The sequence below is a fragment of the Pectobacterium sp. HCp5_1 genome, assembly GCF_032905925.1.
In the GTDB taxonomy this organism is placed as follows: Bacteria; Pseudomonadota; Gammaproteobacteria; order Enterobacterales; family Enterobacteriaceae; genus Pectobacterium; species Pectobacterium brasiliense_A.
Genome location: NZ_JAUMIO010000021.1, coordinates 1 through 90587 on the forward strand (window position 1 = coordinate 1; position 90587 = coordinate 90587).

Annotated in this window: 87 protein-coding genes, 2 pseudogenes and 1 other annotated feature; of the genes and pseudogenes, 50 read left to right on the forward strand and 39 right to left on the reverse strand. The window is 49.9% G+C overall.

The genetic code is table 11. From position 1 onward, the window contains the following. From Q3A88_RS14685 to Q3A88_RS14705, 5 genes are all read left to right on the forward strand, one after another. Window positions 1–105: hypothetical protein (locus tag Q3A88_RS14685; protein WP_317178013.1), on the forward strand; the 105-nt coding region annotated here is incomplete at its 5' end. 231 nt (window positions 106–336) lie between these two features. After that, window positions 337–2271 (forward strand): protein kinase YeaG, encoded by a 1935-nt coding sequence (yeaG, locus tag Q3A88_RS14690; protein ID WP_010275400.1) that lies wholly within the window; start codon window positions 337–339, stop codon window positions 2269–2271. A gap of 36 nt (window positions 2272–2307) precedes the next feature. Next, entirely contained in the window at window positions 2308–3582 is a 1275-nt protein-coding gene (locus Q3A88_RS14695) for a YeaH/YhbH family protein (RefSeq protein WP_010275403.1), read from the forward strand. A 139-nt stretch (window positions 3583–3721) separates the two neighbouring features. Further along, complete coding sequence (locus Q3A88_RS14700) at window positions 3722–4132, forward strand: hemerythrin domain-containing protein (protein ID WP_110162929.1); 411 nt, start codon at window positions 3722–3724, stop codon at window positions 4130–4132. Between the two features lie 189 nt (window positions 4133–4321). Continuing rightward, the gene (locus tag Q3A88_RS14705; protein WP_317178189.1) at window positions 4322–5521 is read left to right on the forward strand and encodes a multidrug effflux MFS transporter; all 1200 of its coding nucleotides are present in this window, start codon (window positions 4322–4324) and stop codon (window positions 5519–5521) included. A gap of 21 nt (window positions 5522–5542) precedes the next feature. On the opposite strand, the gene Q3A88_RS14710 is transcribed toward Q3A88_RS14705, so the two are convergent. Further along, window positions 5543–6796 (reverse strand): D-amino acid dehydrogenase, encoded by a 1254-nt coding sequence (locus Q3A88_RS14710; RefSeq protein WP_317178190.1) that lies wholly within the window; start codon window positions 6794–6796, stop codon window positions 5543–5545. A gap of 484 nt (window positions 6797–7280) precedes the next feature. On the opposite strand from Q3A88_RS14710, the gene Q3A88_RS14715 reads away from it, so the two are divergent. The 8 genes from Q3A88_RS14715 (at window position 7281) to Q3A88_RS14750 (ending at window position 13934) form a co-directional block, all read left to right on the forward strand. Then, entirely contained in the window at window positions 7281–8261 is a 981-nt protein-coding gene (locus tag Q3A88_RS14715) for a 6-phosphofructokinase (protein ID WP_110162931.1), read from the forward strand. A 10-nt stretch (window positions 8262–8271) separates the two neighbouring features. Continuing rightward, window positions 8272–8565, forward strand: coding sequence for a PTS sugar transporter subunit IIB (locus tag Q3A88_RS14720; RefSeq protein ID WP_039288047.1), 294 nt, complete (start codon window positions 8272–8274; stop codon window positions 8563–8565). 13 nt (window positions 8566–8578) lie between these two features. Then, window positions 8579–9916 carry a PTS sugar transporter subunit IIC gene (locus tag Q3A88_RS14725; protein WP_014915314.1) on the forward strand — a complete coding sequence of 446 codons (1338 nt, stop codon included), beginning with the start codon at window positions 8579–8581 and terminating at the stop codon, window positions 9914–9916. Window positions 9917–9960: 44 nt separating this feature from the next. Continuing rightward, window positions 9961–10239 carry a hypothetical protein gene (locus Q3A88_RS14730; protein WP_317178191.1) on the forward strand — a complete coding sequence of 93 codons (279 nt, stop codon included), beginning with the start codon at window positions 9961–9963 and terminating at the stop codon, window positions 10237–10239. Window positions 10240–10245: 6 nt separating this feature from the next. Then, on the forward strand, window positions 10246–10683 hold the full coding sequence (locus tag Q3A88_RS14735) for a PTS sugar transporter subunit IIA (RefSeq protein WP_010275432.1): 438 nt from the start codon (window positions 10246–10248) through the stop codon (window positions 10681–10683). Beyond that, the gene (locus tag Q3A88_RS14740; RefSeq protein ID WP_317178192.1) at window positions 10680–11213 is read left to right on the forward strand and encodes an AAA family ATPase; all 534 of its coding nucleotides are present in this window, start codon (window positions 10680–10682) and stop codon (window positions 11211–11213) included. Before Q3A88_RS14735 ends, Q3A88_RS14740 begins: the two co-directional genes overlap by 4 nt. A 37-nt stretch (window positions 11214–11250) precedes the next feature. Continuing rightward, window positions 11251–12150 (forward strand): tagatose-bisphosphate aldolase, encoded by a 900-nt coding sequence (locus Q3A88_RS14745; protein WP_104209826.1) that lies wholly within the window; start codon window positions 11251–11253, stop codon window positions 12148–12150. Window positions 12151–12392: 242 nt separating this feature from the next. Further along, entirely contained in the window at window positions 12393–13934 is a 1542-nt protein-coding gene (locus Q3A88_RS14750) for a SpoVR family protein (protein WP_039279593.1), read from the forward strand. Window positions 13935–14038: 104 nt separating this feature from the next. Here the strand turns inward: Q3A88_RS14750 and fadR are convergent, their stop codons facing one another. Further along, the gene (gene fadR, locus Q3A88_RS14755; protein WP_317178193.1) at window positions 14039–14758 is read right to left on the reverse strand and encodes a fatty acid metabolism transcriptional regulator FadR; all 720 of its coding nucleotides are present in this window, start codon (window positions 14756–14758) and stop codon (window positions 14039–14041) included. A gap of 230 nt (window positions 14759–14988) precedes the next feature. On the opposite strand from fadR, the gene nhaB reads away from it, so the two are divergent. Continuing rightward, window positions 14989–16569: a sodium/proton antiporter NhaB gene (nhaB, locus tag Q3A88_RS14760; RefSeq protein ID WP_277518296.1), complete on the forward strand. Its 1581-nt coding sequence runs from the start codon at window positions 14989–14991 to the stop codon at window positions 16567–16569. A gap of 195 nt (window positions 16570–16764) precedes the next feature. Beyond that, the gene (gene dsbB, locus Q3A88_RS14765; RefSeq protein WP_039286627.1) at window positions 16765–17295 is read left to right on the forward strand and encodes a disulfide bond formation protein DsbB; all 531 of its coding nucleotides are present in this window, start codon (window positions 16765–16767) and stop codon (window positions 17293–17295) included. 89 nt (window positions 17296–17384) lie between these two features. Here dsbB and Q3A88_RS14770 read toward each other — a convergent pair whose 3' ends face one another. The 4 genes from Q3A88_RS14770 to Q3A88_RS14785 all read right to left on the reverse strand — a co-directional run bounded on the left by Q3A88_RS14770 (window position 17385) and on the right by Q3A88_RS14785 (window position 19642). Beyond that, on the reverse strand, window positions 17385–17582 hold the full coding sequence (locus Q3A88_RS14770; RefSeq protein WP_110162936.1) for a DNA polymerase III subunit theta: 198 nt from the start codon (window positions 17580–17582) through the stop codon (window positions 17385–17387). 237 nt (window positions 17583–17819) lie between these two features. After that, window positions 17820–18266 carry a YcgN family cysteine cluster protein gene (locus Q3A88_RS14775; RefSeq protein WP_110162937.1) on the reverse strand — a complete coding sequence of 149 codons (447 nt, stop codon included), beginning with the start codon at window positions 18264–18266 and terminating at the stop codon, window positions 17820–17822. 118 nt (window positions 18267–18384) lie between these two features. After that, entirely contained in the window at window positions 18385–19041 is a 657-nt protein-coding gene (locus tag Q3A88_RS14780; protein WP_010275479.1) for a fumarylacetoacetate hydrolase family protein, read from the reverse strand. Between the two features lie 343 nt (window positions 19042–19384). Continuing rightward, on the reverse strand, window positions 19385–19642 hold the full coding sequence (locus tag Q3A88_RS14785; protein WP_039275085.1) for a YcgL domain-containing protein: 258 nt from the start codon (window positions 19640–19642) through the stop codon (window positions 19385–19387). Between the two features lie 136 nt (window positions 19643–19778). On the opposite strand from Q3A88_RS14785, the gene minC reads away from it, so the two are divergent. Genes minC through minE form a run of 3 tightly spaced genes read left to right on the forward strand, consistent with a single transcriptional unit; the run spans window position 19779 to window position 21571 of the window. Beyond that, window positions 19779–20465: a septum site-determining protein MinC gene (gene minC, locus Q3A88_RS14790; protein ID WP_317178194.1), complete on the forward strand. Its 687-nt coding sequence runs from the start codon at window positions 19779–19781 to the stop codon at window positions 20463–20465. Between the two features lie 20 nt (window positions 20466–20485). Then, window positions 20486–21298, forward strand: a complete 813-nt coding sequence (gene minD, locus Q3A88_RS14795; protein WP_010299911.1) for a septum site-determining protein MinD — start codon at window positions 20486–20488, stop codon at window positions 21296–21298. A gap of 3 nt (window positions 21299–21301) precedes the next feature. Further along, a complete protein-coding gene (gene minE, locus Q3A88_RS14800) occupies window positions 21302–21571 on the forward strand; it encodes a cell division topological specificity factor MinE (protein WP_005968801.1) in 270 nt (89 codons plus the stop codon). 271 nt (window positions 21572–21842) lie between these two features. Here the strand turns inward: minE and rnd are convergent, their stop codons facing one another. From rnd to Q3A88_RS14825, 5 genes are all read right to left on the reverse strand, one after another. Next, window positions 21843–22967 (reverse strand): ribonuclease D, encoded by a 1125-nt coding sequence (gene rnd, locus Q3A88_RS14805; RefSeq protein ID WP_317178195.1) that lies wholly within the window; start codon window positions 22965–22967, stop codon window positions 21843–21845. Window positions 22968–23177: 210 nt separating this feature from the next. After that, complete coding sequence (fadD, locus tag Q3A88_RS14810; RefSeq protein WP_317178196.1) at window positions 23178–24863, reverse strand: long-chain-fatty-acid--CoA ligase FadD; 1686 nt, start codon at window positions 24861–24863, stop codon at window positions 23178–23180. A 198-nt stretch (window positions 24864–25061) separates the two neighbouring features. Next, on the reverse strand, window positions 25062–25658 hold the full coding sequence (locus Q3A88_RS14815; RefSeq protein WP_317178208.1) for a Slp family lipoprotein: 597 nt from the start codon (window positions 25656–25658) through the stop codon (window positions 25062–25064). A gap of 127 nt (window positions 25659–25785) precedes the next feature. Next, window positions 25786–26487: a tRNA (adenosine(37)-N6)-threonylcarbamoyltransferase complex dimerization subunit type 1 TsaB gene (tsaB, locus tag Q3A88_RS14820; RefSeq protein WP_317178197.1), complete on the reverse strand. Its 702-nt coding sequence runs from the start codon at window positions 26485–26487 to the stop codon at window positions 25786–25788. A 116-nt stretch (window positions 26488–26603) separates the two neighbouring features. Then, the gene (locus tag Q3A88_RS14825; RefSeq protein ID WP_039496115.1) at window positions 26604–28523 is read right to left on the reverse strand and encodes an ATP-dependent DNA helicase; all 1920 of its coding nucleotides are present in this window, start codon (window positions 28521–28523) and stop codon (window positions 26604–26606) included. Between the two features lie 230 nt (window positions 28524–28753). On the opposite strand from Q3A88_RS14825, the gene Q3A88_RS14830 reads away from it, so the two are divergent. Further along, complete coding sequence (locus Q3A88_RS14830; protein WP_039275097.1) at window positions 28754–29098, forward strand: RidA family protein; 345 nt, start codon at window positions 28754–28756, stop codon at window positions 29096–29098. A gap of 35 nt (window positions 29099–29133) precedes the next feature. Here the strand turns inward: Q3A88_RS14830 and Q3A88_RS14835 are convergent, their stop codons facing one another. Next, window positions 29134–29382, reverse strand: coding sequence for a YoaH family protein (locus tag Q3A88_RS14835; RefSeq protein ID WP_039286642.1), 249 nt, complete (start codon window positions 29380–29382; stop codon window positions 29134–29136). Window positions 29383–29525: 143 nt separating this feature from the next. Here Q3A88_RS14835 and pabB point away from each other — a divergent pair, with 143 nt between their 5' ends. From pabB to sdaA, 3 genes are all read left to right on the forward strand, one after another. Continuing rightward, window positions 29526–30968 carry an aminodeoxychorismate synthase component 1 gene (gene pabB, locus Q3A88_RS14840; RefSeq protein ID WP_317178198.1) on the forward strand — a complete coding sequence of 481 codons (1443 nt, stop codon included), beginning with the start codon at window positions 29526–29528 and terminating at the stop codon, window positions 30966–30968. Continuing rightward, window positions 30965–31558, forward strand: coding sequence for a CoA pyrophosphatase (locus Q3A88_RS14845; RefSeq protein ID WP_039286646.1), 594 nt, complete (start codon window positions 30965–30967; stop codon window positions 31556–31558). Before pabB ends, Q3A88_RS14845 begins: the two co-directional genes overlap by 4 nt. Window positions 31559–31953: 395 nt before the next feature. Further along, the gene (gene sdaA, locus Q3A88_RS14850; protein ID WP_039496103.1) at window positions 31954–33318 is read left to right on the forward strand and encodes an L-serine ammonia-lyase; all 1365 of its coding nucleotides are present in this window, start codon (window positions 31954–31956) and stop codon (window positions 33316–33318) included. Between the two features lie 122 nt (window positions 33319–33440). Here sdaA and Q3A88_RS14855 read toward each other — a convergent pair whose 3' ends face one another. Further along, window positions 33441–34997 carry a TerC family protein gene (locus Q3A88_RS14855; RefSeq protein ID WP_233989285.1) on the reverse strand — a complete coding sequence of 519 codons (1557 nt, stop codon included), beginning with the start codon at window positions 34995–34997 and terminating at the stop codon, window positions 33441–33443. A 569-nt stretch (window positions 34998–35566) separates the two neighbouring features. On the opposite strand from Q3A88_RS14855, the gene manX reads away from it, so the two are divergent. The 5 genes from manX to mntP all read left to right on the forward strand — a co-directional run bounded on the left by manX (window position 35567) and on the right by mntP (window position 39884). Then, window positions 35567–36535, forward strand: coding sequence for a PTS mannose transporter subunit IIAB (manX, locus tag Q3A88_RS14860; protein ID WP_317178199.1), 969 nt, complete (start codon window positions 35567–35569; stop codon window positions 36533–36535). 177 nt (window positions 36536–36712) lie between these two features. Next, a complete protein-coding gene (locus Q3A88_RS14865; protein WP_014915288.1) occupies window positions 36713–37510 on the forward strand; it encodes a PTS mannose/fructose/sorbose transporter subunit IIC in 798 nt (265 codons plus the stop codon). A 14-nt stretch (window positions 37511–37524) separates the two neighbouring features. Continuing rightward, entirely contained in the window at window positions 37525–38367 is an 843-nt protein-coding gene (locus Q3A88_RS14870) for a PTS mannose transporter subunit IID (RefSeq protein WP_014915287.1), read from the forward strand. Between the two features lie 61 nt (window positions 38368–38428). Next, window positions 38429–38887, forward strand: a complete 459-nt coding sequence (locus Q3A88_RS14875) for a DUF986 family protein (protein ID WP_014915286.1) — start codon at window positions 38429–38431, stop codon at window positions 38885–38887. Between the two features lie 424 nt (window positions 38888–39311). Next, window positions 39312–39884 carry a manganese efflux pump MntP gene (gene mntP / locus Q3A88_RS14880; protein ID WP_205559021.1) on the forward strand — a complete coding sequence of 191 codons (573 nt, stop codon included), beginning with the start codon at window positions 39312–39314 and terminating at the stop codon, window positions 39882–39884. A gap of 67 nt (window positions 39885–39951) precedes the next feature. On the opposite strand, the gene rlmA is transcribed toward mntP, so the two are convergent. The 3 genes from rlmA to Q3A88_RS14895 all read right to left on the reverse strand — a co-directional run bounded on the left by rlmA (window position 39952) and on the right by Q3A88_RS14895 (window position 41256). Continuing rightward, entirely contained in the window at window positions 39952–40782 is an 831-nt protein-coding gene (rlmA, locus tag Q3A88_RS14885) for a 23S rRNA (guanine(745)-N(1))-methyltransferase (RefSeq protein WP_317178200.1), read from the reverse strand. Window positions 40783–40889: 107 nt separating this feature from the next. Continuing rightward, the gene (gene cspE, locus Q3A88_RS14890) at window positions 40890–41099 is read right to left on the reverse strand and encodes a transcription antiterminator/RNA stability regulator CspE (RefSeq protein ID WP_005968829.1); all 210 of its coding nucleotides are present in this window, start codon (window positions 41097–41099) and stop codon (window positions 40890–40892) included. A gap of 40 nt (window positions 41100–41139) precedes the next feature. Beyond that, on the reverse strand, window positions 41140–41256 hold the full coding sequence (locus Q3A88_RS14895; RefSeq protein WP_085996916.1) for a DUF2627 domain-containing protein: 117 nt from the start codon (window positions 41254–41256) through the stop codon (window positions 41140–41142). Window positions 41257–42205: 949 nt separating this feature from the next. Here Q3A88_RS14895 and Q3A88_RS14900 point away from each other — a divergent pair. The 5 genes from Q3A88_RS14900 to Q3A88_RS14920 all read left to right on the forward strand — a co-directional run bounded on the left by Q3A88_RS14900 (window position 42206) and on the right by Q3A88_RS14920 (window position 46856). Next, window positions 42206–43120, forward strand: coding sequence for a metal ABC transporter substrate-binding protein (locus Q3A88_RS14900; RefSeq protein ID WP_317178201.1), 915 nt, complete (start codon window positions 42206–42208; stop codon window positions 43118–43120). Next, the gene (locus Q3A88_RS14905) at window positions 43117–44007 is read left to right on the forward strand and encodes a manganese/iron ABC transporter ATP-binding protein (RefSeq protein ID WP_010275566.1); all 891 of its coding nucleotides are present in this window, start codon (window positions 43117–43119) and stop codon (window positions 44005–44007) included. Before Q3A88_RS14900 ends, Q3A88_RS14905 begins: the two co-directional genes overlap by 4 nt. After that, window positions 44007–44870: a metal ABC transporter permease gene (locus Q3A88_RS14910; RefSeq protein ID WP_010275570.1), complete on the forward strand. Its 864-nt coding sequence runs from the start codon at window positions 44007–44009 to the stop codon at window positions 44868–44870. The genes Q3A88_RS14905 and Q3A88_RS14910 overlap by 1 nt, the downstream gene beginning before the upstream one ends. Continuing rightward, the gene (locus tag Q3A88_RS14915) at window positions 44867–45724 is read left to right on the forward strand and encodes a metal ABC transporter permease (RefSeq protein ID WP_039469265.1); all 858 of its coding nucleotides are present in this window, start codon (window positions 44867–44869) and stop codon (window positions 45722–45724) included. Before Q3A88_RS14910 ends, Q3A88_RS14915 begins: the two co-directional genes overlap by 4 nt. Window positions 45725–45995: 271 nt before the next feature. Beyond that, a complete protein-coding gene (locus Q3A88_RS14920; RefSeq protein ID WP_014915281.1) occupies window positions 45996–46856 on the forward strand; it encodes a fructosamine kinase family protein in 861 nt (286 codons plus the stop codon). An 87-nt stretch (window positions 46857–46943) separates the two neighbouring features. Here the strand turns inward: Q3A88_RS14920 and Q3A88_RS14925 are convergent, their stop codons facing one another. Then, the gene (locus tag Q3A88_RS14925; protein ID WP_010275583.1) at window positions 46944–47492 is read right to left on the reverse strand and encodes a YniB family protein; all 549 of its coding nucleotides are present in this window, start codon (window positions 47490–47492) and stop codon (window positions 46944–46946) included. Between the two features lie 294 nt (window positions 47493–47786). Between Q3A88_RS14925 and hxpB the strand changes: the two genes are divergently transcribed. Continuing rightward, entirely contained in the window at window positions 47787–48452 is a 666-nt protein-coding gene (gene hxpB, locus Q3A88_RS14930; protein ID WP_039509236.1) for a hexitol phosphatase HxpB, read from the forward strand. 95 nt (window positions 48453–48547) lie between these two features. Here hxpB and Q3A88_RS14935 read toward each other — a convergent pair whose 3' ends face one another. Further along, the gene (locus Q3A88_RS14935; protein WP_010275594.1) at window positions 48548–48880 is read right to left on the reverse strand and encodes a cupin domain-containing protein; all 333 of its coding nucleotides are present in this window, start codon (window positions 48878–48880) and stop codon (window positions 48548–48550) included. 308 nt (window positions 48881–49188) lie between these two features. On the opposite strand from Q3A88_RS14935, the pseudogene Q3A88_RS14940 reads away from it, so the two are divergent. From Q3A88_RS14940 to Q3A88_RS14990, 11 genes and pseudogenes are all read left to right on the forward strand, one after another. Continuing rightward, window positions 49189–49398, forward strand: a pseudogene (locus tag Q3A88_RS14940) (5-dehydro-4-deoxy-D-glucuronate isomerase); the annotation flags it as partial. An 83-nt stretch (window positions 49399–49481) separates the two neighbouring features. Further along, window positions 49482–50243 (forward strand): 2-dehydro-3-deoxy-D-gluconate 5-dehydrogenase KduD, encoded by a 762-nt coding sequence (gene kduD / locus Q3A88_RS14945; RefSeq protein WP_010299965.1) that lies wholly within the window; start codon window positions 49482–49484, stop codon window positions 50241–50243. Window positions 50244–50515: 272 nt separating this feature from the next. Continuing rightward, window positions 50516–52147 carry a pectate disaccharide-lyase PelW gene (gene pelW / locus Q3A88_RS14950; protein WP_110162950.1) on the forward strand — a complete coding sequence of 544 codons (1632 nt, stop codon included), beginning with the start codon at window positions 50516–50518 and terminating at the stop codon, window positions 52145–52147. A 47-nt stretch (window positions 52148–52194) separates the two neighbouring features. Then, window positions 52195–53085, forward strand: coding sequence for a carbohydrate ABC transporter permease (locus Q3A88_RS14955; protein WP_005968854.1), 891 nt, complete (start codon window positions 52195–52197; stop codon window positions 53083–53085). After that, window positions 53078–53983: a carbohydrate ABC transporter permease gene (locus Q3A88_RS14960; protein WP_010275614.1), complete on the forward strand. Its 906-nt coding sequence runs from the start codon at window positions 53078–53080 to the stop codon at window positions 53981–53983. Before Q3A88_RS14955 ends, Q3A88_RS14960 begins: the two co-directional genes overlap by 8 nt. 13 nt (window positions 53984–53996) lie before the next feature. Beyond that, a complete protein-coding gene (locus Q3A88_RS14965) occupies window positions 53997–55124 on the forward strand; it encodes an ABC transporter ATP-binding protein (protein ID WP_010275619.1) in 1128 nt (375 codons plus the stop codon). Window positions 55125–55139: 15 nt separating this feature from the next. After that, on the forward strand, window positions 55140–56432 hold the full coding sequence (locus Q3A88_RS14970; RefSeq protein ID WP_110162951.1) for an ABC transporter substrate-binding protein: 1293 nt from the start codon (window positions 55140–55142) through the stop codon (window positions 56430–56432). A 247-nt stretch (window positions 56433–56679) separates the two neighbouring features. Then, the gene (locus Q3A88_RS14975; protein WP_110162952.1) at window positions 56680–57396 is read left to right on the forward strand and encodes an oligogalacturonate-specific porin KdgM family protein; all 717 of its coding nucleotides are present in this window, start codon (window positions 56680–56682) and stop codon (window positions 57394–57396) included. 336 nt (window positions 57397–57732) lie between these two features. Beyond that, the gene (gene paeX, locus Q3A88_RS14980; RefSeq protein WP_110162953.1) at window positions 57733–58686 is read left to right on the forward strand and encodes a pectin acetylesterase PaeX; all 954 of its coding nucleotides are present in this window, start codon (window positions 57733–57735) and stop codon (window positions 58684–58686) included. Window positions 58687–58766: 80 nt separating this feature from the next. After that, a pseudogene (locus tag Q3A88_RS14985) lies at window positions 58767–59273 on the forward strand (metal-dependent hydrolase); the annotation flags it as partial. A gap of 240 nt (window positions 59274–59513) precedes the next feature. Then, window positions 59514–60908 (forward strand): L-cystine transporter, encoded by a 1395-nt coding sequence (locus Q3A88_RS14990; RefSeq protein WP_110162955.1) that lies wholly within the window; start codon window positions 59514–59516, stop codon window positions 60906–60908. Window positions 60909–61054: 146 nt separating this feature from the next. On the opposite strand, the gene osmE is transcribed toward Q3A88_RS14990, so the two are convergent. Next, window positions 61055–61384: an osmotically-inducible lipoprotein OsmE gene (osmE, locus tag Q3A88_RS14995; protein WP_110162956.1), complete on the reverse strand. Its 330-nt coding sequence runs from the start codon at window positions 61382–61384 to the stop codon at window positions 61055–61057. Between the two features lie 225 nt (window positions 61385–61609). On the opposite strand from osmE, the gene nadE reads away from it, so the two are divergent. The 4 genes from nadE to Q3A88_RS15015 all read left to right on the forward strand — a co-directional run bounded on the left by nadE (window position 61610) and on the right by Q3A88_RS15015 (window position 65817). Next, window positions 61610–62434 (forward strand): ammonia-dependent NAD(+) synthetase, encoded by an 825-nt coding sequence (gene nadE / locus Q3A88_RS15000; protein ID WP_010275646.1) that lies wholly within the window; start codon window positions 61610–61612, stop codon window positions 62432–62434. Between the two features lie 83 nt (window positions 62435–62517). Beyond that, a complete protein-coding gene (gene yddG, locus Q3A88_RS15005; RefSeq protein WP_317178202.1) occupies window positions 62518–63405 on the forward strand; it encodes an aromatic amino acid DMT transporter YddG in 888 nt (295 codons plus the stop codon). Window positions 63406–63537: 132 nt separating this feature from the next. After that, window positions 63538–65256: an ABC transporter ATP-binding protein gene (locus Q3A88_RS15010; protein ID WP_039529355.1), complete on the forward strand. Its 1719-nt coding sequence runs from the start codon at window positions 63538–63540 to the stop codon at window positions 65254–65256. A gap of 135 nt (window positions 65257–65391) precedes the next feature. Next, window positions 65392–65817 (forward strand): nitrous oxide-stimulated promoter family protein, encoded by a 426-nt coding sequence (locus tag Q3A88_RS15015; RefSeq protein WP_317178203.1) that lies wholly within the window; start codon window positions 65392–65394, stop codon window positions 65815–65817. Between the two features lie 61 nt (window positions 65818–65878). Here the strand turns inward: Q3A88_RS15015 and ihfA are convergent, their stop codons facing one another. The 20 genes from ihfA to Q3A88_RS15115 all read right to left on the reverse strand — a co-directional run bounded on the left by ihfA (window position 65879) and on the right by Q3A88_RS15115 (window position 88248). Beyond that, window positions 65879–66175 carry an integration host factor subunit alpha gene (ihfA, locus tag Q3A88_RS15020; RefSeq protein ID WP_009112984.1) on the reverse strand — a complete coding sequence of 99 codons (297 nt, stop codon included), beginning with the start codon at window positions 66173–66175 and terminating at the stop codon, window positions 65879–65881. Between the two features lie 4 nt (window positions 66176–66179). Beyond that, the gene (pheT, locus tag Q3A88_RS15025; protein ID WP_317178204.1) at window positions 66180–68567 is read right to left on the reverse strand and encodes a phenylalanine--tRNA ligase subunit beta; all 2388 of its coding nucleotides are present in this window, start codon (window positions 68565–68567) and stop codon (window positions 66180–66182) included. 14 nt (window positions 68568–68581) lie between these two features. Further along, the gene (pheS, locus tag Q3A88_RS15030; RefSeq protein WP_014915263.1) at window positions 68582–69565 is read right to left on the reverse strand and encodes a phenylalanine--tRNA ligase subunit alpha; all 984 of its coding nucleotides are present in this window, start codon (window positions 69563–69565) and stop codon (window positions 68582–68584) included. 108 nt (window positions 69566–69673) lie between these two features. Beyond that, window positions 69674–69800: a sequence feature (Phe leader region), on the reverse strand. Next, the gene (pheM, locus tag Q3A88_RS15035; RefSeq protein WP_106120997.1) at window positions 69750–69794 is read right to left on the reverse strand and encodes a pheST operon leader peptide PheM; all 45 of its coding nucleotides are present in this window, start codon (window positions 69792–69794) and stop codon (window positions 69750–69752) included. It overlaps the preceding feature by 45 nt. 84 nt (window positions 69801–69884) lie before the next feature. Further along, a complete protein-coding gene (rplT, locus tag Q3A88_RS15040) occupies window positions 69885–70241 on the reverse strand; it encodes a 50S ribosomal protein L20 (RefSeq protein ID WP_005968887.1) in 357 nt (118 codons plus the stop codon). Between the two features lie 43 nt (window positions 70242–70284). After that, window positions 70285–70482, reverse strand: coding sequence for a 50S ribosomal protein L35 (rpmI, locus tag Q3A88_RS15045; protein ID WP_010275699.1), 198 nt, complete (start codon window positions 70480–70482; stop codon window positions 70285–70287). Between the two features lie 95 nt (window positions 70483–70577). Next, on the reverse strand, window positions 70578–71120 hold the full coding sequence (gene infC, locus Q3A88_RS15050; RefSeq protein ID WP_110162960.1) for a translation initiation factor IF-3: 543 nt from the start codon (window positions 71118–71120) through the stop codon (window positions 70578–70580). Between the two features lie 2 nt (window positions 71121–71122). Next, window positions 71123–73051 carry a threonine--tRNA ligase gene (thrS, locus tag Q3A88_RS15055; protein ID WP_014915262.1) on the reverse strand — a complete coding sequence of 643 codons (1929 nt, stop codon included), beginning with the start codon at window positions 73049–73051 and terminating at the stop codon, window positions 71123–71125. Window positions 73052–73306: 255 nt separating this feature from the next. After that, window positions 73307–74707 (reverse strand): amino acid permease, encoded by a 1401-nt coding sequence (locus Q3A88_RS15060; protein ID WP_317178205.1) that lies wholly within the window; start codon window positions 74705–74707, stop codon window positions 73307–73309. Between the two features lie 127 nt (window positions 74708–74834). Next, window positions 74835–75098, reverse strand: coding sequence for a YebO family protein (locus Q3A88_RS15065; RefSeq protein ID WP_014915260.1), 264 nt, complete (start codon window positions 75096–75098; stop codon window positions 74835–74837). A gap of 258 nt (window positions 75099–75356) precedes the next feature. Next, window positions 75357–76148 carry a DNA-binding transcriptional regulator KdgR gene (gene kdgR / locus Q3A88_RS15070; protein ID WP_010297863.1) on the reverse strand — a complete coding sequence of 264 codons (792 nt, stop codon included), beginning with the start codon at window positions 76146–76148 and terminating at the stop codon, window positions 75357–75359. A gap of 214 nt (window positions 76149–76362) precedes the next feature. Further along, window positions 76363–77529: an oligogalacturonate lyase gene (gene ogl / locus Q3A88_RS15075; protein WP_010275714.1), complete on the reverse strand. Its 1167-nt coding sequence runs from the start codon at window positions 77527–77529 to the stop codon at window positions 76363–76365. Between the two features lie 354 nt (window positions 77530–77883). Beyond that, the gene (htpX, locus tag Q3A88_RS15080) at window positions 77884–78765 is read right to left on the reverse strand and encodes a protease HtpX (protein WP_010297866.1); all 882 of its coding nucleotides are present in this window, start codon (window positions 78763–78765) and stop codon (window positions 77884–77886) included. A 164-nt stretch (window positions 78766–78929) separates the two neighbouring features. Beyond that, a complete protein-coding gene (locus Q3A88_RS15085; RefSeq protein WP_317178206.1) occupies window positions 78930–79778 on the reverse strand; it encodes a glycerophosphodiester phosphodiesterase family protein in 849 nt (282 codons plus the stop codon). A 30-nt stretch (window positions 79779–79808) separates the two neighbouring features. After that, complete coding sequence (gene ugpB, locus Q3A88_RS15090; protein ID WP_410522768.1) at window positions 79809–81146, reverse strand: sn-glycerol-3-phosphate ABC transporter substrate-binding protein UgpB; 1338 nt, start codon at window positions 81144–81146, stop codon at window positions 79809–79811. Between the two features lie 220 nt (window positions 81147–81366). Further along, window positions 81367–82590: an OFA family MFS transporter gene (locus Q3A88_RS15095; protein ID WP_110162965.1), complete on the reverse strand. Its 1224-nt coding sequence runs from the start codon at window positions 82588–82590 to the stop codon at window positions 81367–81369. Between the two features lie 184 nt (window positions 82591–82774). Next, window positions 82775–83524 carry a LytR/AlgR family response regulator transcription factor gene (locus Q3A88_RS15100; protein WP_010275727.1) on the reverse strand — a complete coding sequence of 250 codons (750 nt, stop codon included), beginning with the start codon at window positions 83522–83524 and terminating at the stop codon, window positions 82775–82777. Further along, window positions 83521–85266, reverse strand: a complete 1746-nt coding sequence (locus Q3A88_RS15105; protein WP_039286725.1) for a sensor histidine kinase — start codon at window positions 85264–85266, stop codon at window positions 83521–83523. The genes Q3A88_RS15100 and Q3A88_RS15105 overlap by 4 nt, the downstream gene beginning before the upstream one ends. A gap of 162 nt (window positions 85267–85428) precedes the next feature. Continuing rightward, window positions 85429–87597 carry an EAL domain-containing protein gene (locus Q3A88_RS15110; RefSeq protein ID WP_317178207.1) on the reverse strand — a complete coding sequence of 723 codons (2169 nt, stop codon included), beginning with the start codon at window positions 87595–87597 and terminating at the stop codon, window positions 85429–85431. Between the two features lie 393 nt (window positions 87598–87990). Further along, window positions 87991–88248, reverse strand: a complete 258-nt coding sequence (locus Q3A88_RS15115) for a hypothetical protein (RefSeq protein ID WP_039514724.1) — start codon at window positions 88246–88248, stop codon at window positions 87991–87993. 402 nt (window positions 88249–88650) lie between these two features. Between Q3A88_RS15115 and Q3A88_RS15120 the strand changes: the two genes are divergently transcribed. Both Q3A88_RS15120 and Q3A88_RS15125 read left to right on the forward strand, forming a co-directional pair. Continuing rightward, window positions 88651–89385: an XRE family transcriptional regulator gene (locus Q3A88_RS15120; protein WP_039273354.1), complete on the forward strand. Its 735-nt coding sequence runs from the start codon at window positions 88651–88653 to the stop codon at window positions 89383–89385. Between the two features lie 476 nt (window positions 89386–89861). After that, the gene (locus Q3A88_RS15125; RefSeq protein WP_010275738.1) at window positions 89862–90212 is read left to right on the forward strand and encodes a Mor transcription activator family protein; all 351 of its coding nucleotides are present in this window, start codon (window positions 89862–89864) and stop codon (window positions 90210–90212) included. The last annotated feature ends 375 nt before the right edge of the window (window positions 90213–90587 follow it).

Here is a 90587-nt window from a genome sequence, read left to right on the forward strand (position 1 = left end):
CAGTGCCGGTATATGTGGCAGTTACTGGAACAGGTAAAGCGATTTATGAATGCCGCTTCGCCGTTCCCCGGAAATCAACATGGTTTGGCTAAAGTGGAGCGGTAATATGCAAAGCTATTTAGAGGAAATTTTACGGATGCAAACTACGCTTTAATACAGAAGGTGACGTCTTCCTGACCAGCAGGAATGAATAAAATCACGACGCCCTGACGCGACAAGTTGGCATAAGGGTTGCTGGACTCAGGAGATTTCTTCTTTCGGAGGGCAATACATTAATAGGCATATATTCCACACGCTCTCTTAATCTGTGCTAATCGACGAAGGACGGGCATCGCTATGAACATATTTGATCACTACCGCCAGCGCTACGACGCTGCCAAGGACGAAGAGTTCACTCTGCAGGAATTCCTTACCATCTGTCAGCAGGATCGCAATGCTTATGCGAACGCGGCTGAACGATTGTTAACGGCTATCGGTGAGCCTGTAATGGTGGATACCGCCCAAGAATCACGAATGTCGCGCCTATTCTCAAACCGGGTGATTGCTCGCTACCCTGCTTTTGAAGAATTTTACGGCATGGAGGAGGCTATCGAACAGATTGTCTCTTACCTGAAACATGCCGCGCAGGGATTGGAAGAGAAGAAACAGATTCTGTATCTGTTGGGGCCAGTCGGCGGCGGGAAATCCTCTCTTGCCGAACGCCTGAAGGCGCTAATGCAGCGCGTACCGATTTACATCCTCAGTGCCAACGGCGAACGCAGCCCGGTGAATGATCATCCGCTCTGCCTGTTCAATCCGCAGGAAGATGCCGCAATACTTGAGAAAGAGTATGCCATCCCACGGCGCTACCTCGGCACCATCATGTCACCGTGGGCGGCCAAGCGCCTTCAGGAATTTGGTGGCGACATTACCAAGTTCAAAGTCGTCAAAGTGTGGCCATCGATTCTGGCGCAAATCGGGATCGCGAAAACCGAGCCCGGTGATGAGAACAATCAGGACATTTCAGCGCTGGTCGGTAAAGTCGATATCCGCAAGCTGGAGCACTATGCTCAGAACGATCCCGATGCCTACGGCTACTCCGGCGCATTGTGCCGGGCGAACCAGGGCATTATGGAATTCGTCGAAATGTTCAAAGCGCCGATCAAAGTGCTTCACCCGCTGCTGACTGCGACACAAGAAGGCAACTATAACGGGACGGAAGGCATTGCCGCCCTGCCGTTCAACGGAATTATTCTGGCGCACTCCAATGAATCCGAGTGGGTGCAGTTCCGTAACAACAAGAATAATGAAGCGTTTCTTGACCGTGTGTATATCGTGAAGGTGCCGTACTGCCTGCGCGTGTCCGAAGAGGTCAAGATCTACGACAAGCTGCTGGATCACAGCGAACTGACGCACGCTCCTTGCGCGCCCGGCACGCTGGAAACGCTGGCCCGTTTCTCCATTCTGTCGCGTCTGAAAGATCCGGAAAACTCCAGCATCTACTCCAAGATGCGGGTTTACGACGGAGAAAGCCTGAAAGATACCGATCCGAAGGCGAAGTCCTATCAGGAATATCGCGACTATGCAGGCGTGGATGAGGGAATGAACGGTCTGTCGACCCGCTTCGCGTTCAAGATTCTGTCGCGCGTCTTTAACTTCGATCACAGCGAAGTCGCGGCTAACCCGGTGCACCTGTTCTATGTGCTGGAGCAGCAGATCGAGCGCGAACAGTTCCCGCAGGAGCTGGCAGAGAAGTATTTAGAGCACCTGAAAGGCTATCTGACACCGAAATACGCCGAGTTTATCGGTAAAGAGATCCAGACCGCCTATCTCGAATCCTATTCCGAATACGGCCAGAACATTTTTGACCGTTATGTTACCTATGCGGATTTCTGGATTCAGGATCAGGAGTACCGTGACCCAGATACTGGCCAGCTGTTTGACCGCGAATCGTTAAACGCCGAGCTGGAAAAGATCGAGAAGCCTGCGGGCATCAGCAACCCTAAAGACTTCCGTAACGAGATCGTCAACTTTGTCCTGCGCGCCCGTGCCAACAATAGTGGCCGGAATCCAAACTGGACCAGTTACGAGAAGCTGCGTACGGTCATTGAGAAGAAGATGTTCTCCAATACGGAAGAGCTGCTGCCTGTGATTTCGTTTAATACCAAAACCTCAACGGATGAACAGAAAAAACATGATGACTTCGTCGATCGCATGATGGAGAAAGGCTACACTCGGAAACAGGTTCGTTTGCTGTGCGAATGGTATCTGCGGGTGAGGAAGTCATCATAATGACGCACGATGCTGGCAACAGCGTTTGGGGGAAACATGGCCTATTTTATTGACCGACGACTGAACGGCAAAAACAAAAGCACGGTGAACCGCCAACGCTTTCTGCGCCGCTATAAGTCGCAAATAAAACAGTCGATTTCCGAGGCCATTAATAAGCGTTCGGTGACCGACATCGAAAGCGGGGAGTCAGTATCAATCCCCAATGCAGACATCAACGAACCGATGTTCCATCAAGGCCGTGGAGGACGTCGCCACCGCGTCCACCCGGGCAACGATCACTTTGTACAGAACGACAAAATCGAGCGGCCACAAGGAGGTGGCGGCGGTGGTTCCGGTCAGGGGGATGCCAGTAAAGATGGTGAAGGCGAAGATGAATTTGTCTTTCAGATCTCCAAAGACGAATATCTGGACCTGCTGTTTGAAGATCTGGCGCTGCCGAATCTGAAGAAGACCCAGCATCGGCAGATGACCGAGTACAAAACGCACCGCGCTGGGTACACCGCTAACGGCGTTCCTGCCAATATCAGCGTGGTACGTTCGCTGCAAAACTCGCTGGCACGCCGTATGGCGATGACAGCGGGTAAACGGCGCACGTTGCATGAACTGGAAGAGACGCTGGAACAGCTGGCGCATACCGAACCTGCACAATTGCTGGAAGAGGAACGGCTGCGGCAGGAAATTAACGAACTGCGCCAGAAAATCGCCCGCGTGCCATTTATCGATACGTTTGACCTGCGCTACAGAAACTACGAGCGTCGGGCCGAACCGTCGAGCCAGGCGGTGATGTTCTGTTTGATGGACGTATCCGGTTCGATGGATCAGGCGACGAAAGACATGGCGAAGCGCTTTTATATTCTGCTGTATCTGTTCCTCAGTCGAAATTATAAAAACGTCGACGTCGTCTACATTCGCCACCATACGCAGGCGAAAGAGGTTGATGAACAGGAGTTCTTCTACTCTCAGGAAACCGGCGGCACCATTGTCTCCAGTGCATTAAAGCTGATGGAGGAAGTGGTTCGCGAGCGTTACGATCCGTCACAGTGGAACATCTATGCGGCACAGGCGTCGGATGGCGATAACTGGGCTGATGACTCACCACTGTGTCACCAGATTCTGGCAAATCAGCTTCTGCCGATGGTGCGTTACTATAGCTATATTGAAATCACCCGGCGTTCACACCAGACGCTCTGGCGCGAATATGAAACGCTGCGCGATACGTTCGACAATTTCGCCATGCAGCATATCCGCGATCAGGATGATATCTACCCTGTCTTCCGTGAACTCTTCCGTAAACAAACGGTAGGGCATTGACCCTCCTCTCAATCAGCCAGTTATCTGTTAATGATTAATCGTTAGCTGGCTGATTTTCTCTCTCTGGGTATTTTTCTATAAACATGCATTTAAAATACATGTGTTATAAATAGCATTATACCTGCACAGAGAATCGCTTATGAACATTGATAAATTCAAACACCAGCACAACGAAATACTCGAAAGCATTGATACCCTGCGTCGGCTATCACGAGAAGGCGTGACGGAGAACGCCACTGACATCGCCCGCGCCATCGTCGCCATGAGTTCAACCATCAAGCTGCACCTTTCCGCAGAAGATCGCGTGCTTTACCCTTCGCTTCAGCGCAGCGGTGACGCGCAGCTAACGAAGATGAGTAAGCATTATCAGAATGAAATGCAAACCATTGCCGCAGACTACGATGCATTTTCCCGTCGCTGGAATACGGCTTCACAACTGATAGGGCACGATAGGGATTTCCGGGCTGATGCCAATAACGTATTGCGTAAGGTCTATGAACGTATGCAGAGGGAGAATCACGATTTTTATCCCCGCATTGAAACGGCCTGAGTGGATTAAGCACGTTTGACTAAAGGGCGGAAAATCTCTGCTCCGCCCTGTTGATTAGCGCCTTAATACAACCTCGCCACGCTATTTCCCTTCACATCATCGTGACATTGTCACAAAGATAACGCTTTCTTTCCGCCAGTGTGCGCATTACCCTGTCGAACCCATAAAACATAGATTTCTGTTTTTGTTATGCAACGATTTGTTCTGATTTTACTGACTCTGGTTCTACTCGGCCCTCTGGGCATCGACATCTATTTACCGCTTATTCCCGCCATCGCCGTGGCACTGAACAGCCCTGAATCGCTGATTCAATCCACCGTCGCACTGTTTATTCTGATCATGGGTTTAGGCCAACTGCTAGCAGGGCCGCTGGTCGATAAATACGGTCGACGCCCTATGGCGCTGGCTGGCGTGATTATCTACCTCATCGGTGCGATCATGGCCGCGCTAGCCACCAGCGCCACGCTATTCGTTCTCTCACGTCTTTTTCAGGGGCTGGCCGTCTGTTGTACCGCCGTCGCCATTTTCAGCAGCGTGCGTGACAAGCTGAACGGCGACGATGCCGCCAGAACCTATGGTTTTCTTAACGGCACGCTGAACATTGTGCCGGCGCTGGCTCCGCTATTAGGCGGGCTGTTGGCCGAAGCCTTAGGCTGGCGTGCTCCCTTCTGGTTCCTCGCGGGCTACAGCATTCTGGTACTGGCACTCGTCATCCGCTTCCTCCCTGAAACGCGCCCGGACTCAACGCTGCCCGTACACGGCTTGCCGCTGCGCCAATACGCACGTCTGTTATCCGATCGCCAGTTTCTGGGATTCGCCTCAGTCAACGCGGGTGCCATGGGGATGGCATTGACCTATGTCACCTTCTCTCCCGTGGTGTTGATGAATGAGGCCCGGCTCACGCCGCTTGAGTTTTCCATTGCCTTTGGCGTAAACGGTTTTTGGATCATGCTGGTCAGCTTCTTTGCAAATCGCATTATCCGCAAAGTCGGCCGACCGCGCTGCCTGGCTATCGGTAGCCTGCTGATGGGGGCTGGATTTCTTTCGCTGCTTAGCGGCGTCGTTCTCTTACCCGAAGCGATACAAAACACCTGGCCAACCTACATGCTGCCTGTCGCGCTGGCCTGTGCTGGTCTGGCATTTTTGATCGGGCCGTCCACCAGCTATGCGCTGGAGCCTTATTCCAATGAGGCGGGGATTGCGTCGGCGATGGTAGGATTTGTGCAGATGGCGGGCGGCGCGGCGCTGGGCCTGATTGCTATGGCGATTCCTCTGCCGTCAAAAGTATCACTGGCGCTGGTCATGCTCTGTGCCGCTCTGCTGGCGATACGCGCCCGCCTGCTTACGCGGCACCATAAGAGCAGCATTACATCGCTGCCCCGAACGTAGTTCAAAGATAAGAGTTCAAAACTAACGAGCATACCTTTCCACGGACAAATCATCGGACTCAATCTCCGGTGATTTGTTCGACAGAATATCCGCCAGCAATTTCCCCGATCCACAGGCCATCGTCCAGCCCAACGTGCCATGCCCCGTATTCAGGTACAGATTTTTTAGCGGTGAGCGCCCTACCAGCGGCGTGCCGTCTGGCGTCATCGGACGTAATCCCGTCCAGAAGGTTGCTTGCTCAATCGGGCCGCAGTGAGGATAGAGATCGCGCACCACCATTTCCAACGTTTCACGGCGCTTGGGATTCAGCTCGGTGTTAAAACCCACGACCTCTGCCATGCCTCCGACGCGAATGCGACGATCAAAGCGAGTAATCGCTATTTTATAGGTTTCATCCAGTACGGTAGAAACCGGTGCAAAAGCGTCATCCGCCAGCGGAATCGTCAGTGAATAGCCTTTCAGCGGATAAACCGGAATATCAAACCACTGACGCAGTAATCCGGTGGAATAGGAGCCGCACGCCATCACATAGGCATCTGCCACGATCATTTCATCGTCGCACTGGACGCCCGTCACGCTTTGCCCTTCTACCCGCAACTGGCGAACGTTACGCCCCAGCTTAAAGGTGACGCCTGCATCGGCAGCCATCGCCGCCAGTTGGCGAGTGAACAGCTGGCAGTCGCCCGTCTCATCATGCGGTAAACGCAGCCCGCCGGTCAGCTTTCCCGCCACATGCGCCAGCGCAGGTTCCACCGAGGCCAGCTCATGACGCGTCAGCAGTTGATACGGTACGCCAGCCTCTTCCAGCACGGCGATATCGCGTGTCGCGTTTTCATACTGCTGCTCAGTGCGGAACAGTTGCAGCGTTCCGCCTTGGCGCCCTTCGTACTCGATACCGGTATCTCGCCGCAGCGCTTGTAAACAGTCGCGGCTGTATTCCGCCAGCCGCACCATCCGCGCTTTATTCGTTTTATAGTGGCGCGCGTCGCAGTTGAGCAACATTTGCCACATCCAGCATAGCTGTGCTGCCGTGAAGTCCGGCCGGATGGCCAACGGAGCATGACGCTGAAACATCCACTTTATCGCTTTCAGCGGTATTCCCAGCGCAGCCCAAGGCGCGGCATAGCCGGGGGAAATCTGTCCGGCATTTCCGGCGCTGGTTTCCAACGCGGGCTCCGGCTGCCTGTCGATCACGGTAACATCATGCCCTGCCTGCGCAAGATACCAGGCGGTACTTACGCCAACGACGCCACTTCCCAGAATCACAACCCGCATGCTACCGCTCTCCCTTTCTCTCCGTTAAAGACCGTCTAATCTACTGGAAAAATGCTTATTTAGTGGAATAAAACACTAGTTAAAAGGTAAAACTGAAGACTACTCTAGCATTTGGGAAGGAATTGTCACCAATCTCGACGATAACATTTATCTATTGTTATCTCTTCGATCCGTTGCTTCTACGTTGGGATCGTAACGAAATAACTGTGAAATCATTCACAAAATACGTATTCGTTTTTTAGCTGAAAAGCCTAATAAAAGTAAAAAATGGGGAAATGTTAAAGTCCAGGTTAATTAATAAGTTAGTTAGATTGCTTATTTTTAAATCGTGATAATCATCACAGCAATCGAATAATCAACATCACTGTCAAGACACTTAGCCCCGTAATTAAATACAAATTTGCGACATTCATCAAAAAAACGCCTTATCAGTTTAATAACATTGTGTTCACACGGTGGTTATTCATATTTCCAGAGGGCGACGATGAAAATTGGATTAGTCATTAGCGGCGGCGACGTTAGCGGAATAAATAACTTCATCTTTCAGGTGAATAGAATGACTGCCTCTGACATCGTCATTTTCGATGGGGGAATTAATGGCCTTATCGATAACTGCTGTAAAGTCCTCACTCGCCGCGATTTAGTGGATTATTCCCTCTCGGCAATGCCCCTGATTACTTCAGGGAGAAAAACCGGAAAATGTAGAAAAACAGACTATGAACAAATCGTCAAAAACATTCAAAAACAAAAACTCGATGCGCTCATTATGGCTGGCGGAGATGGCTCATTCCAATTTTTAAAAAAACTCAGTCACTATGGCGTTCATTGCTATGGCGTAGGCATGACGATTGATAATGACATTTCAGGGAATAGCTATACGATTGGTTTTTCTACCGCCTGCGAGCAAGTAATGAGTGAAGTAGAAAAATTGCGAAATACAGGCCGCGGGTTACAAGGCCGGGTGTTCATGATTGAATTACTCGGTGGATATTGTGGCGAATTAACCTTGCAGGCGGCATTAAAGAGCAATGCAGATATCGCACTCATTCCAGAATCACCGTGGGATATTGATAAATTATCACAATGCATTCGGGATAAAATCGCAGAACAAAACAGCGTGATCATTTTATGCTCTGAAGGCTATACCCATGAGTATACTCCTGGCTTTCAGGGCGCTATCGATACCATTATCAAGAAACTAGAGCATAAGATTGGCATCCGTATCCGAAAAACCATTTTGGGATATGGTTTACGAAATGGCGCGCCCACCGGGGAAGAAATTATTCAGGGCACCCTATTAGCAGAAGAAGTGGTTCGGTGTATTAACGCCGGACTAACCAATAAAATTATCATTATCAATAATAACAACAAGGCTATTCCTATCGACCTGGAGGATTCCGAACGACGTTTGGTTGATGTCGAAAGTCACTTTTATAAGCTCGCGAAAGCCCATCACCTTATATGAGGCCATGATTATGTTGAAAGTACTTTGCGTTTGCGGTTGTGGATTAGGTTCCAGTTTCGCTATTGAAATGACAGCCAAATCCGTACTAAAAAAATTAGGTATTGATGCAGAAATAAATCACACCACGATTTCAGAGGCCTCAGCCTTCAATTATGACGTCATCCTAACCCAGAAGATATTTGCTGACATTCTGAATAGCGATGCCAGCGAAGATGAGAAAAAAAGAGTCATTATTCTTAATAAATTGACTGATAAAGATGAAATAGAAGAAAAAATTTTAACTTATATCCAGGCTCATCAATAGCATGAGGTGAAAAATGAACACCGTTATCAATTTCATTGTGAAAGATTTATTAGGCCAGGCATCCATACTAATCGCGCTGATCGCCATGATCGGGTTGATTTTGCAGAAGAAGTCAGTAGGAAAAATTGCAGAGGGAACCTTCAAGACACTGCTGGGTTTCCTCATCATGATGGCAGGGATTAACATCATCGTTGATACCCTGACTTATCTGAACAACATATTTACCCAAGGCTTTGGCATGAAAGGCTACATCACCGATGTCGCCGCCATCGCCGGGTTGGCAAACCGCGAACTTGGGTCAGAAGTCGCGTTGACACTCATGGTGATCTTTGCCGTCAACATCCTTATTGCACGCATTACTCCCTTTAAATATATCTTCCTAACGGGACAGGCCCTGCTGTGGATGGCAACCATCGGTACCGTGATCGGCTATAAATCTGGCCTGACCGGCGCGACGCTGATCCTAACCGGAGGCATATTTGGCGGTATTATGGCCGTGCTGATGCCTGCGCTGGCGCAGCCGATTGTCCGTAAAATTACGAATTCCGATGATGTTGCACTGGGGCATTTTTGTACCATCGGGTATCTGGTGCAGGCCGCCGTCGCGCGGTTAGTCGGTAAAAACTCCAAATCCACGGAAGATTTAACGCTGCCTGATAATTTCAAATTCCTGCAGGATACCTACCTGTCGATGGCCGTCGTCATGGTGCCGATGTACCTCATCCCTGCCGTGGCAGCGGGACCGACCTACATCGCGCAGTACGCTAACGGCGTCAACTATCTGATGTATTCCTTCATGCAGTCCATGCAGTTTGTCGCAGGCGTTTTCGTTCTCTACAGCGGTGTCCGTCTGCTGCTTAATGAGCTGGTTCCCGCATTTCGAGGTATCGCCATGCGGCTGGTTCCTAACGCCAAACCCGCGTTAGATTGCCCGGTGCTCTTCCCTTATGCGCCCAACGCCGTGATTGTTGGCTTCCTCGCCACCACCGTCGGTTCCATTCTGGGAATGCTGATCTTCCCGATGTTTGGGCTAGCGATGATTTTGCCAGGTTTATTGACCAACTTCTTTGCGGGCGGGACAGCGGGTATTTTCGGTAACGCCATGGGAGGACGGCGTGGCGCAGTCATCGGCGGCGTGGTTCATGGTCTTTTCATTACCTTATTGCCCGCCATTCTGGTGCCATTACTGGAAGTCTTCGGATTTACCGGCGTCACCTTCAGTGATTCCGATGTCATCGGCACTGGCCTGATATTAGGACATGCCTTCCAGCAAGACTGGTTATTTGTCGCCGCCTTTGTCGCGTTCGTTGCCTTCATTGCCTTTATTGCGAATCGTAAACTATCGCAATAGCGTATTGGCCTGCCGTCATGATGCAAATAGCTTAAGGAGTCACTATGTTTTCTCTACTCAAACGCTTTTTATCCCCGGGCCCCGCTTCCGGCCCGCGCGATAATAAGGATGACAATCGCATCAGGGAAATTGAGGAAGAATTAGCGGAGCTTGAGTCTCGTTTAGTTCAGGATCCGGCCCATAGTGAAACGCAAAAAGCGCTAATGATTAAATACAACCAGGCCATTCAGTTATTTTCTGCGCATCCTGACTATCGGGATCGCGTTGATCGTATTTTTATTCAGATAGATGAACTAAGAAATACCATTCGGAAAAATATATGAGGATTTATGAGCATAAAAAATTTCCTTTTGCAGCATGATTGCATTCAACTCGGCGTAATATGTGAGACATGGGAAGAGGCTATTTATTGCGCCGCACAACCGTTAATTCGCGCAGGATGTATCACAAAGCACTATCCCATCGCGGTGATAGAAAGCACGAAGGAATACGGGCCTTATTATGTTTTTGATGAAGGTATCGCTATTCCCCATGCGCGCCCCGAGTGTGGAGTTCAGGAGAATTGTTTTAGTTTACTGACGCTCCAGACACCGCTCTCTATTCAGGGCAGTGAGCCGGTGGACATTTTAATTATGTTCGGCGGCATTAACAGCGATGCGCATATTACAGAAGGTATTGCCTCAATCATCAATCTATTGGAAAAGGACGACATGCTCTCTCGTATTCGAAATGCCACTACGGCAGATGATATTGTCGGAGTATTATGAAAAAGCTTATTTTAGTAAATGGTATTCCCGCATCAGGGAAAAGCACGGTAGCTCGTATTATTGCGGATGAATTGAGCTTCCCACGATTAAGCCTTGATGAAATAAAAGAACCGTTCATGATGCAGTTCTGCGATGCCATTGATAGAACGTTAAACAGAAAACTGGGATATGCCGCCTATCAGGCCATGTTTAATATTGTTAGACAAGCGCCTAAAAATAGCATTTTGATTCTCGATGCCTGGTTTGGATTTCGCGAGAGAGCCGTATTACAGGACTACCTGGCTTCGTGTGACATCCACCACACGCTTGAAATATGGAATGCCATCTCATCCGATCGGGTAGCGGCGCGATATCAAGCCAGAGTTAATGAAAGAATAAAAGGCCATCCCGGCAACGAGTATCTCCCGGAATTAATTTCACTCGCACATCAGGCGAAACCGATGTGTATTGGAAAGTGTTACACGGTTGATCAGGATAAGGAAATTAATCATCAGGAATTAATTCAATGGATCAAAACACACCTGGATTAATCGCTTATTTATATTACTTTTTATGAGGGTAATTATTATGAACACCATGACAACAGCTGAACACCGAGGGTATCAATTAATTTGTAACGCAACAGGCGCTATGATGGTTATTGCCTGCGATCAACGTGGCGGTATGCGAACATTATTGGCACCGACATCAGAAGCACAGGCAGCGATTACCAATGAAACATTAGGAAAAACAAAATATGACATCACTCGCTATCTGGCGGCAGAGGCAGGCTGTGTGCTGGTTGATCCGATCTGCGCCATACCGGGCCTGATAGACGAAGACATTCTGCCCCGCGATACGGGCCTGCTCATCGGGCTTGACGCGTCAGGGTGGGAAACAACGCCAGAAGGCTACCGCATCTCCACGATGGTTGAAGGCGTAACGGCACGTAAAGTGCGTGAATGGGGTGCCACCGGCGGAAAAATCATGATCTACCTTCGCCCGGATAGACCAGACGCCAATACCCAGAACCTTGCCACACTCCGTACCGTGATTCAGGATTTTGCGCAGGAAGATTTACTGCTCGTCGTCGAATTCCTGACCTATCCTCTGGAAAATGAATCTCGCGAAACCTATACCCGCCTCCTGCCCGAACTCATTCCCGCAGGCTGTCAGGCCTGTATCGACCAGGGCGCAAAGGTCTTAAAAATCCCTTACCCTGGATCGGATGAAGCCTGTGCACGCGTGACTGCACTCTGCGGTGATATTCCCTGGGCCGTCCTGTCTGCCGGCGTCGATCACGCGACGTTTCTCCCTCAGGTAGAGAGCGCGTTGAAAAATGGTGCCTCTGGCGTGATTGCCGGACGCTCTCTGTGGAAGGATTGCATCTCGCTCGATCGCAACGTTTCTAAAGAGAAGCTGTCTACCATTGCCGTTTCCCGCCTCAACGATATTCAGGCGCTGTTAAAACGGTATCAACACCGCTAGTTCAGGCGGCATTTCGCGCTCTCTCCGGGGAGCGCATTTCCCTATCAATCGACAGCGTAAGACCGGTTTCTTTTTTATCCCCTCAGCGACCTTTCTCCATCAAATACGCTCAATTCGTCAATTGCCGCGTTTCCAAAGCTCAGCTATAACTAAATGAACAACGATGATTTTTTGACAGGAGCCAGCGGGAAGGCAGTAAACGAGATCTCACGTACAGACTTGCTATGTTAGGGGGCGCGCTGATGGCTATATCGACGGATAATCAGGTAAAAAAAACACTTCGCCTGAGTGATGGACCGGACTGGACGTTTGAGTTATTGCAGGTTTACCTTGATGAGATTGATCGGGTGGCGAAGCTGTATCGTCTGGCAACCTACCCTCATCAGATTGAAGTCATCACTTCAGAACAAATGATGGACGCCTACTCCAGTATAGGCATGCCGATCAACTATGCCCACTGGTCGTTCGGGAAGAAATTTATCGAAACCGAACAGCGCTACAAACACGGGCAGCAGGGGCTGGCGTACGAAATCGTCATTAACTCCGATCCCTGTATCGCGTATTTGATGGAAGAGAACACGCTGCCGATGCAGGCGCTGGTGATGGCGCATGCCTGCTACGGGCACAACTCGTTCTTCAAAGGCAACTACCTGTTCCGCAGTTGGACCGACGCCAGTTCCATCGTCGATTACCTGCTGTTTGCCCGACAGTATATCGCGCAATGCGAAGAGCGTTATGGCGTGGACGAAGTGGAGCGCCTGCTAGATTCCTGCCATGCGCTCATGAATTACGGCGTTGACCGCTATAAGCGCCCACAGAAGATTTCGCTCGAAGAGGAAAAGTCCCGGCAGAAAAGCCGTGAGGCCTACCTGCAAAGCCAGGTTAACGATCTCTGGAAAACCTTACCGCGTCGCGAACAAGGTGCCGCCCCAGAGCAAGCCCGACGTTTTCCGCAAGAACCGCAGGAAAATCTGCTCTATTTTATGGAGAAAAACGCGCCACTGCTGGAGCCCTGGCAGCGTGAGGTTCTGCGTATCGTGCGAAAAGTCAGCCAGTATTTTTATCCGCAGAAGCAGACTCAGGTGATGAATGAAGGCTGGGCGACGTTCTGGCACTACACCATTCTGAACCATCTCTATGATGAAGGTCGGGTCACCGAGCGCTTCATGATGGAGTTCCTGCACAGTCATACCAACGTGATCTATCAGCCGCCGTACAATAGTCCTTATTACAACGGGATTAATCCGTATGCGCTGGGCTTCGCGATGTTTCAGGATATCAAACGTATTTGTCAGTCACCGACCGACGAAGATCGCTACTGGTTCCCCGATATCGCGGGCAAAGACTGGCTTGATACGCTGCATTTTGCGATGCAGAACTTCAAGGACGAGAGTTTCATCAGCCAGTTCCTGTCGCCTAAATTGATGCGTGATTTCCGGCTGTTTACGGTTCTGGACGACGATCGCAATAATTATTTGGAAATTGCCGCGATTCACGACGAAGAAGGCTATCGTTTGATCCGGCAGGAACTCTCCGCCCAGTACAACCTGAGCCATCTGGAACCGAACATTCAGGTCTGGAACGTGGATTTACGCGGTAATCGGGCGCTGACGCTGCGCTATGTTCCGCATAATCGCGCACCGCTGGATAAAAGTAGTCAGGAAGTGTTAAAGCACGTCCACCGCCTGTGGGGATTTGACGTCTATCTGGAGCAGGCGAATACGGATGGCAGCATTGAGCTGATTGAACGCTGTCCGCCGCGTAACGGGACGGCAGCCACATAACGAAACTCGATTCACAGGTCAGCGATACAACGCAAGAAAAAGGGGATTCAGGCAGCAACCTGAATCCCCTTTTCATATTTCACAATGACGCATCGGTACGAGTCTTAGCGGCGTACTTCCGCGATGTCCCGTGGGATCGCGCTCTGCATACTGTGCCAGATCGCCCCACTTTCTTTACCGTAATGCCTGACGACATCCATCACCTGATCGTAGAGCTCTTCGCTGCGCAACGTTTCCAACCGACCGTAAAAATTCACCGCCAGTTTGCGGGCTTCCGGATTGGAGAAATAGTAACGCCCTACGCGAATATACAGCCCTTTCAGGCCGTTCAGGATCAGACCATAAATCGGATTGCCAGAGGCAAAAGCTAGGCCACGGAACACGTTGTAGTCAAGCTGCGCAAAAGATTCTGCGCTATCGTCTACCGCGCTTGCCTGAGTTAATACATCACGCACTTTCTCCGGGTTATGGCGTAACGCCGTCCGAATAAAAATGGCAGCGATGTTGGTGCGCACGGCCAGCAGGTTATCGATCAGTTGCGGCACGCTATCGTGATCGAGTCGCGCCAGCGTTTCCAGAATATTGAGCCCGGAGGTTTCCCAAAAGTTGTTAATTTTTGTGGGTTTCCCGTGCTGTATGGTCAGCCAGCCATCGCGAGCCAGGCGCTGAAGGACTTCACGCAGGGTAGTACGGGTTACGCCAATCAGTTCGGAAAGCTCTCTTTCCGCGGGCAAAATAGAGCCAGGAGGAAAGCGGTTATTCCATATACTTTCGATGATATATTCTTCCGCGAATCCAGCCGGACTTTGCGCCTTTATAACCATGTGTTTGATAATCCGTAGCGGTGATTGCCTAAAAAAGCCAAGTCATAATACCAGACGAAAGAATCATGATATAGCGCCGCACTCGGGCACCGAACCATTTCAATGAAAAATTGTGACTGCAAACCGCCCTCTCGCGGCGTAAAACGGTAGACTTCTGCCCGTTTGTAAAGTTTTTACGATATGATAAAAACCATCAAACTATTCTAACGAATAAGGATTCCTCTTCCATTATGATCGGCATGCCCCTTCACCGCGCGCTGTTAAAAAATTTTCTGGGATACGCGCCAGACTGGTACAAATTAACTATTTTTTGCTTCTTGCTGATTAATCCGCTGCTGTTCTATTTTGTCAGCCCGTTTTGGGCCGGTTGGTTACTCGTCGTGGAGTTTATTTTTACGCTAGGCATGGCGCTGAAATGTTACCCGCTACAGCCCGGCGGCCTGCTGGCACTACAGGCCATCCTCATCGGTATGACCAGCCCACAGCAGGTGTGGCATGAAGTCACGGGGAATATTGAAGTCCTCATGCTGCTGGTGTTTATGGTGGCAGGCATCTACTTCATGAAGCAACTGCTGCTCTTTGTGTTTACCAAACTGCTGTTGCGCATTCATTCCAAGACGCTACTCTCGCTTGCTTTCTGTATCGCTGCGGCCTTTCTTTCCGCGTTCCTTGACGCGCTGACCGTGATCGCCGTTGTTATCAGCGTCGCGATCGGGTTTTATGGTATTTACCACCGCTTTGCTTCTCAACAGGGTGGAGACGAGGCTGATATCAGCGATGACAGCGCGCTAAGCAGCGAGGAGCATCGTCGTACGCTGGAGCAATTTCGTGCATTCCTGCGCAGTCTGATGATGCACGCAGGCGTCGGTACGGCTCTCGGCGGCGTGATGACGATGGTTGGTGAGCCTCAAAACCTGATTATCGCGAAAAGCGCAGGCTGGGATTTCGTCAGTTTCTTCCTGCGTATGTCACCCGTGACCGTTCCCGTCCTTATTTGCGGCACCATTACCTGTGTGCTGGTTGAACGTTTCAAGCTGTTTGGCTATGGGGCAAATCTGCCAGACAACGTGCGCCGCGTGCTTGAGGATTACGATCGGGACATGACAGAAAAGCGCACGCCGCAGGATAAAGTGCGTTTGCTCGTGCAGGCGGTGATTGGCATCTGGCTCATCATCGCACTGGCGTTTCATCTGGCCGAAGTTGGGTTGATTGGCCTCTCTGTGATTATTATGGCCACAACGTTCTGTGGCGTGACCGAAGAACATGCGATCGGTAAAGCGTTTCAGGATGCCATGCCGTTTACTGCACTGCTGACGGTCTTCTTTGCCATCGTCGCCGTCATTATCGATCAGCACCTGTTCTCACCGATTATCCATTACGTCCTGCAATCTTCTGATAGCGCCCAACTGACACAGTTTTATCTGTTCAATGGCCTGCTCTCGTCGATATCGGATAACGTCTTTGTTGGCTCGGTGTATATCAACGAGGCGCGCAACGCATATCAGAACGGTCAGATCTCATATTCTCAGTTCGAGCTGCTCGCTGTCGCGATCAATACCGGCACCAACCTGCCTTCTGTCGCCACACCGAATGGGCAAGCCGCGTTTCTGTTCCTGCTGACCTCAGCGCTGGCTCCGCTTATCCGCCTGTCTTACGGACGTATGGTGATCATGGCACTGCCTTACACGATTGTGATGACGCTGGTCGGGTTGTTTTGTATTGAGTTTACGCTAGTGCCGTTTACTGACTTTTTGATGAATAATCACTGGATTTCTTTGCCAGATTTGACCATATCGGGCAGTCACTCATAATCACGATCGTGTATAGTAATCGCGGCAGCGACAATTTCCGTCTTGATGATGTTATCAATACGATTTTCGCCGCCGTAAAATGACAGAAAAAGCATCAAATAAACATATCGTTACGTTTTGCACAGTGAAATGATGGCAGTGAAGCCAGAACGGTTTACACTGCTGCTTTAATCATGTTTAGCATGGAATATTTTTATGTTGCGATTTCTTAATCGTTGCTCACGCGGGCGTGGTGCGTGGCTGCTGCTGGCGTTTACTGCTTTAGCGTTGGAATTGACCGCGCTCTATTTTCAGCATGTGATGTTATTAAAACCGTGCGTGCTGTGTATCTATCAGCGCTGTGCGCTGTGGGGCGTGTTCGCGGCGGGTATTGTTGGTGCCATCGCGCCATCAACGGCGTTGCGTTACCCAGCCATCGCGCTATGGATATACAGTTCTTACGAAGGGGTCCGACTGGCATGGAAACACACGGATATTTTGTTAAATCCGTCGCCGTTTACCACCTGTGATTTCTTTGTCAGCTTCCCGTCATGGTTGCCTTTGGACAAATGGCTTCCGGCCATTTTCAATGCGACAGGTGATTGCTCAGTACGTCAGTGGGAATTCCTTTCCATGGAAATGCCACAATGGCTGCTTGGCATCTTCGCCGCTTATCTGTTGATTGCCGTGCTGGTCTTGATCGCTCAGCCTTTCCGCCCTAAGCGTCGCGACCTCTTTAGCCGTTAATCCATCATCTGTTAAGAACAGGCCGAAAAGCCCGACAATAGTCGGGCTTCTGGTAACTGTTTCTACGCTTCACAGGCTTGTGCTACCCCTCACTGCTGTGGTCGGTAGATATCGCGATAATGACCTAATCTTTCGTTAAAAAAAGGTCTTTTTTCCTGCGAGATTCTTCGTGATATTTCATCTGCGTCGATCTTTTTTTCCTGACTTTCCATAAAAGCAATGGTGGAGGCAGCAAAATCGGTGTACTGCTCGCTGTACTCAAGAATGATTTTCTCAAAGTTAATCACATACTCTCCCTCCTTCTGGTTTAACTGCTTTAAAATTATACAACACGTCACGATTTGTGCCGGAGGTGACAGCATGATTCGCACAATGAAAAAGAGAAATGTGAAGTGACAGGCAAAAAGCAGATAGGATGACGAATGAACGCTGATTATCGCTCCGATAAAAAACCCCTCTTCTGAGTGATTCAGATTGAGGGGCTGCTTGTTTTAACCAGATAACAGCATAGCGCCGAACAGACGCTATCGCGCCCAATCGGGCTTGTTTAAAATATGATCCTGCCAGTCCACCACCTCACTCTCACGCACGGCGATATGGCGCACGGAGATACGCTCGCGATGCATCGCCGTTTTAGTACCGCAGACCAGCGGGTGCCACTGCGGTAAATCTTCACGCTCATGAATTAGACGATAAGCACAGGTCGCGGGTAGCCAGTTAAACGTCAGCAGATTTTCGCGTGTCAGTTTGATGCAGTCCGGCTCGTACTCGAAGCGTTTCTCATAGTTACGGCACTGACAGCTTTTAATATTCAGTTGATTACAGGCGACGTTGGTAAAGTAGATTTCCTCTGTATCCTCATCAATCAGTTTATGCAAACAGCACTGACCGCAGCCATCGCACAGCGACTCCCATTCATCGTCAGACATCTCAGACAACGTTTTTTGCTGCCAAAAAGGGCGTTCAGTCATGTCTCTTCCAGTTATCTTAGTTGTTAAATCGATAGCGTTGTAAATAAAGATGCGTGATTCTGGCGGGCGCGGCGGGGAAATGTGCTGCCCGTCTTCAACACGGGCAGCCAGGGGAGCGTTAGATAATACGCGTGCTTAACGTCCGGTCATTGACCGTAATCGTCAGCATATCGCCAGACAGGATCGGTCCGACCCCTTTTGGCGTACCCGTTAAAATAATATCGCCCGCGCGCAGCGTAAAGAAACGGCTCATGTAAGCAATCAGCGGCAGAATCGGCGTAATCATATCACGCGTGTTACCCTGCTGGCGCACTTCATCATTCACTTTTACACCCAGATCGGTTTGCTGCGGATCGCCAAACTCGGCAACCGGAATAAAACCGGAGATCGGGCAGGAACCGTCAAACGCTTTGGCTTTTTCCCACGGCTGACCCGCTTTTTTGAAATCGGACTGCAAATCACGCAGCGTCAGATCCAGTGCCACACCATAACCCGCAATCGCTCGGGCGACGCGTTCTTCATTCGCCTGCTTTAACGGCGTACCGATCAGCACGGCCAGTTCAACTTCGTGGTGAACCGAACCCAGATTTTTAGGGATGGCAACGGGCTGGCGTAAGTCACACAGTGCGGTTTCAGGCTTGATGAATAAAACAGGCTCGCTCGGGGTCGCACTGCCCATTTCTTTGATGTGTTCTGAGTAGTTGCTCCCGACGCAAACGACTTTATTTACGGGGAAATCAAGCAGCGCGCCCTGCCAGTCTCTGTGTTGATACATGGGTATTCTCCTGCCCTGTCTGTTGGATTATCGCTGCTTTCGTGGCGCAGAACCCTGCCCAAAATGAAAACAGCTATATAAAAACACGATGGTGCAAAACCATCGTTATATCATCGCAGCGGGGGTTACCCCAACAGATTTCAGGTGAGCGAGGCTGGGGAGCCTATGAGGGAGAAACGAAGCCCTATCCCATCCAAAAGGGAAACAATTAAATTGTGGCGAGGTAAAACTCAAAAAGTGAATATTTATCGCGCGGAATATCCTGCAAACGGCTGAGATATTCCACGCTAAATTATGTTTGCGGCTTTATCTGAAAGTACGTCTTGGTATTATTTTTTTACACTTATACCGGCGTGTTTAATAAGCTCTCGACCGGTGGAGGAACTTGCAGATAAAAGCCCTGTTCCTGTAGCGCAAGTTTCACTTTTTCTATATCGGCATTCGCCAGTTTTTTACGCCCATCCAGCGGTAAAACCATGGCTAACTGCGGCGCGCCGAAACTTTTCATTAATTCTTCCGGCACACGTGAGAAATCGTCTTTTTTTTCAACATAAAGATAGGTCTGATCGCGTTTAGCACTTCGATAGATCACACAAAACATTTTTTTTACTCTATTTGATGGGAATGCCATCTTGCCTGTATATAATTGTGACTATAACATGCTTACAGCGCTCTGGAATATCATGCCTTAAATGTTACTCTAGGGATTAAAAGATGCTGAAACTGAGTCAGGATAGATGTCACAAACGCCAATAGAGCTAAAAGGCAGCAGCTTTACCTTATCGGTTGTTCATTTGCATGATTCCCAACCCGAGGTAATTTACCAGGCACTACAGGAAAAAATAGAGCAAGCGCCTGCTTTCCTGAAAAATGCCCCCGTTGTCATTAATGTTGCTGCATTAACAGCGGAAACCGACTGGATAAAATTGCAGCAGGCCATTTCGTCAACCGGCCTGCATGTTGTTGGCGTCAGCGGATGTACCGACGACGCATTAAAGAAAACCATTGCGCAGGCGGGGCTTCCCCTTCTGAGCGAGGGTAAAGCACAACGTCGGGTAGTCGAACCCGTCGCCGCCATTCCTGCTGCGGTGAAAACGAAAGTCATCAGCACCCCCGTTCGCTCCGGCCAACAGATCTACGCCCGGAACTGTGACTTAATCGTCACAAGCAGCGTTAGCGCGGGTGCTGAGGTGATTGCCGATGGCAATATTCACATTTACGGCATGATGCGCGGCCGAGCCCTTGCAGGCGTTTCTGGCGATGTTCAGAGCCAGATATTCTGTACGCATCTGGCCGCAGAACTGGTCTCGATTGCTGGCCGTTACTGGCTGAGCGATCAGATTCCTGAACCGTATTTTGGGCAACCAGCACGGATCAATCTGAACCAGCTGGACAATGTTTTAACGATAAAACCTCTAGACTAGAATCTCCCAAGGAAACATTTATGGCACGCATCATTGTTGTTACATCGGGTAAAGGGGGCGTTGGCAAGACCACATCAAGCGCGGCCATTGCTACCGGTTTAGCCCAGAAAGGAAAAAAGACGGTTGTCATCGATTTTGACATTGGTCTGCGTAACCTAGACCTGATCATGGGATGTGAGCGTCGCGTGGTGTACGACTTCGTCAACGTTATTCAGGGTGATGCCACGCTGAATCAGGCGCTGATCAAAGATAAGAGAACGGATAATCTCTACATTCTGCCAGCGTCACAAACGCGTGATAAAGATGCGTTAACACATGAAGGCGTCGAGAAAGTGCTCAACGATCTGGGCGACATGGAATTTGATTTTATCGTGTGTGATTCACCCGCCGGGATTGAAACGGGTGCGTTGATGGCGCTCTATTTCGCTGACGAAGCGATTATCACCACCAACCCGGAAGTCTCTTCCGTTCGCGACTCCGACCGTATTCTGGGCATTCTGTCTTCGAAATCACGTCGTGCAGAGCGTTCTGAAGATCCGATCAAAGAGCATTTGCTGTTGACGCGCTACAACCCAGGCCGGGTAAGCCGTGGCGACATGCTGAGCATGGAAGACGTTCTTGAAATTCTGCGAATTCCGCTGGTTGGCGTGATCCCAGAAGACCAATCCGTACTCCGCGCCTCTAACCAGGGCGAACCCGTCATTCTGGATGCGGAAGCCGATGCAGGTAAAGCCTACGCGGATACCGTTGAACGTCTGCTTGGTGAAGAGCGTCCTTTCCGTTTTGTTGAAGAAGAGAAGAAGGGTTTCCTTAAACGACTTTTTGGGGGATAAATTATGGCTTTACTGGACTTCTTTCTGTCCCGCAAAAAAACGACAGCCAATATTGCCAAGGAACGGCTGCAAATTATTGTCGCGGAGCGACGCCGGGGAGATAGCGAGCCCCATTATCTGCCGCAATTAAAGCGAGACATTCTTGAGGTTATCTGTAGATATGTACAGATTGATCCTGAGATGGTGACAGTTCAGCTTGAGCAAAAAGGAGATGATATTTCCGTGCTTGAGTTGAACGTGACATTACCGGAAGCGGAAGAAACGCCTAAATGATTTTTCTGCTTTAGTATCCCCTGCTTTTACGCAGGGGATATCTATTCCGCATACATTCAAATGACTGACGTCAGTAAATTCATCGGTATTTCTGCCTCTCCGCTCCACCTGCATAATATCTGAATGATTTACATTAAACTGTATATTTAGCCAGTCTTTTATTTCTTACTTTTTGTTTTTCACCGTATTCTTATCACCCTATTTGCTGCTTTTTTCATGATTGCATCATCACAGCAAATAAGGCGTATTGATAAGACGTGTTTATCGGTGATTAATAACCCTGCACAATTTGACGCAGTTCATCGCCATATAACTGGCTGCGCCAGCCAGACAACATTTCCGGCATTCCCGCATCTTGCCCGCTTAATTTCCAGTGCCAGTTCAGCAGACGATTAATTTGGCGACGTGAAGCCAATAGCTCGGCGGATAATCCACTCTGTTCGCTCACACGCTGCACCAGCGCTTTGATATCTTTAAACGCTTTTTTATAGCCGGGATAGTCGATCAAATTAATCACCGGCGGTGGACAATCCGCGTCAGCAAGGCCGTCCGTCTGTGCAACACAGTCCAGCAGCGTTTTGCCATGGTAGCGGATTTCCGGGCCGCTCAGCCCCAGCGAGCTCAGTTCACCCAACGAAGTCGGCAGACAACGCGCCACCTGCAACAGGTTCTCTTCACGTACGACAAAATTCACCGCGCTGTCTCGCTCACGCGCTTTACGCAAGCGCCACTCAGCCAGACGTTGAAGGCAAGCCAGATGTCGGCCACGCAGCTGCCAGGCGTTGCCAAATTCGCGATAGGCCAGTGCCGGTGCCAAAATATCCTGTTTCCGCTGACACAGCAGGAGACACTCATCCAGCGCCGCGTTCATCCACCCTGCTGCTTCCGTATCCGCCACCAGTTGAATGGCCATCGGCAGCAGATAGAACACGTCGGCAGCGGCGTAATCGCACTGTTTTTCGCTCAGCGGACGAGCAAGCCAGTCCGTTCTCGACTCGCTTTTATCCAGCGTCACGCCCATGTAGTCGGCCACCAGCGCAGCAAATCCATAAGAAAGCGGCTTGCCTAAAAATGCGGCCAGAATCTGTGTATCGATGAAAGGCGTCGGCAGCGTGCCAAACGCATTGAGAAACACTTCCAGATCTTCGCTTCCCGCATGCAGGAATTTAGTGACCTGTTCGTCACGCAGTAACGCCTGAAAGGGTGCCCAGTCGGTAATCGTTAACGGGTCGATAAGTGAAAGCTGTTCGCCGTCATACAATTGAATCAACCCTAATTGCGGGTAATACGTGCGGGTTCTGACGAACTCCGTGTCCAATGCCACCTGCGGAAAGCGTCGCGCCTGGGAGCAAACCTGTTGTAACCCGATGTCGGAAGTGATCAACTGATAATTCAAAACGTCATTCTCTTGGTTGTTTTTACTTTACGGTTCTGGGTCAAATCCGTATCGCCGTAAAAATTCCCGGCGGACATTTTTAACGTCGCAAGCGACGGCCCATAGGGTGACGAGTACAAGCTCGCCATAAAAAAGAACGCCGGATAAACCGGCGTGAAAACATCATATCGCGTCCTGCCTCTCTCTGGCAGTCGTTTTCGTGGAAAATCGTCAGGCGGCAGCGTCTTTCTTCGCCTTCTTCTCGCCACGTAATTCGCGGCGCAGGATTTTCCCCACGTTAGATTTTGGCAAATCGTCGCAGAATTCGATCTCTTTCGGCACTTTGTAGCCGGTAAGATTACGGCGACAATGGGTAGTGAGTTCCTCTTTCGTTAACGACTGATCGCGTCTGACGACAAAGGCTTTGACTGCCTCGCCGGAGATCTCATTGTCCACTCCGACCACCGCCGATTCGGATACTTTGGGATGACGGCTGATCACATCTTCAATTTCGGTCGGATAGACGTTAAAGCCGGAAACCAGAATCATGTCTTTCTTACGGTCAATAACCCGCAGGAATCCTTCATCATCAGACGTGACAATGTCACCCGTTGCCAGCCAACCGTCTTTTAACACCTCATCCGTCGCAGCAGGCTGCTGCCAGTACCCCAACATCACCTGCGGCCCGCGCACCCAAAGCTCCCCGGATTCTCCCGGCCCGGCGTCGTTGCCGTCATCGTCAATGATTTTGACGTCCGTTGATGACACCGGTAGCCCAATACTGCCGCTGTAATGTTTGAGATCGTAGGGGTTTACGGCCACCAGAGGTGAACTTTCCGTTAGTCCATATCCCTCAAGCAGATGTTTACCCGTTAGTTTTTCCCAACGTTCTGCCACCGCTTGCTGCACCGATGCCCCACCGCCCACCGCTAAACGCAGCGTTGAGAAATCCAGCTCGTGGAATTCTTTGTTGTTAAGCAGCGCGTTAAATAACGTATTGACGCCGGTGATAGCCGTGAACGGGTATTGTTTCAGTTCCTTCACAACCGCCGGGATATCGCGGGGGTTAGTGATGAGCAGATTCTTACCACCCAGTTCAAGGAACAAAAGGCCGTTCACCGTGAGCGCGAAAATATGATAGAGCGGCAACGCCGTGATCACCAACTCGTTCCCTTCTTGCAGAATAGCGCCGTATGCCCCTTTACACTGCTCGAGATTCGCCAGCATATTGCGGTGCGTGAGCATGGCACCTTTAGCGACGCCCGTGGTGCCGCCGGTATATTGCAGAAATGCCAGATCGGTATTGATGATGTCGGGACGAATATACTGCTGACGCCGTCCTTCCTGCAAAACACGACGGAACGATATCGCATCAGGCAGATGGTATTTAGGCACCAGTCGCTTAATGTACTTCACCACGAAGTTGACCAGCGTCCCTTTCGCCGTGGAGAGCTGATCGCCCATACGGGTCAGGATTACGTGCTTCACCGCCGTGTTATGAACGACTTTTTCCAGCGTATGCGCAAAGTTAGACACGATAACAATCGTGCTGGCGCCGCTGTCTTTTAGCTGATGTTCCAGCTCACGCGGTGTATACAATGGGTTAACGTTGACGACCACCAGACCCGCGCGCAACACGCCAAACAGTGCAACGGGATATTGCAGCAGGTTGGGCATCATCAACGCGACACGATCGCCTTTTTGCAATTTAAGCTGATTTTGCAAATAGGCCGCAAACGCCCGGCTCCGCTCTTCCAACTTACGAAACGTCATCACTTCACCCATGTTGACGAATGCAGGTCGGTCGGCATAACGCTTCACGCTACTTTCGAACATTTCAATCAACGACGAATAGCGATCCGGATCGATTTCCGCCGGCACATCCGCCGGATAGCGTGATAACCAAATTTTTTCCAAGACGTCACTCCCGAGATATTTTTTTAGTGGCATCGTCGTCGCCCTCAGAGGCTTGTTATTAACATTATTTTAACTCAGCCTACCAGTTAGCTAACAAACAATGTTAAGGTTGCGAGATCGATCACTAATTTATTCTTTATTCAAAAAAAATCAGGCAACCTGCGTCGCCTGATCTCAATAGTCCTGCTGAGTAGATTCTTATTCTGTCACGACATTCTCAATCCGTGCTGGACCAGACCACCCACCGTCAAATCCCCATCCGGGGCCCCAGCCGTAGCCGTAACCCGCACGCCATCTCCACGGGCCATAGCCGCCAGGCGGTACCATCAGGCGCTGCACGACATTCCAGCGTTTGTAGCCTTGCGCGTCGATCACGACATAGCGATAGGGTTTATCCCCGATAGCGCCCTGTTCGGTGCCGACAATCGGCCCGACAACGGTGACCAGTTGGTCTTTAAAATCGACAGGTTCCAGAAAGCGATTCACATAGGCAATAAAGCGCCCTTCTGACGGCATATCCAGCCGCGGTTTCGCACCGCTATCCAGCGGCATGCTGGCAATTTCCAACCGCGTTTTATTCGCTTCATTGCGGATGCTGACCACCCGTCCGCCAAAGCGTGATTCCTGACCGACATAAATCTGCGGCGCATTCATCACACGCACCAAATCGTCCTGCGGCGTTGGCGACGAGCCTTTAATCGCATCCGGCACCGTGACACAGCCTGACAGCAGCAGCGCTGTAACCGCCACTATACCGAGGCGCGCTTTTTTCTGATTCAGATACAGACTTTTCATTTGCATACTTTTTATCCGTACACGCATGGCACAACCCCCTCTACCAGATATCTGATAGTTAGACTGCTCAGCATCGAATAAGTTGCTGTTTATGAGGGACATACTTCACGCAGAATGTGCATTCTGGCTAGTCGCGGCCGGGCAGCTTTTTCCAGGTCACTTCATTGCGCAGGTAGCGTGGCTGTGCATTCTCGACGCTGACCGCTTTGCCTGCCTGCCATAGCTGACAGGCCAGCGGCAACATGTCCTGCGCCTGCGGCAGCAGCACGTCACCCTTTGCTAACACCAGAGAAGCATGGCTGACCAGTTCAGGATAGGTTTCCCACCCGGTGCCTACCGTGGCCCATTCGCCTGACAACGCAGCAGTTAACGCCTGCACCTGTTCAGGTTTCAGTACGGCTTCCTCGGATTCACCCTGCCAGCCGCCGTCAGCATCGCGCTGATAGCAGCCCCAGTACACTTCTCCCATCCGCGCATCAATGGCCGCCAGCACCCGCGTCGCCTTCGTCTGGCGGAAAGCCCCCTGTGCCAGGGTCGCCAGTGACGAGATGCCAAGCAGCGGTAAATCCGCTCCCAGCGCTAGCCCTTGGGCAATACCAATGCCAATTCGCACGCCGGTAAAACTTCCCGGCCCCTGACCAAAAGCCAGCGCATCAAGATCCTTGAGCGTCAGGCCGCTGTCGGCCAACACCTGCTGAACCATCGGCAGAATACGTTGTGTGTGTTCACGGGGACAAATTTCGAACAGAGAATGAATTTCACCTTCATTCCAGAGTGCGACGGAACAGGCTTCCGTTGCGGTATCAAGCGCTAGAATTCGCGTAGACATGCCAACCTCAGGCAGGATAAATAAATCTTAACAACCCGTATCATAGCATAAGCCCCTGTCGTGCCGCAGCCCTTCCCGCCATCGGTCAAAACCATGCGGCAATCACCGGTTGGGAATTATGTGTTACGCGTCAGGAAATTAATCGCCTGCCCAATATCGCGAGTTCGCGGCGTCGGCGGCAGGCTGTTAAGGAATACGGCACCATACGGACGCATCACCAGTCGATTATCGCAAATCACAATCACACCGCGATCCTCAACATCACGGATGAGGCGGCCCACACCTTGCTTCAGGGTAATCACCGCATCGGGAACCTGCACATCGTCGAAAGGCTCACCACCGCGCAGGCGGCAGTCTTCAATACGTGCCTTCAGCAACGGATCGTCCGGTGAGGTAAACGGCAGTTTATCGATAATGACGCAGGAGAGCGTATCGCCACGCACATCCACCCCTTCCCAGAAGCTGCTGGTCGCCACCAGCAAAGCATTACCTGCCGCTACAAACTGCGACAGCAATTGCGCCTTGCCAGTTTCACCCTGTAACAGCACAGGCAGCGTCAACGTGGCGCGGAATTCAGCCGCCAAATCGCGCATCATTTGATGCGAGGTACACAGCATAAAACAGCGTCCCTGATTCGCCTCAATCAACGGCCGCAGCATCGCCGCCAGCCTTTTCGCCGCACCGGGACGATTGGTTTCCGGTAAATGACGGGGAACGCAGAGCAGCGCCTGATTGGCATAATCAAACGGGCTGGGTAACAGGAGCGTATTCGCGTTATCCAGCCCCAGCCTATCGGTGAAGTGAAAAAGTTGATCGTTAACAGACAGCGTCGCGGAGGTAAACACCCAGGCCGCAGGCTTCTCTTTTATCAGTTCACGAAAGCGATCGGAGACAGACAGCGGCGTCAGCGCCAACACGAAATGACGTGAATTACATTCATACCAGTAGCTGTAACCCGGTAACTGCACGTCTTTCAGGCGTTTCAGGCGGTTGCGATAGAGCGTGGCGCGCTCAAAGGCGGCATCCAGCAGCGCTGAACGCCCGAGCGACAGTTTCGCGACGTCGTAACATAGCTCCAGCGCATCATCCAGCAGCACCAGCGCACGCTGAAGCGACGGCTGTTCGAGCACATCACGCAGATTACCGCGAAACCCCGGATCGCCCAGTGCCAGCCGAAAATCCTGCGTGCTTTGCGTCAGGCGATCGGCACTTTTTTGCAGTTGAGAGGCGTCGCGCACTTCGGTGCGGTAAGCAATGATGATGTCTTTCGCCAGATCCAGCAGTTGGCGGCTGGAAAGCTGCTGACCGAAATATTGGCTGGCAATATCGGGAATTTGGTGGGCTTCATCGAAAATGACGACGTCGCTTTCTGGGATTAGCTCCGCAAAACCGCTCTCCTTCACCACCATATCGGCCAGATAGAGATGATGGTTGACTACCACGATATCGGCATCCATCGCCTTGCGCCGCGCTTTCACCACGAAGCACTCTTTATAGTGCGGGCAGTCACTGCCCAGACAGTTATCGTTGGTGCTGGTCACTAACGGCCAGATCGCGCTGTCTTCCGCCACACCTGAACAGGTCGTGACATCACCTTCCGTCGTTTCCGACGACCAGCCGCGCAGCCGAACCAGTTCGCTCAGCGTTTCACCGGGTAAATCACCGCCGCCCAGCGATTGCTGTTCGAGCCGTTCCAGACAGAGGTAATTCGAGCGACCTTTCAGCAGCGCTAATTTGCCTTTGTACTTCAGCGCCTGCGCAATCGTCGGTAAATCGCGGCTATAGAGCTGATCCTGTAGCGCTTTCGAGCCGGTTGAAATGATGACTTTTTTATCTGAACGCAGGGCGGGCGCAAGGTAGGCATAGGTTTTACCGGTTCCGGTTCCCGCTTCCACCACTAGCGCTGTTTTATCGTCGATGGCCCGCATGACGGCCTGCGCCATCTGCCGCTGTGGTTCACGCGGTTTGAAGCCGGTGATCGCTTTGGCCAGCACGCCGTCATTAGCAAAATCATCAATTACACGATCGTTCGTCACGCCTGCTCTCTTGTTCAAGGGAATGCTGTCTCTGTAAGCCGCTAACCGTTTCAGGTCGTGGCAAAATATCGCGCTGATTATGCCAAGAGTCACCCGACGCTACCACCTTAAATCAGGAAAGCGTGCCGCAACCTGCTGTGTTAGGCTTGGCGGCTGGTATTGATTGATGTCACTATTTTAACTATCCCCACAATTTTTTAATTATCACCACAATGGAGAAACCCCACCTCATGGCGATCACACGAATTAATCCTGAAGCCCGCTGGTCAGACGCCGTCATCCACAACAACACGCTCTATTACACCAGCGTGCCGGAAAATCTGGATGATGACGCACAGGCGCAAACGGAAAACGCGCTGGCCGCGTTAGATGCGATTCTGCAACAGGCGGGAACGGATAAGAGCAAACTGTTGGACGTGACGATTTTTCTCGTCGATGCGGATGATTTTGCCGCGATGAACGCCGCGTGGGATGCCTGGGTCGTGGCGGGCAGCGCACCGGTACGCTGCACCGTGCAGGCTAAACTGATGCACCCGAAATTCAAAGTCGAAATCAAAGCGATTGCAGCGATATAAGCTATCGTCTTAGATAATCTGAAGAGGAAGAATGGTTACTGCTCTTCCTCTTCTTCACCATCGTCAAAATGGTGTTCTTCGTCGCTGTCATTACTGTCATTAAATGCGTCATCATCTTCGTCAAACATCACCGCGACGTTGTCACCCTGATGATTCTGACGGATCTCCGCGGCAACCTGTGCTATCGCCTGGCCGCTGCTCATGCCCTCAGACATGAGTTCCTGAATACGCTCAACGGCCTCTTGCTGCTGCTTATGCGTCAGCGCGGGCATACCTGCAATCATGATAATTTCCTGGTTGGTAAATTCGCACGTATCATCGCATGCCCGCTTCGGCATACACCAGCATTTCTGCTTTGTGGTACGCTGTGGGCAGGAAAATCGACGCGCTATCAACATAGCCATACTGTAGACACAACACGAAGAACATGACTGCCGCCAATACGATTCACATAAGCAATACAAACGATTCGATTATCACGACGGGCTCCGCCGCTCTCTATCACTCGCTGCCTTACTATCCGACCGTGCTACTCGATCGCTTTGCGCCCTTTTCCCAACAGCCGTGGGCGATGTTGCTGCATTCCGGGTTTGCCGATCATCCGCATAATCGCTTCGATATTATGGTTGCTGATCCGCGAGTCACACTTTGCACGCGCGGAGGCAAAACGGAAATCAGGCGTGACAGCGTAACGAATATCGTAGGCGGCGATCCCTTTGCTTTACTGCAAGCGCAGCTTGATTCACTCGCGTTATCCACGGAAACACATCCTGATTTCCCTTTTCAGGGAGGTGCACTTGGCCTGTTCGGCTACGATCTAGGGCGACAGATTGAAACACTGCCCGCACAGGCCGAGCAAGATATCGATTTGCCGGATATGGCGGTGGGTCTCTACGACTGGGCGCTGGTTGCCGATCACCATCGGCAGACGTTAACGCTGATCGTACATCATTCCCTTCAGGCACGGCTCGACTGGCTCGCCAATCCGCCCGTTGATACCCCGAAAACCGATTTCAGCCTTACTAGCAGTTGGCAGCCGAACATGTCACGCGAGGCGTACGGCGAAAAATTCCGCAAAATACAGGACTACCTTCTGGCGGGAGACTGTTATCAGGTCAATCTGGCGCAGCGCTTTTCTGCAGCTTACGATGGTGATGAATGGCAGGCATTTTTACGACTGTCAGCAGGCAATAAGGCGCCCTTTTCCGCCTTCCTCCGTCTGCCGGAAAATACCGTCATCAGCGTATCGCCGGAGCGTTTTCTCTGGCTGGAAAATCACCGAATTCAAACCCGCCCGATTAAAGGCACTCTGCCGCGTCTCGCAGACCCGGAGGCTGATAAACAACAGGCGGTGCGGCTCGCTAATTCGGAGAAAGATCGCTCAGAAAACCTGATGATTGTCGATCTTCTGCGTAACGACATCGGTCGCGTCGCGGTGCCGGGCAGCGTCCGAGTGCCGGAGTTATTCGTCGTCGAACCTTTCCCAGCAGTGCACCATCTGGTCAGCACCATTGAAGCGCAGCTACCGGAAGATTGCCCTGCAACCACGCTATTACGCGCTTGTTTCCCCGGCGGCTCGATTACCGGCGCGCCCAAAATCCGCGCGATGCAGATTATTGAAGAACTGGAACCTCAGCGCCGCAATGCCTACTGCGGCAGCGTCGGCTACATCAGCCTGTGCGGCACCATGGATACTAATATCACCATCAGGACGTTACTCACCGAACGCGGCAGAATTTACTGCTGGGCGGGCGGTGGCATCGTCGCCGACAGTCAGGAACAGGCTGAATATCAGGAAACGTTTGATAAAGTGGGTCGCATTCTTCCCCTGTTGGATGGATCCCAGACAATTCAGGTACCGAATAAATGAGTGAGATTGCCTTGCCGCCAACGGCTTTTGCGCTGAACGACTTTATTACGCGCTTTCAGTTACAGCTTCCGCCATCGCTGCGGCCTGTGCACCAGCAACGTCAGGCTGCGGTTCTGGTGCCAATTATTTGTCACCCTACGCCCACGCTGTTATTGACCCGACGTTCTGCCGAACTGCGTAAGCATGCTGGACAAGTGGCGTTCCCCGGCGGGGCAGCGGATAAAGAAGATCGTTCCATCATCGAAACGGCGCTGCGTGAAGCGCAGGAAGAAGTGGCTATCCCACCGGAAAACGTTCAGGTGCTGGGTGTATTACCGCCGCTGGACAGCGTCAGCGGTTTTCAGGTTACACCGGTTGTCGGGCTGATCGCCCCACAGACTCGCTTTCATCCCAATGAAGACGAAGTCGCTGAACTGTTTGAAATGCCGCTGGATGAGGCCTTCGCGTTGACACGCTATTACCCGCTGGATATCGAGCGCAAGCAGCAGCGTCATCGGGTTTATCTTTCCTGGTATCAGCAGCAGTTTGTCTGGGGGCTAACCGCCGCCATCATCCACCAGCTCGCCTTACAGATTTCGGACAGGCCCTAAGCTCAATTCCGCGTTCAGCGGCTTTTGGCTCACCACTTCTTTTCCCTCGCCAAATATCCTTATTTTAAAAGCGGCTTTTGCGATCAAAAAGCATTCAGTTATAGAATTTACAATGACTTAACTCACATTTAGGATAAGTTAAATTATGTGATGACATAAGTTTATTTCATGCGAAAAAGAAAGCCATACAACATATTCCACACTACAATAGCGCGATTTGACGAGTTTTATTCTAATCTTTGGGTATATATCCACTAAAATTCAGGTCATGCCTCGCTGGAACCGAAATCATCAGATAATTCGCAGCATAACTATCTGATTATGATGAAGGAACCGGATGCAGGCGATCGGATAATAAAGAGTGGGTACGACCCTGAGTCTTTGAGGAGTTTCGCGTGATAAGCGTTTTCGACATGTTTAAGATCGGTATTGGCCCCTCTAGCTCTCATACGGTTGGACCGATGAAAGCCGGTAAGCAATTTGTCGATGAATTGATCACCCAGGATCGACTGACCGCCACCACGCGCATTGCCGTCGATGTGTATGGCTCATTGTCGCTGACGGGTAAAGGCCACCATACGGATATCGCTATCATTATGGGTCTGGCAGGCAATATGCCGGATACCGTTGATATTGATGCCATTCCCGGTTTCATCCGCGATGTTGAGCAACGCGAACGCCTGCTGCTGGCTAACGGGCAACACGAGGTAGATTTCCCACGCGAAGGTGGCATGGTTTTCCGCAGTGAAAATCTGCCGCTGCACGAAAACGGCATGACTATCACCGCCTTTGCCGGCAATAAAGAAATTTATAGCAAAACCTATTATTCCATCGGCGGTGGCTTCATCGTCGATGCAGAGAATTTTGGCAAAGACAGCGCCACGGATGTATCTGTTCCCTATACGTTCAATTCCGCCAAAGAGATGCTGGATCACTGCAAACAAAGTGGCCTGTCGCTTTCTGGGATGGTGATGCGTAACGAGCTGGCGCTGCATAGCCGTCAGGAAATTGACGCCTACTTTGCCGATATCTGGCAGACGATGCGTGCCTGTATCGATCGCGGCATGAACACCGAAGGTGTTTTACCCGGTCCGCTGCGCGTGCCACGTCGTGCTTCTGCGCTGCGCCGTATGCTGGTCTCTTCCGATAAGCTGTCCAACGACCCGATGAACGTAGTGGATTGGGTCAATATGTTCGCGCTGGCGGTGAATGAAGAGAACGCAGCAGGTGGCCGTGTGGTTACCGCGCCAACGAACGGCGCATGCGGCATCGTCCCTGCGGTCCTTGCTTATTACGACCACTTCATCGAGCCGGTTAGCCCGACCATTTATATTCGTTACTTCCTCGCAGCAGGCGCGGTAGGCATTCTGTACAAAATGAACGCTTCCATCTCCGGTGCTGAAGTAGGCTGTCAGGGCGAAGTGGGCGTCGCCTGCTCCATGGCCGCCGCTGGACTGGCAGAGCTGATGGGTGCAAGCCCGGAACAGGTTTGCGTCGCCGCCGAGATCGGCATGGAACACAATCTGGGTTTAACCTGCGATCCGGTCGCTGGCCAGGTACAGGTCCCGTGCATCGAGCGTAACGCGATTGCTTCCGTTAAGGCGATTAACGCCGCCCGCATGGCAACCCGCCGCACCAGCGAAGCTCGTGTCTCACTGGATAAAGTGATTGAAACCATGTACGAAACGGGTAAAGACATGAACGCTAAATACCGCGAAACCTCACGGGGCGGACTGGCGATTAAAGTACAGTGTGATTAGAGTACAGTGTGATTAAAAAGCCGTGTGATTAGTCCGCACCCCACTTCGCTTTTCTTTACACCGATTAAAAAGCCCCGCCAATTGGCGGGGCTTCATTTTGTCATCTACTTACGCAGAGCGGCTTACGCGTCTTCGTCCTCTTCCCTATCGATGATGCGTTCTACACGCACCAGTTCAATACGGTATTCGGATACTTCGATGATGTGGAAGCGCAGGTTGTACAACTCGATGATGGCACCGACTTTCGGGAACTCATCACTATGCGCCAACAGCATTCCTGCCAGTGAGGCATAATCTTCTTTCGGATCAACCAGCTCGCTGCTATTTACCACCTGTTGCAACGCGTGTAGATCCGTTCCGCCTTTCACCAACCAGCCTTCGCCGTCAGGGATGATATCCAGCGTTTCGTCTTCATCCGGGAACTCGCCCGCAATCGCTTCCAGCACGTCCAGCGGCGTGACCAACCCTTGCACCACGCCAAATTCATTGGCGATGATGACCAGACTACCTTTCGCACGACGCAGAACGGGCAGCAGGTTAATCACATCCAGCGTTTCCGGCACGACGATTGGCGGGTTAGCCGCAGCAAAGCTTTCCACATCGGTCTGCGTTTCCAACGCCACCAGCAGATCCTTGGCACGAACGACGCCGATGAGCTCATCCAGCGAACCGCGACAGATTGGGAACAGGCTGTGAGGCGTATCCAGCAATTGCATACGGATCTGTTCGACAGAACTTGCGCTATCCACCCAGGAGATTTCAGTACGCGGCGTCATCACGCTGCGCAGCGAACGCGAGGCTAATGTCAGCACGCCGCTGATCATATTGCGCTCTTCCTCGGCGAATTCCTCTGTAGTGAGTTTCTTCTGCGGTTCATCCGCATCCATATCGTCCATGTTTTTCCGTGAGCCCATCAGGCGCAGAATGGCCTCTGCGGTACGTTCACGCAAAGGACGGTGCGACTGATGTTTCATAAAGTTATGACGGGCAATTTGGTTAAACATTTCGATCAGGATAGAGAAGCCAATCGCCGCATACAGATAACCTTTCGGAATGTGGAAGCCAAGACCTTCCGCCATCAGGCTCAAACCAATCATCAGCAAGAAGCTGAGACACAGGACAACCACCGTTGGATGCTCGTTGACGAATCGAGTCAACGGCTTAGAAGCAATCAGCATGACGCCCATCGCAATAATCACCGCCGTCATCATGACGCCCAGGTGATCCACCATGCCCACCGCAGTAATCACGGCATCCAGCGAGAACACGGCATCCAGCACAACGATCTGAGCCACCACAGCCCAGAAACTCGCGTGGGCGCGATTGCCATTGCCGTCGTGCGTTTTATTCTCTAGCCGTTCATGTAGCTCCATCGTCGCTTTGAACAAGAGGAATACGCCGCCGAACAGCAAAATCAGGTCACGGCCCGAGAAGCTGAAATCGCCAAGGCTAAACAGTGGACGCGTCAGTGTGACCATCCAGGAAATCAAAGACAACAGCCCCAGACGCATTAACAGCGCCAGGCTTAAACCGATAATGCGGGCTTTATCTCGCTGTTTGGGAGGTAACTTATCCGCCAAGATGGCGATAAACACCAAATTGTCGATACCCAGAACAATTTCCAGTACCACCAGCGTCAATAAGCCTGCCCAGATTGAAGGATCTAGCAAAAATTCCATGTCAGACTCCAGAAAATGAACGAGCAGATGACATCAATGCATGAGCCGCATTGAATGGTAATAAAAAGAGTTGGTGTGAATCAGAGAGATTCTGAATGTGGTCTGAGTGACCAGTTGAGTACAGAAAACCGCCAGCATTAGCGGGAAAACAAAGAACGTTTTGTCGGTGACAGTCCATGGGAAGGGCTGATGCCCGGTGCTCCTAAGCAATTTAAGGGATGTTTACTCTAACAGGTTGTTACCAATTTTCACAAAGAATTTCTTCCGGCCGACTTCGCATTGATAATGCGTCTAAATCTTCCCATTCAGCGCCCTTTTAACCCGTGGTTTAACTGGTCAGCATTAGAGCATCATCACACTATTTATTTTTTCGATAAGTAAAATAAATCTGTCAGTCACGATTTCTAGCCTGACAACCTGGAGGAACACAGTGAATGTCATGAATCCACGGTAAAATTTTTTCTTGCAGCCATACTAATACCGCGACGGTTAACGTTCAGCTCGTGAACGCGAACCCGGTTTCCTGACACATTGACTCTTTTTTGATCGTGAACGTGAGGAGGTAGCAAGTGAGTATTGCAATCATGTTATGCACTCACGGCGCCACTGCGGGACCGCTGTTAAAGACAGCAGAAATGATTCTTGGCGAGCAAAGTAATGTCGCCTGGATTGATTTCGTTCCTGGAGAAAACGCCGAAACATTGATAGAAAAATATCAGGAAAAACTCACGCAGTTAGACACATCACAAGGCGTGCTGTTTCTCGTTGACACCTGGGGCGGCAGCCCATTCAACGCGGCCAGCCGCCTCGTCACCAACAAAGAAAACCATGATGTTATCGCCGGCGTGAATATTCCCATGCTAGCAGAAACCTTTATGGCCCGGGATGATAATCCGTCCTTCTCCGATCTGGTTTCTATCGCGTTGGAAACCGGCAGAGATGGCGTAAAAGCCCTGAAACATCAGGAAAAATCCAAAGTCACGCCCCCTTTTCCTCCACCAACCCCAAAGGCCAACGCTGTACCCACACCGGCAGGACCCGGCGAACACATGAAGATTGGACTGGCTCGTATCGACGACCGCCTGATTCATGGTCAGGTCGCCACCCGCTGGACGAAAGAAACCAATGTTTCGCGCATTATTGTTGTCAGCGATGAAGTCGCCGCCGATCACGTGCGTAAAACGTTGCTGACTCAGGTTGCGCCACCGGGCGTTACCGCGCACGTGGTGGATGTGGCAAAAGCCGTTCGTGTTTATGACAATCCGAAATATGCCGCCGACCGCGTGATGCTGCTGTTCACCAATCCGACGGATGTATTAACGCTGATCGAAAATGGCGTAAACATCACCTCGGTCAATATTGGCGGGATGGCATTCAAGCAGGGGAAAACGCAGGTCAATAATGCCGTCTCTATCGATGAGAAGGACATTGCGGCGTTCCGTGAATTAGATAAACGCGGTATTGAATTGGAGGTTCGGAAAGTATCAACCGATTCCCGAATTAAAATGATGGACTTAATTAACAAAATGCCGCGTTGATACCTATCGTGCTACGACGGTTATTAACGCTAATGTCACCATCAATAATAGCTTTATAGACCTGACGATTTTCAAGATATGCATTTATGTCGATATTGAGAAGCTTTATGTCGGCATAGGAAATCAACGGGGATGGCGATTTATTTTTACTCAGACACATTTTATAGGAGAAGTACGATGGAGATTACCACACTTCAAATTGTGCTGATATTTCTCGTCGCGTGTGTTTCGGGGATGGGTTCGATTCTTGATGAATTCCAGTTCCACCGTCCACTCGTCGCCTGTACGCTGATTGGTGCAGTGTTAGGTGATTTAAAAACGGGGATCATTATCGGCGGTACGCTGGAAATGATCGCGTTAGGCTGGATGAACATCGGTGCGGCCGTAGCGCCAGATGCGGCGCTGGCGTCCATTATCTCAACCATTCTGGTCATTGCCGGCGGTCAGGGGATCGGCGCAGGGATTGCTTTAGCCATTCCGCTCGCTGCCGCTGGGCAAGTATTAACCATCATTGTTCGTACCATCACCGTTGCGTTCCAGCATGCGGCAGACAGCGCGGCAGAGCGAGGTAATCTAACGGCTATCAGTTGGATTCACGTTTCTGCCCTACTGCTACAGGCTATGCGTATCGCGATTCCTGCGGTAATCGTTGCTGTTTCCGTTGGTACCGACGCCGTTCACGCGCTGTTGAACTCCATCCCGGAAGTGGTGACCAACGGCCTGAATATCGCCGGGGGCATGATTGTTGTTGTCGGCTACGCAATGGTCATCAACATGATGCGCGCGGGCTACTTGATGCCGTTCTTCTATCTTGGCTTCGTTACCGCCGCGTTCACCCAGTTTAACCTGGTGGCGCTGGGCGTAATTGGTATTGTGATGGCGGTGCTGTATATCCAGCTCAGCCCGAAATATAACAAGGTTCAAGGCCAGCCGGTTTCATCAGGCAATAACAACCTTGATAACGAACTGGATTAACAGGAGTGAGAAAAATGGTCGAAAATACGAATGTCAAAAAACTCACTGACAGCGACATCCGCGCGGTCTTTATCCGTTCCAACCTGTTTCAAGGTTCCTGGAACTTTGAACGTATGCAGGCGCTCGGCTTCTGTTTTTCCATGGTGCCGGTGATTCGCCGTCTTTATCCTGAAAATTCGGAAGAGCGTAAACAGGCAATCAAACGCCATCTGGAGTTCTTCAATACGCAGCCTTTTGTTGCCGCGCCGATACTCGGCGTAACCATGGCGATGGAAGAGCAACGTGCGAACGGTGCTCCTATCGATGACGCGGCAATAAACGGTCTGAAAGTCGGGCTGATGGGGCCACTGGCTGGCGTCGGCGACCCGATATTCTGGGGCACTGCACGTCCGGTATTCGCTGCGCTCGGCGCAGGGATTGCCATGAGCGGCAGCCTGTTGGGGCCGATTCTCTTCTTCGTCCTGTTTAACCTGGTTCGCCTGCTGGTGCGTTACTATGGCGTCGCCTACGGCTACCGCAAAGGGATAGATATCGTCAGCGATATGGGCGGTGGTTTCCTGCAAAAAATGACGGAGGCCGCCTCTATTCTCGGCTTGTTCGTCATGGGGGCATTGGTCAATAAATGGACGCACGTCAACATCCCGATGGTGGTGTCGACAGTGACGAATCAGAACGGGGAAACCACAGTGACCACCGTTCAATCCATCCTTGACCAGCTCATGCCGGGACTTGTTCCCCTACTGCTGACATTCGGCTGTATGTGGCTGTTACGGCGCAAGGTCAACGCGCTGTGGCTGATTATGGGCTTCTTCGCCATTGGTATCTTCGGGTACTGGATCGGTCTGCTCGGCGTGTAATGTTCAGTGGCCGGGTGCCAATACGCCCGGCCATTTTTTATGACGGACAAGGGTAATACGGATGACAATGACAGATATCACGCTGGTTGTGTTAATTGCGTTAGCACTGGCTTATGCCATCTATGATGAGTTCATCATGGATAAACTCAAAGGCAAAACCCAACTCCTCGTCCCGCTGAAGCGGATGAACCGGCTCGATACGCTGATTTTTATCGGTTTAGTGGGCATTCTTATTTATCAAAATGTGATGAATAATGGCGCTGTTATCACTACCTATCTTTTGATTTCTCTGGCCTTCATGGCGTGCTACCTGGCCTATATTCGTCGTCCCAAACTGATGTTTAAATCAACCGGCTTCTTTTATGCGAATATATTCATTCCTTATACCAGAATTAAAAATATGAATTTATCTGAGGATGGTGTATTAGTCATCGAATTGGAGAAACGTCGTTTATTGATACAGGTTACGCAGCTTGATGATTTAGAAAAAATATATAAGTTTATGGTTGAGAATCAATAGGGTAAACACATCAAAAAAGTTATTTAAAATAAGCACGAGTATACACCTTCTCTTTAGGTGGTATTTTAACCACATTAACCTTGTCGTTATTTTGTACGATCGTTCTCTTTCGGCAATCAAATGAAAATAATTATCAATTGCATTATTAACACTTAAAACTTTTAGTGTTGTTTGCATCATAAATAATATGGTAAGGTTGCGCCGTCATTGGGGAGTAGCCGATTTCTGATTAATTAACACTCACAATAATTCATCAGAAATGCTCGTATCAACATACTCGTTTTATCTCCTATCACCGGAGCATAGACGTGGTGCGGGCGGCCAAGCGTGATTGGCAGGCGAGACCATAGACACGTAAGATCGTCATTCGGGTTGGGGATGATCTGCGTGTATATGGTTAATCGTCCAGCCGAGGCTATTTACAATGAATATGTCAGCAACACTTATCCTAGCATTTGGTATGTCAATGGATGCCTTCGCCGCTTCAATCGGTAAAGGTGCCGTACTGCATAACCCCCGTTTCCGCGATGCCATTCGCACCGGTCTCATCTTTGGTGTTATTGAAGCTATCACCCCGCTGATCGGTTGGGCACTGGGTTTCTTTGCCAGCCAATATATTCTCGAATGGGATCACTGGGTTGCCTTTACGCTGTTACTGATTCTTGGCGGCCGTATGGTCGTTGAGGGGCTCAAAGGTTCTTCAGACTGTCGCTGCGAAAAAGTCAAAAATCATAGTCTGGCGTTGCTAATCTGCACCGCGGTCGCCACCAGCTTAGATGCCATGGCAATCGGCGTCGGTCTGGCTTTCCTTCAGGTGAATATTTTCCATACCGCAATGGTGATTGGCTGCGCCACCATGATTATGGTGACACTCGGTATGATGATTGGCCGCTATATCGGCCCGATTCTCGGCAAGAGAGCAGAAGTGATGGGCGGGCTGGTTCTGATTGGTATCGGCTGTAATATCCTGTACGAGCACCTCGGCTACGCCGCCTGATATACCCGTCATACTTCACATCAACGGGCAGCCCGACTATCGCGCTGCCCGTTTTTATTTTTCTCGATTACGCTACCGCACTGCCATCAATACGCTGATGCAAGCGGATAATAAAGTCAGTTTCACAACTAAACGTGGCCGCCACCTGCAGCCGCTCACTGACGTCTGGCGTTGCTCGCCAGGCAAAGGGGGTCATTTGCAAGAGCGCCGCAGCCTCACTCCCGGATAACGACATTGGGTACGCAAGCGTTTGTTGATCCATAAGCTGAAAGCCTGCGAGCACTTCATCTTTGCTCGGGTGTAATAACACCTCATCGTAGACTTCTGCTTTCAGTTGATAAAGATGTCGTGGCCCCGGAGACACCGTCAACACCCAACCGCCAACCTTAACAGTGCGCTGCAACTCCGCGTCATTACATGGCGCATAGATTTTTACTACAGCATCAAGGGATCGATCCTGGAAAGGTAACCGCTGGCTGGAAGCCACGCAAAATTCAACGTTATCATACCGCTTTGCCGCGCGCTGAATCGCCGCTTTGGAAACATCAAGCCCGTATATCGTCATCGTTCTGCGCGATGTGAGACGATGGGCCAGCTCGGCAGTGTAATACCCTTCGCCACAGCCGATATCCAGCAGTGCCGCAGCGTCATCCACCACAATACGATCAACGTACTGCGCAACGGCGTCGCGTAGCGGTTGATAGTGACCAGCTTCAAGAAAGCTGCGCCGCGCCTGCATCATTTCAGCACTGTCGCCCGGCTGTTTTGATCGCTTAAACTGTACCGGCAACAGGTTGACGTACCCTTCTTTTGCACAGTCAAAGCTATGTTTACCACACGTCCATTGCCGCGGGTGTCGCTCCAGAGGTAACTGGCATAGCGGACACTGATAACTCATCGGCACATTTTCCTCATTAAAAACGTCTTTATTGCGTTACGGCTAAAAATAAAACGCAGACAACAAAAAACCCGCACCATGGCGGGTTTTGCAACAGAGCTGTAAAATTACAGCGCAGTGACGTTTACTGCAGAAGGACCTTTCTGGCCATCCTGAATTTCGAATTCTACGTTCTGGCCTTCAGCCAGAGTTTTGAAGCCGTTGCCTTGAATTGCAGAGAAGTGTACGAATACATCTTTGCTGCCGTCAGCAGGAGTGATGAAACCAAAGCCTTTAGACTCGTTGAACCACTTAACCTGACCTTTAATCTTTGCCATTTCAAATATTTCCTTTAATTGTTTAAACCGCCAAAAGGCGTTATACAGACAAACCAAAGTCGTTACTGCTTGAGGCACTAAGATAAGGATCGGCAGAGAAGCAGCATGCAACACTAAAGGTTGTACTTAAGTCTTCTTTACTGAAAATGCCATTCATATACAGAACTGTACCTCGTTTTACCCAGAAGCGTTATTACACACTATGTAAACGATGGCAAGGGCTTTTTTATCAGTCGTGGACATGCCGCACAAATTCGCGTCATCCTTGATTCATTAATACACGATAATGCTCGCTGACACCTATATTCATAGGCGGCTTCTGGTACGACACAATAAGCGCACGTCAGATTTTATTATGCAAAAAAATACGCGACAACCGTCGCATTTCTGGCACAGCGGCATCGGCAATCATAACAAAAAGCTATAATTGGCACTCTGCTATGAAAGAATATTGACCATTAACAAAAAAGCGCGCCCGACTACAGTAACGCTTATATCAATGTTTAAAATCGATTGTCATTTTTATGCTATCTGTATCTTTTCCATTAATACATTACATAATAGAAATTATTTATAACCTAACATTTCGTCACGTTAGGAATTAACTGCTTTGAACCAGCAGTACTAATAACACCACCAAAAAAGTCAATAAGACGAAACTTGCCAGCTTCCAACGTCGCTCTGATTTTGTGCTCATATCGCTTGCAATCCTTTTGTATAAAATAGAGACATCTCTCACATTCTTTATGGTTTATCGGCAGTCGTCGGCATTTTCTTAAGGATGCATCAGATTTCTCTCTTCTTTTGGCGTAAATTTCACCATGTGTATAGCTATGTATAGTCGCGCGACAGTTCACTGCCGTTACCGTTAGACTTTCGTTGTAACCTTAAGTACGATTCATTAAATTAAAGCAACATTTCTGTTATCAAAGGAGCATGATGCGTTCCTTACCCGCGCAAGTGCGTGCTACGTGCCTGCGAACAGTGATTTCTTGTGTCACGAGACACCCTCCAATATTCACTCCCTGCCTTTCTCTGCCTCTTGACTTAAATGATATTGATAATTATTCTCAAGTAACACTTTCACGGTTTGTAAGGATATCCGCATGATTGGTTTTCACGCTCATTTACCTGCCCTATTCCGTCGCATCGCGCTGCCGTGCGCTTTACTGCTTTTAGCCAGTACCTCCGCTCAGGCGGCTGAAAAGCTTAAAGTCATCACGACCTTTACCATCATTCAGGATATCGCACAGAATATTGCGGGCGATGCGGCGACGGTTGAATCCATCACCAAACCCGGTGCGGAGATTCATGATTACCAACCGACACCACGTGATATTGTTAAAACACAGTCTGCACAGCTGGTGCTGTGGAACGGCATGAATCTCGAACGTTGGTTTACACGCTTTTTCGAGAACGTAAAAAATGTGCCCGCTGTTGTGGTGACGGAAGGCATCACGCCGCTTCCTATCCGTGAAGGCGCCTATAATGGCAACCCAAACCCGCATGCCTGGATGTCGCCTTCCAACGCATTAATCTATATTGAAAATATCCGCAAAGGTCTGGTGCAAGCCGATCCCGCGAATGCAGAAACGTATAACCGTAATGCCAAAGCCTATGCGGAAAAAATTAAGGCTCTCGACGCGCCGCTGCGTGAGCGTCTTGCCCGTATCCCAGAACAGCAGCGCTGGTTAGTCACCAGTGAAGGGGCGTTCAGCTATCTGGCAAAAGATTATCAGTTCAATGAAGTCTACCTCTGGCCAATCAATGCCGACGAACAAGGTTCACCGCAGCAGGTGCGTCGTGTTATCGACACCGTGCGTGAGAAGGCTATCCCTGTCGTATTCAGTGAAAGCACCGTTTCCGATAAGCCCGCAAAACAGGTCAGTAAAGAAACGGGGGCGAAATATGGCGGCGTGCTGTATGTTGATTCCCTGTCTACAGAGAAAGGCTCAGTGCCAACCTATATCGACCTGTTAAAAGTGACGGTGGAAACTATCGCTAAAGGATTTAATCAATGAGTAGCGATCGAGCAGTACAGTCATTAGAAGTCAATGATGTTTCGGTTACTTACAGCAACGGGCATCAGGCTATTCGCCATGCCTCTTTTTCCCTGACTGGCGGTACGATTTGCGCCTTGGTTGGCGTAAACGGCAGTGGAAAATCAACGTTGTTCAAAAGCATCATGGGGTTGGTCAAGCCAACCTCAGGGCAGGTACTGCTCAACCAGCAACCGATCTACCAGGCACTGAAACAGAATCTGGTTGCTTATGTTCCACAAACAGAAGACGTGGACTGGAATTTCCCCGTTCTGGTTTCCGACGTGGTCATGATGGGACGCTACGGGAGAATGAATTTCCTGCGTATTCCCAGTAAACAGGACCGCGCTATTGTCGCGGAGTCGCTGGAGCGCGTCGGGTTATCAACGCTGCAACACCGCCAGATCGGTGAACTGTCCGGTGGACAGAAAAAGCGCGTCTTTCTGGCACGGGCGCTGGCTCAACAAGGCAGCGTGTTGCTGCTGGATGAGCCTTTCACCGGCGTAGACGTTAAAACAGAGAACGCGATTATCGACCTGCTTCGCACCTTGCGCGATGAAGGGCATTTGATTTTGGTGGCAACCCATAACCTCGGTAGCGTTCCTGAGTTTTGTGACAACGTTATCTTGGTTAATCGCACCGTTTTAGCCGCAGGGCCAACGCATAGCACCTTTACCCAAAGCAATTTGGAGAAAACATTCGGTGGCGTGCTTCGGCACATCAACCTCGGGGGATCTCATCTTCACGATGATGATGATGTCCGTTCGGTGACAGTGTTAACAGACGATGAACGTCCTGCCGTGTTCTATGGATCGACCAAGAGCGATCCTCCTGCGTCACGCGCAATACCGGAGGAGAAAAAGCCCTGATGATCGATATCCTGTTGCAGCCATTCAGCTATAACTACATGGTCAAGGCGATCTGGGTCAGCGCGATTGTCGGCGGCGTGTGTGCTTTTCTTTCGGCGTACCTGATGTTGAAAGGCTGGTCGTTGATGGGCGATGCGCTCTCCCATTCCGTCGTCCCCGGTGTCGCAGGAGCCTATGCGCTGGGCTTGCCCTACGCGGCGGGTGCATTTTTTACCGGCATGCTCGCCGCGCTGGCGATGACCCTGATTCGTCACATTACCCGATTGCGTGAAGATGCGATTATCGGCTTTATTTTCTCAACGTTTTTCGCTGTCGGCCTGCTGATTATTTCGCTCAACCCGACATCGGTTAACGTGCAATCCATCATTTTTGGCAATATTTTAGGTATTGCTGACGAAGATATTCTGCAGGTTGAAATCATCATCGGCGTGACGTTCGTGATTCTCTGCCTGCTATGGAAAGATCTGCTGGCCGTGTTCTTTGATGAGAACCATGCACGTTCCATTGGCCTTTCCCCGCTGAAGCTGAAAATTCTGTTCTTTACGCTTCTCAGTGCCTGTACGGTCGCAGCGTTGCAAACTGTCGGGGCGATTTTGGTGATCGCGATGGTGATTACGCCAGGTGCCACGGCTTACCTACTCACCGATCGATTTGGTCGTCTGGTTGTCATTTCGATTGCACTGGGTGCGATCACCAGCGCCGTCGGGGCGTATCTAAGCTTCTTCCTTGATGGTGCAACTGGCGGCGTGATTGTCACGTTGCAAACCGTCGTCTTCCTGTTAGCGTTTGTCTTTGCACCCAAGCACGGGTTGCTGGCATCGCGCCGTCTGCGGTTACGCGATCAATCAGGAGATGCATTATGACGCTCATTAGCTGGCTCATCGATCCCCTGTCCTACCCGTTCATGCAGCGTGCGTTACTCGCTGCTGTCGTCACCGGTACGGTCTGCGCCGTGTTGTCGTGTTATCTGGTGCTGAAAGGCTGGTCGCTAATGGGTGATGCCATTTCCCATGCCGTGCTGCCAGGCATCGTTGTCGCGTTTTTACTGGGGATCCCATTAGTCATCGGTGCTTTCGTTTCCGGTATTTTTTGTGCGGTCGCGACGGGCTATGTGAAGGAACACAGCCGGGTCAAAGAAGACACGGTCATGGGGATCATCTTTTCCGGCATGTTTGCGCTGGGGCTCGTGATGTTTGCGCGTATCGATACCGATCAGCACCTGAACCATATTCTGTTTGGTAACGTGCTGGGCATCACTCAGCAAGAGCTGACGCAAATCTTACTGATTGCCGGGGTGACGCTGGCCATCATCTTGTTAAAGCGCCGAGATTTTATGCTGTACTGCTTCGATCCCAATCATGCCCGCGTCATTGGCCTGCCCGTTAAGCTGCTGCACTACGGATTGCTGAGCCTGTTGGCGATGACGATTGTCGCATCATTACAGGCCGTCGGCGTTATTCTGGTGATTGCGATGCTGATTGCGCCGGGCATTATTGCCTTCATGGTCTGTAAGCGCTTCGAGCGGATGGTTCTCGTCGCCACGCTGGTTTCCGTCATTTCCTGTATTGCCGGCACCCTGATCAGTTTCTACATCGATGGCGCCACAGGCCCTTGCATCGTCATCGTTCAGGCCCTGTTCTTTACGCTAGCACTGACCTACCACCAGCTTAAACTGCGTCGTCAGGCAACCTCTCAGGCTATCACCGACTCACTGTAATCCTTTCCCTCTACAAGCCCCGTAGCATGACGTAACCGGAAAATAACCGCCGGTTACGTCACTTATGCCTATTTTATTTTTTCATCCAACGGATTGAGCGCCATCCTAACTCCGTGATGTTTAATTCCGACTATACTTGTTTCGCGCTATCTCCACCGATGGTTATCACTGTGCTATAGATTCCATTTTTATTGCGCTCAATGGGTTACCGTAAACGAATCACCCCAGTGAACAGCAGGGTATCAGGCAACATCAACGGGAGGATGACCTTATGTGGCAAGCTATCAGCCGACTTTTGGAAGAACATCACGGTGCTGCGGATATTCAGGAGCGTCGCGAATTATCCGGCGGTGAAATACATCCAGCCTGGTACGTTCGCTACGGCGAGCATGACGTCTTCGTAAAATGCGATAGTCGTGAAATGCTGGCCAAATTCACGGCTGAAGCCGATCAACTTCATTTGCTGAGCCGCAGTAATACGGTGCGTGTACCCACCGTCTATGGGGTCGGTAGCTCACGCGATAACAGTTTCCTGCTTCTGCAATATCTTCCCGTCAAACCGCTGGATGCGCACAGCGCCTGGTGCCTGGGCGAACAATTAGCTCGCCTGCACCAGTGGAGCGATCAGCCACAATTTGGGCTGGATTTCGATAACGACCTCTCAACAACGCCTCAGCCAAACAGCTGGCAGCGGCGCTGGGCAACCTTTTTTGCCGAACAGCGTATTGGCTGGCAGTTGCAGTTGGCGGCGGAAAAAGGAATGCATTTCGGTCACATTGAAACGCTGATCGCACGCGTCGAGGAACGTCTGGCAGGACATCAGCCTCAACCGTCGCTTCTGCACGGTGACCTATGGCCAGATAACTGTGCGAATAGTCAGGATGGCGCTTATCTGTTCGATCCGGCCTGCTATTGGGGAGACAGAGAATGTGATTTAGCGATGCTGCCGCGCTATCCAGCCCTGCCCCCACAGATTTATGACGGTTACCAGAGCGTGTGGCCGCTGGATAAAGGTTTTATCGATCGCCAGCCCATTTACCAGATTTATTATCTGCTTAACCGCGCCAATCTTTTTGGCGGCAAGCATATTGTTGAAGCGCAACAGCTCATTGAACGGCAGCTTTTGATCTAAGGTGGGACAGTTGCACTAAGGTGAGGTGTTTGCTCTAAAGGTGAGAAGAATACGGCGTCTGGCGCAATCATTGCGCCAGACCGTCAATCAGACTGGCAACCCTAATAAACGTAACACCAGATAGCCAATACCCGCGACAATCACCGGCAGGATATAAAGCGGAAAGAATTGCACAAAAATCGTGTGTCCAGGAACAACAACACGTGATTCCAGCGTCTCACGCGTATTCCCGCCATCACCTTTCATCTTTTCCAGAATCAGTTGATCTTCAATGCCTTCCTTAATGGCCTTCGCCTGACGCGACATGCGGGCACCCGACACCTGTAAAGCCAGGCCAACAAAAATCAGTATGTAGATCAGCCAAAACATCAGCGTCGCCCCACTGAAAAAACGCGTAAAATCGGGTACTGGCGAGTTGTACCAGAAAATATTCAGGAAAGGCGTATTAAATCGCACCATATCGACCATCAGGTGCACAAAATCCAGAAGAACAGCGTCAATACCCTGTTTTTTCTGGGTATAAGCGTAAAGATAATTAGCTAGCGAGACGAAGGTTGAAAGCAGCGCGGGGATAAAAAGGATCCATCCGGCAATGCGTTTAACGACGGCAATACGGCCAGCCTGTTGATACGTCATGAGAACCCCTTCTTAGCGACGCAACATCGGTAATGTATCGTTTTAGTACGACGGGTAGCCTACTGTAACTTTACGCGCAGTCAACACTTTATCTCCCGCACCGCCTGATCGGCCACAATAGCGATTTACTCCGTCATACATCACGCTACGTGTACATTGAGCCCTTCCAAGGGCTATCCCTGACGCCCAGCACTGCACGTTGTTCAAAATGCTCGCGTAGTGCCCTGCAACTCAACTTATTAAGGTATAGTTTACCCGTAAATTTTCTTTTCCTTTGCTGACGGAGCCAGTGGTATGTCCTTTGATTCTTCTATACGCGCGGCGATTTTCGATATGGATGGGCTGCTGATTGATTCAGAACCGTTGTGGGACAAAGCCGAACTGGAGGTTATCGCCTCGCTTGGCGTCGATATTTCACTACGAGAATCCATGAAAGATACTCTGGGTTTACGCATCGATATGGTGGTCGAACTCTGGTATCAACGCTCCCCTTGGGCGACACCGGCCCGAGACGAGGTTGTCCGCCGTATTATCGATCGCGCCATTGAACTCGTTGCCGAACAGCGTCCCCTCCTGCCCGGCGTCGAACATGCGCTGCAACTGTGTCGCGAACAGAATCTCAAAATCGGGCTGGCTTCCGCTTCGCCGCTCCGCATGCAGCAGCAGGTGCTGCGAATGTTTAATCTGGAGCACTACTTTGATGTCTTAATGTCAGCCGAAACACTACCGTATAGCAAGCCTCATCCAGAAGTGTATTTAAATGCAGCAAACGGACTCGGCGTTCCTCCGACACAGTGTGTGACACTGGAAGATTCGGTGAACGGCATGATCGCAACCAAAGCGGCACGTATGCGTTCAATCGTTATTCCACAGGCTGAGTTTCGCGATGACGCACGCTGGGCGCTAGCCGATTATAAGCTGGATTCCCTGAATCAGCTGACTGCTGAACACTTAGTCTAGGGATTAGGAATAAAGAAGTAGAAGAATAGAAAAGCAGACATCGCGGGATATGACGAAAGCGTGATCAGTCTATTGGCTGACCACGCTTTGAAGCATTACAGGAAATCCGCTCGCTTAGGCGAGAAAGCATCGATCAGGACGCTGCCGTCTTCCAGTGAGACCACGCCGTGCATCTCGTTTTTCACTGCCAGATAGGCGTCGCCAGTTTTCAGGATACGTTTCTCACCTTCGATCACAACTTCAAAGCTGCCAGCTGCAACATAAGCAATCTGATCGTGAATCTCATGGAAGTGCGGCGTACCAATCGCACCTTTATCAAAGTGCACGTAAACCATCATCAGCTCATCGCTCCAGGTCATGATTTTACGTTTAATGCCACCGCCCAGCTCTTCCCACGGCGTTTCATCATCAATAAAGTATCTTCTCATCGTCATCTCTCCTCTAACGCTTTTATTGCCCATACCTTCTATTGCGTCAACAAACCGTGCACGACAACGAGGGTATGATTATGGATTGCGACATTTTAGCCACATCAGTACCAGAAGAAACATAAAATAAGCAAAACCATGACGGCCCTCAAGAAATAAATAAAACATTATTTCATTTTTATTGAATTCGCATCCCATCCAAACTATCATCCCGCATAACAAGAAAGAACCGGGCAGGTTGAGGAACAGGTGACGTTGTCACTGCCACGCGACATCATCTGTTTCGCCCGGCGCTTTCACCAGAAACAGTAAGTAATGAAACGGCAGTTTTCCACATGATGGGTCAGCAGCAGGAACCCCGTCATAGCGTAATAAAAAACGAGCGGACGGTGGTTTCACCGATCTGGTCGATGCATTCCGGTGTTGGCACCAGACGCTACACCTTTATCTGGGGCATGGTTGGCGAGAATCACGTTTTCGGTGACATGGATCACGTCAAGGTTAGCGAGTTACGTTAATCGCTTTCGACCGGAATTACCGGTGTTCCCTACAGTAACAGCTAACGACTAAGTATTTTGTCGCTTATAGAGAGATTACAGATATGATTTTAAATTCTTTTGATTTGCAAGGTAAAGTTGCTCTGATCACGGGTTGTGATACGGGTTTGGGTCAAGGCATGGCTATCGGTCTGGCACAGGCTGGTTGTGATATCGTCGGCGTCAACATCGTTGAACCGAAAGACACTATCGAAAAAGTCACCGCATTGGGACGTCGTTTCCTCAGCCTGACCGCCGACATGAGCAATGTCTCTGGTCATGCAGAGCTGGTAGAGAAAGCTGTTGCTGAATTTGGCCACGTTGACATTCTGGTCAACAACGCCGGTATCATCCGTCGTGAAGATGCGATCGATTTCAGCGAGAAAAACTGGGACGACGTAATGAACCTGAACATTAAGAGCGTTTTCTTTATGTCTCAGACCGTTGCTCGCCAGTTCATCAAGCAAGGCAAAGGCGGTAAGATCATCAATATCGCTTCTATGCTGTCCTTCCAGGGTGGTATCCGCGTACCTTCTTATACCGCATCAAAAAGCGCTGTTATGGGCGTAACCCGTCTGATGGCGAACGAGTGGGCAAAACACGGTATCAACGTCAACGCCATTGCACCGGGGTATATGGCTACCAACAATACCCAGCAACTGCGCGCCGATGAAGAACGCAGCAAAGAAATTCTGGATCGTATCCCAGCTGGCCGTTGGGGTCTGCCGCAGGATCTGATGGGCCCATCTGTCTTCCTGGCATCCAGCGCATCTGACTACATCAATGGTTACACGATTGCCGTTGATGGTGGCTGGCTGGCTCGCTAAGCGCAATTTTTCTTAGCGGCATTTCGCCAACCTACGATAAAAAGCACAATTTCGGTTGTGCTTTTTATTTGTTTTTCAAATTCTTATTTCGTTTTTCATGATTCTTTCTCCTGCCAAAATCCTTTCTTAAAAAAAATCAAAACAACGTTCCGACTTTGATCACACTTTCGATATTGCGTGCATGACGACAAGGTTAATAGCGCAATATAATCAATCAAAACAGTGTTTCTATTTATAAGGAACTGTTCCACGGTTCCATAAGAAGGTACTCCATGAGTATTTTTGAAAGCTTATACACCAGCAGGAAATCGCAGCTCGACGAATGGGTTGCAGCACTCGATAGCCACATTGCCTGCGTTCAGGATAAAGGCCGCAGCCAAAGTCAGCCAACCTTATTATTGGCTGACGGTTTTGATGTGGAAAATTATGCACCTGCGGTGTGGCAATTCCCAGATGGACATAGCGCACCTATTTCTAATTTTGCCAGCCAGCAAAATTGGCTAAGAACGCTGTGTGCCATGAGCGTCGTTACGGGTAATGAGAGTTACCAGCAGCACGCTATCGCACAAAGCGAATATTTCCTGGATCATTTCGTTGATGATAATAGCGGCCTGTTCTTCTGGGGCGGTCACCGCTTTATTAATCTGGATACGCTGGCAGGAGAAGGGCCAGAATCCAAAGCTCAGGTGCATGAATTAAAGCACCACCTTCCCTATTACGCGTTGTTGCACCGTGTTAATGCGGAAAAGACGCTGAATTTCTTTCAGGGTTTCTGGAACGCGCACGTTGAAGACTGGGATTCACTGGATCTGGGTCGTCATGGTGATTACAGCAAAAAGCGCGATCCAAACGTGTTCCTGCATGCCCGCCATGATGTCGTCGATCCGGCACAGTGGCCTGTTCTGCCATTAACGAAAGGGCTGACTTTTGTTAATGCTGGCACAGACCTGATTTATGCCGCGTTCAAATATGCAGAATACACGGGCGATAGCCACGCCGCGGCCTGGGGTAAGCATCTTTATCGCCAATACGTTTTGGCACGCAACCCAGAAACCGGTATGCCGGTGTATCAGTTCAGTTCACCACAGCAGCGCCAGCCGGTACCAGAAGACGACAACCAGACGCAGTCCTGGTTTGGCGATCGCGCTCAACGTCAGTTTGGCCCAGAGTTCGGTGAAATCGCGCGTGAAGCCAATGTGCTGTTCCGCGACATGCGTCCACTGCTGATTGATAACCCACTGGCAATGCTGGATATTCTCCGCACGCAGCCTGATGCAGAAATGCTGAACTGGGTTATTTCAGGGTTAAAAAATTACTATCAGTACGCCTACGATGTCACCAGCAATACACTGCGCCCAATGTGGAACAACGGCCAGGACATGACTGGCTACCGTTTTAAACGCGATGGCTATTATGGTAAAGCGGGTACGGAATTAAAGCCGTTTGCATTAGAAGGTGATTATTTATTACCTCTGGTCCGTGCTTATCGCCTGAGTGGCGATGAGGACCTGTACGCACTGGTTAACACCATGCTGACGCGGCTGAATAAAGAAGACATTCAGCACATCGCCAGCCCGTTACTCTTGTTGACCGTCATTGAACTGGCCGATCACAAACAATCAGAATCCTGGGCACATTACGCCGCGCAGTTGGCTGGCGTTCTGTTTGAACAACACTTCCATCGTGGTTTGTTCGTTCGCTCCGCACAGCATCGTTATGTTCGTCTGGATGATAGCTATCCGCTGGCTTTACTGACTTTCGTTGCCGCTTGTCGCAACAAATTAAACGATATCCCGCCGTATCTGACACAAGGTGGATATGTTCACGGTGATTTTCACGTTAACGGGGAAAATAGAATTGTTTATGACGTGGAATTAATTTATCCAGAGTTATTAACAGCTTAATTTTATGTTTTTTTTAATGGTTCACAATTAATCAATAGGTAAGCATTATGAATGAAAACAGAATGCTGGGGTTAGCCTATATCTCCCCCTATATTATAGGGCTGATAGTTTTTACCGCTTTCCCCTTTGTTTCGTCATTTATCCTCAGTTTTACTGAGTATGACTTGATAAATCCGCCTGAATTTACGGGGTTAGAAAACTATCACCGTATGTTCCTGGAGGATGATCTCTTTTGGAAATCCATGGGCGTCACCTTTGCCTATGTATTTCTGACCATTCCATTGAAATTAATCTTCGCACTGTTAATTGCGTTTGTACTTAATTTCAAATTACGTGGTATCGGTTTCTTCCGTACTGCTTACTATGTGCCTTCTATTCTGGGCAGCAGCGTGGCCATTGCCGTTCTGTGGCGTGCACTGTTCGCCATCGATGGCTTGTTAAACAGCTTCCTCGGCGTGTTTGGCTTTGATGCCATCAACTGGCTGGGCGAGCCGTCGCTGGCACTGATGTCGGTAACGCTGTTGCGCGTATGGCAGTTCGGTTCCGCGATGGTTATCTTCCTGGCTGCATTGCAGAACGTTCCGCAATCTCAGTATGAAGCGGCAATGATCGACGGTGCATCCAAATGGCAAATGTTCCTGAAAGTAACGGTACCGCTGATTACGCCAGTTATTTTCTTTAACTTTATCATGCAGACCACTCAGGCATTCCAGGAGTTTACGGCACCTTACGTCATTACTGGCGGCGGTCCAACGCACTACACCTACCTGTTCTCGCTCTATATCTATGATACAGCGTTCAAGTATTTCGATATGGGTTACGGTGCTGCCTTGGCATGGGTTCTGTTCCTGGTTGTTGCGGTATTTGCGTCTATCTCCTTTAAGTCGTCGAAATACTGGGTGTTCTACTCCGCTGATAAAGGAGGAAAAAATGGCTGACATGCATTCAAACCTGACTACAGCACAAGAAGTTGCTGCTGCAGAAGTACGCCGCACGCTGCGTAAAGAAAAACTCAGTGCCGCCATCCGTTACGTGATACTGCTGTTCGTTGGTTTACTGATGCTTTATCCACTGGCGTGGATGTTCTCAGCGTCGTTCAAACCGAACCATGAGATTTTCACCACGTTGGGTCTGTGGCCTGCTCACGCCACCTGGGACGGTTTCGTTAACGGTTGGAAAACCGGTACGGAATACAATTTCGGTCACTACATGATTAACACTTTCCAGTACGTGATTCCGAAAGTGGTTCTGACCGTTATTTCCTCGGTGATTGTGGCTTATGGCTTCGCTCGCTTTGACATTCCGTGGAAGGGCTTCTGGTTCGCGACACTGATCACCACCATGCTGTTGCCAAGCACCGTACTGCTGATTCCTCAGTACCTCATGTTCCGCGAAATGGGCATGCTGAACAGCTATCTGCCACTGTACTTGCCGCTGGCGTTTGCAACACAAGGGTTCTTTGTGTTCATGCTGATCCAGTTCCTGCGTGGTGTACCACGTGATATGGAAGAAGCCGCTCAGATCGATGGCTGTAACTCCTTCCAGGTGCTGTGGTATGTGGTCGTGCCGATTCTGAAACCAGCCATCATCTCTGTTGCGCTGTTCCAGTTCATGTGGTCAATGAACGACTTCATCGGTCCGCTGATTTATGTCTATAGCGTGGATAAATATCCGATTGCGCTGGCGCTGAAAATGTCTATTGACGTTACTGAAGGCGCTCCGTGGAATGAAATCCTGGCCATGTCCAGCATCTCCATTCTGCCATCCATTATTGTTTTCTTCCTGGCACAGCGCTACTTCGTACAAGGCGTGACCAGCAGCGGAATTAAAGGTTAATAGAGGATTTATCATGGCTGAAGTTATTTTCAATAAACTGGAAAAAGTATACTCCAACGGTTTCAAAGCGGTTCACGGCATCGACCTGACGATTAAAGACGGTGAATTCATGGTTATCGTCGGCCCGTCTGGCTGTGCGAAATCCACTACACTGCGTATGCTGGCGGGTCTGGAAACCATCAGCGGCGGTGAAGTACGTATCGGCGAGCGCGTTGTTAACAATCTGGCGCCGAAAGATCGCGGGATTGCCATGGTGTTCCAGAACTACGCCCTCTACCCTCACATGACGGTAAAAGAGAATCTGGCGTTTGGTCTGAAGCTGAGCAAAATGCCTAAAGATCAAATTGAAGCGCAGGTCGCCGAAGCGGCCAAAATTCTGGAGCTGGAAGATCTGCTGGACCGTCTGCCGCGCCAGCTGTCTGGTGGTCAGGCACAGCGTGTGGCCGTAGGCCGCGCCATCGTTAAAAAACCAGATGTGTTCCTGTTTGACGAACCGTTGTCAAACCTGGATGCCAAACTGCGTGCTTCCATGCGTATCCGTATTTCTGACCTGCATAAGCAGTTGAAGAAAAGCGGTAAAGCAGCGACAAGCGTATATGTTACCCACGATCAGACTGAAGCAATGACCATGGGTGACCGTATCTGCGTGATGAAACTCGGTCACATCATGCAGGTCGATACGCCGGATAACCTGTACCACTTCCCTGTCAACATGTTCGTTGCTGGTTTCATTGGCTCACCAGAAATGAACATTAAGCCGTGCAAACTGGTCGAGAAAGACGGTCAGATTGGCGTTGTGGTTGGGAATAACGCGCTGGTGTTAAATGCTGCAAAACAAGACAAAGTCCGCAGCTATATCGGACAAGACGTCTTCTTCGGTGTTCGCCCAGACTATGTTTCCGTGTCAGATACGCCATTTGAAGGCAGCCACTCACAGGGTGAGTTGGTTCGCGTAGAAAACATGGGTCACGAATTCTTTATGTACATTAAAGTTGATGGCTTTGAATTAACCAGCCGCATTCCTTATGACGAAGGTCGGCTGATTATCGAGAAGGGACTGCATCGTCCGGTATATTTCCAGTTCGACATGGAAAAATGCCATATTTTTGATGCAAAAACAGAAAAAAATATCTCTCTTTAACAGGAGTAGTAACCGATGAAAAAAGCGATCCTACACACGTTAATAGCTTCATCTCTGGCGTCATTAGTGGCAATGCCCTCTTTAGCCGCTGATAATGTTGAATTGAGAATGTCCTGGTGGGGCGGCAACAGCCGTCACCAGCAGACGCTCAAAGCCATTGAAGAGTTCCACAAGCAACACCCGAACATCACCGTGAAAGCGGAATATACTGGCTGGGACGGTCACCTGTCTCGTCTGACAACACAGATTGCCGGTAACACCGAGCCAGATGTGATGCAGACCAACTGGAACTGGCTGCCGATTTTCTCTAAGAACGGCACGGGTTTTTATGACCTGAACAAGGTTAAAGATTCTCTGGATCTGACCCAGTTCGAGTCAAAAGAACTGCAAAACACCACGGTCGAAGGGAAACTGAACGGTATTCCGATTTCCGTTACGGCTCGCGTCTTCTATTTCAACACCGAAAGCTGGAAAAAAGCCGGTCTGGAATATCCAAAAACGTGGGATGAACTGCTGAACGCCGGTAAAGTGTTCAAAGAAAAACTGGGCGACCAATACTACCCTATCGTATTGGAACACCAGGATTCTCTGGCACTGCTGAACTCTTATATGGTTCAGAAGTACAACATTCCAGCGATTGATGTAAAAGGTCAGAAATTCGCTTATACCGATGCACAATGGACTGAATTCTTTGGCATGTATAAGAAGTTGATCGACAGCCATGTCATGCCTGATGCGAAATACTATGCGTCTTTCGGTAAGAGCAACATGTATGAAATGAAGCCATGGATCAACGGCGAGTGGTCTGGTACTTACATGTGGAACTCCACTATCACTAAGTACTCTGACAACCTGCAACCACCAGCAAAACTGGAATTGGGCAACTATCCGATGCTGCCTGGTGCAAAAGATGCCGGCTTGTTCTTCAAACCAGCACAGATGCTGTCTATCGGTAAGTCAACCAAGCATCCTAAAGAGTCTGCTCAGTTGATCAACTTCCTGCTGAACAGCAAAGAAGGTGCTCAGGCTCTGGGTCTGGAACGTGGTGTACCGTTGAGTAAAGCCGCTGTGGCTCAGTTGACTGCTGATGGCGTGATTAAAGATGATGCACCAGCCGTTGCCGGGTTGAAACTGGCTCTGGCTCTGCCGCATGAAGTTGCTGTTTCCCCTTATTTCGATGACCCGCAAATCGTTTCTCTGTTTGGTGATACCATCCAGTCTATCGATTACGGTCAGAAATCAGTGGAAGATGCGGCGAAATACTTCCAGCGTCAATCAGATCGTATTCTGAAACGTGCAATGAAGTAATATCGTACATCTTTTAGACGGTAATTCATCCCTGCCGTACTGACGGCAGGGATTTTTCATTTAAATTAAAACAACCGCGATATTCAATTCGATCCCCCTCACAATTTGAAACCCCATTTTACTTTTTGTTACCCAAGACGATCTCGATCACAGAACGTAGTTTAATAATAAATAAAATAGAACTTGTCCCAAAAAGCATAATGCGTGTTTTTTATTAGAGATATCCTAACCAATAGGGAATATAACAATGAAAGTTAAATTACTAGCTCTGGCAGTTACGTCATTAATTAGTGTGAACGCAATGGCGGTAACCATCGATTACCGTCATGAAATGAAAGATACCCCGAAAAATGATCACCGCGATCGTTTGTCAATGTCACACCGTTTTGCCAATGGTTTTGGTTTATCTGTTGAAGCAAAATGGAGACAATCTGGTAAAGACACCACGCCAAATAAACCCTTTAATGAAACCGTCAGCAACGGTACGGAAGTGGTTGCCAGCTATGTTTATAATTTCAACAAAACGTTTTCTTTAGAACCAGGTTTTTCTTTAGATTCAAGCTCTACGTCTAACAACTATCGTCCTTATCTGCGCGGTAAAGTCAATATTACCGATGACCTGTCCACCTCACTGCGCTACCGCCCATACTATAAGCGTAACAGCGGCAATATCGGAGGAGCGAACACATCGGAAAACGGATATAACTTAACCGCAGTTGTTAGCTATAAATTCCTGAAAGATTTCCAGGTTGATTACGAGCTGGACTACAAAAAAACCAATAAAGCTGGCGCTATCATTCATGATAATGAAACATATAACTTCGATCATGATGTAAAATTGTCTTATAAATTGGATAAAAACTGGAAGCCTTATATGGCTATTGGTAACGTAGCTGACGACTCCAATAAAGATACCGACCATCGTCAAACTCGTTACCGTGTGGGTGTGCAATACAGCTTCTAATAACGGCCTTATTGTTTAAATAAGCGTTATAAGTTGGCAAAAGGGATGTTAGTGTTAATTGACTCACTTAATTTTATCATTAACGTCCCTTTATTATTATGTCCGTTGTAGGTTAAGCAAGTTAGTTACGTTTCGTTGTTACATGTGGTGTCGTTAAATGCGTTTTAGCTGTTGAAATTGCTGTGTCTGATTTACCCTCTTCGTGTATGAATGTTATTTCTTTATTAAAGTTTGCGGTTCAGGGTAGTCATTTTTTCTCCGATGTGATGGCTACCCTATTTTTTTTACCATCGCCCAACAATTTCCCTCCTCCTTCCCTTTGTCAGGTGATCTATCATGATTGTTCGTTCTCTGCTTGTCGGGGCCATTATGATGTCTGTAAATGGATTAAGTCACGCCCAACCTGTTTTTCCTGTCTGGCCACACGGCGAAGCACCGGGAGCCTCTTCTTCAACGGCACAGCCGCAAGTGGTCGAACGGAGCAAAGATGCTTCTCTTCCCGATCGGGCAGCAACCGGTATTCGCAGCCCCGAAATTACCGTTTATCCGGCAGAGAAACCCAATGGTATGGCGTTACTCATTACACCTGGCGGTTCTTACCAGCGCGTCGTGTTGGATAAGGAAGGTAGCGACTTGGCACCGTTCTTTAATCAACAGGGCTATACCCTGTTCGTGATGACCTATCGCATGCCCGGAGAAGGCCATAAAGAAGGCGCTGACGCCCCGTTAGCAGATGCTCAACGTGCCATCAGAACCCTGAGAGCCAACGCCGAGAAGTGGCACATTAATCCACACCGTATTGGTATTATGGGATTCTCCGCGGGTGGTCATGTTGCAGCCAGCCTGGGAACCCGCTTCGCCCAGTCCGTTTACCCCGCGACGGATGCCATTGACAGCGTAAGCGCACGCCCTGATTTCATGGTGCTGATGTATCCCGTTATTTCAATGCAGGCGAATATTGCGCACGCCGGTTCGCGCAAGCAGTTAATCGGGGAGCAGCCAACGGAAGCGCAGGTGCTGCGTTATTCTCCAGAGAAACAGGTTACCGCTCAGACGCCACCCACGTTTCTGGTGCATGCCGTTGACGATCCGTCAGTGTCGGTTGATAACAGTCTGGTGATGTTCAGCGCGCTGCGGGAAAAACAGATCCCCGTCGAAATGCATCTGTTTGAGAAGGGGAAACACGGTTTCGGCCTGCGCGGTACCAAAGGACTTCCAGCGGCAGCCTGGCCTCAGTTGCTGGACAATTGGCTGCGAGTCTTACCTGCAAGTAACGAACCGTCGAAATAAATCGTTACGCCGTCACTGCTTCCGCAGACAGGGATAATCTCTTATACTGTATAAAATAACAGTTTTATTTGAGAAGTTTCATGACTGCGGAAGGACACCTGCTGTTTTCTGTTGCCTGCGCGATTCTGGCTAAGAAAGTTGAGCTATCGCCTTCGCTGGCGACCGGAGACTGGTGGCACATTATTCCCGGTGCACTCCTTACCGCGCTGCTGCCCGATATCGATCACCCCAAATCCGTCCTCGGGCAGCGCCTGAAGTGGCTTTCTTCGCCCATTGCCCGCCTCTTTGGTCATCGCGGGTTTACGCACAGTCTCCTTGCCATCGCTGCCGGTATTTTCTTTATTCAGACGCGCCTGCCGCCAGACTGGCCGATTCCAACCGATGCCTACCATGCCATGATCGTCGGTTATCTGAGCCACATTCTCGCGGATATGCTGACGCCCTCTGGCGTTCCTCTACTCTGGCCCTGTCGCTGGCGTTTCCGCTTGCCGATTTTAAACAGCCAAAAAGGCAATCAGTTGGAACGCTTTCTGTGTCTTGCCTGTATCGGCTTTTCGCTGTATCAGCCACAAAAAAATCTGGACTGCTGCACCTATGAGCAGTCATTTCGCTTTTTACAGTCCGCGCAAACCTACCTCTTTCAATACGTGAAGTAACAGCGTTACTTACCGTCAGACATATCCCTGTAACATGATGGCAAAAGACCTGCTATCCTGTGCGCGTTTGTTATTTTTCATCGCAAAAAATCACGCTCCCTCCGCCGATCTCCACTACCGCGCGAGATCCTGGGCAGCGTGACGCGATTCACTGATAGGGAGCAAAGCCGGATGAATTTTCCGCTACTCATAAATATTCTGCTATTTGTCGTATTACTGCTCGGATTAGGTTACGCCAGCCGTAACCCATCCTGGAGTCTGGCAAAGAAAGTGTTGCTGGGTTTGGTTGTCGGGGTGCTATTTGGTCTGGCACTGCATCTGATTTATGGTGGTGACAACCCGGTTGTTAAGCAGTCCATTTCATGGTTTAACATCGTGGGTAATGGCTATGTGCAGCTGTTACAGATGATCGTCATGCCGCTGGTCTTTATCTCCATCCTCAATTCCGTTGCCAAGCTGCATAATGCCTCATCATTAGGGAAAATCAGCTTACTGACGCTTTCTACCCTGTTGATCACCACGCTGATTTCCGCGTTGGTCGGTGTTTTTGTGACTAACCTGTTTGGCCTGACGGCGACCGGGCTGGTGCAAGGTGCGCAAGAAACCGCGCGATTAACGGCGATTGAAAGCAACTATGCTGGTAAAGTCGCTGACCTTAACGTGCCTCAGCTTATCCTGTCATTTATTCCTAAAAACCCGTTTACTGAGCTGACCGGTGCGAACCCGACGTCTATCATCAGCGTCGTCGTCTTCGCCGCGTTCCTTGGCGTTGCGGCGTTACATCTGCTGAAAGATGACGCGGTCAAAGGTGAACGCGTTTTAACCGCCATTGACACGCTGCAATCCTGGGTAATGAAGCTCGTTCGTCTGGTGATGAAGTTGACCCCCTACGGCGTCATGGCGCTGATGACCAAGATGGTCGCCAGTTCTAACCTGCAAGACATCCTCAAGCTGGGCAGCTTCGTTGTCGCGTCCTATCTGGGACTGATGATTATGTTCGGCGTCCATGCGCTGGTCCTGTCGTTCACAGGCATCAATCCGGCTCGTTTTTATCGCAAAGTCTGGCCTGTCCTAACGTTCGCGTTTACCAGCCGTTCCAGCGCGGCGACAATTCCGCTCAGCATTGAGGCACAAACGCGCCGTATTGGCGTGCCGCAATCTATCGCCAGCTTTGCGGCGTCTTTCGGCACGACAATCGGTCAGAACGGCTGTGCGGGGCTTTACCCAGCAATGCTGGCCGTGATGGTCGCGCCAACGGTCGGCATCAACCCGTTGGATCCTGTCTGGATCGCGACGTTGGTCGGTATCGTCACCATCAGTTCTGCTGGCGTAGCCGGTGTGGGCGGTGGAGCCACCTTTGCTGCGTTAATTGTTCTGCCTGCGATGGGGCTGCCGGTAACGCTTGTCGCGCTTCTCATCTCCATTGAGCCGCTGATCGACATGGGCCGTACCGCACTTAACGTCAGCGGGTCTATGACGGCCGGTACTGTCACCAGCCAGTTGATGAAGCAAACGGACAAAACGGTTTTCAACGCACAGGATGATGCTGAGTTGACGAACCGCTAAGCCACATTTGCTGCACAAAAGAAAACGCCGACGGCTTGATGCTATCGGCGTTTTTTTATGATGGGCCGTTACTGCACAACGTTGAAAAACGGTCCCGACATTTTTTATGACACTTTTCTAATAACGATATCGTGCCATCGGGCTAGTTAGCGCTGCGGGTTAGTATCGTAAGCCTGGCAGCTCTGGAAGCCTTTATTGAGAACATGGCCCGTTTCGTTGTAACTAACGAAATAGTTCTGCGCTGTGCCATCACGGTTTTTCAGCAGATAATCGCTACAGGTGCCTTTGGCATTTACCAGACGTTTTTCTACTCCGCTACCTGCAAGTTGATGAACCTGCTGCTTCGTCATTCCCACTTTCACATCTTTCACCACAGGCTCATTGACATAGCTTTCTGCCTTGTTATAAGCCGAACACCCCGCCAGCATGACAGCACCAGCTGCCGCAATACATATCAGTAATCTGTTATTCTTCATCTCATCACCTCATTATTAATGGGTCACCCTAAGGCTAGTCGGCGGCGACCCCTTTTTCAAATCATAACGCAGAGATGTAACATATTGGCCGATAGTCAAAAACCGGTTATCTATAGGGAAAATGACTACCTGACAGCTTATTCTTTTTCTTCACGCCAATTCGTTTTACACTCAGGGTATCGTAATAATTCTTTTGCAGTATCAATAAGTTCAAGAGGGGATGGCATGTCATTACAAAACGACATTATCACTGCGCTGGGAGTGAAAAGTAGCATCGATCCAGCACAGGAAATCCGTGTTAGCGTTGATTTTTTAAAGAATTATCTGAATGCTCACCCGTTCGTTACGTCGTTAGTTTTGGGTATTAGCGGCGGTCAGGACTCTACGCTGACCGGTAAACTGTGCCAGACGGCTATCACGGAATTACGTAATGAGACCGGAAATTCTCGCTATCAGTTCATCGCCGTTCGGCTGCCTTACGGCGTGCAGGCGGATGAAGCCGACTGTCAGGATGCCATCGCGTTTATCCAACCAGACCGCGTACTAACCGTCAATATCAAGCCGGCGATTGAAGCCAGTGAAGCCACCTTGCGCGCCATTGGCGTGGAGCTTTCCGATTTTGTAAAAGGCAATGAAAAAGCAAGAGAACGCATGAAAGCGCAGTACAGCATCGCAGGCATGAACGCTGGGCTTGTCGTCGGCACCGATCATGCAGCAGAGGCGGTAACGGGCTTTTTCACCAAATACGGTGATGGCGGTACCGATATCAACCCGATTTTCCGGTTGAATAAGCGTCAGGGTAAAGCGCTGCTGCGCGAACTTGGCTGCCCTTCTCATCTTTATACCAAAGCCCCTACCGCCGATCTGGAAGAAGATCGTCCGTCTCTCCCCGATGAAGTCGCGCTGGGCGTCACCTATGAAAAGATCGACGACTATCTGGAAGGCAAGCAGATCGAGGCTAACGATGCGGCCATCATCGAAAACTGGTATCGCAAAACTGAACACAAGCGTCGTCCGCCGATTACCGTTTTTGATGACTTCTGGCGGTAAACCATCGCAATGAGCACTACCGGATGCAGATAACGGCATCCGGTTTGATTTCTTTGGCACAGACCTCATAACCAGGTATGAATATGACGTCACAGCGCGCCACGCTCACAGGCTTACTGGCGATCGTTTTATGGAGCACATCCGTCGGGCTTATCCGTAGCCTGACAGAAGCACTCGGCCCCATCGGCGGTGCGGCGATGATTTACTCCACCAGCACGCTGTGTCTATTGGCCTTTTACGGTTTTCCCCGCATTAAGACGCTGCCCAGAGTCTATTTGTTCGCAGGCGGCGCGATGTTTGTCTGCTACGAGATATTTCTGTCGCTGTCCATCGGGCTAGCGGATAGCCGCATGCAGGCGATAGAAATAGGGATGATTAATTATTTGTGGCCCAGTTTGACCGTGTTCTTTTCTCTTTTTATCAATCAGCAGAAAAGTCGTTTCCTGCTCTGGCCCGGCCTTGCGCTCTCGCTAGGCGGCATCGTGTGGATTATGAAAGGAGAAAGCGACTGGACACCAGAACTCCTGTGGAACAACATCTTAGCTAACCCGCTGGCCTACAGCCTGGCATTTTCTGCGGCTCTGACCTGGGCGCTCTACTGCAATATCACCAGGCGTTACGGACAGGGAAAAAGTGGCGTCTCGCTGTTCTTTTTCGTCGCCTCACTCCTGCTCTGGGTTCAGTACGCCTTCAGTACCGAAGGGACGATTTCATTAACCTTACCAAGTTCGCTGCAACTGCTCTTTATGGGCACATCGACCGCATTAGCCTATTCCGTCTGGAATATCGGTATTCAGCATGGCAACCTGACGTTGCTGGCAACCGCCTCTTATTTCACGCCCGTGCTTTCCACACTATTGGCCGCGCTCTGGCTCAATATCACGCCTGCTATATCATTCTGGCAAGGCGTCGTCATGGTCACGGCAGGCTCGCTGCTCTGCTGGTATGCGACACGTACACCCACAAGCTGATCCACAGCCATCCCCATGGTTTTCGGCTAAATTTTCCGTCCAATAAAAAACCCTAATCTGCTCGCGGTCACATTCTTCACGCTAACCTGCTATAGTCATCCCCACATTCCGTTACCTAAAAAATAGTCACACATGTTAAGGCGTTTCTTTTCCTACTATTCCCCTTACAAAGGGTTGTTCGTCCTCGACTTCGGCTGTGCCATTATCGCTGGCCTGCTTGAATTAGGGTTTCCGATGGCGATTAAAGCGTTCATCGACAAATTATTACCCGCTCAGGACTGGTCGCTGATCCTGTTGGCGTCAGTGGCACTATTGGCCGTATATCTGCTGAATACCGCGCTGATGGCCATCGTCAACTATTGGGGACATGCGCTGGGCGTGGGTATTGAAACCGACATGCGACGGCAGGCCTTTGAGCATCTGCAAAATTTGCCGTTCCGTTACTACGACAATATGAAGACCGGTCATATCATCACCCACGTCACCAAAGATTTGGAAGAAGTCGGGGAAATTGCCCACCACGGCCCGGAAGACCTCTTCCTCGCGATCATGACGTTTATCGGTGCGTTCATCCTGATGGCGACGGTTCACCTGAATCTGGCGCTGCTGACGATTATTATCGTGCCTTTCATGACGTTTCTCGTCAGCCGCTATGGTGCTCGCATGACGGAGACATGGCGTCAGCTCTTCGGTCAGGTTGGTAACTTCAACGCCCGCATTGAAGAGAGCGTTGGGGGTATCCGCGTCGTTAAAGCGTTTGCTAATGAAGCGCATGAGAAAAAACTGTTCTCCAACGATAACGAAAACTACCGCCGTACCAAGTTGCAGGCCTATCGCATCATGACCGCCAGTATGACGCTCAGCTACCTCAGCACGCGCCTGATACAGCTTATCGTAATGCTGGCCGGGATTTGGTACGTAATTCAGGGCGAACTCACCTACGGTGGTTTTATCGGCTTCCTGTTGCTGATTGAAGTGTTCTTCCGTCCGGTCGCCAAAATTACCTCGGTGCTGGAGAGCTATCCCAAAGGGATTGCGGGATTCAAACGCTTTACTCAACTGATCGACACCGTTCCCGAGATTGCCGACGCCCCCGATGCGCATGATGCCGGACCGCTGAAAGGCGATATCCGGTTCAATCAGGTGAGCTTTGGGTATTCTGCCGATCGTCCGATTCTGCGCAATATTGACCTGTCGATTCGCGCAGGGGAAACCGTGGCGTTTGTCGGTCCGTCCGGCGCAGGTAAAACCACCCTCTGTTCCCTGCTTCCTCGCTTCTATGATTTAACCAGCGGCGCCATCACCATTGACGGCATGGATATCCGCCAGATGACGCAGGCATCGCTACGCAGCCAAATCGGCATCGTACAGCAGGATGTTTTCCTGTTCGGCGGCACCATTCGGGAAAACATCGCCTATGGTAAACTTGATGCCAGCGATGACGAAATCATGGAAGCCGCACGACGTGCGCGGTTAGATGAGTTGATCGAAAATCTGCCTGACGGGCTGGACACCGTGGTCGGCGAGCGAGGCGTTAAATTATCGGGTGGGCAAAAGCAGCGTTTATCTATCGCGCGCATCTTCCTGAAAAACCCGCCGATCCTGATTTTGGACGAAGCGACATCTGCGTTGGATACTGCGACAGAGCAGGCGATACAGCAATCGCTCAGCGAGCTTTCCGCAGGGCGTACCACGTTGATCATCGCCCATAGGCTGGCAACCATACAGAACGCGGGACGCATTGTGGTGGTAGATAACGGCAGCATTATTGAGCAAGGCAGCCATCAGGTGCTGCTGGAGCAAAGTGGCATCTATGCCAGATTACATCAGGCGCAGTTCGGTCAGGCCTGATTACGACCTTCCTCGGCGAGGTTCTCCTCGCCTTTTTCTCCCTGCTTTCCTACATAGATGTGACTTCAGTGGTTCCCCTTGCAATAAATTGCATTTAAAATACATCTATTATAATTTCATCAGGACATGACGCACATGGCGAGAAAAACCCTGGGAAAATACCGACAGCGGGAGATCCGTACCGTCGGATTGATGATCGAACTGTATGAAAAGCATCATCCTGAAACCGGCGATAACGCGCAGCATAAAGACTTATTCAACTACGCCATCAAGCGTCTGGAACGCTGTCAATTCGGTGAAGATAAACCCGCGTGTAAGCATTGCCCCATTCACTGCTATCAACCCGCCCGACGTGAAGCGATCAAAGCGATTATGCGCTGGTCAGGGCCGCGGATGTTGTTGCGCCACCCGATTCTGGCAATACGCCATTTAATTGACGATCATCGGCCAGTGCCGGACTATCCGAAAAAAGAGGCAGCGCTAAAAACGCCAAATGGACGAGCAACGCGTTTAGCCTCGCAGCATACGGCACCAGCAGATACAGAATCGACGTTGAAATAGGTAAAATGAGGCGAATAAGATAGGAAAAGGCCGCTTGCGCGGCCTTTTTTGGGTGACTCTGTTACTCTTTGGGAGAGGCGTTCTCTACCCTGCTTTTTAGCTTTTGCCCCGGACGGAACGTGACCACACGGCGCGCCGTAATCGGAATATCTTCGCCAGTTTTTGGGTTACGTCCCGGACGTTGGTTCTTGTCTCGCAAATCAAAATTGCCAAAACCTGACAACTTGACCTGCTCGCCATTTTCCAAAGCGCGACGAACTTCTTCAAAAAACAGCTCGACTAGCTCTTTGGCATCCCGTTTGCTCAGCCCGAGCTTCTCAAACAGGTATTCTGACATTTCAGCTTTAGTAAGCGCCATAGGTTCAATCCCTCAAGGATGCTTGGAATCGCTGTTTTAATGCTGCTACGCATTCTGCAACGGTAGCGGCAATTTCCTCTTCTGCCAGTGTACGCGTGGTATCTTGCAGGGTCAGACTGATAGCCAGACTCTTATAACCTTCCGCTACGCCCTTCCCTCGGTACACGTCGAATAAGTTTACGCCAACTAACTGATTTGCGCCAACTTTCTTACACTCGGCCAAAATATCGCCCGCAGGGACATTTTCAGCGACCACAACGGCGATATCGCGACGGTTCGCCGGGAAGCGGGAAACCTCGTTCGCCTCAGGCAATACGCGGTCTGCGACCTTATCCCACAACAATTCGAACACCACGGTGCGCCCGTTAAGATCCAACTTGCGCTCCAGTTCTGGGTGAATAACGCCAATAAATCCAATGCGTTCTCCGCACAGATAAATAGCAGCACTTTGTCCTGGATGCAATGCCGGATTATTTTCGGCCTTGAACTCAATCTCAGACAACTTGCCCGTCAATGCCAGTACCGCTTCCAAATCGCCTTTTAAATCATAGAAGTCAACGGCCTGACGCGCCAGATCCCAATGCTCTTCATAACGCGTGCCAGTAATCACACCCGCCAGCATCAGCTCTTGACGAATCCCCAGGTCAGCACTGGTGTCCGGTACAAAACGGAGACCGCTTTCAAACAGGCGCAGGCGGCTTTGTTGACGGTTTTGGTTATACACCGCCGCGCTCAGCAAGCCGCTCCACAGCGATAAACGCATCACCGACATCTCTGCGGAAATCGGGCTCGGCAGGCTCAGCGACGCTTCATTAGGGTGGATTAATCCCTGAATTTTCGGGTCAACAAAACTGTAAGTAATTGCTTCCTGGTAGCCGTGATCGACTAATAATGTCTTCACGCGCTTCAATGACAGTGACGCTTCGCGATGCGAGGTCATAATCAACGGAGCCTGGGTCGGAATATTCGGAATATTGTTGTAGCCGTAAATACGCGCGACTTCTTCAACCAGATCTTCTTCAATTTCCATGTCGAAGCGCCAGCTCGGTGCCGTCGCCTGCCAACCTGCATCGGTTTTCGCGACGTTACAACCCAAACGCTGCAGAATATCGCTCACCTGCTCATCGGCAATCACATGGCCAATCAGGCGATCCAATTTCTCACGGCGCAGCGTAATCGTTGCACGAGTTGGCAAATCTGCCTCGCTAGTCACATCAACGACCGGACCCGCTTCGCCACCACAGATATCGATCAGCAGGCGAGTCGCACGCTCAATGGCCTTGTGCTGTAACGCCGGATCGACGCCACGCTCGTAGCGGTGAGACGCATCGGTGTGCAAACCGTGACGACGTGCGCGTCCGGTAATCGACAGTGGGTTGAAGTAAGCGCATTCCAGCAGAACGTTTTGCGTTTCTTCATTGACGCCAGAATGCTCACCGCCAAAGATACCGCCCATCGCCAACGCACTCTGCTGGTCAGCGATAACCAGCGTATCCGCGTTCAGCTTCGCTTCGTTGCCATCCAGCAGCGTCAGCGTTTCGCCTTCTGTCGCCATACGCACGATAATGCCGCCGTTGAGACGGTCGAGATCGAACGCATGCATTGGTTGACCGAGTTCCAGCAGAACGTAGTTCGTCACGTCAACAACCGGATCGATAGAACGAATACCGCAACGGCGCAGCTTTTCGCGCATCCACAGTGGCGTTGCCGCCTTAACGTTGATGCCTTTCACCACACGGCCTAAGTAACGCGGGCATGCCTGCGGCGCATCGACCTGAATCGGGAAGGTATCCTGAATCGTCGCAGCAACGGGCTCAATAGTCGGTTCATTCAACGCCAGCTGATTCAACACGGCCACATCACGCGCCACACCGATAATGCCGAGGCAATCAGCACGGTTTGGCGTCACGCTGATTTCAATCGCGTTGTCATCCAGCTTCAAGTACTCACGAATATCTGTGCCAATCGGCGCGTCTGCTGGCAGTTCAATGATGCCATCGTGATCGTCGGAAATACCCAATTCGGAAAATGAGCACAGCATGCCTTCAGACGGTTCACCACGCAGCTTGGCGGCTTTAATTTTGAAATCGCCCGGCAATACGGCACCGACCGTCGCCACTGCCACTTTCAGACCCTGACGGCAGTTCGGCGCGCCACAGACGATGTCCAGCAGGCGCTCGCCGCCGACATTGACTTTCGTCACACGCAGTTTGTCTGCGTTCGGGTGCTGCCCACATTCAACCACTTCACCGACAACCACGCCGTGGAATGCGCCAGCAACAGGTTCAACGCCATCCACTTCCAGCCCTGCCATCGTGATCTGTTCAGATAGCGTTTTACTGTCAACCGCCGGGTTTACCCACTCGCGTAACCAGAGTTCACTGAATTTCATGATGTATACCCGCCTTACTTAAACTGTTTGAGGAAACGCAGATCGTTTTCGAAGAATGCACGCAGATCGGTCACGCCATAGCGCAGCATCGTCAGACGCTCCATGCCCATACCGAACGCGAAGCCGGAATACACTTCTGGGTCGATACCGACATTACGCAGAACATTCGGGTGGACCATGCCGCAGCCCAGGACTTCCAGCCATTTGCCGTTTTTACCCATCACATCCACTTCAGCAGACGGTTCGGTAAACGGGAAATAAGACGGACGGAAGCGAACCTGCAAATCTTCCTCAAAGAAATTACGCAGGAAATCATGCAACGTGCCTTTCAGGTTGGTGAAGCTGATGTCTTTATCGACGATCAACCCTTCCATCTGATGGAACATCGGCGTGTGGGTCTGATCGTAATCGTTACGATAAACGCGACCCGGCGCGATGATACGGATAGGCGGTTGCTGCTTTTCCATGGTACGAATCTGAACGCCAGACGTCTGTGTACGCAGCAGGCGTGTAGCATCAAACCAGAACGTGTCGTGGTCAGCACGCGCAGGGTGGTGCCCTGGAATATTCAGCGCATCAAAGTTGTGATAATCGTCTTCGATTTCCGGCCCGGTTACCACGGAAAAACCCAGCTCGCCGAAGAAGGTTTCGATACGATCGATGGTACGGGTCACCGGATGCAAGCCACCATTTTCAATGGTGCGGCCCGGCAGGGAAACATCGATGGTTTCCTGCGCCAGACGCGCATTTAACTCAGCGGATTCCAGCATGTGCTTACGGGCATTCAGCGCGTCCTGAACGTCTTGCTTAGCCTGGTTAATGACAGCACCAGCCGCAGGGCGCTCTTCAGCCGGCAACTCGCGCAGCGAGGTCATCTGAAGGGTTAAGTGACCTTTTTTGCCCAGATATTCGACACGCACATTTTCCAGTGCGGCAACATCCTGAGCCTCTTCTATAGCTGTTCTGGCTTTGGCAACCAGCTCTGCGAGATGTGGCATTGTGTTCCTCTTTTTCTGCCTATGTGGCCAACGGTCATGATTGAAGAATGTCGTTTTACTCAAAACGATAAATGTTACTAAAAACAAGAGTAAAAACCGATTATTGTAAACAAAAAAGCCTCCCTATGGGGAGGCTTAAGCGCTACTTTTCGTTTCTTTTCTTACGCGCAAAGCCCCCCTGAATTCAGGCGCTAAAGTAAAAAAAGAAACGGAAAATAGCAGCGTTCATACTTGCGTTACCTTTGTCTTATAAATAATAAAAACGAAAAGTGTAGAGCTCGACGAAAAGAGGGAGCCAAAGCTCCCTCTCTCAACTGGCTTACGCCAGTGCTGCTTTCGCTTTTTCGACCAGCGCGCTGAACGCTAACTTATCGAATACTGCGATATCAGCCAGAATCTTACGGTCAATTTCAACAGAGGCTTTTTTCAGGCCGTTGATGAATTTGCTGTAAGACAAACCGTTTTGACGAGCTGCCGCATTGATACGTGCAATCCACAGCTGACGGAATTGACGTTTACGTTGACGACGGTCGCGGTAAGCGTATTGGCCAGCTTTGATTACTGCCTGGAAGGCAACACGATAAACACGCGAACGGGCACCGTAGTAACCTTTCGCTTGTTTCAATATTTTCTTGTGACGTGCACGGGCAACTACACCACGTTTTACGCGAGCCATATGCTCTCTCCTAAAGTCTTATTCTGAATTAAAAAAAGGTTACTTATGCGTACGGCAGACATGCGATAACAAGACCCAGATCCCCTTTGGAGACCAGACCTTTTGGACGCAGGTGACGTTTACGCTTAGTTGACTTTTTGGTCAGAATATGACGCAGGTTAGCATGCTTACGCTTAAAGCCACCGCTTGCGGTTTTTTTAAAGCGTTTAGCGGCGCCACGTACTGTTTTAATCTTTGGCATTGTTATTTCCACTTCGCATTGTTAATAAAACGAATCAGATAAGGCGAACAAAGCCGTACAACACAGAGGTTGTACGGTCTTGCTACTTGAATGCCTTACTGTTTCTTCTTCGGTGCTAGCACCATGATCATCTGACGGCCTTCGATCTTCGTTGGGAAGGATTCGACCACTGCCAGTTCACTCAGATCGTCACGAACGCGGTTAAGCACTTCCATACCAATCTGTTGGTGCGCCATTTCACGACCGCGGAAACGCAGTGTGATTTTAGCTTTGTCACCATCTTCAAGAAAGCGAATCAGGTTGCGTAGTTTGACCTGATAGTCGCCATCATCGGTACCAGGTCGGAATTTAATTTCCTTGACCTGAATAACTTTTTGTTTTTTCTTCTGTTCCTTTGTAGCTTTACTCTTCTCATAAAGGAACTTGCCGTAATCCATAATTCGGCAAACCGGCGGCTCGGCGTTCGGACTGATTTCAACTAAATCAACACCTGCTTCTTCGGCTTTTTCTAATGCTTCATTTAGACTTACGATGCCCAGCTGTTCGCCTTCGACGCCTGATAGACGTACCTCGTGTGCGCGAATCTCTCTGTTGATGCGATTAGGACGCGCCGGTTGAACTCGTTTTCCGCCTTTAATACTTATACCTCCAATTGATGAAGACTACGGCTGCGAATCTCTTGTTGCAGCTTACTGATGACTTCACTGACATCCATGCTCCCCAGGTCTTTACCACGACGAGTGCGGACAGCAACTTTTCCTGCCTCGACTTCTTTGTCGCCACAAACCAGCATATAGGGAACACGGCGTAAAGTGTGTTCGCGGATTTTAAAGCCTATCTTCTCATTTCTCAAGTCTGCTTTTACACGAATGCCCGCTTCTTGCAGTTTTCGGGTCAATTCGTTGACATAATCAGACTGGCTATCAGTGATATTTATAATCACCGCTTGAACCGGGGCTAACCAGGTCGGGAAGAAACCGGCGAATTCTTCGGTCAGAATACCGATGAAACGCTCCATTGATCCCAAAATAGCCCGGTGAATCATAACCGGAACCTGACGCTCGTTGCTTTCGCCAACGTAAGACGCGTTCAGACGGCCCGGTAATGAAAAGTCGAGTTGCACCGTACCACACTGCCACGCACGATCCAAACAGTCATGCAGGGTAAATTCAATTTTTGGGCCGTAGAACGCCCCTTCACCCGGCTGATAGGCGAATTCGATGTTATTTTCAGTCAACGCGGCCGCCAAATCGGCTTCAGCGCGATCCCACATCTCATCGCTACCAATACGTTTTTCAGGACGCGTAGACAGTTTCACCACGATTTTTTCAAAACCGAAGGTGCTGTACATGTCATACACCATCTTGATGCAGCTGTTCACTTCATCACGGACCTGCTCTTCCGTACAGAAGATATGCGCATCGTCCTGAGTGAAGCCGCGCACACGCATTAAGCCATGCAGAGATCCTGACGGTTCATTACGGTGACAGCTACCGAACTCAGCCATACGCAGCGGCAGATCGCGGTATGATTTCAATCCCTGATTGAAAATCTGTACGTGGCCTGGGCAGTTCATTGGCTTGATGCAGTATTCACGGTTTTCTGATGACGTCGTGAACATCGCTTCTTTATAGTTTTCCCAGTGACCGGTTTTTTCCCACATCACGCGGTCCATCATGAATGGGCCTTTTACTTCCTGATACTGGTACGACTTCAGCTTCATGCGTACAAACGCTTCCAGCTCGCGGAAGATCGTCCAGCCGTCGTTGTGCCAGAACACCATACCTGGCGCTTCTTCCTGCATATGGTACAGGTCAAGCTGTTTGCCGATCTTGCGGTGGTCGCGCTTAGACGCTTCTTCAAGACGTTGCAAATAAGAAGCCAGTTGCTTTTTATCTGCCCATGCGGTGCCGTAGATACGTTGCAGCATTTTGTTTTTGCTGTCGCCACGCCAGTAAGCGCCGGACGTTTTCTGCAATTTGAAATGGTGGCAGAAACGCATATTCGGTACGTGCGGACCACGGCACATATCGATGTATTCTTCATGGTGATACAGACCCGGACGATCATCACGACTGATGTTCTCATCCAGAATCGCCATTTTGTAGGTCTCACCGCGTGCAGCGAACGCATCGCGCGCTTCTTGCCAACTGACTTTTTTCTTAATGACGTCATAGTCAGTGTCAGCAAGTTCGTGCATACGCTTTTCGAGCAGCTCAATATCTTCCTGAGTCAAGGTACGGTCGATATCAACGTCATAGTAAAAACCGTTATCGATAACGGGACCAATCGCCATTTTGGTATCTGGCCACAATTGCTTAATCGCATGGCCCAGTAGGTGCGCACAGGAGTGGCGAATAATTTCCAGACCGGCTTCATCTTTAGCGGTGATGATGGCTAACTGCGCATCGGTATCGATCTTATCGCTGGCGTCAACCAGCTCGCCATTGACACGTCCTGCGATACAGGCTTTTGCCAGACCGGGACCAATATCAAGTGCAACATCGAGGGGAGAAACGGCGTGGTCGTAATGACGCTGACTTCCATCAGGAAGGGTGATAACTGGCATTATAATTCCCTTATTTACAGTGGTGAGCCACACGAAAGCTCACATGCAAAAAATCGTATATCAATTGAAAATCAAAAGTGTTAACCATGCTATTTCTCTTTACTCTGTGAAATATATACACATGATGCGAACACTAAAGGTGCGCATTAGCGTGACATGGATAACGTCGGGGCAATAATACACCTTATAAGTGGTGTGTTAAAGCCGGATAGTGGCCTGTTCATCTTTGCATCGTGATGAACAGGCAACGGGGAGTTACTGTGTCTGTACCGACTTCATCGCTGCATTATTTTTGCGGGAGAATCGGAAACCAAGCCAAATAACGGCAATCCAGAGCGGAATTAAGATGACCGAAATGCGAATTCCTGGCGACAGCAGCATAATCACCAGAATCCCCGCCAGAAACGCCAGACACAGGTAGTTACCCCACGGATACCAGAAGGCTTTAAACGCAGGAACAATGCCCTTCTCAATCATCGCCTGACGGAAGCGCAGGTGCGCAAAGCAGATCATGATCCAGTTAATCACCAGCGTCGACACCACCAGCGCCATCAACAGTTCAAAGGCTTTGCCTGGCATCAGATAGTTGATCGCCACTCCAAACGATGTTGCTAATGCTGACAGCACGATAGAACGAACGGGAACACCACGCGCGTTGACCTTCGCGAGAGATTTCGGCGCATTTCCCTGTTTTGCCAAACCGTAAAGCATCCGGCTATTGCAGTACACGCCGCTGTTATAAACCGATAACGCCGCCGTTAGCACGACGATATTAAGTATGTTCGCCACCATATTGCTATTCAGCGCATGGAAAATCAGGACAAACGGACTCCCGCCATCGACAACCTTTCCCCACGGATAAAGCGATAACAAAATAGACAGCGCGCCGATATAGAAAATCAGGATGCGATAAACCACCTGATTGGTCGCCTGCGGAATAGAACGCTTCGGTTCGGCCGCTTCGGCAGCGGTAATACCCACCAATTCCAGACCGCCGAATGAAAACATGATCACCGCCATCGCCATGATCAATCCGCTTGCGCCATTTGGCATGAATCCGCCATGGATCCATAAGTTACGCACCGTTGCCGTTTCGCCGCCATTGCCACTTAGCAGCAGCCAACTGCCGAAGACAATCATCCCAACGATGGCAAGCACTTTGATCAGGGCAAACCAGAATTCCGTTTCCCCAAACATCCGCACATTAACCAGATTGATAAGGTTGATCAGCACAAAGAATATCGCGGCGGACAGCCAGGTTGGCGTTTCAGGCCACCAGTATTGAATATAAATTCCCACGGCTGTTAGTTCTGCCATCCCTACCAGAATAAACATCGCCCAGTAGTTCCAGCCAGCCAGAAAGCCGGCAAAGTCGCCCCAGTACTTATAGGCAAAATGGCTAAACGAACCCGCTACCGGCTCCTCCACCACCATCTCACCCAACTGCCGCATAATCAGAAACGCAATCATTCCAGCAATCGCATAGCCCAATAAAACGGACGGCCCTGCCATTTGGATAGTCTGCGATATTCCTAAAAATAAACCGGTACCAATCGCGCCACCCAGCGCAATCAGTTGAATATGTCGATTCTTTAACCCTCGTTTTAGAACCAATTCCTGTTGATCGTTTGCTATGTTGTTTTGAGCATTTGCCATGTTGTTTTTGTGCTTCCTGTAAAGCCTTCTTCATTTTATAACAATGCCTGCTTACGCCATCAGCATGAAGGATGACGTAAGCAGGCAAAGGGATAGGTGTTTTACGCGTTACACAGTGATTGAGCCATTAACGTTCCGGGATGACACTTTTAAACGTTAACTCCACATCATCACGATCGCGCTCAGCGGCAAGCGTCTCAGGCTCACTTTTCTCTGCATTCTGGGGCAGCAATTTTTTCAATAACGCTAACTGCTGGCGTTGCTGCTCTACGATTTCCTGCAGCAATTTCACTTGCTCATTCGCTCTGACACTCGCCCGATTAACAAAAAACCAGACCAGCGCGGCCAGCAGCACAATCAGCAAGACAAAAACCACTTCTAATATGTTCACAACGACTCCACTTATAACCACTTATGACAGGTACCTGTGAGCTATCTTACCACCGTGGCATAGCCAAGTTCGATACCCAACCCTATCTGTTATCCACATCATGTTGATGCGCATCGCTATCGTGTTGGTACAAAAATAAAAAAACGTGGGGAACGTTTTTCAACGTCGCTTGCGACGGCCCGCAGAGTGACAGCCAGAGATGGCTCGCCATAAAAAAAGCCTGTCGGCAAGGACAGGCTCAGGCATTGATAGCAAATATCAGAAAGGGTAATCGTGGTAGCCCATTTGCTCAGAGATATTTCTGGCTGCGGTGTGCAGCGTAGCGACATATTCGTGTTTGTTTTCTTCTGAAAAACGAATTGTTGGGAAAGAAATACTGAGGCCCGCAATCACCACGCCAAAGCGATCGAATACTGGCACGGCGATACAACGCAACCCTTCTTCTTGCTCTTCGTTGTCTTCTCCGTAGCCTTGCTCACGCACGACATCCAATTGGTTGAGAAGCGCTTCAGCAGAGCACAGCGTGTGTGGCGTACTGCGAGTGAATTCGACGGTCGACAGAACCTCTTCCACTTCGCTGCGATCGCGCCATGCCAACAGCACTTTACCAATTGCGGTACTGTGCAGCGGATTGCGACGGCCAATGCGTGAATACATACGCAGGTTATACATCGAATCAATCTTGTGGATATAAACGATGCCGTCTTCATCCAACGCGCCAAGGTGGATCGTTTCCCGCGTTAGTGCAGACAACTCACGCATCTGTATATCCGCACTGCGGATTAAATCTACGTTCTGCAATGCTTTTGCCCCAAGTTCAAACAACTTGAGCGTCAGCGAATATTTCTCTGATTCACCTTCCTGCGCAACATAGCCCAGGGATTTCATCGTCTGCAAGAAGCGGTAAACGGTACTCTTGGACATCATGACTCGCTGAGAAAGCTCGGTAATACCAATTTCTCTCTCTTCACCTAATGCCTGTAAAATACCAAAAACCTTTAAAACGGACGACACGGAATCGGGTTGTTTATCTAAATCTGCACTAGCCATTTTTGTGGTTACCCTACTCAGGTTTTTTTGTTTTAAAAAAAATAGAACAATGGTTTTAGTATAAAGGGAACGCTTTGATTATGGCAATGGAGCAATAACGATAATCAAGTTAAGTTTGAGAAATAACCGCGTCAGAGACTTAATAAAATAATATGTAAGAAAATATTTTAAAATAATCCGCGCCATAAAATGTGACGCGGACTTATTAGTATTATTAGTGCCAGACTGAATCAGGAACCTTCGCCAGATACAGCGCAGGCTTTCCATCTACGTCAGAAGTAAACAGAACTTGTTTATTATCCGGCGTAAAGGAAGGATGTGGGTGAGTAACCTGACGGTCGCCTTCCAACACGTCCCAAGATGTATTGTGCTGTGCAATGCGATGTTCTTTGCCTGTTTTCAGATTGAAAACATACAGGAACGGATCGTTCTCAATTTTGTAACCGCCATCGTCCTGCACGTCGACCGGCGCATCGGAACCATCACCCACCAGCAGCGTACCATCATAGTTACTCATCAGGTGAGAACACGGCGGCATGACGCGCAGTTGGCGATCTTCCAGAGTAACCGGATCGATGCTGCGGATGTAGCGATTGGTATCGTCTTTAAGGTAAGAGACGTAAATCATCGCTGAGCCATCTGGAACCCAGAATTCGTGGGTGCAGCTTTCGCCTTCCGCATGCTCTTTCACTTTACGCATGTTGGTGCCATCTTCATTGATGAACCACATACGCGCATCAACCAGGTCATGTGGACCTTCGTGGCAGAAAGCCACCGTGTTGTCATCACCCGGACGGTAGATTGGGTGACCCAGCCACTGGTTTTCCTGAAGGATAGTCTCCGCTTCGCCCGTTATCAAATCGACGCGAATCAGACGACAGCAAGGATTGGTGAAATAGAATTCCTGGAATTTTTTCCAATCGGTCAGTGGCTTCCAGTCCTCTTTTTTGATCTCAATTCCGACCATTTTGGTGCAATCGGAGTTGGCAACCCAGGTACCGTAGCCGACCCAATCGTCAGGCACCTGATAAATCGTTTTCTCTTCCAGCGTAGCCAGATCGACACGCATCAGATTACGGGTATTTTTAACGTAATACAGCGCATCGTCATTCGGAGACAGGAAGCCACCGAAGGTGTTGTCACCTTTGCCTTCCGTCAGTTGCGTGGCGCTCTGCTCTTTTAAATCCAGCAGATAGTAATTCCACGGGCCATCAAATGCAGCACCAAACAGCAGCTTGCTGCCGTCATTGAAGAAACACTTCTGGTAGAAATAGTTGCGATGGCAGATAACATCGGGCGGGGTTAAGCGCACAACTTCGGTGCCGGTTGCTGAATCCTGGTAGGTATGAAACGTTAGGGGGATCTTGTTACCTTTGGCCATCCGTAAATCCTTAGAACTTATCATGAAGAATCTGACGCCACACGCGCATACTCTTCGATAACCTGACATTTCGATCGCCCGATAAATCGGTCATCCCGACACCGGTTGTTCAAAAATCAGGCCACCAATCTCACGCGAGACGCCTGTTATATCGGCATTATAGAAACAATGTTTCATTTTTCCGTGATCGTGGTTTTATTTTATAAAACATTCTTCATATTTTCACCACCTGTTTCAGATCTAATGAAAACATTGGGGCGGAGAAAACGCAGGAGCGATGAACCAATAAAAGCAGAAATAACAAAGGCCCGAATGGGCCTTTGGGAAGATAACGGTAGAAGATAATATCGTAAATTACTTCAGGTATTCGCCGGAGCGCAGCGCTTCAATACGCTTATCCAACGGCGGGTGTGACATGAACAGTTCGCTGAAGGACTTCGATTTTCCGTTAATGCAGAAAGCCATCATGCTGCTCTCTTCCTGCGGCTCATAGCTAGTCTTCAGACGCTGCAATGCAGCTATCATTTTCTCACGCCCCACCAGCTTGGCTGAACCGGCATCCGCATGGAATTCACGGTAGCGTGAGAACCACATGGTGATGATGCTGGCAAGAATACCAAACACCAGTTCCAGCACGGTGGCGACAGCAAAGTAAACCAGCGGGTTACCGTTACTGCTTTCGCCTTCGTCACGGTTGCCGGAAAGGAAACCGGAAACGACTTGCGCGATAAGACGAGAGATAAAGATAACGAAGGTGTTTACGATCCCCTGAACCAACGTCATCGTTACCATGTCGCCATTCGCGATGTGGCTAATCTCATGCGCGATAACAGCTTCCGCTTCATCACGGCTCATGTTTTGCAGTAAACCAGTACTCACGGCCACCAGCGACGCATCACGACGGGCTCCCGTTGCGAACGCATTGATGTCCGGTGCATGGTAGATTGCGACCTGTGGCATCGCGATCCCAGCCTGCTGTGACTGTGAACGAACCGTTTCCATCAGCCATCGTTCAGTTTCGTTACGTGGTTGTTCAATGACTTCACCGCCAACGGACCGTAACGCCATCCATTTAGACATCAGCAGTGAAACAAACGCACCGCCAAAGCCAAACAGCCCAGCCATAATCATTAAGCCCTGGACACTGCTGGACTGAATTCCCGTCAGGCTGAGTACCAGCCCGAAAACCAACATCACCGCCAGGTTGGTGATCAGGAAAAGCGCAATACGCATCATAAAGGTCTGATTTCCTCTTGCAGAAAGATAAAGTTTGCAACACCTACATCGTATGGGTTGCCGTGGCATTTTCAAGCATTCTTAACTTTTCAGTTACTAAATCCACATAACTTTACACTTTTCAAAAGGAAAGCGGCATCCTGCCTGCTGTCAATCCTGATATGTCAGCGCAACAACGTTGACCGGAACTCGACAAATTCGGCAGCGTGATCCACCTGAACCGCCCCCACCCCCGCGCGAATTAATGCGCCCCATACGGCGTCAGGTTCGGCTAAGGCTCGCGTGTCGCTATAGTCGAGTGAATGCGAGCAATCCAGCGTGTTCACCCAAATCCGAACTCCAAGCCGTTGGAACTCGGCATACGCTTCGGTCACCGCATCAATATGATCAAAATTGGCTTCCACAATGCCGACGCCAATATCATCAATCTGTCGCAAAATATCGACGGTTTTCCCACGTTTGAGGTGGATCATCGGCATGTAGGGAACCTGGGTATCCCGCGACGGTGAGGCAATGGGAAAACGGGCAGCGGCAAGATCAACCGGGCTTTTCATGATCGCGCCAGCACTCAGGCCTTTATCACGGATATCGCGGGCGATCACACCAAATTCCTGCTCATGTTTGACATCCACATTGATGACAATACGTCCTCGCGCTTCTTCGAGAACTTCATACAATAACGGGACTTTTTCGTTGCTCAATGGCCATGCAGAACCGCCATCGCTCCCGCGTAGACGTGCCTGACGAATCTCCGCCAGCGTCATCTTGCCAATGCAGCCGCTCATATCGCTCGTGCGATCGAGCGTATCATCATGAATCACGACAACGTGGCTATCAGCCGTCAATTGCGCATCCATCTCCACGATATCAACGCCCAGACGAATCGCCTCACGCAGCGCCGCCAACGAATTTTCCGGTGCCGAATCCCAAACGCCACGATGCGCTACTGCCAGAACCGTCGCGTTTTGCGCCGCAATTACGTCCTGAGTTATGCCTCTATTTTGCCTTGTCATCTGTCGAAAACTCCAAATAAACGGGAAATGTCACGAGTGACGGGAAACCGACTGCGCGAAATGCTGCAACAGGAGATCGCCCCGAGAAACCACATTGTCCAGCGCCTGCTGCGGCGTTTCTTGCTCTGCCCAGACCTTCTCCAGTTCTTCATCCATGATGGTGCGAATTTGTGGCATGTTGCCCAAGCGGAACCCGCGCGTATAAGGCAGTGGCGGTTTATTAGTGAGTTGTTTCAACGCAACATCGCTGCCGGGGTATCGGGCATAAAATCCCTGATCGCGCGTGAGTTCGTAAGCAGGTTGTGTCACGGGTAAATAGCCCGTCATCTGATGCCATTCGGCGGCATTTTCCGGCAACGTGAGGAAATGCAGGAATTCAGCGATCCCTTGATAATGCGATGCTGCTTTCCCTTTCATGACCCAAAGGCTTGCCCCTCCGATGAACGTATTCTGCGGTGCGCCTTTCGCTTCCTCGCTGTAAGGCAGCATGCCTACACCGTAGTGAAATTTGGCATAGTTCTGAATCTTGCGTAGTCCACCCGATGAAGTGGTCAATATGCCGCAGTCACCGTTATAAAAGCGTGTAGTGCCTTCATCATTGCGGCCGAAATAGCTGAACGCCTTCTTCTTCATCATCTCCGCAAGCTGGGTGATGTGGGCGACCTGCAACGGGCCATTTACCAACAGATGCGCGTCGACACCATCGAAGCCATTGTTTTTCGTCGCAATCGGCAATCCATTCCACACGCTAAAGGCTTCCAGTAATATCCAACCCTGCTGTCCTGCATTCGTATAACCGCATGTCATTCCGCTCTCGCGTAGCCGCATCGCGTCGTATGCCAGTTCATTCCAGGTGCGTGGCGGCTTATCAGGATCGAGCCCCGCTTTAATAAACGCATCTTTGTTGTAGTAGAGAACGGGGGTGGAACTGTTGAACGGTTGGGAAATCAGGTGTCCGGTCTGACTGTCGCTGTAAAACAGTCCCACCGCAGGCAAGAAGGCTTTTTCGTCATTATCGATACCAACCTGATTGAACAGATCGAACACAGGGATAATCGCCCCGCTGTGCATCATATTCGGTGTACCGACATCATAAACCTGCAAAATATCCGGCGCGTTACCCGTGCGATAAGCGGCAATGCCAGCGGCCAGCGTCTGTTCATAGCTACCTTTGTAGATAGGCTCAACGTGGTACACCGTCTGAGATTCATTAAACCGGTTGACCAGCCGTATTAATTCCGTGTTCAGGTTGCTGTCCATGCTATGCCAAAACGTCAGCTCAACCGCCGCCCTGGCAGACAGCGGAATGAGCAAGACCACACTTAACAGCATCAAAAAAACAGACGTGCACCTAAACCGAATCATCATGATGTTTTCTCCGGTACGATTTAAAAATCGCGTTTTTTAGGAAAAAGGTGTGCTGATAATGACGCTAGAGTTCGCCTGTGACACGTAGATGACTGGGAAGGTGATGAACTGTATCGCGATATTTCAGCAGGTAAGAGAGGGGAAATCGTGTGGCAGAAAAACCTTATGTCAGAAAAATGTTGTGGCGGACAGCCCTTCGACTGCCCGCCACGGTCTTCGGTTAGCTCTGTGCGTGTGCCATATCCGTACGCATTGAAGCAGCAACGGGCTGATGTTTCGGTGGTTTAACCCACAGAGTGATCAGCAGCGAAACGACAGACATAATGATGATGGCCATAAAGGTAGCCTGGAAGCCTCCAAGCTGAGCGGCGATAAACGAGCCAGACAATGCACCGATACCGAACCCCTGATAAATCACGCCGTAGTTTTTGCTGTGATTTTTCAGGCCAAAGAAGTCGCCAACAATCGCCGGGAACACCGTGATATTACCGCCAAAACAGAAGGCAATGGCGCTGACACAGGTAAAGAACAGAAGCGGATTAAGCGGCAGGAATGTCATCACTGACACCGCCAGAATCGTCACGAACAGGGTAAAACTGATCACCCGCATACGTCCGACATTATCGGAAAGCGCGCCAAGCACAATCCGTCCAACGGTATTAAAAATCGCAATCGCAGACACGGCATTGGCCGCCATTGCCATATCCATTCCGGCCATTTGCACACCGATATCTTTCACAATGCCAATCAAATACAGGCCGCTCATGCACGCAGTGAAGAAGATAATAAACAGCAAATACGATTCTTTGGTCGCCAACATTTCAGCCAGCGAGAAATCACGCGCCTGCCCCTGAACCGCAACCTGTTGAACCGGTACTGCAGCAGGTTCTTTCAGCAGTGAGCTACCAACCAGAATCATCGCCATGACAATAATGCCCCAGTAGAAAAAGGCTTCTGACACACCGACTTCCGCAATCAAAAAGCTGTTTACGTATTTGAACAGCAGGCTTCCGGTACCAAAGGCACCAACAGAAATGCCCGCAATCAACCCTTTTCGATTAGGGAACCATTTGATCAGATTGGACAGCGTCGTGATGTATGCCGTGCCGTCCGCAAAACCGACAACAACGCCCATCAGCAGATAAATCAGCGTCAGCGACGGGCTTACTGCACTCGCCATCAGACCCGCACCCAGCGCGATACCAGCGATCATCGTTAAGCGGCGCAGACCAATACGCTCCTGAAATTTACCGGCAAACAGCGTGGCAAAGGCCAGACAGAAACTGGTAATGGAAAACGTCGTCGCAACGGAGCTCAGCGTCCAGCCAAATTTGTCCACCAGCGGCTGGTTGAATAAACTCCAGGTGTAAATCGTGCCGAGTCCCATTTGGGTGATGATCGTACCGAGGACAATTAATCCCCGATTAACTGGTTTGGTATTCATGGGTTTTCCCCTACATCAAAAATTGGTCCGATTCACTCGGTACGCTAAAAAATATAAGCTGATGTGGAGAAGAGAAAATCCATCAAAACACTGTCAGCTTATGGGCTGAGGCCAGTATACAAGCGGGCTGACAGTGGTTGTTCGAATGGGGAATGAGATGCCTGAAACGCGGAATGAAATGCCGTTAAAGACGCATCAATGACCTGAACGCCTTTATCTTGCTTCGACTTACCGGGACTTCAAAATCCAGATCGTTCAATCGCAGAATATAGGTATTGTTAAACCACGGCACAATTTCACGGATTTTCGTCAGGTTGACGCAGTAAGAACGATGGCAACGGAAGAAGTACTCTTCCGGCAAGCGGCTGCAAAATTCCGTAATATTCATCGGCATGATGAATTCCTCACGCCGGGTATAAACCAGCGTGACCTTTTCCTGCGCGGCCGCATAGTAGATATTGTTAATATCCGTGACGATAATCCGTTCGTCTTTCATCAGGTTAATGGTGTGCTGCGCACTTCTCGGGGCACCAGAAGGCACGCCCGTTTCAACAGCAGGAGCCATTTGTCGCTGTTGCCATGTCGTTTCCAGCTTACGCAGCATCGTGACGATACGCGATTCATGATACGGCTTGAGAATGTAATCGAAGGCTTCGACTTCAAACGCCTCAACCGCATGTTCTTTGTACGCCGTAATAAAAATGATGTAAGGCTTATGCGCGAATTTGCTGATATTTTGCGCCAGCCAGACACCATCTAATGAGGGGATATTGATATCCAAAAAGATCGCATCGACGTCGTTATGTTGCAGATATTTCAGTACATCCAGCCCGTCATCAAATGTCGCCTCAATCGTAATATCACTGTGCTGTTTGATGAGGTAACTCAGCTCTTGCTGCGCGAGGAACTCATCTTCAACAATAATGGCTTTCATGGGTTGCCTCCTGTTTGTTCAGCAGCAGAATATCCCGGTTGTGGCACCTGAATGGCATCCGGCAACGCCGACGGGGTTTTATCTTCTCGTGGAATGTAGAAATAAATCTCGGTCCCCGGTTCCAGGCGGCGAATATGCAGCCCATCGCCATAGAGCAAGCGAACCCGGTGATGGACATTCAACAGACCAATTCTATTCCCTGGTAATTCATTGCGCGCAACGCGATCCATCGTTTCCTGACTAATACCATTACCCGTATCTTTTACCGCGACCAGTAGCTTATCGCCCTGCTCCTTCACGGACAGCACCACAGTTCCTTTGCCTCTGCAAGGCTGAATACCGTGCACAATCGCGTTTTCGACCAGCGGCTGAATTAACAAGCTGGGGATTTTGTACGCTAAATCGTCGTCGATATCGTAAATCACCGTTAGCTTGGCACCGAACCGCGCCTGCTCAATCGCGATATAATCCTGAATTTGGTACAGCTCTTTCTTTATATCGATCAGCGCATCATCGTTAAGTTCGAGGTTATAGCGCAAATAGCGGGACAGATTGATCACCAGCTGGCGCGCGGTATCGGGATTAATACGAATAGATGAGGAAATCGCATTCAGCGCATTAAAAAGAAAGTGCGGATTGATCTTACTTTGCAGCGCTCTCAGTTCTGCTTTATTTGCCATATCACGCAGTTGCTCTGTGCGGGACACTTCAATTTGCGTTGACATGATTTGCGATAAACCGACGGCCATCACGCGTAATGAATAGGTAATTTTATGTGCATGGCGATAATAGATTTTCAGCGTGCCGGTTACCTGCCCGTGTTCCCACAGCGGGATGACGATCATCGAATGGATTTCCGGCGTCAGGTGCTGTTCATCATTATTCTTAATGATGATTTTCCCGTCATGAATCGCCTGCTGCGTCATTGGGCTGATAATGTCGTGGCCGATATTATACTTTTCTTCCCCAATTCCCACATACGCCTGAATGTGCTGCGTGTTCGTTATTGCCACCGCATCTGCATTAATTTCAGTCCGAATGATCCTACAAATAGCCGTCAATGAATCGCTGTTGATATTGCGGAAATACGGCAGTGTCTTGTGTGCGATATCCAGCGCGAGTTTGGCCTGCCTGGCGGCAATGACCTCTTTTTCATTCGCCACGCTTTGCACCAGCAGAACGATCAGGCCAATACAGACGGAACCAAGAATCATCGGCACTGCAATTTTTGAAACAATATCCAGCCCTAATTCAATCGGCGTCGCCCATGCCACAACCAGCAACATGGTTAACGACTCACACAGCATGCCGCCCAGAATCCCGATGCTCCACTGCTGTTCTTTTTTGACTTTCTTATTGATGTAGCCGGAAGTGATACCCGCGATGATGCTGGTAATCAGGCAAGGGACGGAGGTGATGCCATCGATATCAATGAGGTAACGATGCGCTCCCGCAATGATACCGGTCGCAATGCCTACCCAAGGACCGAAGAGAATACCGCCGGACATCACGGCAATCACGCGCACGTTGACGAGCGACCCTTCAACATTAATGCCGGAATACGTACCAAACAGCGCAAACAGCGAAAAGATGGCCGTCACTGTCACCCGCTCTCCTGGCGAGTGCTGCTCTTTTTGCAGTAATTGCCGGAACTGACGCGTTCTTGTCAGGAAAAACAGACAAATCAGCATCAGCGCGGCGCGGTCGAAGACCGCAAGGAGCATCTCAAATATTTCGTGCACGGGACATCCGGTACTGGGTTACGAGCCAGCACTATAGAAAAAATGTGATCCAGATTCCACTTTTTAGTCTGTGAAGCGCGCGGAGAATGCAAAGTATGAAAGCCAGCGAACGCTGGCTTTCTGGTAAGGCAGGATGGTAAAAACGCTGTTCGTCTATCTTGCTTACACGTCTATTGGCTTATTCAGTTTCAGCAACTGGGTGAATTCCTCGGCAGGCATCGGATGCCCAAACAGATATCCCTGTGCTTCCTCACACCCTTTACCCCGCAGACGCTCGCTCTGCTCTAAGGTTTCCACACCCTCAGCAATCACACCCAGGCCGAAACTTTTCCCGAGATACAGGATCGCTCGAACAATCGCCGCATCTGGCGGAGACTCGCACATGGTTCGAACAAAAGTTTGATCGATTTTCAGCCGAGTTACCGGGTAGTTTTTAAGCATACTGAGCGACGCATAGCCCGTTCCATAATCATCAAAGGCAATACCGATTCCCGCTTCACGTAGCGTATTTAACGGCTGTAGCATGCTTTCATCGTAACGCAGGATGATATTTTCCGTGATTTCCAGCTCCAGCGAACTGGGCTGTAACCCGGTACGCGCAAGAATATCCATAATCTTTTGCGCCAACATACCGGTACGAAACTGTGCGCTGAAAAGATTGATGCTGATACGAAAATAGCTGTCACTCGCCTGGCTCCATTCCGCCGCCTGCCTGCATGCCGTTTCGACGATCCAATCCCCGACGCGTTCTGCCCACGGACCGTTTTCCAGTGCGGTAAGAAATGCCGCGGGGCTAAGCAGTCCTCTTTCCGGATGACGCCAGCGCAGCAGTGCCTCGGCACCAACAATCTCATTCGTCGCCAGTTTGACCTGTGGCTGGTAGAACATCTCAAACTCATGCTGCTCGTAAGCGCGCACAAATTCTAACTGGAAGGCATGCTTAGCCTGAAAGACCTCAAGCAGCTCGCGTGTAAAAAAGCGGTAGCAGTTTCGGCCTTCAGATTTCGCCTGATACAGCGCGAGATCCGCGCTGGTCAACAGGTCCTGCACGGTCAGCCCGTATTCTGGGTACAGCACCGCACCGATACTGGCACTAATATTGATTTGATGATCGTCAATAATCATCGCCTGAGAAATTTCATGGATGATTTGCTCAGCAATTTTGCCCGCGACCTTTTTGTCACTCAGGCCAGGAAACAGTAGCGCAAACTCGTCCCCGCCCATTCGCGCAACAACATCACCGGAGCGAACCGTGGCTTTTATTTTTTTGGCGACATGTACCAGAATATGATCGCCGCAGGAATGCCCCAGGCTGTCATTCACATCCTTAAACCCGTCCAGATCGACCATCATGATACAAACCGCAGGTTCATTCTTGAGTGCAGTTTCCAGATTGGATGTCAGCAGCGTACGGTTTGCCAATCCGGTTAGTGGATCCAGATGCGCGAGTAAGAACAGCCGCTCTTCATTGCGTCGCCGTTCTGTAATGTCACGCAATATCGCGCCATAGCTCACATTGTCGTTGTCTTCCCACATCGAAACCGACAATTCGACTGGAACCAGACAACCGCTTTTGGCTTGTACGTTCAGTTCCAGCGTCACGCCTTTCATCATCGAATCCCGATCGGTGATCAGATGATCGAGCTGCACGACAAAGGCATCAGGCACGATGGTATTAATACTGCGGCCAATAATTTCCTCGTCAGGATATTGCAGCATGTGTTCCGCTGCGGTATTCCAGAAGGTGATCATCCCCTTCTCATTAACGCACAAAATGGTATCGGGCGAGGTATTGGCAATATTTTCAAAACGCACCTGACTGGCTTTACGCGCCAGTTCCAGACGTCGCATTTCCAGCTTGTCCATGACTAATGAAGCCAGATCTTGCAAATTATGCTCATCACGTTTAGTGAATGTCGCTCTGGGTTTCAAATCGATAATGCACAAGGTGCCGATGGCATGCCCAGACGGTGTAATTAATGGAATGCCAGCATAAAAACGAATGTAGGGAACGCCTACAACCAGTGGGTTATTTTTAAAACGGGCATCCTTAAGGGCATCGGGCACTACCATGATCTTTTTCTTTAGGATCGTATGCGCGCAAAAAGAGATATCGCGAGGCGTTTCGCAAAAAGGAACACCCACGCTGGCGGCAAACAGTTGACGTTCAGCCTCGACCAACGACACCAAAACGATAGGCACGCTGAAGATGTTAGCGGCCAGACTAATCAGGTTACTCAGACCCGGGTCGAATAATACGTTCTTAATTCCATACTCACGAAGAGCAGCAAGACGTTTGTCTTCATCTTTGCTTATTGGGGCACGACTCATGGGTTCCCCCCTCCCATCGTATTAATGTTCAGATTAGACAAAAATTTAGCTATAAATCCAAAATGTTGCAGCAATGAGCACGATAAGAACAGCAAGCCAAACGTTAGCAAACAAAGTACCCTATCTTGCCAAGAGTCAAGATGCATGGTGGCTGAGTATGAGTATGGCAAAAGATCCAGACTCTATCACCCCTGCGAATCATTAATAATAACAAGTGGAAGCATCAATTAAGATAATAGATGAAAAGCGAAATAGAAAGATACCGACGCACTCACAACGTTGAGCAATGAGGGAAGAAAAGGAAGGGAAAGGTTGGTATATTCAAATACTCATGACCGGATAACGACAACGTATTATCAAGTTATTAACAGAATATAACCAACCAGAGTGTCATCAGGCAGGAAAATAGGTTATTGAATGCTCAGGTGTATCGTTTTTTGCTCGGATCACGACATCCCAAATCCCGGTATAAGGCACCGTTAAATACACTTCGCCTTCCGCATGACGGCAAATAGAATCCTGCGTAGCACTATTTTCTTCAGTCATGGTTTCCTGTTCGCTACTGCTCATTTGCACTTCAAATGTATTTGTACACCGAACAATTACCGTATCACCACCAAACAGACTTAAACACGTGCGAATTACAGACATACATCCTCCGCGACACGCAGTCATGCGTATGCTTAATGAAACGAATTTATTGGTTATATTTCCCACAGCGGGATTTCCATAAAAGCAAAATACATACGGCCAGATTGTGATTTAGATCAAGTGACTCACACGTTTAAAGCAAATCAGGGGGTGGAATAAGGCGATGCTATGACTGACTGATACTTATTAGGTTTTTTGATAATCGAGCGATAGCGCTTAGGGATGCCGACGTTATCTCATCCAGTCATGCAGGATTAACGTCATAGAATAACAACTTTAGTCGTATTTAAAGTTGTATTCATGTGCAATTATTATTCGTGCTAATGACGAACGGCGGTGGCTTTTTTTAAACAAGATTAATACCCGCTTGATAAATAACAACCTAGATTGTACATTAAACGAATGAAAACAACACTTGCAGAACGATTAAAGACCGCCAGAACTGCACAAGGGCTTAGCCAAAAAGCACTTGGCGACATGATTGGCGTATCTCAGGCCGCCATACAGAAGATCGAGGTGGGGAAAGCGTCGCAGACAACCAAAATTGTTGAGCTTTCCAATGCACTACATGTTCGCCCTGAATGGCTGGCAAACGGCGAAGACCCAATGCGTAGCAGCGAAGTCACTCGCTCACTCCAGGAACCCAGCATTCCGCCAAAATCCGAATGGGGCACCGTATCAGCTTGGGACAGCACAACAGAACTATCAGAGGACGAGGTGGAAGTGCCTTTTTTAAAGGATATTGAGTTTGCCTGCGGCGACGGACGCATTCAAAGTGAGGATTACAACGGCTTTAAGCTCCGTTTCTCCAAAGCGACGCTGCGTAAGGTAGGTGCAAATACGGACGGTTCAGGCGTTCTTTGTTTCCCGGCAGCGGGCGACAGTATGGAACCCATCATTCCTGATGGAACCACCGTTGCGGTTGATACTAACAACAAACGCATCATTGATGGAAAGCTCTATGCCATCGCTCAGGAAGGCGGCGGCAACGAAAAACTAAAACGAATCAAACAACTGTACCGCAAGCCGGGCGGCCTTCTCGTCATCCATAGCTTCAATCGCGAGACTGACGAAGAAGCCTACGAATCTGACGTCGAGATCATTGGCCGCGTGTTCTGGTATTCGGTGCTGCTATAGCCCGATACTCGCGGTATCCCTCTCTTTTCTTCTCATCAAAGCCGGTGGACCGATACGGACTCCGGTTTGTTTTATGCCGATAAAAGGGTTGTGAGTAACCGCTTTATCAACAAACGTTTCAGCGCTAAAAAACGTTTACCCCCGCCCAAGTAACCTTACCTACGCGCAACAGTTTTATACAATCCTCGTGCTATTGTTTCACCAACCCTTGTTGATGTTGTGTTATTCACCCTGTCTATGTTGTTCCTTTCCCGCCCTGTGGCGGGATTTTTTTGTCCCTCATCGGGCCCCTTTTGCGTGTAGCCCCTTCCGTTGTCATTTCTTTTTACAACCAAAAACAACCTAAATTAAAACTAAAGATGTTGACATGAAAACAACTATAGTTTTAAATAGACACATAGCAGCAGGGAAGTCTCTGCAAAGGTAACAACCCAGTTTTCACGTCAGCAACAACACACATAACAATAAGGTGATTTATGACTGAGCCACAATTTCGCAGTAAAGGTCCTGAGCTTCTGGTCGAGCTTTCTCAACACGTTGCCGATACGGTCAAAACCGTCACGGAGTTAGATCCACAAACCGCTGAGCTGGTCGGTAATGCCGTTGCCAAACATATGATGACCGTATGGGGCGGGCAAAACGTTTATTTCCCGATGGGAATCTCCTGGCGCGCGTCTCAACGCGATCTTCAAATCTATGAAGAGTTTGACGGGCGCAATCACAGCGCTCTGGCTAAAAAATATAATGTCTCGCTGCAATGGATTTATAAAATTGTCAGAACGATGCGAAAAGAGGAACTACAGGCAAAACAGCACACTCAGGCATAATGCAAAAGCCATGAATTAAAAAGCCAGGTGATAATTAAAAGAAAACAATAAAACAGATCATTTAATAACAACTATAATTTTGCTTTTAATAAAAAAATAACCTAATTCATGAGAATTGTACAAATGTAGCAAGGTATTCCTATACGCTGGCGCAGGCCCACACACGTAGTTTGAAACATGACAGAGATATTCAAAGATAATACCAAGTGGTAATTAATAGAATGGATACGTTTGCGTATCCATTCTTTTTTAGGTCACGTATTCAACTCGGTGATCGTCAGGTAGAATGTTCATCTGTTTTCCTAAATATTTAGAAGAAGAGCCTGATGGCAACGGTTGAGGTAAAATGCCCGTTTTGTGAGCAAACAGACCCGG

What these genes read in the sequence shown, in the direction of transcription:
- yeaG (WP_010275400.1), top strand. Translation starts at nt 337, where the DNA reads ATGAACATATTTGATCACTACCGCCAGCGCTACGACGCTGCCAAGGAC.
- Q3A88_RS14695 (WP_010275403.1), top strand. Translation starts at nt 2,308, where the DNA reads ATGGCCTATTTTATTGACCGACGACTGAACGGCAAAAACAAAAGCACG.
- Q3A88_RS14700 (WP_110162929.1), top strand. Translation starts at nt 3,722, where the DNA reads ATGAACATTGATAAATTCAAACACCAGCACAACGAAATACTCGAAAGC.
- Q3A88_RS14705 (WP_317178189.1), top strand. Translation starts at nt 4,322, where the DNA reads ATGCAACGATTTGTTCTGATTTTACTGACTCTGGTTCTACTCGGCCCT.
- Q3A88_RS14710 (WP_317178190.1), bottom strand. Translation starts at nt 6,796, where the DNA reads ATGCGGGTTGTGATTCTGGGAAGTGGCGTCGTTGGCGTAAGTACCGCC.
- Q3A88_RS14715 (WP_110162931.1), top strand. Translation starts at nt 7,281, where the DNA reads ATGAAAATTGGATTAGTCATTAGCGGCGGCGACGTTAGCGGAATAAAT.
- Q3A88_RS14720 (WP_039288047.1), top strand. Translation starts at nt 8,272, where the DNA reads ATGTTGAAAGTACTTTGCGTTTGCGGTTGTGGATTAGGTTCCAGTTTC.
- Q3A88_RS14725 (WP_014915314.1), top strand. Translation starts at nt 8,579, where the DNA reads ATGAACACCGTTATCAATTTCATTGTGAAAGATTTATTAGGCCAGGCA.
- Q3A88_RS14730 (WP_317178191.1), top strand. Translation starts at nt 9,961, where the DNA reads ATGTTTTCTCTACTCAAACGCTTTTTATCCCCGGGCCCCGCTTCCGGC.
- Q3A88_RS14735 (WP_010275432.1), top strand. Translation starts at nt 10,246, where the DNA reads ATGAGCATAAAAAATTTCCTTTTGCAGCATGATTGCATTCAACTCGGC.
- Q3A88_RS14740 (WP_317178192.1), top strand. Translation starts at nt 10,680, where the DNA reads ATGAAAAAGCTTATTTTAGTAAATGGTATTCCCGCATCAGGGAAAAGC.
- Q3A88_RS14745 (WP_104209826.1), top strand. Translation starts at nt 11,251, where the DNA reads ATGAACACCATGACAACAGCTGAACACCGAGGGTATCAATTAATTTGT.
- Q3A88_RS14750 (WP_039279593.1), top strand. Translation starts at nt 12,393, where the DNA reads ATGGCTATATCGACGGATAATCAGGTAAAAAAAACACTTCGCCTGAGT.
- fadR (WP_317178193.1), bottom strand. Translation starts at nt 14,758, where the DNA reads ATGGTTATAAAGGCGCAAAGTCCGGCTGGATTCGCGGAAGAATATATC.
- nhaB (WP_277518296.1), top strand. Translation starts at nt 14,989, where the DNA reads ATGATCGGCATGCCCCTTCACCGCGCGCTGTTAAAAAATTTTCTGGGA.
- dsbB (WP_039286627.1), top strand. Translation starts at nt 16,765, where the DNA reads ATGTTGCGATTTCTTAATCGTTGCTCACGCGGGCGTGGTGCGTGGCTG.
- Q3A88_RS14775 (WP_110162937.1), bottom strand. Translation starts at nt 18,266, where the DNA reads ATGACTGAACGCCCTTTTTGGCAGCAAAAAACGTTGTCTGAGATGTCT.
- Q3A88_RS14780 (WP_010275479.1), bottom strand. Translation starts at nt 19,041, where the DNA reads ATGTATCAACACAGAGACTGGCAGGGCGCGCTGCTTGATTTCCCCGTA.
- Q3A88_RS14785 (WP_039275085.1), bottom strand. Translation starts at nt 19,642, where the DNA reads ATGTTTTGTGTGATCTATCGAAGTGCTAAACGCGATCAGACCTATCTT.
- minC (WP_317178194.1), top strand. Translation starts at nt 19,779, where the DNA reads ATGTCACAAACGCCAATAGAGCTAAAAGGCAGCAGCTTTACCTTATCG.
- minD (WP_010299911.1), top strand. Translation starts at nt 20,486, where the DNA reads ATGGCACGCATCATTGTTGTTACATCGGGTAAAGGGGGCGTTGGCAAG.
- minE (WP_005968801.1), top strand. Translation starts at nt 21,302, where the DNA reads ATGGCTTTACTGGACTTCTTTCTGTCCCGCAAAAAAACGACAGCCAAT.
- Q3A88_RS14815 (WP_317178208.1), bottom strand. Translation starts at nt 25,658, where the DNA reads ATGAAAAGTCTGTATCTGAATCAGAAAAAAGCGCGCCTCGGTATAGTG.
- tsaB (WP_317178197.1), bottom strand. Translation starts at nt 26,487, where the DNA reads ATGTCTACGCGAATTCTAGCGCTTGATACCGCAACGGAAGCCTGTTCC.
- Q3A88_RS14830 (WP_039275097.1), top strand. Translation starts at nt 28,754, where the DNA reads ATGGCGATCACACGAATTAATCCTGAAGCCCGCTGGTCAGACGCCGTC.
- Q3A88_RS14835 (WP_039286642.1), bottom strand. Translation starts at nt 29,382, where the DNA reads ATGATTGCAGGTATGCCCGCGCTGACGCATAAGCAGCAGCAAGAGGCC.
- pabB (WP_317178198.1), top strand. Translation starts at nt 29,526, where the DNA reads ATGACTGCCGCCAATACGATTCACATAAGCAATACAAACGATTCGATT.
- Q3A88_RS14845 (WP_039286646.1), top strand. Translation starts at nt 30,965, where the DNA reads ATGAGTGAGATTGCCTTGCCGCCAACGGCTTTTGCGCTGAACGACTTT.
- Q3A88_RS14855 (WP_233989285.1), bottom strand. Translation starts at nt 34,997, where the DNA reads ATGGAATTTTTGCTAGATCCTTCAATCTGGGCAGGCTTATTGACGCTG.
- Q3A88_RS14865 (WP_014915288.1), top strand. Translation starts at nt 36,713, where the DNA reads ATGGAGATTACCACACTTCAAATTGTGCTGATATTTCTCGTCGCGTGT.
- Q3A88_RS14870 (WP_014915287.1), top strand. Translation starts at nt 37,525, where the DNA reads ATGGTCGAAAATACGAATGTCAAAAAACTCACTGACAGCGACATCCGC.
- Q3A88_RS14875 (WP_014915286.1), top strand. Translation starts at nt 38,429, where the DNA reads ATGACAATGACAGATATCACGCTGGTTGTGTTAATTGCGTTAGCACTG.
- mntP (WP_205559021.1), top strand. Translation starts at nt 39,312, where the DNA reads ATGAATATGTCAGCAACACTTATCCTAGCATTTGGTATGTCAATGGAT.
- rlmA (WP_317178200.1), bottom strand. Translation starts at nt 40,782, where the DNA reads ATGAGTTATCAGTGTCCGCTATGCCAGTTACCTCTGGAGCGACACCCG.
- cspE (WP_005968829.1), bottom strand. Translation starts at nt 41,099, where the DNA reads ATGGCAAAGATTAAAGGTCAGGTTAAGTGGTTCAACGAGTCTAAAGGC.
- Q3A88_RS14895 (WP_085996916.1), bottom strand. Translation starts at nt 41,256, where the DNA reads ATGAATGGCATTTTCAGTAAAGAAGACTTAAGTACAACCTTTAGTGTT.
- Q3A88_RS14900 (WP_317178201.1), top strand. Translation starts at nt 42,206, where the DNA reads ATGATTGGTTTTCACGCTCATTTACCTGCCCTATTCCGTCGCATCGCG.
- Q3A88_RS14905 (WP_010275566.1), top strand. Translation starts at nt 43,117, where the DNA reads ATGAGTAGCGATCGAGCAGTACAGTCATTAGAAGTCAATGATGTTTCG.
- Q3A88_RS14910 (WP_010275570.1), top strand. Translation starts at nt 44,007, where the DNA reads ATGATCGATATCCTGTTGCAGCCATTCAGCTATAACTACATGGTCAAG.
- Q3A88_RS14915 (WP_039469265.1), top strand. Translation starts at nt 44,867, where the DNA reads ATGACGCTCATTAGCTGGCTCATCGATCCCCTGTCCTACCCGTTCATG.
- Q3A88_RS14920 (WP_014915281.1), top strand. Translation starts at nt 45,996, where the DNA reads ATGTGGCAAGCTATCAGCCGACTTTTGGAAGAACATCACGGTGCTGCG.
- Q3A88_RS14925 (WP_010275583.1), bottom strand. Translation starts at nt 47,492, where the DNA reads ATGACGTATCAACAGGCTGGCCGTATTGCCGTCGTTAAACGCATTGCC.
- hxpB (WP_039509236.1), top strand. Translation starts at nt 47,787, where the DNA reads ATGTCCTTTGATTCTTCTATACGCGCGGCGATTTTCGATATGGATGGG.
- Q3A88_RS14935 (WP_010275594.1), bottom strand. Translation starts at nt 48,880, where the DNA reads ATGAGAAGATACTTTATTGATGATGAAACGCCGTGGGAAGAGCTGGGC.
- kduD (WP_010299965.1), top strand. Translation starts at nt 49,482, where the DNA reads ATGATTTTAAATTCTTTTGATTTGCAAGGTAAAGTTGCTCTGATCACG.
- pelW (WP_110162950.1), top strand. Translation starts at nt 50,516, where the DNA reads ATGAGTATTTTTGAAAGCTTATACACCAGCAGGAAATCGCAGCTCGAC.
- Q3A88_RS14955 (WP_005968854.1), top strand. Translation starts at nt 52,195, where the DNA reads ATGAATGAAAACAGAATGCTGGGGTTAGCCTATATCTCCCCCTATATT.
- Q3A88_RS14960 (WP_010275614.1), top strand. Translation starts at nt 53,078, where the DNA reads ATGGCTGACATGCATTCAAACCTGACTACAGCACAAGAAGTTGCTGCT.
- Q3A88_RS14965 (WP_010275619.1), top strand. Translation starts at nt 53,997, where the DNA reads ATGGCTGAAGTTATTTTCAATAAACTGGAAAAAGTATACTCCAACGGT.
- Q3A88_RS14970 (WP_110162951.1), top strand. Translation starts at nt 55,140, where the DNA reads ATGAAAAAAGCGATCCTACACACGTTAATAGCTTCATCTCTGGCGTCA.
- Q3A88_RS14975 (WP_110162952.1), top strand. Translation starts at nt 56,680, where the DNA reads ATGAAAGTTAAATTACTAGCTCTGGCAGTTACGTCATTAATTAGTGTG.
- paeX (WP_110162953.1), top strand. Translation starts at nt 57,733, where the DNA reads ATGATTGTTCGTTCTCTGCTTGTCGGGGCCATTATGATGTCTGTAAAT.
- Q3A88_RS14990 (WP_110162955.1), top strand. Translation starts at nt 59,514, where the DNA reads ATGAATTTTCCGCTACTCATAAATATTCTGCTATTTGTCGTATTACTG.
- osmE (WP_110162956.1), bottom strand. Translation starts at nt 61,384, where the DNA reads ATGAAGAATAACAGATTACTGATATGTATTGCGGCAGCTGGTGCTGTC.
- nadE (WP_010275646.1), top strand. Translation starts at nt 61,610, where the DNA reads ATGTCATTACAAAACGACATTATCACTGCGCTGGGAGTGAAAAGTAGC.
- yddG (WP_317178202.1), top strand. Translation starts at nt 62,518, where the DNA reads ATGACGTCACAGCGCGCCACGCTCACAGGCTTACTGGCGATCGTTTTA.
- Q3A88_RS15010 (WP_039529355.1), top strand. Translation starts at nt 63,538, where the DNA reads ATGTTAAGGCGTTTCTTTTCCTACTATTCCCCTTACAAAGGGTTGTTC.
- Q3A88_RS15015 (WP_317178203.1), top strand. Translation starts at nt 65,392, where the DNA reads ATGGCGAGAAAAACCCTGGGAAAATACCGACAGCGGGAGATCCGTACC.
- ihfA (WP_009112984.1), bottom strand. Translation starts at nt 66,175, where the DNA reads ATGGCGCTTACTAAAGCTGAAATGTCAGAATACCTGTTTGAGAAGCTC.
- pheT (WP_317178204.1), bottom strand. Translation starts at nt 68,567, where the DNA reads ATGAAATTCAGTGAACTCTGGTTACGCGAGTGGGTAAACCCGGCGGTT.
- pheS (WP_014915263.1), bottom strand. Translation starts at nt 69,565, where the DNA reads ATGCCACATCTCGCAGAGCTGGTTGCCAAAGCCAGAACAGCTATAGAA.
- rplT (WP_005968887.1), bottom strand. Translation starts at nt 70,241, where the DNA reads ATGGCTCGCGTAAAACGTGGTGTAGTTGCCCGTGCACGTCACAAGAAA.
- rpmI (WP_010275699.1), bottom strand. Translation starts at nt 70,482, where the DNA reads ATGCCAAAGATTAAAACAGTACGTGGCGCCGCTAAACGCTTTAAAAAA.
- thrS (WP_014915262.1), bottom strand. Translation starts at nt 73,051, where the DNA reads ATGCCAGTTATCACCCTTCCTGATGGAAGTCAGCGTCATTACGACCAC.
- Q3A88_RS15060 (WP_317178205.1), bottom strand. Translation starts at nt 74,707, where the DNA reads ATGGCAAATGCTCAAAACAACATAGCAAACGATCAACAGGAATTGGTT.
- kdgR (WP_010297863.1), bottom strand. Translation starts at nt 76,148, where the DNA reads ATGGCTAGTGCAGATTTAGATAAACAACCCGATTCCGTGTCGTCCGTT.
- ogl (WP_010275714.1), bottom strand. Translation starts at nt 77,529, where the DNA reads ATGGCCAAAGGTAACAAGATCCCCCTAACGTTTCATACCTACCAGGAT.
- htpX (WP_010297866.1), bottom strand. Translation starts at nt 78,765, where the DNA reads ATGATGCGTATTGCGCTTTTCCTGATCACCAACCTGGCGGTGATGTTG.
- Q3A88_RS15085 (WP_317178206.1), bottom strand. Translation starts at nt 79,778, where the DNA reads ATGACAAGGCAAAATAGAGGCATAACTCAGGACGTAATTGCGGCGCAA.
- ugpB (WP_410522768.1), bottom strand. Translation starts at nt 81,146, where the DNA reads ATGATGATTCGGTTTAGGTGCACGTCTGTTTTTTTGATGCTGTTAAGT.
- Q3A88_RS15095 (WP_110162965.1), bottom strand. Translation starts at nt 82,590, where the DNA reads ATGAATACCAAACCAGTTAATCGGGGATTAATTGTCCTCGGTACGATC.
- Q3A88_RS15100 (WP_010275727.1), bottom strand. Translation starts at nt 83,524, where the DNA reads ATGAAAGCCATTATTGTTGAAGATGAGTTCCTCGCGCAGCAAGAGCTG.
- Q3A88_RS15110 (WP_317178207.1), bottom strand. Translation starts at nt 87,597, where the DNA reads ATGAGTCGTGCCCCAATAAGCAAAGATGAAGACAAACGTCTTGCTGCT.
- Q3A88_RS15115 (WP_039514724.1), bottom strand. Translation starts at nt 88,248, where the DNA reads ATGTCTGTAATTCGCACGTGTTTAAGTCTGTTTGGTGGTGATACGGTA.
- Q3A88_RS15120 (WP_039273354.1), top strand. Translation starts at nt 88,651, where the DNA reads ATGAAAACAACACTTGCAGAACGATTAAAGACCGCCAGAACTGCACAA.
- Q3A88_RS15125 (WP_010275738.1), top strand. Translation starts at nt 89,862, where the DNA reads ATGACTGAGCCACAATTTCGCAGTAAAGGTCCTGAGCTTCTGGTCGAG.